This window comes from Patescibacteria group bacterium, assembly GCA_018897195.1.
Classification (GTDB): Bacteria; Patescibacteriota; Patescibacteriia; order Patescibacteriales; family UBA12075; genus JAHILH01.
Map to the genome: position 1 here is coordinate 115,343 of JAHILH010000001.1, position 115,343 is coordinate 230,685.

The window sequence follows — 115,343 nt, forward strand, 5'->3', positions numbered from 1 at the left end:
TTCCTTAATAGCTTGATTTTATATTTAAAAAATACTATAATATTAGTAGTATTTTGAATTTATTGATAATTTCGCTTTATTAATTAAAGCTGGATTTATTGGTTAATATTGTAATTCGATGTCTAAGTGGCAAATTTTAATTTACGGCGTAGCACTATATTTTGTTTTGTCATTTATTGGCAAACGGATTTTTGATATTTTATTTAAGGGTTTTGCCCCTTTTGTTTCTTCACGTCCTTGGGTAATTAATCAGATGTTGAGTGAGATTAAGAAATTGGGCCTTAAGTGGAATTTTCAGGTTATCTCAATTGGTAGCGGTCGGTCCGGGTTGTTGTACGCTATAGAAAAAAATTTCCCGAAAGTTGATTGTATTGGTATTGACGATGCTATTTGGCCGATTTTCGTGTCGCGGGTGCAAGTTTTTTTTCACCGTAGCGCAATCAAAGTTCGGCGTCAAGAATTGCGTCGGATTGATGTTAGCAAGGTCGATTTGATTTACTTAAAGCTTGATTTGGTAAAATTGCGAGAATTTGAAAAAAAATTTAAATTTGAATGCAAACCTGGAACAGTTGTCATGAGCAATGGTTTTGTTATTCCGAATATGCCCGTCACGAGAGTAATTGATTTGGAAAGAAAAAAAGGACGTTTTTCTTTTTTTTCTGGTGATACGAAAAAATCAAAAGCAAAGAAAAACAAAGAAGAAAATAAAGTTTTTGTTTATGTTCTCTAATTTGATAATTAGAATTTTTAAAAATAAGTTTTTTCTGGGATTATTATTTTTGTTATTTTTAACTACGGGATGTGGACAACAGGATAAGGATATTTATCAAGATAGTTGGAAGGAAGACGTGTTGTTGTCGCAAGAGTGTGGTTTGAGTGGACTAACCTGCTGCTTTAATGAGGAAAGTAAATGCGAACAAGGCTTGGAGTGTTGTCTTGATCCCAGTGATCAGAGTAAGGGGTATTGCGGTGAAGGTTGTGGCTTCGGGCAGGTGAGTAAATATTGTCGCAAGGACGAGCCGAGATGTGACGGCACTGCGATCTGTGTAGATAATTACTGCGCTGAATGTGGAGTGACTGGTAATCCGTGCTGCGTTAACAATGGGTGCGCCGATCAAGACAAGAAAGACGACTCACGCGCTGAATGCCTTGGCAGTATCTGCTCTCTCTGTGGGGGCAGTGGTGAACCTTCATGTCCGAATGGTTTTAAATGTGAACCCGGCAATTTGGATAATGGTGGCTTTTGTAATAAGTGTGGCGGCCTAACGCAACCTTGTTGTAATAGTGAAAAGTCCTGTAATAAGGGTTTTAAATGTCAGTTAGGGTTTTGTAGTTAATTAATTATATAAATATATGGAAAATTTATTTAAAAAAATCAATCATAAAATTAATAGTTTGATTTGGTCTTTACTTAGTTCCGGCATCCTTTTATTGCTGATGGCAATATTAATTGTCTGGACTGATTTTTTATTAAGGATTATTTTTAGTTTAATTACCTTAATTATTGCTTATATATTTTTAGTCAGCGCTTACAAGTTGTGGCATTTGAAAAAAGATATCACAAGTCATTTCAAATTTTAAAAACAATGTTCAATCCAACCTTATCAAAAAAAACTGACACGCCGCTAACTCCTAATGATGACTCAAAGAAGCTTTTTCAGGCTATCTATAAAAAGCAAAATAAAAAGGAATCTGGTAGTGACGACGTACAAAAAATTAATGTCTCCGACTTGGTTTCTAAGATGTCTTTTTACTATGAAAAAATTAGAAACTCAGTTGATTATAAGGAGGATAATTTATTGCGTAAAAACGCGATTGAGCGAATTTTGAAGCGACATATTGTGATTGAGAATGTGGTTTCACTCAAAGATGTTAATAGTCAAGACGTTTCTCGTCATTTACTTGTGGAATTGATTCGGGCTGGTTATATGCCCAATAATTCGATTCCAGAAAGCAAGATTGATGAATTCTCGGTGGTAATTGCTAAATATCTGCAATTAAAAAAATATTTCTTAGAATATTTCCGAGAGAAAAAGATACAAGAGCGTAATGAAATGAGCAATTGGGTTCTTTCTTTGTGTGCGACAGACTTGGAAGAGCGCATTGGTCGTTCTGACGTTGATAATGTGTTGGTCGCTTATATGTATGACATTCTAACGGCTGGTGTGAAGTTTGAGAATGGATCTGAGTATGAAAAGGATCGTGATATTCAAATTTATATCGGTATTCACTCGACGATGATGAAGTATGATCATAGTATGGTCTCGTTCTTGTTGTTCAAATATTTTAATGCTGGCTGGGATAGTGCGACCGATGAGCAGGTAAAAGAGGTGGCAGTGAATATTTTTTCACTTAAGGCGGCTATTGATGGGCAAATTCATCATCCTATTACCGGACAATTGCGAAAAATAATTAGTCGCTATACTGTTTATTTCACTATGCTTATGGATGTCATTGAGGACGATTGCGTTGGTATTTATAATTCTTTCAGTGCTGATCCCAAGGCTTTTCCGCATCATATTAAGCGCGTGTGCGAAGTTCGTTACAAGGGAACCAAGAAAAAATTATGGCGCGCGGCGATTCGTAGCTTGATCTATGTCTTTATTACCAAATCTATTTTAGCCTTTGTTCTTGAGGTGCCGGTGACAAAATGGCTAGGCGAGGAGTTGAACACAACATCCTTGATGATTAATATTGCTTTTCCAGTTGCATTGCTCTTTGTGGTGGTAGCTTTGACTAAGTTGCCGTCAAAGGAGAATTCTGAAAAGATTGTTAGTGGTATAGAGGAAATTGTCTTTATTGAAAAAAAGCGTACTGAGCCAATCGTAATGCGTCAACCAATTAAACAAGGTGGTCTTATGAACGCAATTTTTGGCATTATTTATGCGGCAACTTTTTTAACGTCTTTTGGAGCCGTGGTCTGGGCTTTGCAAAAAATTAACTTTCATTTTGTCAGTATTACTATTTTCTTATTTTTCTTGGCTCTGATTAGTTTCTTTGGTATTAGAATTCGTCGCAATACTAGAGAGTTAATCGTGATTCCGCCAAGAGAAAATATTTTGAATTTTATTTTGGACTTCTTCTATGTTCCAGTGATTGCGGTGGGCAAGTGGTTGAGTGAGAAGTTTTCCCAGGTAAACGTCTTCGTTTTTATTCTTGATTTTATTATTGAAGCTCCGTTTAAGATTTTTGTGGAAATTGCTGAAGAATGGACGAAATATGTGAAGAATCGAAAGGATGAGATATCTTAATTTGTCTTCCGTCATCCCCGCGAAGGCGGGGATCCAGGCGCCACAAATTTTGGATATATAATTATAGAGACTTTTTTTAAAAAAATATTAATAACAATAAATACTTCATATATTTTAACTCTCCTTAAATGGAAAACAATATACGAGGTACCTGGATTCCCGCCTTCGCGGGAATGACGAGGAAATAAATACAATGAATACTTTATATATTGTCGGTACGCCGATAGGTAATTTAGAAGATATTAGTATGCGAGCTCTCCGTATTCTAGGAGAGGTTGATTTTGTGCTGTGCGAGGACACACGCGTGACTGGAGTTTTGTTGCATCGCTATGACATTAAGACGAAGATGATCTCTTATCATCAGCATTCGGATGAGAATAAAAATAAGCAGATTTTAAAATTATTGGCTGACGGCAAAAATCTCGCTCTTGTTACTGATGCTGGGACACCTGGCATCTCTGATCCAGGTGGCCGCTTGGTCCAAGATGTAATTGAGAAATTTGGCAGCGATGATGGTGTGAAAATAGAATCTGTGCCTGGTCCATCAGCGGTAACGGCGGCCTTATCTATTTCAGGAATTGCCACCGACAAATTTATTTTTTTAGGTTTTTTACCACACAAAAAAGGTCGTCAAACTTTCTTGGATCGGATTCCCGAAACCCATGACCCGATTGTGATTTATGAATCTAAGCATCGAATTATTAAACTACTTCAAGAATTAATTGAGGTTAATAAAAAAAGTGAAGAGTACAATCTTAAGTTGGAAGAAATGGATCCCTATCAAAAGAAGAAACAGGGCCTAGAGAGAAAAAGGCAAGTGACTTCAGTAGTTGTTTGCCGTGAATTATCCAAGATGCACGAAACTGTTTATCGTGGTGATTTGGAAACTATTATTAAGAGAATTGAAGAAAATAAAGACGATCAAAAAGGAGAATTTGTTGTTATTATCGCTTAAATATTATGAAAAATAAATTTTATATTACAACCCCGATATATTACGTGAATGCCCAGCCACATATTGGACATACCTATACGACTGTGGCCGCAGACGTTTTAGCGCGTCATCATCGCTTAATTGGTGATGAGGTTTTCTTTTTGACTGGAACGGATGAACATGGAGCCAAGATTCAACAGAAGGCGGATGTCGCTGGTAAGGATCCTAAGTTTTTTGTCGATGAGATTGTGGCGTCTTACCACAAGGCCTGGAAAGAATTAAGTATTTCCAATGATAAGTTTATTCGCACTACTGATGAGAATCATAAATTAGCCGTACAAAATGCTTTGCAAAAAATGTATGACAAGGGTGATATTTATTTGGATAAATATGAAGGCTTGTATTGTACTGGTTGTGAACAATTTAAGAATGAAAAAGATTTAGTAGGAGGACTTTGTCCGGATCATAATACTGAACCGGAAAAAATGTGTGAAGATACTTATGTTTTTAAAATGAGCAAGTATTCGGATAGGTTGTTGCAAAAAATAAAAAGCGATGAATATAAAATAATTCCAGTTGAGCGTAAGCATGAAATTGTAAATTTTTATGAAAAAGAGGGTCTTAATGACATTTCTTTTTCACGAAAAAATGTAAAATGGGGCATTCCCTTGCCCTGGGATACATCTCATACAGCTTACGTTTGGTCTGATGCTTTTTTGAATTATTTAACCGGATTGGGTTGGGATGGTGTCGACGGAGCCCCGGATATGTTCCCACCAGAAGTACAATTAATGAGTAAAGATATTTTACGCGTGCATACAACGATTTGGCCAGCAATGCTTCTGTCGCTTGACATGCCTTTGCCAAAACAGCTTTTTGTACACGGCTTTTTCTTGGTAGATGGGCAAAAAATGAGTAAATCAATTGGGAATGTAATTGGGCCATCTGAACTGATAGCAAAATATGGAGTTGATGCGTCACGATATTTGATAATGAGCTCAATAGCAATGGGGCGAGATGGTGATATTGGTTGGGAAAAATTTGATGATAAGTTTAATGCTGATTTAGCGAACGGTCTTGGCAATCTCGTGGCGCGGGTATCAAACATGTTGGAGAAGGGCGAGGTGGAAGTGGCGATAGTGGCGAATTCTGATCAAGAACTAATTGATAAATTCAATGTTAATATTGATAATTTCTTGTTCAATGAAACTTTGTTACTCTTGTGGGATAAGGTGAGAGAGAGTGATGAATATATTAGCAAGACAACGCCGTGGAAGATAAAAGAAAAGGATGAGCTAAAGAAGGTTTTGGAACCTGTGGCGCAAAATATTTTGAATATTGCGGAATTATTACAGCCTTTTATGCCCGAGACGGCGAGTAAGATAATTGCTCAATTTAGCGAGAAGCAAATTAAGAAGGGTGAGGCATTATTTCCGCGACTTTAAATGTAAAATTTATCTTAAAAAGACAAGATTTTCTTGTCTTTTTTGTTTTTTAGGATGTAATCTTAGCAAAGTTGACATATGACCGTAAATATGCTAATATTGGCTGTATTGTTGTATTGGATTTTTGTATTGTTAAATATATTTAAGTTTGAATCTGTTAGTTCTTTTTATTATTTTAGTGATATGGTGTCATTAAAATTTATGTAGGTGTAAAACATTTTGGAGGGTTCAATATGGTGACGTGTGAAGGTGATATGGTCGCAGTTTCTCGCGAGATCTTTGCTGAGGCGGTTCAACTTGCCACTAATTTATTGTGTAATTACTGGAAGAGCAAAAAACGATTTGCCGAGGTTGTTATTCAAGTTCAGAATGAGATTGGTGATAAGTATGAAGACGTTCTGACAGTTGGGCAGATAGAAAATTTGGAAGAGGCGGTTATTTTCGCCAGACAAACGCATTGTGATTTTATCGCTGATCAAGTGAAAAAGTTGAAGTATGTCAAAAATGAAATCAGGCGCCTAACTCCCGGTTTGAAACTTCCTAGTTCAAAGGTTTTTTTGCCAGGATCAATCCATTTTGAAGATGGAGAAGTGGTCAACGAACAATTGTTGAGGCGAGCTCTGAAAGAAGTTTTGGAAGAGCGCGTTGAAATTTTTAATGATTTTCTGAACGACAAGAAAAGGTTTGAAAATTTTGTCAGAAAAGAGGTCAGGATTGATTATCCTGGGGATACATTTCTTGATCCAAATTTCTCGAAAAAACAGCTCGTCTATCAAGGTAGGTGTGTGCCAAAGGGTCGCGTGACCTACATTGTTCAAAAGCTTATAAATGAACGGAAAAGGATGCGTAAGGGCAAGGAATTACTTTGTAGCGAGCGCGTTTTTGATCTTGCGTCATAAGCCTTGATCGTTTATGAAAAACATCTGATAGTGTTATTGCCAATGGCGTTGTTCAAAATAGAACAGCGCCATTTTTTTGGTATAATAAAAAAAATAACGCTAAAATTAGCGTTATTTTAATTGCTCGGGAATAGGGATTCGAACCCCAATTGACTGGACCAAAACCAGCTGTCTTGCCTTTGGACGATTCCCGAATATTCGCTTGAAACAAACGAAAAATCACCACCTTGGTGATTACTTTATTATATTAATATAAAAGTAAAAAAAAGTAAAGAGTGTGTGCTGGGGCAATATTTTGTAGCTTTGATTGTAAAATTGCCAGAATAATTGACAATTGTTACTTAAATTACTAATGTTGCGATAATCCCTCCTGATATAAGGAGGGTTGTTTTTTGATAATTAAATAAGAAAAACATACTTGTTTTCAGTGTTATAATCTTAAACACCCAAGGAGGTGCATTATGGTGATGTCGCAGATATTTAAAGATCGTTTGTTTCCGCTGATTCCTAAGATTGCGTATGATTTTCGTCCAATTATGGCTGGTAATAAAAATTATCCAGTTCCGTCATGGGCGCTTAGTCCTGGATTTCACGTTTACGATGAGCAGGGTATTCGTGACACGATTACCTTGATGCAAAAGCTGTTTTTTACCGCTCATCTGGGAACCAATTTCTTTGCCGTCAAAGCTTGTCCCAATGTTCAGATTTTGAAGATTATGTTGGACGCTGGCTTTGGTCTGGATTGTGCCTCACCAACAGAGCTTTATCGAGCGCAGTTGGCTGGTGCCTTGCCGCATCAGGTGATGTATACCTCCAACAACACGCATCCCTCTCATTATGAGTACGCGATGAGTGTGGCCGGCATTCTTAATCTTGATGATATTTCTTTCATCGATAAGTTGCCGCGCGTGCCGGAGCGAATTTGTTTTCGCTATAACCCGGGCGAACGTCGAACCGAAGGTAGTAATTCGATTATTGGTAATCCTGTCAACCAGAAATATGGTTTGCAGTATGATCAAATTATTGATGCCTATAAAAAGGTGCAAGACAAAGGAGCGACTATTTTTGGAATCCATACGATGTATGCGTCCAATTGTCGTGATGCCAAAATCTTGGCTGGTAATGCCAAGATGCAACTTGAGATGGCGGAACGAATACAAGACATGCTTGGGATTCAACTTGAATTCATTAATATTGGCGGGGGCCTGGGTGTTAATTATAACCCAGAAGATCAACCGCTTGATATTGTGGAAATGTCTGAATTGATCAATCATTATTTGGATGATTTCAAGACTCGTCGTGGCTATTTGCCAGAGTTGTATATGGAATCAGGGCGTTTTGTCACCGGTCCGAATGGTGTGTTGGTGTCGCAGGTAATCAATAAGATGGATAAGTATAAACAATTCATCGGTGTTGATATTTGCGATGCCGCCGATATTTTGCGAGCGGGAATTTATCCTTCGCCTCACGAAGTTAGTATCTTGTGTTCGGATGGAGAAGAGAAAATACTTGGTCCGAAAAGAACAGTTTCAATTGTTGGTCCGCTGTGTGAAAACATTCACATGATTTCTGATCGAAATTTGCCAATTATATGTGAAGATGATTTTGTCGTCGTTCATGATACTGGCGCTCATGGTATTGCCATGGCGATGCGTTATAATGGATGGGGTGAATCGCAACAATTGTTGTTGCGACCAGATAATTCAGTAGTGAGAATCAGTAATGCAGCTACCATTGCCGGTTTATTGGCGACGGAAACTTTGCTCAATGAAAAAACTGTGCAGTATTAATCCATCAACCTATGATGAGGAGAATGAACATGCAAGAAAGCAAATTACCACCAGGTGGACAGAATTTGTTTCAAGAGATTAAGAAACGAGTGACAGCGGCTGAGGCGGCTGGTCAAAAGATTTGGCGATTGGGGATTGGACAACCAAGCGGGCCGGCACTCATTTCAGCAAGAATCGCCGCGTGCCAGGCTGTTATGAAAGATGATGAGTCAATGCATGAATATCAAGATAACGGTTCGCCGGGTGTACCGGGATTTGCTCAAAAGTTTGTCAACCTTCATCAAGTAAGACTTTTGGATGAGGGGTTGGCTTATTTACCGATTCCGGGTATCAAACCGATGTTGGGGTTGATACCGATGGCGTGTGGCCATGTTGGTTTTAACGACAGGGGTCTTACGTATAAGGAGGTTAAAGTGGCGACTATGACCAGTCCTGGTTATCCAACGCCGGCCGTACAGTGTCAATACCAATGCGTTGAAAATTATGCGCTAAGAACAAATACAGATAACAATTTTTTGTTTTCTCCTAGGGATATTACGAAAGGGACAACATTGCTGATGCTGAATTATCCGCATAACCCCAGTGGCCAGGTGGCTACTGCTGATTATTGGGAGGATATATGCGATTATTGTGATCAGAAAAACATCAGAATTTTCAATGACGCTGCCTATGCCATGTTGACCTACAACAAAGACGCGGCGACCTTGGCCAGTGTTGCCCAGCATTTTCCAAATCTGTCCTGGTGCGAGGCGTATTCAGCCTCTAAGGTAATTGCGAATGGCACAGGTTGGCGTATTGGTGCCATGGTCGGCTCGTCCGATTTTATTGGCGACATCGCAACGATTAAGGGTAATACCGACAGTGGTTTCTTTGCACCGGCGGCCTACGGCGTACTCAAGTGTATGCAGGATGACATGGAGAGTGTTTTGAAAAATCGCGATATGTATCGCGATAGAAACTTTCTCTTGCATGATCTTCTTGAATTCAGAGGTATGAAGCTGACAGTTGTTCCAGGTGCAGGTTTTTTCTCTCTGTGGCTTGCACCCAGTGAGGCCTTTGGTCAAAAAATCCAGAATGCTGAGCAGTTTAATTATTTGATGATTGAAAAAACCGGTGTGGTCGGCGTGCATTTCGGTCCGTATATCCGCTATTCGGTCACGTCGCCAATCGAACAACCAGAATGGCAAGAAGCCATCGCAAACGCCTTTGAGCAGGCGAATGTAAAGTATTAACGTTCTTTCTTAAGTAGTTTTATTACACCCCCGCATTTTTATAATGTGGGGGTATTTTTTTTATATTTTAATGACAAGAAAAAAGGAGAACAATCGTTAGAAAGTTCTCCTTTGTGTAGACGTGAGAGCGCAGGTTATCCGCGCATTACGTCTATCATGCTGAAACATTTGCCATTAACTCCTTTGGCAATTTTTTTTGCCAGGAAGTCTACGGCTTTGAGTGTGCCGTCGACATAGGTTTCGCGGCCACAGACATTGTGCTCGAAGCCGAGGCTGACATTGCCGTCTGGGGAGCCAAGATGATATCGATGAAAACCGTGTCCGGCGAATGCCGTTGGGGGAACGCCCATTAGCCCTTGTTCGAATGGGTCGCGTATGGCCCTGATATTGTCTTCGGTGAAATTGACGCCAAGTTTACAGAGCAGTTTGCCGATGGCAATAGCCGTACCGCTTTTGTCTTTTTTTGCGGCCTGATGACTTTCGATAACGAGGGCTTGCCAGTCGGATAATGCATTGGGATAGTTCTTGGCAGCGTATTCGATCATGTCCATCATCATTACGACGGGTATGGACATGTTCGGCGCAATGACGGCGACGGTGAGAGACCGTTTCACGGTTGCGGCAAGTAAGGCACGATCTCCGCCGGTTGTGCCCATGACAAAGGGCAGTTTGTTTAAGCTGTAAAATTCACAATTATCATTTGCAGCATTTGGTTGAGTAAAATCAACTACAATACAATCCGGATATGCTGAAATAATCGTATCCAGGGCTTGTTGACGCTGAGATGGCTCAAGAAGAGTCATCTTGCTGGTATGACGTAGATCGAAATCAAGAAAATAATCTTCACGACCAAGCCCCGGTCCCGTAAATGCATATGGAACCAACATATATCGCTCATTTCTTGTAATGCGTTCTGCCAGCATGAGTGCCATATTCCCCGGTAATCCTGCCAATAAAACTGGAATTTTTTTCATCGTTCATCTCCCTTGATTGTGGTTATAAAGTGCGTTAATTATTTCTTTGTGCATAATTACTGTCGTGATCTTAGCAGAAATATTGTGGTTTGTCAACCAGTGACAATCTTAATTTTATCAGTATTCTTGACTTATTTATCAATTTATGCTAGTATAAGCCGATAAGTCAAAATGATTTATATAATTTGTTCGTTAATGTGATTATAAAAAAATAATTATTCAAAGATGGAGGAAAGGATGTTCAAAGGTAATAATGCAATGAACAATGAAGGTTCTGAAAAAAAGCCCAGACGAGTGCATGAGATATTTGCACCATTTCCAGCCCAGCTCGCCAAAGTACAAGATGAACTTCGGCTTGCAAGGCAGGCACTTGATTGTGTTAATTATACAACTGGCAAGGAGTGTCCGGAGCATAGGGCGACGATTACAGAATTGGAACTTCGCCTTCAGCCCTTGTATAAGGATATGGCGAACAATCTCAGTCAATGAGGCTGTTTGTTAACATTAAACAACTACAAAGCGGTATCATTAATTTGAAACCGCTTCTTTTTTTGCCAAATAAAAAACTCCTCGGGTTTAATCGAGGAGTTTTTTTATACGAGAAGTATTAAGCAAGCTTAACATTTACTGCGTTCAAACCTTTTGGAGATTCTTCTGTTTCGAATGTCACGTTGTCGCCTTCTTGGATTTCGTTAAAAGTAACGCCAACCAATGAATTGCTGTGAAAGAATAAATCTTTGTCCAAACTTGAAGATGTGATGAAGCCGAAGCCTTTGTCCATCTTCTTTTTTACTGATCCGTTCATAGTTTTGTGATAGATAGTTTATAAAATTTGCAAATTTTTTAAATATTTTTGTGAAAGTCGACTACTTTTCTAAAATAATTTTTTACTTCATAATCTTAGCATATTGCCAGGAATTAGTCAAGCGATTTGTGGTTATTCGGAATAATATATTTCTTGGGTCTTGATTCTGGTAAAAATTGTTACAATTTTAGCCAATTTTATGAACTTTCCGACCGTGGCATGACTTGCATATAAACATTGACTTTTTTCATTTTTTCTGTAGTATAAAAATATATTTACCCTAATTTTGGGGTATTTTATTTTGTTCATTGATAACTGAATAATAGTTATTTACTAATCTAAAAGGGAGGAGGGGAGAATGAGTTCAATCGCGCATCTTTTTTGTATGAATCCTGATGGGAGTGAGTATTGTTTTAACGTTGGGTTAGTGGAGCCGTTGACAGCAGATGAGTTTGAGAAAATGAAGAAAGCGTTGGCTGATGGTTTTATCAAAGAAAGCATGAAGGACGTTTCTTCTTTGGATGGTGATGTGATAGAGTTGGGGCCACGAATGAATTGTGAGACTCCTTGGTCTTCCAATATGGTTTCGATTTGCCAGTCGATCGGCCTGGGAAAGGTGAATCGGGTGGAGCGATCGAGGCGGTATGTGGTGCCGGAGGGCATTTCGCGTGACGAGTTTATTGCGGATAATCATGATCGCATGACCGAGTGTGAGTACCCGGGAGCTTTGCAGACATTTTCAACGGGAATTGAGCCTCAAGCAGTATATGAGGTACCCATGATTGAAAAGGGGCCTGATGCCTTGAAGGATATACCGGGGATTTCGATGGATGACTGGGACCGGCGGTTTTATTATGATTACTTTGTAATGAAGAATAACCGCAATCCGACCATTGTTGAGATTTTGGACTTGAATAATGCCAATAGCGAGCATTCGCGTCACGGCTATTTCAAGGGCAAGATGATTATTGATGGACAGGAAATGCCCTGGACTTTATTTGAATTGGTGATGGAGACTTGGAATGCAAATCCAGGAAATAGTATTATTGCTTTCAGTGATAATTCCAGCGGTATTAAAGGTCGTTTTATTCAGACACTTGTGCCGGAACAGCCGGGTATGTATTCTCGATTGGTTCGCGATGAGCGGCTTTATCACATTATCTTTACGGCGGAGACGCACAACTTTCCGACTGGCGTGGCACCATTTCCTGGTGCGGAAACCGGATCGGGTGGTCGTATTCGTGACATTCAGGCAACTGGACGCGGCGGATTGATGGGAATTGGTACGGCAGGCTATTGCGTGTCCAATCTTCATATTGCAAATTACACCTTACCCTGGGAGCTTGAGTTTAAGCGTCCGGAAAATTTGGCAAGCGGTTTGCAGATTTTGATTGAGGCCAGTAATGGTGGTTCGCGCTATGGCAACGAAATTGGCGAGGCATTGGTGCTTGGTTTTGCTCGATCATTTGATTTGCGTCCCTGGGGTGGTGCGCGTTGGAGCTTTATCAAGCCGATAATGTTTACTGCTGGGATGGGACAAATCGATCACCGGCATATCAGAAAAAACGACGCCGAAGAAGGAATGCTCATCGTACAGATTGGCGGACCTGCTTATCGCGTTGGTTTTGGTGGCGGTGCGGCTTCGAGCCTAATTCAGGGCGACCAAGATGCCGGGCTTGATTTCAATGCTGTGCAGCGTGGCAATGCAGAAATGGAACAAAAGATGAACCGTGTTGTCCGCACTTGTTCAGAAATGGGGGAAAATAATCCTCTTGATGTCATTCACGATCAGGGTGCTGGTGGACCAGCTAATGTCCTGAAAGAATTAGTGGAAAAATCTGGTGGACAGATTGAAATACGCAAGATAAAGGTCGGAGATCCGACCATGTCGGTGTTGGAAATCTATGTTGCAGAATATCAAGAGCGGAATGGCTTATTGATTCGCGAAGAACGGATTGAGGAGTTTAAGAAGATCTGCGAACGCGAAAAAGTAAATTGCGAAGTTCTTGGATCTGTGACAATGGATGGGAAATTTGTTGTCCATGATTCAAATGATGGCACAACGCCGGTCAATATTGACTTGCATGAACTCATGGGAGGAATGCCTCAGAAGACTTTTGAGGTTAAGACGGTTGAGGATGACTTGAGGTCATTGGTATTGCCGGAAGGTTTGACAGTGGAGGACGCGCTTGCAAGAGTGTTGCGCTTGGTCTCCGTTGGTTCAAAAAGGTTTTTAACCAACAAGGGAGACAGGAGTGTAACTGGATTGGTAGCTCAGCAGCAATGTTGCGGCCCTCTCCAATTGCCTGTCAGTGATGTGGCGGTAATGGCGCAAAGTTTAGTGCCCAATGACAATGGTGTGCATTCCGGAATGGCAACCTCAATCGGTGAACAGCCGATCAAGATGTTGGTTAATCCGGCGGCTGGTGCGCGCATGGCAGTTGGCGAAGCAATAACGAATCTAGCCGGAGCAAAAATCGACGGTCTTGATAGCGTGAAATGTTCTGCGAACTGGATGTGGGCACCGAAACTTGAAGGTGAGGGTGCGGCGATGTATTCGGCCGCAACGGCCTTGCGCGATTGTTTGATTGCGCTTGATGTTGCCATTGATGGCGGAAAGGATAGCTTGTCGATGGCGACCAGAGTTGGTGCCGAGACAGTCAAATCACCGCGGCAGTTGGTTATTTCGGCTTATGTTGGAATAGCGGATATTACCAAAGTGGTGACGCCGGACATCAAGAAGCCGGGCGAAAGTCAGTTGATTTTTATTGACTTGGCAAATGGAAAAAATCGTCTGGGTGGATCGGCTTTGGCGCATGTCCATGGTCAGATTGGCAATGAAAGTCCGGACATGGATGATCCTGAGTTGGTCAAGCGCGCGTTTAATTGCGTGCAGGATTTGATTGACAAGGATTTGATTTTGGCTTGCCATGATCGGAGCGACGGTGGTCTAATTACAACGTTGCTGGAAATGGCTTTTGCCGGTAATTGTGGACTGGAAATACAAATGGGCACAGTTGAAGGCGAAGTAATCCCAGTGTTGTTTTCTGAAGAATTGGGATTGGTTATTGAGTGTACTTATAATTATGCAAGCATAGTAATAAGGAGATTGCTGGACAACAATATCCCATACATACCCATTGGACGAACATTGAGTACAAATCAGTATATTACTTTGTATTTCGGCGCTGAGCTTGTTTTTAATGAATCAATGCCGGAATTACGGAATCTTTGGGAAGAGACCAGTTATCAGTTGGAAAAGCTACAGGCAAATCCAACGTGTGCTGATGCAGAAAGGGAGAACATCTTTGATCGCCCTGGCCCGCAGTACAAGCTCACGTTTGAACCAAAACCAACCGCCCCTGAAATTCTTCAGGCAGAGAACAAGCCAAAGGTTTGTATCTTGCGTGAAGAAGGGACGAATGGCGATCGGGAGATGGCGGCAGCTTTTGAAGCCGCCGGATTTGAACCCTGGGACGTGACGATGACCGATTTACTTGCAGAACGTGTTTCTTTAACGATGTTTCGAGGCTTGGTGGCCGCCGGCGGATTTTCTTATGCTGATGTGCCACAAAGCGCCAAGGGTTGGGCGGCAACTATTTTGTTCAATGAAAAGTTGCGGGCTGAGTTTGATAAGTTTTACAAACGGCCTGATACTTTTTCTTTGGGCGTGTGTAATGGTTGTCAGTTGTTCGGCCTACTTGGTTGGGTTCCGTATACCGGAATCAAGCCAGAACACCAACCGCGGTTCGTTCATAATGACTCCGGTCGTTTCGAATCGCGATGGTCAAGCGTCAGGATTTCGGATAGTCCATCCATTTTGTTTAAGGATATGGCTGGCTCTATTCTCGGTGTTCATGTTGCACACGGTGAAGGTAGGCTTATTTTTCCGGATGAAACTGTTAGGGCAGTAACCGTCGGTAATAAACTGTGTGCAATGTCATATGTTGATGATAGCGGGAGGGATACAAATAAATATCCCTTCTGTCCGAACGGCAGTTGGGAAGGTGTTACAGCTCTCACAACTACCGATGGTCGGCATACAGCCATGATGCCTCATCCCGAACGTGCCTTTCTTAAATGGCAATGGCATCATATGCCGGAACAAATGAAAAAAGAGCTTGAGGCTTCGCCTTGGCTCAAAATGTTCCAAAATGCCTATGATTGGTGCATGAAAAATTAACTATTATTCGATAAGGAGATAAAAAATCAAACCCCGTTGCTATTGCAGTAACGGGGTTTTCTATTGACTATTTTCCTAAAATATCCTAATCTTAAATCAAATTAAGACAGGGGAGGGTTCTTTTTTTTGAATCGTTCTTTTTATTTTTATTAATATTTCGAGAAGGAGATTGGATATGTGGCACATGCAAGATTCAAATGATCAGCCTGCTGGACAAGGTGATGGTGGACAAGAAAGTCAGTATGCACAGCTTGGAGTAGATGCTCACAAAACAGGCGTGAAAAAAAGCTTTAAGCCAGTAATTGACAACGACTATCCTTTGGCGTTTTGCAACATTGTGAAGGATCGTTTGAATCCTGGCTATGTATTGACGCAACACATGGATGGCGATGGTAGCAAAATGCTTCAGCGATTACTTCATTATCATGAAACTGGAGATGCCACCGTCTTTCGCGGCGCGGTTGATGATGCATGGTCGATGAATACCGGAGACATTGCGGCTAGCGGATTTGTTGATGAGTTATTTTTGACTGATGTTATAAATATCAACGGAATATCTGCGCCAAAGGATGTAATAATGGAGCAGCTTGCTATCAGAATTGCCGAATTGAAACAGCTTTATATCGAGCATGGATTCGATGTAACGTTTTTCGGTGGCGAAACGGCGGACTTGCCTGATCAGGTTAAGACAGTTGTTTTTGATATCTGTGCCAGTTCCAGAGTACATGAGACTGGTCTGATTGAGGGTAATATTGAGCCCGGTGATGCGATTTTCGGAATGGCCAGCGATGGCCAAGTAGCCTGGGAAAAGGAAGGTAATTCCGGCATTATGTCGAATGGCTTAACCATGGCGCGCATCAAATTGATGCACGCGAACTATGTCAATAAACATCCGGAGCTTATGCGACAGGAAAAACCGTTCGAGGGTCGGTTCTCAATCCATGGAATGGATGAAAGACTTGGCACAATGTCAGTTTCAGAGGCAATCATGTCGCCGACACGTCAATGGGCGTTGGTTATCAAGAGGATTATCGACGGATTACGCAGTCATGACAGCCTTCATTTGCTTCATGGTGTCGTTATGAATACCGGCGGTGGCGCCACTAAGGTGTTGAATATCGGCCGGAATATTCATTATGTAAAAAAAATGCCGATACCACCACCGATTTTTCAGTTGATTAAGTTTGAATCTGGTGAAGAATGGGAAAATATGTTTACCGCCTTTAATTGCGGGGTTGGCATTGATATTATAGGATCTGACAAGGGTGGTGTTTTGCAGGATGTCCTGAATTCGGTTTCAGAGTGGACCAGGGTGAAATTGTTTCGATTGGGTGATTGTCATCACTCGGAAAGTCCAGATAATCTCGTTACGCTCTATACGCCTTACGGTGAGTTTGCCTATTAACCAGGCAGTAATAATATCTTTAACAAGCCTTTGCGGGTAAATCTCGCAAAGGCTTTTTTATTTCCAAAAAATACCCAAACTTTATCCAGTTTTCATCTTAATACAATAATATCCCTAAAATTGGCTATATTTACTTATAGCTATTTTTTTTGACATAAGTATTCCCACGGGTTATAATAACAGCATTGATTTGAAATAATTTCGGCTTCATGGTTTCATTTTTTCCACAATGTAGCAATGTAACGATAATATAAATAGTGTTTAATAAATTCTTAGGAAAATTTAGTAAAGATTTGGGCATCGATCTCGGTACCAAAAATACTCTTGTGTATACTTCGGACAAGGGTATTGTTATTAATGAACCATCTGTGGTCGCTATCAATACACGGACGGATGAGATTTTGGCTGTGGGTGATGAGGCGCGCAAGATGGTGGGTAAGACTCCGGGGCATATTCAGGCGGTGCGACCGTTGGTTGACGGTGTGATTTCTGATTTTGAGGTGACGGAAAAGATGTTGAAATATTTTATCGACAAGGTGCATAATGAGAGCTTTACTTTGATTCCGCGTCCGCGCGTGGTGATTGGTGTGCCTTTGGATATTACCGAGGTGGAGCGCAAGGCGGTGGAGGATGCGGCGAAATCGGCCGGAGCGCGACAAGTATTTTTGATTGAAGAGTCAATGGCGGCGGCGATTGGGGCGCGTTTGCCCGTGGCCGATCCGACGGCGACGATGATTGTGGATATTGGTGGCGGGACAACGGAAATTTCCGTGATTTCGCTAGGCGGTGTGGTAGCGTGGAAGTCATTGCGCTTGGCTGGTAATGAATTGGATAATAATATCATTCAGTATATTCGGGAAGAATTTAATATTTTGATTGGTGAGCAATTGGCGGAATCGATTAAGATTAAAATTGGTTCAGCGACAGTTTTGAAAGAAAAAATCGAGATGGAAGCGCGTGGTCGTGATTTATTGAATGGTTTACCAAAGGCGATTACGATCAATGATAGTCAGGTGCGTGAGGCGATTAGTCGGACGGTTTTACAGATTGTGGAAAATATTAAAACAACTTTGGAAATTACGCCACCAGAATTGGTATCAGATATTTATGAGCACGGAATTGTATTGACCGGCGGCGGCGCTCTTTTGCGCGGATTAGATAAGGAAATTGCACAAGCAACCAAGATCCCTGTACGCGTGGCTGATGATCCTCTGACCTGTGTGGTCCGCGGCACTGGTATTCTGCTCTCTGATCCGGAGCTATTGGCGAAGGTCATTACTCCTGGTCCGGATAAAATGTAGAATTCCGCGTCATTCCCGCGAAGGCGGGAATCCAGGCGCCACTGCGAGTGTTTAAAATTATAGAAACCTATTGAATTATAATTTAATATTTAGATGAAATAAATTTACTATATCTAGTATCATTATACGAGGTACCTGGATTCCCGCCTTCGCGGGAATGACGAAAGAATAGGGTATTTATTTATACAAGAATAACAAAAACAAAAAAATTTTGTCCGCCTTATTCTTGTATTTTTTTATGAACAAAAACAACAAACAAAAATTCATCACCACCATGGCTGTGCTTTTGGTTTTTGTGGCTGGTCATTATATCGGCATCTTTCGGCCGATTGAAAATCTTTTTGTCAAAATCTTGAATCCGATTTTCGGCGGTTTTAATTCAGCTGGTTTGGGGATTAAGAATACTTACAATGATAGCGTGAACAAGGCGGATTTGTTGAAGAGCTTGGAGGAAATGAAAATTCAGGGCAACGCCTTGATTGAGGAGAATGCGAAATTGAAAACCGTGCAGGAGGAGAATGAATTGTTGCGTGGGTATTTAAGCTTCTTCACCAAGACGAATTATAAGTATGTGATGAGTAATGTCGTTTCGCGTGGGAGTATTTCGGATACCTTGAAAACAACTGAGACGATTACTATTGATCGTGGGAGTAAAAGTGGCGTAGTGGTTGGACAGGCAGTGGTTAATAACAAGGGTATTATTGTGGGCAAGGTGGCCGAGGCAAAGGATGATATTGCGAAAGTTTTTTTAGTGAATAGTAATCAATGTAAGTTGGCGGCGACAATGTTCAATAATGATAAGACGGCGGGAATCGCAGAAGGTGAGTTGGGTTTGACGATTCGCATGAGTTTTATTCCGCAAACTCAAAAGTTAAATAAAAATGATTTAGTGGTGACTTCCGGACTTGAGCCTTTGATTCCACGTGGTCTGGCAATCGGTAAAGTGACTCAAGTTGATGGTGGTAATAACGACTTGTGGCAGTCAGCCGTAATTGAACCTTTGGTTAATCCCGATGATTTAACTATTGTGTCGGTCTTATTAAAATAAATTTATGTTTGGCAAAATCTTCTTAAATATATTTATGCTTTTAGCGATTGTCGCATTGCAAAAGGGCTTGGTCACTTCGTTGCCGTATTTTATTAGTGGCACGAATTTGATATTAATTTCAATTATATTTATTTTGGGCGTATATGGTTTTTGGACAGCGCTTTACTGGACGATTGGCACGGGCGTTCTTTTGGATATTTATTCTTTTGTATTTTTTGGTAATTATTTAGTCAGTTTTTTATTAATACTGTTTATGGCGCATTTTTTGTTTGGTTTTTTGTTTACTAATAAATCGCTTTATTCATTCCTGACCATCGTCTTGCTCGGCTATGTATTCTTCGAAATATTTTTTACTTTTTTCTATTACCTTGAAGTCTTTTTTGAGAAAGGTAATTTTGATATTATTTTTGATGGAAATTTTTTCACAATTAAAGCCTTTGGCCTGTTGTCAAGTTTGGTTGCCTCAGTCATCGTTTTTAATTCATTAAATTTCTTAACTAATAAACTAAAACCAGTTTTCTTATTTAGAAGTTAGTATGGGATTGAAAAGCTACCTAAAACCTAATAATAAGTACGAGAAAATTTCCAATCCTTTTTCCATTCAACAGAACGGTTTTAAAACGGATAAGCATAATTCTCTCTATCGGACGGAATGGTCTGAGGATGTTTTTATATCTGATAATAATGGCAGAGAAATCTTGGGCAAGAGCTTTGATTTTAAGAAACTGCCGATTATCTTGTTTTTTCTTTTTCTTTCCTTAACACTGCTGATTGGCAAGGTGGCCTGGTTGCAAGTGGTGAAGGGGGATTATTATTACAAAATCGCCGAGGGTAATCGTATTCGCGTACATCGCATTGAACCGAAGCGCGGGATTGTGTATGACCGAAACAAAACACCGCTAGTGCGTAACGCGGCGAACTTTAAGTTATATTTTATTCCAATCGATTTGCCACCAAAGCGGGAAAAAGCCAAAGCGGGGGAATTGTGCCTTGAAGATATAGTTGGTGGTATTAGTGAGATATTAAAAGAGGTGGGTGAAAAAGATTTGTATGAAAAATTAGACACGGTGAAGATGGGGTCGTTGGAGTCGTATAGTCCGATATTCGTCTTGGATAATATTGACTATGAAAAGGCGATGAGTTTGTATTTGAAATCGTCCCAATGGCCAGGGGTGATTCTGTCCAATAGCTCTCGTCGTGAATATCCAAATGCGACCAAAGTAGTAGTTGATGATAAAGAGATGATGGTTGGTTTGTCATTATCGCATATCTTGGGATACACGGGCAAGATTAATGATACTGAATTAAAAAAATATGGTGAAGAGTATCAGCCGATTGATTATATTGGCAAAATGGGTCTAGAATATTTTTGGGAAAATGAATTAAAAGGCGTGAATGGCAAGAAGCAGATTGAGGTTGATGCCTTGGGCAAGGAAAAGAAAATCATCGGACAGGTGGATGCAGCTGATGGTCATGGTTTGGTCTTGTCTTTGGATTTACCAATGCAAACAAAATTGGAAGAATTATTTTTGAAATATATGGGCGAGCGGAAATTGACCAAGGGTTCAGCAGTGGTGATGAATCCGAACAATGGTGAGGTTTTGGCCATGGTTAGTCTACCAGCTTTTGATAATAATCTGTTTGCGCATGGTATCAGCCAAGCTGATTATTCCGGCTATTTAACCGCTGAAGATCGCCCGCTTTTTAATCGCGCGATTGGTGGTGAGTTTCCGCCAGGGTCAACTTTTAAAATGGTGCTAGCTGCCGGCGCGCTCCAAGAGCGGATAATTTCCGAAGGTACAAAATTTTTGAGTAATGGCGGATTACGAATTAGTCAGTGGTTTTTTCCCGATTGGAAAGGTGGCGGACACGGCATTACTGATGTCAAGAAAGCGATTGCGGAATCAGTTAATACCTTCTTTTATTATATCGGTGGTGGCTACAATGACTTTGTTGGTCTCGGTGTTGATAAGATTGGAGAGTATGCCGATAAATTTGGTTTTGGCAAACAGACTGGAATAGATTTAAACGGTGAAGCTAGCGGATTTATACCAACCAAGGAGTGGAAGGCGGAGGTAAAAAATGAGTCTTGGTATATTGGTGATACTTATCATCTTTCAATTGGACAAGGTGACATGCTAGTCACGCCTTTGCAAGTCGCCGCCTATACCAGTGTTTTTGCGAATGGCGGTAGCCTCTATCGTCCACATTTGGTGAATCAAATTATTAGTCATGAGAATGATGTGGTTAACGAAATTCAACCAGAGGTAGTACGCAAAGATTTTATTGATTCTGTTAATATTAATGTAATCCGAGAAGGTATGCGTCAAACTGTCACAAATGGTAGTGCGCGCCGTCTCGGCACGCTCAAAAAAACCTCAGCGGCCAAGACCGGAACCGCCCAGTGGTCCACTAAAAAAGATCCACACGCTTGGGTAACCGGCTTTGCACCCTATGAGAATCCAGAAATCGCGTTTGTGTTATTAGTGGAAGAAGGTAAGGAAGGCTCTGTGATTACAATGTCGATTGCACATGATTTTTTGGAGTGGTATTTTGAGAAGTATTAATATTTAAAACAAATGAATCAATTTGAACAATATCTAGAAAATCTGGGCAAACATGAAGATGAAAAGAGTAAATCCCTTTTAGATTCGAGGGGTTTGATTTTGGTTAATGCGGGTATTCATTTAAATAGAATTGGTGACTATATAGCTAATCCAAAAATTAAGTATAAAAAAATAAGAATACCAATGGAGAAGATTTTGTTTACTGGCACAGAGCCAGATTGGAATAAAATTTTGATTGAAAAATGTCATAGACGGGTCGATGAATTTAAAACATTAGTGGCCAAGGACGATAGAATACGGAAGAAGATGGAATCAGAGGCTTCTTTTGGGAATGAGACAATTCTATTACGAGAATCTAACGAGGCGGGCTATTATTTAGTTTTTGATGGCATGCATAGATTTGTTGGTGCAGTTCTTAAAAATAAAAAAAATATTTTGGCATACGTGCCGATTAACGAAAAAAAGCATCTTCCAATCTGTGAGGCGCATGTTGTCTACGATTTAATTCGCAGCTTTCAGCGTGTTAAAAAAGATAAGATTAGTAAACAGGAATTGTATTGCGCATTAAGGTTGTTAGCCAGAACGTATGAGAATGTAATTGGATTATTAGAAAAAAGATTTGATTTTAAAAACCTTCCAGATGAGGATGTTCAGGAAATAATCAAGAAGGTCGTTGAAAGTGTTAAAAAATAATATAAAAAAATATGAAGCAAGTCCATCCAGCTGTTAAGGCGATAATACAACGAGGTGATAAATTTCTTGTGATTAAGCAAGAATTTAACGATAAGGCCGTCTGGGATTTGCCAGGTGGTAGGGTTGAATTTGGCGAATCTCCGTATGACACGTTGGTGCGCGAGATTGACGAAGAGGTTCATCTTTCTATTAATATCATTAAACCACTTGGATTTTTCTGGTTTTTTAGACATGATGGCGATCAAGTTGTTTGCACGACGTTTTTGTGTACTGCTGATGACTATGAGATTGATTTGACGAAAAACCCTGCTGATGAAAATATTACTGAATATAAGTGGGTGACAAAAGATGAATTTCTTGGCGATGAGTATGTGGTTATGCATGAGAGCATGAAGAAGCTTGTAACTTTGCTATAGCGGAGAGACTCTGACGGAATCAAAGGCAAACTATTGACAAAATAAGCATATTGATGTATGATAATATGATTAAATTTAATAAATAAATTTATTTAGTTCTTTCGGATTTTAAAATATGAGGAGGTGTGTTAATGCAAAATTTGCTTGATTCCGTGGAGGGGAACTTAGTTCCGTATTCGGGAGTATTGGGAAAATTGATGTTAATCTTTGGTTTGGGTTTAAGTAGTATCGGTTTTCCATATCAGGTTTATAGAAATTACATAGACCACGTCTGCGGTATTAGTATTATTGTTATTGTCTTGGCTATAATGCTCCTTCTAATAAGGATTCCTTATAGCCTGAGCAAGAGAGCATGGCACATGATACCATCTGACTTAGTTGGTTTAATTGCAACAATTGCTCTGATGTGGCAATGGTTTGTTTATTAATAATTAGTGAATAAAAGCTAAACAGCTTTCAATGGGAGAACATTTACGTTCTCCTTTTTTATTGTTTAATTTTGGTGAAAGATGTTGTTAACGTGTGTGCATTGGTTTTTAAAAATAGATATTTGCCGGAAGAATATTTGTTTAAAAATGTTGTTAAAAAGTGGTTGGATCGAAAGCTTAAGGATTTGAAGAAATAAAAAATAAGGCAATCGATTTTGATTGCCTTATTGTGAGATGACGCTACAGTCTTTTCGCAAAATATGCAGTTGCCAATTTCATGGCGAGAATATCTTGGTTGACTTCTCCCGTGTCTTGATCGGTCGCATCTTGAAGGGCGGCCGCTTCCCGACAGGCGAGAGGAGTGGAGTTTGCAAGGTATACCGCTCGTTCTGGCGTTATTCCTTCTTCAACCACTCTTTGATGACTTTTAATGTCGTCGGTGTACCATTGGTCGAAATATTTCTTGGAGGGAAAACTCGTCCATGTGATGACACCTTCGTATCCTCCTGCTTCTTTGGTGAATGCAAAAGCTACATTATAATTATTTTTCTTCATACCGTGCTCCTCCTCTTTATTCGCGATTGTTGATGTGTGCTTTATTATTTATTCTCATCATGACCTAAGAATTGAACCGCCAGAACCATCGGTTAAAAGAGGGTCTCCCGTGCTTGTTAGCTCGTTGATCAGTTGACCCATTGATTTTACTGTTCCAAGTTTTCCCGTACTGCTCAGGGTCATCACGCAGGCCAGTGTTGCTGAGGGCTTTGTGGATAATACATACATGTCAGCTTGCAGTAATCGACAAAATAGAAGGCCAAGAATACGAAGGTCTTCAGCATTTTCTTCTACGAATTTTGCAGTATTATTCATGGTTATAGCCTCCCTTGGTATTATTGTGTAGTAAATTTTGTGATATCTAATATTTTAATGAACTGTGTTTGTTGAAATAATATATATCAACAATTAGGCTAACTTAGCATTATTTTTAGTAAAAGTCAATATTTGCTTAATTTTTCCGCAATAACGAAAATTAGATAATATTTCTCAATAAATTAGCACTCTTGACACACGAGTGCTAATTTTGATATAATGGTTTTATGGATCAGAGAAAAGAGAAAATTTTGCTAACTATCATCAAGGAACACATCAAAACTGGGGTGCCGGTTGGTTCGACTGGGCTTGTGGAAAAGTACGACCTGGGGGTGTCTTCGGCGACGATTCGGAATGAGATGGCTGACCTTGAAGAGGATGGTTATATCATGCAACCACATACTTCAGCAGGGCGAATTCCCACTGAGAAGGCTTATGATTTCTTTTTGGAGGATTTGAAGCCGAAGAAGGTGAGTGATAATATCGTATCTTTATTGAAGGAGTTGTTGCGCGAAAAGGAAGAGGCGGATTTTAAGAAAGTGGCAAAGGCTTTGTCGGAGATGACGAACTCGGCTGTGTTCTGGGCTTTTCATAAACACAATCTGTATTACACGGGAATTTCTAATCTTTTTAAACAACCGGAATTTTTGTCGATTAACTCCAAGATGCCGACGGATCGTAATTATGAATTAATTTACGATATTTCTTCAGTAATTGACCGAATGGAAGATATTATTGATGATATTTTTGAAAAGATAAATGAGGGGGAAAATATTTGGTTGGGCTCGAAAAATCCGTTTGGTAATTTTTGCGGTTCAATTGTTATTAAATATAAGCTAAAAGATAGGGTGGGCGTATTTGGACTTCTCGGGCCGATGCGAATGGATTATGAAAAAAACATTGCCATTATGCGACACATCGAAAAACTAATTAATAGTTAATTAGTCATTAATTAAATCTTAATTAAAATATTATAATATATAAGTATGAAGAAAGAAGAAAAAAAAGACCATAACAAAGAGGAAGAAATTGAAAATGAAGAGGTGAAAGGTGCTACTGATGCGCAAGAAGAAGCCACTCCAACCGAAGAGGTAAAGAGTAGATGTGAAAATTGCGATGAGTCGGACAATAAATATAAAAGAGCTTTAGCGGATTATCAGAATTTATTAAAAAGAACCGCAAAAGAAAAAGAAGATTTTTTCAAATATTCTAACGAACAGTTGATTGTTGAAATGATTCCAGTCTATGACAACCTAAAAACATCTCTTGAACACACTGATGAACAGATTGAAAAGAGCGCCTGGTTAGAGGGTGTGAAATATGTTTTAAAGCAATTCAAAGGTATTTTAGAAGGTGTGGGTGTAGAGGAAATAAAAACTGTTGGTGAAAAATTTGATCATAATACCATGGATGCGATTGACGGTACTGGGGACAAGGTGATCAAAGAAGGGAAGCCGGGATATAAGTTAAATGGAAAAGTGATAATTCCAGCACGGGTGATATTGGGAGAATAATATATAATAAATATTTAATTAATAATCTGATGATGTTTATTAAACAAATGCTGATTTGTTTGTGAGACGTCAAAGGACAAAATCGTATGGCTTTGATCAAATGGACCCCATTTCTTGAACCATTCGAAGAAATGGATAAGATGTTGTCGGATTTTGCTCCGACTATTCATCGACAAGGTGGCTATGTGCCGGCAGTTGATATGTATGAAGACAAGGACAACGTAATTGTGGAGACGCAGTTAGCGGGTATCGATCCTGACGGGGTAAGCATCTCGATTGAAAATGATGTTTTGACGATTAAGGGTGAAAGTGAGAAGAAGAGTGAAGTGGAAGAGAAGAACTATTACAAAAAAGAAATCAGACGCGGTAGTTTTTATCGCAGCATTCAATTGCCAACTCATGTAAGCGGTGATGCGGCGAAGGCGATTGCCGAGGATGGAGTTTTGAAAATCACAATTCCAAAATCTGAAGGTGCAAAACCTAGAACTATCAAGATTGAAACCAAGAAAAAATAATTGTTTTTTCATTATGTTGCTTCATTTAATTAATGAAGCAATGAGATGATAAAGTAATATTTACAATTTATTTAATCAGGTAAGGTATGAGATTATGTATTTCATGCTTTTGCCTAAATGTTATTATGAGTCAAACAAATGAAGACCTTAAAGTTAGTGTTACCAACGAGGGTGGTGAGAAGCGCGGACGTAAACCTAAAAAAAGGATTGAGGCAGAGAGAATGGATCAAATTGAAAGACCGAAGGCGAGAGTGCCAAAAGAAGGTATGAAAATGACAGTGATTTCCGTTGTGATTACGGCGATTGTTGTGGGCGGCGGCCTGTATGCTTGGCAAAGAGAAAAAATTAATAGCACTGTGAATAGCATTACAGAAGAAGCAAGAAATACTAGAGTTGATTTAGAAAAGAAATTAACCAATATTAAAGACAAGGCACAGGGGCTACAGACAGAGGTGGAGGAATTGAAAAGTAAAAATGAAAAATTGTCAGAAGCTGAGGCTTTATTGGCTAATGCCAAGATTGAATTTAACAATACTGAGCTAGGAATCAAATTCGAATATCCAGCTAGTCTGGGCGAAGCTAAGATAACGATTGAGAATGGTGAGGGTGGCAAAACCATCAAGGGCACATTTAGTAAAAATGATAAATTGGTATTTGGTGGTGTGAGTAAGAATTATCAAAAACAAGGATCTTCAACTGTTACTGAGCTCTTAGATTTTCAGGGCTATAAAGATGTGAAGAAAACGGTTTACTTCTTGGCACCTAGCTCCAATGTTGATGGTTATGAAATGACTACAGCGGGAGAAGTGGTGACCGGCAAGGGCAAGGCCTTCTTATTGAATGATAAGAGTTTTGCAATGAAAGCATCAAGTACAGAAGCTGTGGTAAATATTGGTCAGAATTTGGCGGCTGTGGTGAACATTACCAATCCTGATTTTGGTGGCATTATTTTCGTAAATTCTGATTTTGGAATGATGAGCGTTGATAACTTTAAGAAGTTGATTGGTTCAATAAAATAAGATTGAAAAATTATTAATTTAATTACATAATAGTGCCTTGTTTAGGACATTGTGCTTTATGCGATATATAAAATATTTATGAGTAAGATACTTGGTATCGACCTTGGTACAACTAATTGTGCGATGTCGATCATGGAGGGTGGACAGCCGAAAATTTTAGAGAATGCTGAGGGTAATAGAACAACACCATCAGTGGTAGCTATTTCAAAAAATGGCGAAAGACTAGTTGGTCAAACTGCAAAAAGACAATCTGTAACTAATCCAGAAAACACTGTTTATGCAGTAAAACGTTTGATTGGTCGTCATTTTAATGACAATGAAGTGCAAAGAGATATTAACACTGTGCCTTACAAGATTGTAAAGAGTGGCGAGGGTGTGGCCGTACACATGGGCGACAAAGATTATTCTCCGCAAGAAGTTTCAGCGATGATTTTGTCAAAATTGAAAGCTGATGCAGAAGCAAGAATTGGTGAAAAAATTACTGAAGCGGTTATTACCGTGCCGGCATATTTTAATGATTCACAAAGACAAGCAACTAAGGATGCGGGTAAAATTGCCGGTCTAGATGTAAAGCGTATTATCAACGAACCGACAGCAGCAGCTTTGGCCTATGGCTTTGACAAGAAAAAAGGCCAGAAGATTGCGGTATATGATCTTGGTGGTGGTACTTTTGATATTTCTGTTTTGGAAATCAGTGAAGATACGGTTGAGGTAAAATCAACCAACGGTGATACTCATCTTGGTGGTGAAGATTTTGACCAAGTTTTGATTAAGTGGATTATTGAAGATTTCAAAAAAGAAAATGGCATTGACTTATCAAAAGACAATTTGCCGTTGCAAAGAATTAAGGAGGCTGCTGAGAAAGCGAAGATTGAGTTATCAACGATGATGGAAACCGAAATCAACCAACCGTTTATTACGACGGGCGAAAACGGTCCATTGCATTTGGTTAAGAAAATTACTCGGGCAAAATTTGAAGAGTTGGTTGGCGACTTGGTTGAAAAGACTTTGGAACCAGTGCGAGCCGCTTTGAAAGATTCTGGCTTGACTGTAAACGATATTGAAGAAGTGGTGATGGTGGGTGGTATGACTAGAATGCCTTTGGTATTAGCGAAGGTGAAAGAATTTTTTGGCAAAGAACCGCATTTGGGTGTAAATCCTGACGAGGTGGTAGCGGCTGGTGCGGCGGTGCAAGCTGGTGTATTACAAGGTGATGTAAAAGATTTATTACTTTTGGATGTAACACCTTTAACATTGGGTATTGAAACAATGGGTGGTGTATCCACTGCCTTGATTGATAGAAACACAACTATCCCAGCTTCAAAATCTCAAATTTTCTCCACTGCGGCTGACAATCAACCGGGTGTAGAGATTCACATTTTACAAGGTGAGCGCTCAATGGCGGCTGATAACAAGACTTTGGGTAGATTTATGTTGGATGGTATTCCACCAGCTCCACGTGGTGTGCCCCAAGTTGAAGTAACTTTTGATATTGATGCGAATGGTATTTTGCACGTGAAAGCACAAGATAAGGCAACTGGTAAAGAGCAAAAGATTACCATTACTTCATCATCAGGACTTGATGAAAAAGAAATTGAGAAGATGAAAAAAGATGCGGAGATGCATGCCGAAGAAGATAAGAAAAAGAAAGATAGCGTGGAGGCAAAAAATCACGCTGAGTCTGTAATTTTCTCTACGGAAAAATTAATCAAAGAATCTGGCGATAAAATGAGCGAGGCGGACAAAAAAGAGTTGGAAGAGAAATTGGAAGAATTAAAGAAAGTAAAAGATTCAACTGATTCTGAAGATATTAAGAAAAAGATGGAGGATGTAAATGTAATTGCGCAAAAAATTGGCACAGCAATGTACCAAAACGCGCAAAGCGAGCAAACAGCTCAACCGGGTGCGGAAGGTGAAGAAAAGAAAGACGGCGACAATGTCGTTGAAGGTGAGGTTGAAGAGAAGAAGTAAATAACTTTCTAAGTAGCTTCATAGACTGCCTATTGTGTTCAATAGGCAGTCGGTTGAATTTATTTATTCCTTCGTCATTCCCGTCCCCAGTCAAGCTGAGGATAAACCTCCGGCGGGAATCCAGGCGCTACAGATTTTGAATATATAATTATAGAGACTAATTTAAATAAAAAAATTGATAATAAAAAACTTTGTATATTTTAATTTTCCTTATACAGAAAACATTATACGAGGTGCCTGGATCCCCGCCTTCGCGGGGATGACGGAATAAGAAAAAAAACAATGTCAAAAGATTACTATAAAGTATTAGGTGTTGATAAGAATTCTAGCCAGGAAGATATTAAGAAAGCGTTTCGAAAAAAAGCGCACGAGTATCATCCTGATAAAAAGACTGGCGACGAAGCGAAGTTTAAGGAAATAAACGAGGCTTATCAGACGCTGGGCGATGAAAAGAAAAAATCACAATATGACCAATTCGGTTCCGGTTATGAAAACATGCGCGGCGGACAAGGTGGCGGATTTGGCGGTTTTTCAGGTGGCGGATTTGGCGGTGTAGACATGGATGACCTCGGCGATATGTTTGGTGGTTTTGGTGATATGTTTGGTTTTGGTGGTGGCGGTCGTCGACAACAAAGTCGTGGGGCAGATTTGCAGATGAATATGACAATTGATTTTGCTGAAGCGGTTTTTGGGATTGATAAAGAAGTGCGGGTAAACAAAAAAGTGACCTGCAATCATTGTCATGGCAACATGGCCGAGCCTGGCAGTAAGGTAAACACCTGCTCAACTTGTCATGGTAGCGGTCGAGTGATGCGTGTGCAAAGAACTATTTTGGGTAATATTCAGATGCAAGCCACTTGTGACCATTGTGGTGGCACAGGCAAAACTTATGAAAAAAAATGCACCAAATGCCATGGCGTGGGCGTTGTTAATGATAATGTAAATTTAAAGGTGCGTATTCCAGCTGGAATTAATGATGGCGAAACGATTAAATTATCAGGCCAAGGTGCGGCAGGAGAAGGTGGTACACCGAGTGGTGATTTATACTTGAATATTACCGTAAAAAGAGATAATCGTTTTCAAAGAGATGGCTATGATATTCATACAAAAATAGATATTAGCTTTACACAAGCAGCGCTAGGTGGTAAAATAGAGATAGAGACAGTTCATGGCGTGGAGAGATTAAAAGTGCCAGCAGGAACGCAGTCGGACACGATTTTTAAGCTTAGAGGCAAGGGTGTGACGAAATTACGAGGTTCTGGGGTGGGTGATCATTTTGTGAAAGTGCACGTGAAGACTCCGACTAGTTTGTCACGAAAACAGAAAAGTCTTTTGGAGGAATTAGATAATGGTTAAATATTGTAATTAAATTTAATTTATGCCAATTTTTAGACAGGAAAATATTACCCCCGAAATGTTTAATAACGCCGTTGATAACATGAGCGAAGATGAGAAAATCGTTCCCGTTAATGATGGTGCTAGTAATTTAGTTGAAGATGATGATAATTCAGAAAAACAGTTGCGAGAAAAAATGATTACCGATGCTCGGGAGCTAGAAAGAGAGAATCTTATTATGTCTGGAGAAATAGCACCAGATTATCATCCAAATAGTAAAGATAATTGCTCTCATCGATATGGATGTGGAGAACAGTATAAGCCAAAAAATAGATAAACAAGTTAAAATATAGTTATTTTACGACAAAAATCATTGTTTAGACAGTGATTTTTTTTATTATTTTTACGTATTAAGGAGTGTAGATTATTTGTGATTGTCATGAATAAGTTATCCACAATAAAAACTTGTATATTTTTCGTAAATTATTATAATCAATATTAGTTATTGATAATTTATTATTTAATAATTATTAAATAAATAAGTAAAACTATGATCGAAATAAAGAACTTGTCAAAAAACTTTGGAAGCACAAAAGTCCTAGACGACATCAGCTTCTCAGTAAAAAAGGGGGAAATCCTAGGTTTTCTTGGTCCGAATGGAGCAGGAAAATCAACAACAATGAAAATCATCACTAGTTTTTGGTCACCGACCAAGGGCAGTGTGGAAATTGACGGTGTGAAAACGGAAGATGATTCCATGTTAACACGGTCGAAAATTGGCTATTTGCCTGAAACAGTACCGTTGTATGACGACATGCGTGTTTTTGAGTATTTGAAATTTGTGGCTGAGGTGCGTGGTCTTGAAAAAGACAAAATTCAATCTCGAATTAAAGAGGTAATTGAGGCGTGTAATTTGCAAACAGTAATTAGAAAACCGATCGAAGAATTATCAAAAGGTTTCCGCCAAAGAGTTGGTCTGGCGCAGGCAATTATGCATGAGCCTGATATTTTGATTTTGGATGAACCAACAACTGGTCTTGACCCAAATCAGATTGTGGAAATACGCGAATTGATCAAAAAAATTGGTAAAGAAAAAACAGTTATTTTTTCAACCCATATTTTGAGCGAAGTTAGCGCAACTTGTGATCGGGCGATTATTATTAATAATGGTAAGATTATTGCTGAAGGCACACCGGCTGAATTGGTTCATAAGATGGGTGGTGCAGAAATTATCTATGTAAAAATTAAAGGCAAGAAAGAGGATGTGCTATACAAGTTAAAATCGATGGACAATGTAATAAAGGTAGAAGAGAAAGATAAGGAATCGGATGAAATTCATGGTTATGAATTGACTCCGGTTGAGGGCGTAGACTTACGTGAACAGCTTTCAATGTTGGTAATGAATGCCGGTTGGAGCATTTTGGAATTTAATAAAAAGAGCATTTCATTGGAAGATGTGTTTATAAAATTAACAAAGTAATAACGATATGAGTAAAAAATACATGAGAACAATTTGGACATTGTTTAAAAAGGAATTAATGTCCTACTTCAATTCGCCGATTGCTTATATTTTTATCGGTGTTTTCTTGGTGGTGGGTAATTGGCTTTTTTTCAAGAGCTTTTTTTTGATTCAAGAAGCTAGTATGCGCGGTTTTTTTGATTTATTGCCGTGGATGTTTTTGTTCCTCGCACCAGCACTAACAATGCGTTTGTGGGCGGAGGAAAAAAAGCAGGGTACGATTGAATTTTTATTGACTTTGCCGGTGACCGACTGGCAAGTGGTGTTGGCTAAATTTTTCGGCGCCTTGTCGTTTTTGTTGATAACCCTACTTTTAACTTTAACTTTGCCGATTACGATTGCATCTTTAGGTAATGTTGATTTCGGCCCGGTTATCGGTGGTTATATTGGGGCGATTTTCTTGGGAGGTGCTTATTTGGCATTGGGGTTATTTATATCTTCTTTAACCAAGAATCAGATCATTGCTTTTATTCTGGGTTTAGTGGCAAGCTTTGTCGCTTTTATGGTTGGAGCTGATTTTATCTTAATTGGTGCACCAAAATTTTTAGTGCCAGTGATGAGCTTTCTTGGACTAGGTAATCATTTTTACAATATTTCCAAGGGTGTAATTGATTCCAAGGATATTATTTATTACGGTTCTTTTATTTTCTTCTTTCTTTGGATGAATACGAAAATAATCGAAGCGCGTGGTTGGAAATAATTTAACTAATGATAATATAATTATTGATAAATATATGAATGAAAAAAATACTAAAAAAATAAAGAAGACCGATTTGTCCATTACAGTTTTGCTTGTTTTGGGAATTATTTTGGTTGTTAATTTCTTTTCTTATCAACTTTTTACGAGATTTGATTTGACGCAGAATAAAAATTTTTCTATTTCTCCAGTTAGCAAAAAGACTGTTAAAGAGTTGGCTGACGTAGTGAATGTAAAAGTTTATTTTAGTGATAATTTACCAAGCCAAGTTTTGGGGTTGAAGCAAGAAGTTAAAGACATGCTTGGCGAGTATGCGGCTTTTTCTAATGGCAAGATAAATGTAGAATATATTAATCCAGCGAGTGATGAAAAAACACAGCAGGAATTATACATGATCGGCATTCCACAGGTTACTTTTCAGGTATATGAAAAAGATAAGGCGCAGACCGTTAATGCTTATTTTGGTATTGCGATTAGTTATGGTGATAAGACTGAGGCCATTCCAACAATCCAAAAAGAAGCTTCCGGACTTGAGTATCAGTTAACTACGGCAATCAAAAAAGTAATTAGTGAGCGCATTGCGACTGTTGGTATTGTGACTAGTCATGAGACAGTTGGCTTGGAAGATGCCATGAGCTCAGCTTATAAAGCTTTACAAGAGTTATATACAGTGCAAAAAGTTGAAGTGAAGGATGATGTTGATATTTCTAGTGATATCAATACCTTGGTTATTGTGGGCGCAAAAGATAAATTTACTGACAAGCAAATTGCGAAGATTGAAAAATTTGTTAATGCTGGCGGTTCACTTTTGGTGTTTCAGGATGGTGTGATGGTTGAGCAGGGTTTAAAAACAAACAAGTCTGATCTTAGCTTGAATAAATTATTTGCGAAATATGGCTTAAAGGTTAATCAAGACTTGGTGGCTGATAATCGTAGCGGCATGGCATCGTTTACACAAGGATTTTTGTCATTTTCTGTGCCGTATCCGTTCTGGCCAAAAATTACCAAAGATGGCTTCAATCAAAATGAGACCGCGGTTAGTAGTTTAACCTCAGTTCTTTTGCCTTGGGTTAGCTCAGTTGAAGTGATCAAGGCGCAAGACAACAAGTCTTATTCCAAATTAGCCTATACTACGCCAAAGGCCTGGAATGTTACTGATAATTTTAACGTTACACCTAATAACTTGGCCGCACCGACAGCACAAAAAGAATATGCTATGGCGATGTCAGTGTCCGGTAAAGCTGATTTTGATAGCGAAAATCAGAAAGATCAGTTTTTGGGCAAATTAATTGTGGTGGGCGATAGTGATTTTGTTCAGGAGAATTTCCTTCGACAAAGTCCTGATAATTTAACATTCTTCCAAAATTTAGTTGATAGTGTTAGTTTGGACAACGCCTTGATTGAAATTCGCTCAAAGGTGGTTTCTTCTCGACCAATTAAAGAAGGTTTGACAGATTCGACCATTGCCATGATTCGATATTTTAATGTTTTTGGTGTGACGGTTATTGTAGTTGCCTTTGGCGTGATTCGTTATTTTTCGAGAAGAAAAAACAAATTTGTAGATGAGTTATAATTATTAATATATTTTCATGAAAATTTTAAAGTTTGGCGCCATTTGGTGCTCGGAGTGTATTGTTATGAAATCAATCTGGGATGAGATTGAGGAAGAAATTTTTGATTTTGATACAGAATCTTTTGATGCCGACGAGCATTATGATGATTTCAAAAAATATGATATCGAAAAAATTCCGGTATATATTTTTATGGATGACAACGGCAGTGAGGTGGCCAGACTCGAAGGTCCTCAAAACAAAGAGGATATTATTGAATTATTAGATGAACATATTAACAAATAAATACACCCACCGTTACTAAGACTGCGGCGCGGTAGTGAAAAATATGACAAAAAAGAATTTAATTTTAGGAGGCGTATTAGCTGTTTTGGTTTTGTCAGCGTATATTTTTAATGGTCCTTTTGCGGACTGGAAAAAAAATTTAAACCGACCGAAAAATTTTGTGTCCGGATTTCAAGCGGGCGATATTGATAAGATTGATATTGAGAAAGATGGTAAAAAAATTAATATTGAAAAGGTTGATGTGGCCGTTGGAAGCTCTACTGAGCAAAAATGGAAAATTTCCGGCACTAAGGATTTTTATTTAACCAAGGATGCGGCTGATAAAATCACAACCTCAATTAGAGAGTTGTTGGCGGCAAAATTGGATTTGATCAGTGAAAATAAGGATAAGAAAAAGGATTTCGAGGTTGATGATAATGGCATAAAAGTGTCTTTGAAAAAAGGGGACAATGTGGTAACTGATTTTGTTATTGGTAAAATGACAAGTGATTATGCTGGCGTCTTTCTCTCAAAGAACGACCTTGATAGGATTTATTCTGTAAAAATTATGGCTTTAAATTTTGCTTTTTCCGAGGATAATATTTATGATAAGGCTATCTTTAAGATTGCGGCCGACAAGGTTAGTAAAATTAGGTTTCAATATCCAGGCCAAGAATTTATTATTGAGAAGAAGAGTGACCAGTGGACTATCACTAAGCCAAAGCCATCCGCAATTAATAGAGCTAAGGTGGACAGTGTAGTTAATTTATTAGCTGATTTAACAGCAGCTGAAATTCCAGCTCAAACTTTTGAAGGAACCGGATTGGAAAAACATGAAATCATTGTGCAAGTAACAGGTGATGGTATTGATGATACGATTATCGTGGGTGGTAAAAATGATAAAGGTCTGTATTATGCCAAGACGGGTAATTCAGACAATATCTATTTAATTAGCAAGGAGAATAGGGATGCGTTAAATAAAAAAATGCAAGATTTAAAATAGTTATGTTTTTTTAAAAAGACGCTCGCTGGAATGAGCGTCTTTTTTAATTGTAGTGATAATTTATCAATTTGACTTACTGCTCCAATGTGTGCTAATATACTTATATATTGATAAAATAACCAAAAGAGATCGGCACTTTTGGTAAAATTGAATAAAAAGGTGCTCCGACCTTAAGTTGGAGAAACTAGATGGAACCGCGGGGTTAATTAAATGCTTCGTTCTAGTATTCTGAGAATTTTTATGATTTTTGAATATTGGAACGAGGTTTTTTTGTATGAAAAAAATAATTATTTTAAATAAAAAAGATATGACAGAAAAAAAAGAAAATAGTATAGATAAAATTGTTTCACTGGCAAAACGGCGCGGTTTTGTGTTTCCGAGCTCGGAAATCTATGGTGGTTTTGCCGCGATTTATGACTATGGTCATTATGGTGCTTTGTTGAAAAACAATATTCGTGATGCGTGGTGGAAAGCAATGGTGCAGTATCGTGATGATGTGGTTGGATTGGATAGTGCTATTTTTATGCATCCGATGACCTGGAAAGCGTCGGGCCACGTTGATAGTTTTGATGATCCTCAAGTTGATTGTCGCAAGTGCAAGAACCGAATGCGCGCTGATCATTTGTTGGAGGAATTTGGCATTAATGCAGATAAACAAACTTTAGATTTTTTAAACACAGAACTTGATAAATTACGTGCTGATAAAAAGTTGAAATGTGTTTCTTGTGGTTCAGTTGATCTAACCCCGGCAAAACAATTTTCTTTGATTGTAAAATCAAATCTTGGTTCACCTACGAATGAATTGTCGGAAGAGAATGTTGTTTATTTACGACCAGAAACTTGTGGTGGTATTTATTTGGAATATAAAAATACGGTAGATTCAACACGTGTGAAATTACCATTTGGCATTGCGCAAGTCGGTAAAGCCTTTCGAAACGAAATCGTGGCGCGACAATTTATTTTTCGCACACGCGAATTTGAACAAATGGAAATGCAATACTTTTTACACCCCGATCAAATGGAGGAAAAATTTGAAATGTGGAAGCAGATTCGTTGGGATTGGTATATGGATTACGGCATGGATATGGATGAAATTCGTTGGTATAAGCACGAAAAATTGGCGCACTACGCTTCGGATGCTTATGATGTTGAATATAATTTTAAATCATTGGGAGGATTTAAGGAAATTGAAGGTATTCATGCGCGTGGTAATTGGGATTTGTCACAACATAGTAAATTTTCCGGAGCTGATTTGTCTTATTTCGACGACAAGACGAACGAACGATTTATTCCGCACATCATGGAAACATCAGTTGGTTTAAATCGTTTATTTTTGATGTTTTTGGACAAGGCATACACGGAAGAAAAAATTGGCGAAGATATTCGAACTGTATTAAAATTTGATTATCGATTAGCGCCTGTAAAAATTGCAATATTTCCTTTAATGAAAAATAAGCCAGACTTAGTGGCAAAGGCGAAAGAGGTTTATAGTCAATTAAAAATGAAGTGGCAATGCGAGTTTGACGATAATGGCAATGTAGGCAAACGCTATCGTCGTCAAGATGAAATAGGAACGCCATTTTGCGTGACAATTGACTTCGACACGGTTGAAAAGGATAATACTGTAACAGTACGCGATCGTGACACGATGGTACAAGTGAGGGTTGCAGTGGATGAATTGGTTAATTATTTTAATGCAAAATTCAATTAATTAATTATTCAAAATTGTTTAAAATTCGCACCGGGCGAAGAAAATTCGAAAATTAAAAAAATATGTATATAAATAATTATAAAGATTTAGCCACAAATGAATTGCGGGACACAGTTTTGGAGATGATTGAGGCCGGCTTGCGCAGAGTGGAGCCACATAATATGATTCGCGATGCTGTTCAGTATAATGATGATTTTAACTCCGTCATAGTTCATCATAGTCCACATGATATGTTGAGAGGACGAATTTTTATTATCGGTGGTGGCAAGGCGGTTGGGAATATGGCTGAAGAGTTGGAAAAAATAATTGGTGTTGAGCATATAACCGCTGGCGTGGTTAATTGTAAAACTGGTGGCTATAATTTAAAAAAAATAAAATTAAATGAAGCGGGACATCCTTTGCCCGATAAACGAGGCGTAAAAGGTGTTGAGGAAATATTAAAATTGAAAACTGATTACGAAATTGGTGCGAAGGACTTGGTGATTAATTTATTATCGGGCGGCGGATCAGCTTTGTTGCCCGCCCCGGTTGATGGCGTTAGTCTAAATGATAAACAGAATATCACAAGAGCCTTGCTTGATAGTGGTGCTGATATTCGCGATGTGAATATCGTGCGAAAGCACTTGTCAAAAGTGAAAGGTGGACAACTAGGCGCCTATTTTCATCCTGCCAAAGTTGTGACTTTGATAATCTCTGATGTGGCTAGAAATAATTTGGCTTCAGTGGCTTCTGGTCCGGCGATTCCAGATAATTCCACATTTGAACAGGCGCGCAATATATTGAAATATGGTCTTTGGGATACGGCACCAGCTGGCGTGCGAAATTATATTGACAGAGGAGTGGCTGGTCAGGAAAAAGAAACGCCAAAAGTTTTGGAAAATTGTTTTAACTATTTAATTGGCTCAACAGCGGTTATTCTAGAGGCGATTGCGATTGCAGCTAGAGAGTTTGGTTATAATCCAATAATTATTTCTGACGAGGTGTCTGGGAACTCGGTTGAGGTTGCCAAGGATATTGCGAAGACAATTGTTAGTGAGCAATATGCTGATTATAACGTTTTACTCTTTGGAGGTGAGACAAGCTATCAATCCGTTGGTGATAAGTCAGTCGGTAGAAATCAACAATTTGTAGCACAGATGATTTTGGAATTAAAAAATGCACCAGGAGAGTGGGTAGTTGCTAGCTTTGACTCCGATGGTATTGATTATTTATCAAAAACAGCCGGAGCGATTGCTGATAATCAAACACTGGAAAGAATAAATAAAACGGGAGTTAATATGATGGAAATAATTAGTAATAATGACACGGAAAAAGTTTTTGAAAAATTAAAAAATGTTTTGATACTTACAGGTGATACTAAGACAAATGTAGGAGACGTAATGATTTTTTTGAGAAAGAAGTAATATTATCGTGATACCTCTCCTGCGCTAAGGCTACGGCGTAGCGAAGCAAGATAAATGTCGGAGATGTGATGGTATTTTTGAGGAAGAAAAATTAATACAAACCTGTCGCATTGGCGACAGTGCCTATAAAAAACTTGGCAATGCCAAAAGAGGCCATAATTAAAAATGTGCCAACAATTGTGCCCCACATCATTTTTTTGGCCTGACTAATTGTGTCCTCATTGCCACTGGACAGTAATATTTTGAAGCCGGCTAACATGAACATGACAACAGTTGTAATGCCAATAAAGCCCATGGCGATATTTATCATGTTGGTAACCACAGTGACAGGACTAAAATCTCCTAAGCCGGTACTGTTAGAAAATTCTTGTTGCTGCCCATTCCAAAATATTTCATTCAACTTAGGGCTTTCCCTCCATACATCTTGATCTATTTGAGCCTGAACGCTAATTCCGATTAGGAGAGAGAGCAATAGGCAAGTGGTGATTATTATTCCTTTTTTGCGTATATTCATGCTTTAATTTTATTATATATATAGCAGTTGTCAATGTGGACAAGTCTGATAAAAAGTGGCTAACTGTAGTGAATATAATCATCTATGCCCGGTAAATTATATAAAATATTAATACCGCTCGGATTGATGACTATTGGCCTGTTTATATCTTTATATTGGCTAAGTTCGCATGAAGCCAAACAGCTTAAAGTCTCTTTTTTAGACGTGGGGCAAGGGGATTCAGTGTTAATTCAAACGCCCTATGGGCAGAATATTTTAATCGATGGCGGACCAGATGACTCGGTGACCTATGGCTTGTCAAAAAATTTACCTTGGTGGGATCGCACGATAGACTTGATGATTTTGACTCATCCTCATGACGACCATGTGAGTGGTTTGCTTGATGTTATTAAAAGATATAATGTCAAAAAAATTGCCTATACGGGTGTTGCGCATGGTTCACCAAATTATCTCGCCTGGATAAAGCTGGTGCGGAACAAAAAGATTCCAATTGTTATTATTGACCAACCGCGTAAAATAGTCTTGGGTGATGAATGTTATTTGGACGTGCTTTATCCGATGGATAGTTTGTTGAACAATGAAGTGGACAATATTAATAATAGCTCAATTGTTGCAAAATTAGTTTACAAAAATATTAAATTTTTATTAACTGGTGATATTGAAAAAGCGGTAGAGGTAAAATTGCTAGCCAACAACACTGATATCTCTGCGCATATTTTAAAACTAGCCCATCATGGCTCAGACACATCTAGTGCGGAAGATTTTTTAACAAAAGTAAATCCAGACATTGCCGTAATTTCAGTCGGCAAAAATAACACATTCGGCCATCCAGGCGGACGGATTATTAATCGAATAGAGAGAATAGGGAAGAGAATTTTTCGGACGGACTTGGATGGGGAGGTGGATTTTGTGAGTGATGGGGTGAGAGTTTATAAGGAGTGAAGAAAATAATCTGAAAATGAAAAAGCCTCGATGCGTGACGCTCGAGGCTTTGTTTGATGATTTTTTAAATATCGGAGATCTCGAATAACTCTATTTCGAGAGGTACAGATTTTTTAAAACAAGTGAGAAATACTTCTTGATGTTTTTTGCGACTGCGGGCGGGGACAGAGATGGTTCCAATGGTATCATTCTGACTGAATTTCAGTTCAAATCCACCGTCGGAGTGTTGCAAGGTTTTAGTTTCGCACACTTGCAATTCTTTTTTTTCATTTCCCTTAAGGAGTAAGTATGTCCCGTTGTTGCCAAATAGAAAAAAGATTTCGTTGTCGTTGGGGTTTTTTGCTAAAAACTTGGGCAACAAATCAGTTTTTGGTTGCCCGGAAACAACGTAAATTCCTTTATCAATTTTTACTCCGTATTTTTTTCCATAATTTTTCATCTTCTTCTCCTTTTATTGTTGGTTTGGCGCAATGTTTGTATATAAGAACAATATTGCATAATAGTATATAAAATTGTATTTGTCAAGTGTTGAATTTCTATAAAAAAACACACCTCCGCTCTTTTTTGAGTGGAGGTGTTTCGTGTTATTATTTTTTTAATTTCTTGTTGAAATTAGTGCGGAAGCCGTCGCGCACGGAGGCATATTGATCAACCGACATTGACTCAAACTCTCGATAGGCTCTTTTCTGTGTAGGATCATTAATTGCTTCAATCGTAGCAATAATAATATTTGCAGGAAAACCTATGTATGTTTGTGGATTGAGAAATGTATCCGCAATCGCGCCAACCGTATTTCTGAGATTTGTCGGCCCGAAGATTGGCCAGGTAATAGCTGGCCCTTCGGGTATTCCATTTTTAGCCAAACCCTGTGACACGTTTTCATCGTCGAATTTGTCATCTGGGGTATAAATATCTACCGTACACAAAGTGACCAAGTTAAATATTGACCAGAAATCAACGATAGCCTTTTCCACCTTCAATTGCATCAAGTCACCAACAACGCGTACTGGTGTTGAGGCACAATGAGCAATATTTTTGATAGCGTCTTTTACCTTGTCGTGAACATTTTCTTCCCAGCTGTCACTGATTGGAAAGTATAATGGCTTAAACACAAATTTGTCATTTGCATAATGCGTGGCCCGGTTCAATTCTTCCAAGGGGTCATAGGCATCGCCATAAAAAGCTTGTTCATCGCCAAAAGTGCCATCAGCTACTTCATCCGTCTCCTCAGTCTGAATTGGGGAGATGTTCAAGGCGACTTGCTTTTCTCCAGTCGTGTCGCCAGTGACATCATTCATTTCTTTTATCTGGATAGGCGCGATATTAATGGACGTGCTTTTTTCTTCAGGTGTGTCGCCGGCATCTTTATTGATTTCCTTTGACTGGTCTGAAGAACGGCTATTAAAGGCCTGATTGTTACCAAGTGGGTCATTGGCGACTTTTGTTGTCGCACAGCCGCTTAGAAATAGTAGTAAAAAGAGCAATACCGTTAAGCCAGTTGCTGATAGTTTTTCCCGCATAAAATCCTCCTCCTCTGATTATTGGTTTAAGTCAAAATGCGTGATGTTTGTATTGTATAGATTTTTTGAGTAATGTCAATTATGAACGTTTGACATATTTTTCCACATATCTTATAATTTAAATATACAATAAAATACTGCTTCATAGGTGATTGTTATGGCCACCAACCATATTATCAAATTAACCTTGATATTCCATTCGGAACTAAGTCTAATGAGCAGACAAAAGTGGCCTTATAATTTTATAAGGAAACTGGGTGGAACCGCGAGCTACAATAACCTCGTCCCAGTGCATTGATTTTTTTTGATTAATGCATTGAGATGAGGTTTTTTTAAATTATAAATATTAAATACAAAAAGATGGAAAACGAACAAGAAATTTTACGACATTCTTTGTCACACATTTTGGCAGCAGCCATAATGGAACTTTATCCGCAGGCAAAATTCGCCATTGGCCCAGCGATTGAGAATGGCTTTTATTACGATATTGATTTCGGTGAAGAAAAAATTAATGATGCTTCTTTGGTGGCGATTGAGAAAAAGATGAAGCATATCATGAAGCAGAATTTAAAATTTGAACACAGTGAGAAATCAATTGCTGACGCGATTGCTTTTGAGATTGAACGAGGACAGATTTATAAACAAGAATTAATTGAGGATTTGCAAAAGGCGGGGGAGACTAATGTGAGCTATTACCAATTGGGTAAGTTCGCCGACCTTTGTCGTGGACCGCATATTGAATCAAGTTTAAAGATCAAAGATGGTAGTTTTAAATTGACTAAATTGGCAGGGGCATACTGGCGTGGTAGTGAAAAGAATAAAATGTTGACACGAATTTATGGTGTTGGTTTTGAAAATAAAGAACAATTAGAGGAGTATTTAAAAATGATGGAAGAGGCGGAAAAGAGGGATCATCGTAAACTAGGAAAGGAATTGGACTTATTTATGTTTCATGAGTATGCGCCAGGGATGCCTTTCTTTTTACCGAAAGGAATGATTGCCTTGCAAGAACTATTAAAATTCGTTAGACAATATTCTTATGGTGCAGGCTATAAAGAAGTGCGCACACCACATCTTTTCAACTCGGGGCTTTGGCAGGCGTCTGGGCACTGGGGGCATTACAAGGATGATATGTTTTGCATGCATCACGCGGAAGATAATATCGACATGGCAATGAAGCCAATGAATTGCCCGGCACACATGTTGATTTTTAAGCGTGATATTCATTCTTATCGTGAATTGCCATTGCGTATTGCTGAAACATCAACACTTTACCGCAATGAAAAATCAGGCACCCTGCAAGGACTAACTCGTGTGCGTAGTTTGTCACAAGATGATACTCACATCTTTTTAACAGAGGAGCAAGTCTTGGAAGAGATTGGTGTCTTGCTGGAAAAAGTAAAAAAGATTTATCAAGTTTTTGATTTACAAATTGACGAAGTGCATTTATCAACTCGGCCTGAAAGTTTCTTGGGCGAGAAAGCAGTTTGGGACGAAGCAGAAAATTCTCTTAAAACAGCTTTGACTAAGGCTGGCTTGGAATATAAAATTAATGAAGGAGATGGCGCTTTTTATGGACCAAAGATTGATATCAAAGTAAAAGATGCAATTGGTCGTCAATGGCAATTGGCAACTGTGCAACTAGATTTCCAATTACCGCTACGTTTTGAATTAAAATACGCAGCCGCGGACGGCACCGATAAACAACCAGTTGTTATTCATCGCGCTCTCTTGGGATCAATGGAAAGATTTTTAGGAATTATCATTGAGCACTATGCCGGCGCTTTGCCTTTATGGTTGTCACCAGTGCAAGTGAAGATCTTGTCCGTTGGTGAAGGTCACATTGAGCATTGCAAAAAATTAGCGATTGAACTGGGTGAGGCGGGGATTAGGGCAGAGGTTGATGATGCCTCAGAAACAGTCGGCAATAAAACTCGCAAAGCCGTCAATGAAAAAACACCCTACATTTTAGTGGTTGGTGACAAGGAGATGGCTTCCGAAAATTTAGCTATTCGCAAGCGGGGTGACCGAGAATTAAATGAGATGGGAAAAAAAGAGTTTATAGCGATGGTTTTGGAAATAATTAAAAATATGAAATAGACAATATTTCAATTAGTTAATATTTGAAACAATAAAACTCAAAAAAGTCCGATTTTTAGCCAAAAAAATCGGACTTTTTGTATTTTTTAATTTTGGAGTTTTTTTTGACCTTAGCTCTTGACAAATTTTAAAAAATAGCCTAAGATATTCGATTAAATCGTTAAATTTACTATATGGAAATTAAGGAGTTTTTACAATTGTTAAACAGAAAAAAACAGACCGTCTTCTCAGTTTTGTTTTTATGCATTTTACTGATGGCTATTTCATTGTCTTTTCAGTCTTTTAAATATGAGGCTAAGTCGAAAATTTTGTTATTACAACATAATGGGGAGGCAACAGACCCATATACGGCTGCTAAATCCAGTCAGTTTATTAGTAGCCTGCTAGCGCAAGTGGTAACTTCAAACTCTTTTTTGAATGATGTGTTTGAGTCTGGATTTAATATTGATGAGACATATTTTGGCGATAATTTAAATACAAGACTGAAGAAGTGGGAAAAAACAGCAGAGGCAAGAGCTATAAATGATACGGGCATCATTGAAATAAATATTTATCACACCGACAAGAGTCAGTCTGAGCAGATTAATAGTGCCATTATAAATATTATCAAAACAAAGAATGGTTCGTATTATGGAAGAACAGAAGATATATCAATTAAAGTAATAAATGAGCCAATTGTTTCGGCTTGGCCAGTACGACCGAATATCTTGCTCAATCTGTTTCTGACAATTTTTTTATCATTTATGATTTCTTTTTCTTTTATCGTTTTATTCCCCGATGAAAAATACAATTTAAGTGTTTGGCCGAAAAGAAAAAAGAAAGAGAAAATTGTTGTAACAGAAAAGATTAATTTTGCGGACAAAATGAACGAAGAGAAGCCAATGAATAAGGTAGAGTTTGCGCCCAAGGTAGATGCTTTTACAGAACGTGGCGATATTAAGAATATCTTTGATCAATCGAATACAAAATAAATTTAGATTTTGAAGCTGGAAAATAATTTCAGCTTGAGAATCGAAATAATTTGGTTCTTGCTATTTGACAACTAAATCAAGAAAAACATATAAATGTCAAAGGAGGCGCGCTATGAAAACGTTAGTGAAATGCTTGGTCGTTTTGTTGGCGCCGGTATTGCTTGGCGCTTGTGCAGCGAAGAATACGATGTATTTGCCGAAGTACGCTATCACGGATCCTGGTAATGCAATTAGTATTCCGCATCCTATTGAGATGCAGAAAAAAGAAGTAAAGTCAGTAACAATTTGGACAGGAGTTCTTAGCCCTGATCTATTGGTTGAAGTCATTTCCGGTAATGGGGTTTTTCCAATTATCGGTAGCGATGGAAAAAAGGAATTTTACGGATTTGCTTATTTGGTTGATTTGAATTATTGGGGAGAGTGGATAGGTCAATTCGAAATTCAATGCTCCGAAAGCGAGGCTAAATCAGCAAAGTTTGTTCTGGTTAATCGCGATGGTGGTTTTGCCTACTCTTTGATGGGCGAGCGGATTACCACCGTCGACAAAAGTGATCCTCAGAAGAATATAAACCCTTATGATGTTGAGAAATTTGATACTGACCTCGAGGTGAGGTCAAGGTTTCTGACCGAATTTGGAATGACATTTTCTGAAGTAAACACTTCTTGGCAAAAATTTTTTTATGCCAAGGGAATTAACTTTGGCAATAGATCTGTCGTTACGGAATATGCAATTGGTTCAAGTGATTGGTTAAAAATGGTTGACAAAGTCAATCAAGATATTGAGTCAGGCAAACTAACTGCTTACAAAGTTGGTGGCGAAATTAGGATTGGAAGAATGAACTTTGATCAGTTTGCTGATAAAGCTTCAGATGTTCCTGATTTCAAGATCGGCGATCGCATTATCAAGCGTGCCGCTGTTCCAGTTGTGTCCCTAGCCTCAATGGCTATCGGGCCATTGGCAATGGCAGGTGCTGGATTTGGTGGAACGGTTTATTCTGCTAATATTGATAACGATTGGCATGGACATACGCTTCGCAGTAAATTTTGGGGCTATGAATTGGCACCAACATTTCGCTCTGTCTGTGAGCAGTATAAAAAATTGCTTATTGGCAGAGATGAGGAAATTAGGAGATTAAAACATCCAACTCAACTATCTCGGAGATGAGAGAGGAGGCAATATGAAAAAATTTTGGCAACTTTTTGCCATTACCTTGGCGGTGTTGGCAATGCCGGCATTGTCGAGTGCGGAAAAAGTTATTCATGAAGTTCAAAAAGGGGAGACGGCAAGCGGTATTGCGAAGCAATACGGCGTTACCGTCGAAAGCCTTGGCATCACTGATTCTAAGGGATGGGTATATGTCGGGCAGAAATTAACCATTTTTGACACGGAAAGAAAAGTGTCTTCTGCAAAGAAAAATTTCTCGTCCGATGAACCATTTCTCTGGAAAGTTCCTGGTGGTGACAAGTTTCGCGGTAGAGACGATGTCGCTTTCGAAAAGCTTAACTTGAGTACGGTAGAAATTATTGAGCTCGAAAAGTTAATCGAGGCGAAAAGCTTTGACGTGTTGCCGATTTGTTATGGCGACAGATTTGAGATTATGGTTTTTGCAAACATCAAAATTCGTGAAAATGTAATTGCAAGTTGGGACAAAAACAAGTGCCAGGCCGCTAGAATGTATAAATTGTCTAGCGGTAAAGAAGTTTGGATGCCATTCATTTGTCGTAACTGGTCTGTTCGTGTTCCGAATCAGCCTGTTCCCGTAAAAAATGATGTGCCACCAACTTTAGACAATGGCTTTCCGCCGGCTCTCGAGGGTGGTCTTCCGCCAGCACCACCATCTGCACCAGAAGTCGGCTCTAATGGTGGTTCAAATCGTAATACCATTGATATTATAATGGGTACCGGTGCATATGAAGATGCTCACAATTCTGGACATACAGGCGGATATGTTTGGATTAAAGGACGTGGATTTGTTTGGTCGTATGACATTGATCATGATTTAGCTCTGGATGTCGGCATTGCTGCTTTTTATGCAGCGGGTGGCGGCAATGATCGTGGATATGATTATGACTGGAATGAATTTGTTGCCGGTCCGGCTTTTCGCTTGACAGGAAATGGTTGGGATGGAAATCTTGATCTGATGTATGGGCGATTGAATAATGAGGGCGATGTAAGTCTTTATTCTTCAAGTCAGAAGGATAATGTTTTTATCACTTCAGTGCATTACAACGATTATCATCGGCGTCAGCAAAATGAGCTCGTGTTCCCGAAGTTTGAAGCCAACGTCGAGTATCGTCACGTCTTGAAGTCATCGATTGATGCGAATTGGGGTGGTACACCTTTGGTGGAGACTCCCAACGATAACAATGCGGCTGAATTAACATTGACGCCTTATTTGTACGATTTTCGTCTGGATAATGGTGTTACTGTTAGCCCCTTGGTTGATTTTGGCCTGGGCTATGAAAATGGTGACAAGACTTATGCTCGTATTATGCCTGGTGCAGCCGTGAGTATTAATGATACTGACGTTCTCCAGGTGCGGGCATTCGGTTATAAGGACATGCTTGAGAGTGATAAGTCGCAAATCAGTTGGTTTGCCATTACACTCGATCTGGGCGGGGTATACAAAGTATATCGCCGCGGGCAAATCAGCTCCGTTGATCGGAGTGAACTCGATCCTCGTTAGGCAGAGTAGTATACCGCAGTATATGTTTGAGTGATTTTAGACAAAAAAACCACTTATATTGGCGCAAAATGTGCCAAAATATAAGCAATAGGAGCGAGCAAAAGTTCGCAAATGTGATAGCAAAAGTTATCCACCTAGATGGGCAAAGTCTAAGAATATCTCAGCTTGATTTATTAGTTGACAATTATCACGTCCTGTGGTAGTTGTAGTATATAACATTGGTGATGCATTGTAACAAACAATGCATCACCAATATCTTAATTTAAAAAAAGATTTGTATTTAGTAAATTATCTTTATGATAGTTTGCTAAAAAACAGGCTCTTTTAAAATAAAGTGTGCATTTGCACAAAATCAAAGGAGGAGGTGTGTTATGCGAAAAAACATCTGGTTGTTGATGTGTGTTGGTTGTTTTCTGATGTTGGTTGTCGGTGTTAGTGCTGACGAGATCCCGCCGGCCGGTAAATTGGTGACTACGGGATCTGATCCGGAGGTTGTTGTCGGCGTTGAAAACAGCGTTGCTACGCTTGGTTTTCCCCTGACGCTTGGCCAGAGAGAAAAACTGGGACACAAGTCTTATCCCTGGCAGATGTCTGTCAGCGTCGCTCGTTTCGTTGGTGACGAATGGCAACTGAAGGCCGAAGAAAAGGATCGGTACGAGGTGCAAACCGCGGCTGATAACAGTTCGCACACGATCGGGATGCAGTATAATATGCCCACCGATGGTTGCGACTGGATTCGCACCTGGGGCAAATCCAGCGCCGATTGGCTCTGGATTTCACAGTCGTCAAAATATTACCGCAAAGCTCAAAATGGCAAACCTGGCTATGAGGCATTGGTTTGCTCCGACGGCAAAGTACATGTTGTACCCGACAATTATCCGTTGCGTCCGTAGGGGACACGATGGATGAAAAAACATGAAGGCGCTTTCAATTTCTTGAAAGCGCCTTTTTTCTTCAACAGAAAAGGAGAGAAAAGATGAAAGGGGTTAATATTTTCGCAGTATGTTTCTTGTTTTTCTCTTTTTTGACAGGCTGCGCAACGCAGCAACCAAAGTCGGAAAATATTCCTCAGGCAGTTTTGCCCGGAATTCCTGATGGCGCGATTCACGTGAGGGAGAAGATTTTTCGTCTTCAACCTCCGGAAGATTCATTTGATTTTGCTGTATTTTGGTATCAAATCGCCGCCTTGCATCAGGCTCCGGATGCAAATAAAAATTTGAGCGGAATCATTGTGAAATCATGCCGCATCACTTGCATGGATAGCAACGGCAAGAAGATCTTTGAAAGAAATTTTGCCGGCGACACGCTTCTTGGTCCGGAATTGGGGGGGCTTTACGACCGTAATCCGTGGTTTAAAAGCGATAAGCACACGCCTATTTTCGCTCAGCGAGTTTTGCCCGAACAAGGCTTGGTGATCAACGCCTCGCTCGTGCCGGATAAGATAGTGCACTGGTGGACCGAACGTTTTCGCTACAACTCAAGAAACAAGTATAAAGTCGAGATGAAGGTCAAAATCATCGGCGACACAGCTCTGCAAATCGGCGGCGATTACTGGAAAGGAGCCTCGTCTCCTCACACCGGCTGGGACGCAGAATGTCGCGGCACAAATAACTGTGAAGCCTTTGTTTCCGAATGGTATGGTGATACTAAAGGCAAATATATCACCATCACCAAAGAGCTTTAAAAAAAACCTTAACTAGGGCAATGAAAATTGCCCTTTTTTATTTTAACCAATTGTTGTAAATAAAACGCGACCCCTCCCAAGGCGGGCAAGCGCGCTTTTTTACAACAATTGGTTTTTTTGTTTATTTGATTAAAATGCAAAAAATTGCTATTATTTAAATATAAATAAGTAATTCTCAATTATATTATATGAATCTAGATAAAATCTTTAAACCGAAAAGAATTGCCGTTATTGGCGCTAGTAGTGAAGCCGGAAGTGTTGGTTTTGCTCTATTCCACAACATCATAAATAGCGATTTTAAGGGCACTGTGACGCCTGTTAGTCTGAAAAGGGATAAAGTACAGGGTATTAAGGCGGTGAAGAATATCGGCGATATTCAGGAAAAACAGGATTTGGCGATTATTATAACTCCAGCCAAGACGGTGCCATCAGTCCTGGAAGAGTGTGGAAGAGCTGGAGTCGGTGGAGTAATTATCATTTCATCCGGATTTTCTGAAATGGGCAAGGATGGCGAGAAATTAAGTGCAGAACTAAAAGCAATTGCTAAAAAATATAATATACGGATTTTAGGACCAAACTGTCTTGGATACATAAACCCAGCCTTAAAACTTAATGCCAGTTTTGCTGGTGCAACTGCAAAGAAGGGGAATATTGCCTTCATCTCACAGAGCGGGGCTTTGTGCACTTCAATTTTAGACTGGGCTAACAAAAACAATGTGGGCTTCTCATATTTTGTCTCAATTGGCGAAATGGTGGATGTAAGCTTTCATGATTTGATTGATTACTTCGGTTCCGATCCAAATACAACTAGCATCTTGATTTATATGGAAACCTTAAAAGACGCGCGCAAATTTATCAGTGCAGCGCGAGCTTTTTCAAAAGGTAAACCGATTGTTGTCCTAAAGGCTGGTCGTAGTGAAGAAGGAGCAAAAGCCACTAAGTCACATACTGGTAGCTTAGCGGGGAATGACAAAGTTTTCACTGCTGCCTTTGATAGAGCTGGTGTAATTCGCGTAGACACCGTTGTTGGCTTATTTCATGTGGCTAAAACTTTATCAATGCAATCACTTCCAAAAAGTAATCGCTTAGCAATTTTAACTAATGCCGGCGGTCCTGGTGTAATCGCCACCGATGCTTTGATTTATTCAGGAGGTAAATTAGCCAATCTATCTCAAGGAACGATTACTGAATTGGACAAGGTTTTACCAAAGTCTTGGAGTCGAAATAACCCAATTGATGTAATCGGTGATGCTGATGCAGATCGTTATGAAAAGGCACTGAAGATTTGTCTCCGCGATGATAGCATTGACGCCATCCTTATAATCCTTACCCCACAAGCAATGACTGATCCAACCAAGGTAGCGAAGCGAATTGTAGAGATGACCAAAAAATCAAGCAAAACTATTCTAGCGAGCTGGATGGGCGGACAATCAGTAGCAGAGGGGAGACGACTTTTGGAATCTGGAAACATCCCAACTTATCGAGCACCCGAAGATGCAATAAATGCCTTTATGAATGTTCATAAATATTCTCGTAATCTATCGATATTAAATGAAACACCATCATCTATTCCACACGCCTTTACCCCTAAGACTGATGAAAATAAAGAACTAATTAAGCGCGTAGTCGCTGAAGGACGATATTCCCTAAATGAAACGGAAGCCAAAGTGTTACTTGCAAATTATGAAATACCAGTAGTTAAAAATGGCTTAGCCAAAAACTCAATTGAAGCTGGTACGGTAGCAGCTAAAATTGGTTTTCCCGTGGTTATGAAAATTTTATCTCCAGATATAATTCACAAGGTTGATGTTGGCGGCGTTGTCTTGAATGTTAATTCCAAGAAAGAAGCTGAGGCTAATTTTGAAAAAATTATCAATTCTGCTCGGGCGCATTTTCCCAAGGCGCAGATTGACGGTATTTTTATCGAGGGCATGATTAATAAAAAATACGAGCTGTTGATTGGTTCTAAAAAAGATCCGATTTTTGGCCCAGTGATCGTCTTTGGAATGGGGGGTGTGGCAGTTGAGGTGTTTCAGGATATCAAAGTCGGCTTGCCTCCATTAAACATGTCTTTGGCAATGAGATTGATCGAAGGCACAAAAATTTACAAACTTTTACAAGGTTACCGTAATATGCCTGGAGTTGATATTCAATCGATTCAATTTTTATTATATAAATTTGCTTACCTTATCGCCGACTTTCCGGAAATTAGCGAGATTGATATCAATCCTTTTGCCGTGGATGAACATGGTGGCATTGTTTTGGATGCAAAGGTTATCCTAGACAAACAAGTGCTTAGTAAGCCAGTTAAGCCTTATTCACACCTAGTTATTTCTCCATATCCAAAAGAATACATCTCTAGTGTAAAAACTAAGAGCAAGAAAAATATCACCATTAGACCAATAAGACCCGAAGATGAGCCAATGGAAGATGTGATGTTTGCTTCAATTATGGCGAGCACACATGAACATATCTTTTTTGATAAGATTAAAAACATAACCCATGATTTGTTAGAAAGATATGCGCAAATTGATTATGATCGAGAAATGGTATTAATTGTGGAAGGCACAAATGGTAAGCGTGTCGAAATGGCGGGCTTAGCTAGATTAATCGAGGATCCGAATAGCAACTCCGCTGAGTTTTCTTTCGTTGTGCCTGATGGTTGGCAGGGGAATGGTATTGGTGGTATTTTGGTTGATAAGATTTTAGAGGTGGCACGCGATAAAGGGTTTGAAAAGATTTATGCTAAGTTTTTGGCGCACAATAATCCGGCAACTGGTATTTTTACCAAGCGTGGATTTACCATTAGTAAAAAAGGTGAGATCGGAATTGCAGAATTGACAATTAGTTAATAATAGTCAATAATAAGTTATTAATTATTGTACATATAAAAAAGGAGGGAATACAAATGTTCTTTTTGTTGTCATCTTTTAAATTGAAGAAGGGTGTGGACACAAAAGATGCCGTTGGGTTTATTAAGGAATCTGATTTTTCAACAGCGATTTCCAGGACTGGCCTAAGCGTGGTAAGGTCATATCTGGATAAAGAAAAGGAGGGTGATTGTCAGATTGTATTTGTTTTGAAAAACGGAAAAGGTCGTCGTTATTTTTTAGAAGCAGTTGAGGAAATTTTCGGTCCGCCGTTAATTTAGTATTCAAAAAAGCCATTCATTATGAATGGCTTTTCTTTTTTTGATTGAAATGATTATATGTCTAGATTCTGCACCTTACGCGCATGAGTCTGAATAAATTTCTTACGAGGGGCAACATCGCCACCCATTAACATATCAAAGACGGTATCCGCATAGACAGCGTCGTCAACGGTTACCTGGCTCATAATACGCTTAGCTGGATCCATGGTTGTTTCCCAAAGTTGTTCAGGGTTCATTTCACCGAGACCTTTGTATCGTTGAATGATAATCTTGCCACCAGTTTTAGCTTTGATTTCCTTTTCTCCCGCTTCGTCTGCTGCCTCCTCTGCTTCGGCTGCCGCGGTTTCGGCAGAAACTGAATCATCATCCTCAGTGGCAACCTCAACCTCAGCAGGAATGCCGCCAAGCTTCAAGATAATTTCTTCTTTCTCGGCATCGGAATAAGCATATTCTGCCTTCGCACCTTTTTTGATTTGGTACAATGGGGGATTAGCAACATAAAGATGTCCCAAAGTTACCAATGGCTTGAAATGACGGAAGAATAATGTCAAAAGCAAAGTTCTAATGTGAGAGCCATCAACATCGGCATCTGTCATGATGACAACTCTATGATATCGCAATTTATCAATATCAAATTGATCGTCAATATTGGTACCCAAAGCAATCACGAGGTTTTTGATTTCGTTATTGGCCAACATTTTGTCCAAACGCGCTCTCTCAACGTTTAAAATTTTACCACGAAGAGGTAGAATGGCTTGAAACTTTCGGTCACGACCTTGCTTAGCTGATCCACCAGCCGAGTCTCCCTCTACAATGTACAATTCACATTCTTCTGGTTTACGTGAGGAACAATCAGATAATTTACCTGGCAAAGTCATGCCTTCCAAGGCGCCTTTTCGTAAGATAGTGGCACGAGCATTCTTAGCGGCCATACGAGCACGACTAGAAAGTAAACATTTACCGATAATTGCCTCCGCTTCCTTTGGATGTTCTTCCAAGAAGGTCGCAAACGCTTCACCAAAGACTTGTTCAACGTAACCTTTCATTTCGACGTTACCCAGCTTACCTTTAGTTTGACCTTCAAATTGTGGTTCTAATAATTTTACACTAATAATTGACACCAAGCCTTCACGCACATCCTCACCGGTTAAATTCTCTTCCTTTTCTTTTAAGATTTTTTTATTACGCGCGTAGTTGTTAATTGATCTAGTTAGAGCCGAACGGAAGCCAGCTAAGTGACTACCACCCTCTGGATTGTAAATATTGTTCGCAAATGGCAAAACCATTTCGTTAAATTCATCATTGTATTGCAAGGCGATTTCCACCTTTGAGCTTTCAATTTCTTTTTCAATGTAGAAAACAGTTTCATTTTTGACAGTTTTGTTCTTATTCAAAATCTTTACATAAGACTTGATGCCACCTTCAAAGTAAAAAGTGTAAGCCTTGTCGCGGTGGTCACTGCGCTTGTCAAACATTCTCAAGGTGATACCTTTTGTTAAATATGTTTGTTGGCGTAAACGATCAAGAATCGTGCCCCAGTTGTATTCTGTTTCTGGAAAAATACTGCCATCTGGTTTGAAGGTGATAGTAGTACCTGTGCGTTTGCTGTCGCCGACTGCCTTTACTTTACCCTGGGGAATACCAATTTTGTATTCTTGCACCCAGATTTTACCTTCACGATGAATCTCAGCTTTCACATAAGTACTAAGCGCGTTCACCACGGAAATACCTACACCATGCAAACCACCAGAAGCTTTGTAGCCACTATTTTCGCCACCAAATTTACCACCAGCGTGCAGAGTACACATTACAGTCTCCAAGGCCGAAACGCCAGACACCTTGTGCATGCCGACTGGAATACCACGACCATTGTCAGTCACCTGAACCATGCCGTCATCTAGAAGAGTAACCGTAATCTCATTAGCGTGACCCGCCATCGCTTCATCAAAGCCATTATCAACAACTTCCCAAATCAAGTGGTGTAGTCCGGCTAAAGAAGTCGAACCAATATACATACCTGGTCGTTTTCGCACCGGATCAAGTCCCTCCAAGACGGTAATCGAATCCGCCCCATAATCCTCATCTTTTTTCTTTTTTTCTTCTTTTGGCATAGAGTTTTATATAGTAATTATAATAAAAATTAAAAAATAACTTTTTGCAAGTTATGTATATATTTTAGCAAAAAAGAGAAAATAATGCAAATAAAATAACCAATAATAGGGGAATAAAAAATACCGCCAATATCGTAATATTAGCGGTATTTTTATTATAATTTTGATTGGTTTATTTCACAGTAACCAAAACCCGATCCATTGCTCCCAAATCAATCGTTACACTATCACCATCTTTAATCTTACCCTCAATAATTTCCATCGCCAATTCGTCCAAAATACTGGTTTGAATGATGCGTTTGAGTGGGCGAGCACCAAAGGTGATGTCGTAGCCTTTCTCAGAGAGCATTTTCTTGATTTTGGCGGCGACTTTAAGTTTGATATTTTTGTCTTTCAATCTCTTTTCAACTTTAGCCATTTCGAGGTCAACAATTTGCATCAAGGTTTCCTTGGTTAAGCTCTTGAAAGCGACGATTTCGTCAATTCTATTTAAGAATTCTAGTTTGAAATTGTCGCGTAAGATCTTGTCGATTTTTTCTTTCATTTCGTCATCGCGGAAATCCTTAGCCTTAGCTGTGTCAGAGCCATCAGAGAAGCCGATAGAATACTGCTTGATTACTTCATTGCCCAAGTTTGAGGTCATAACAATTATAGTGTTCTTAAAATTAACAACACGTCCCTTGGAGTCGGTCAAACGGCCGTCGTCCAGGATTTGTAATAAAATATTAAATACTTCCGGATGGGCTTTTTCGATTTCGTCGAAAAGAATTACACTGTATGGTCGTTTACGAATCTTGTCAGATAATTGTCCGCCTTCATCATGACCGACGTATCCAGGAGGGGAGCCGATGATTCTAGCGACCGAGTGCTTTTCCATGTATTCACTCATATCCAACCTGATTAGAGAAGTTTCATCGTTGAACATGAATGTTGAAAGTGCTTTAGCAAGCTGAGTTTTACCAACACCAGTTGGGCCAACGAATAGGAATGAGCCGATTGGTTTGTTTTCTTCACTGATGCCGGCACGAGAACGACGAATGGCATTAGCGACTGCCTTGATGGCTGCTTCTTGTCCCTTAACTTTCTTGTTTAACTCTTCTTCGGCGTGTGCCAACTTAGCAACTTCCGATTGTAACATCTTGGAAACCGGAATACCAGTCCAACGCGCTACTACTTTAGCAATATCTTCCTCATCAATTTCTTCCTTAAGAATTCTTTGACCCTTGCTCTGGATTTTGGTTAATTCACCCTCAAACTTCTTTACTTCATTTTCTAATTTTGGAATAATGGAGTATTTAATTTCAGCCACACGTGTCAAATCATCACCCTTACGTTCAGTGATTTCTGCCTCGGCTTTGATGCGGTCGATTTCTTTTTTAGTATCGCTGATTTTATAAATAATATCTTTCTCGTTGCGCCAATGTAGCTCCAATTGGTTTGCCTCCTCTTTTAATTGTTCTAATTTTTTATTTAAGGTAGTTAATTTACCGTTGCTCTTATTTCGCTTATCAGTGACTAGACCAGCTTTTTCAATTTCTAAACGTTTAATCTCACGCTTTAATTTATCAAGATTTTCCGGCATAGAATCGATTTCCATGCGCAAGGCTGAGGTAGCTTCATCTACTAAATCTACTGCCTTATCAGGCAAGAAACGGTCCGTAATATAACGGCTGGAAAAATTAGCCGCCGCAATCAAGGCATCATCAGTAATGCGGACGCCATGATGTACTTCATATTTTTCCTTGATGCCACGTAAAATGGCGATCGTATCTTCAATAGTCGGTTCAGCTACATGAATGGGTTGGAAGCGTCTTTCTAAAGCTGCGTCGCGTTCAATGTATTTTTGATATTCTTTGGTGGTGGTCGCACCGATGGTGCGGAGTTCGCCACGCGCCAAAGCTGGCTTCAACATATTAGAAGCATCAATCGAGCCCTCGGAAGCACCAGCGCCGACAAGAGTATGTAATTCATCAATGAATAAAATTATTTTGCCATCCTGGGCCTTGATTTCCTTCATGAAAGCCTTTAAGCGGTCTTCGAACTCACCACGGAATTTTGCACCGGCAACCATAGAACCAAGGTCCAGACTAATTAGCTCTTTATTCTTTAAAGACTCCGGCACATCACCACTAATAATTCGCTGCGCTAAGCCTTCGATAATAGCTGTTTTACCTGTGCCAGCCTCACCGATTAAGACTGGATTGTTCTTGGTGCGACGAGAAAGCACCTGCATGATGCGACGGATTTCATTGTCACGACCAATAACAGGATCTAGTTTTTTCTTGCGTGCCAAGTCAGTAAGATTGATAGCGTACTTTTCCAATACTTTATATTTTGTTTCTGGATCTGGGCTATCGATTTTTTGACCACCGCGCAATTCAGTTAATATTTTTAAAACTGTGCCATATTCAATTTTGAAAGAAAGTAAAATTTCTTGAGCAGCTGATTTAACACCGATAAGAGCAAGGAATAAATGCTCTGTCGAAATAAAATCATCCTTCATTTGCTCCGCTTCCTTTTTGGCCCGATCCATGATCGCCGCCACCTCAGCTGTTCCTTGAACAGTGCCAATGCTTTTGTCGCCAGGAGTTTTTGGTAGAGTTTCAATCTGGGTAAAAGTCTTGTCCTCAATATCCTCAATGGCAATACTAAGCTTGTCCAAAATTGACTTAACCAAGCTTTCACTTTGACTCATTAAGGAAGCTAAAACATGTAGGCCCTCGATTTGCTGCTGGCCATTGTCCTGAGCAATAATCTGAGCATTAATTATAGTTTCCTGAGTTTTGTTGGTAAATTTATTGTACATATATTTAATATAATTATTAGTTCTTTTTAGCACTCTATTAAACCGAGTGCTAATTTCAATATACTATATTGTGAAATTGGTGTCAAGGCTTTTTTTTATATTAATTTAGTGTTATATTATTTATATATAATAATGTCTAAATTTTATGAAAATATTAGGAATACATGTAACCGATGACTCCCGCGAGGAGGTTTTGGGGCGGATTGAGGGGTTTTTGGAGTCTGATAGGCAGAATATTGTGGTAACGCCGAATCCGGAGATTATTTTGGCTGCGCAGGACGATGAGAAGCTTTTTCACATTTTAAACATTGCCAGTTTGTCACTGGCGGATGGGATTGGCTTAAAGTTGATGGGACTATTATTGGGGGAGAATGTAGTCCGGATAACAGGGGCTGATTTAGTAGTGGATATTTTGAAAATGGCACAGAGTCGAAAAAGTAATGTTGGAATAATTAATTGGTCAGGCGGACTTTCGAGTTTTGGAGAAATAAAAAAAACATTAGAAGAAAAATTCGTAGGTATAAAAGTCTTTGTAACTGATATCGCAGAAAAAGATTTTAACAACAAAAATATCAGTTTTGTGAGCTTAAGTAATTGTGAAATAATTTTGGCCAATCTGGGAGCTCCTTATCAAGAGAAAATTATCTTTAACAACTTGCCGCAATTTCCCAAGGCGCGAGTTTTGATTGGTATCGGTGGTGCTCTTGATTTCTTGACTGGTAAAATAGCTCGAGCGCCGTTTATCTTGCGCAAAATTGGCATGGAGTGGTTGTGGCGCTTAATTAAACAACCGACGCGCATTAAGAGAATTATTAACGCCGTTATAGTTTTCCCATTACGGTTCTTTAAATTTCATTTTATTAATTGTTTTTTCTATCGGCCCAACGTTGCTTGCTTGCTGTATAAAAAATCAGAATCTGGTTATTCTTTTTTATTAATAAGTCGCAGTGATATTGAACACCATTGGCAAGTACCACAAGGAGGCTTGGATGGTTTAAACGCAGAAGAGGCGGCCAAAAAGGAGTTGAGCGAGGAATTGGGAACTGATAAATTTGTCACCAAGGCGATTGTGAAAAATATTTATCGTTATAAATATGTAGACAAAAAAACCGTCGTTAAACACCGTGGTTATAAGGGGCAAAAGCAAGATTTGTATATTGCAGAATTTATTGGTAATGATGAGGATATAAAAGTAAAAACTTGGGAGCATGCTGGCTGGCAGTGGGTGAGCGAGAATGAGTTCATTTCTTCACTGCACCAGGATAGGCGAAAGAGTGGAGAATTGTTTTTGGATAAATTCCAAAAATTGACAAAATAGTTTAATATTATTAAAATAAGCCTTATGAAATTACAATTTAAAAAATACATCTTTTTAATTAATGACGTTACAAATTTACTTTTGGGCAAAGAAAGGGAGAATTTGGAGAGAGATTTCAAGAAGATGAAAATGGTAATAATTATTTTGGGAGTGCTTTTAGTAATTTCTGTTTTGCTAAACATCTATTTATTAATAATGATATAAAATAATATGGAATTTAGAACACGGTTTGCGCCGTCACCAACTGGGTATTTGCATTTGGGCAGTTTAAGAACTGTTCTTTTTGGATATTTAATGGCAAAGAGTGAGGGAGGGAAATTTTTCTTAAGAATTGAAGATACTGATCAAAAGCGATCGGTCGAGGGAGCAATCGAGGGTTTGCTGGATATTTTAAACTGGGTAGGCTTAACTTTTGACGAAGGTCCGCATCTTGGTGGCGATTATGGTCCTTATGTACAGACTGAGCGAATGGATATTTATAAAAAATATTTAGAGGAATTATTGGCGACTGGCAAGGCTTATTACTGTTTTTGTACATCAGAAAGATTGGATGCTATGCGCGCTGAGCAACAGGCGAATAAATTACCGCCTCGCTATGATCGACATTGTCGTAATTTGAGCAAGGAAGATGTGGAGAAAAGGATTGCAGCCGGCGAGCCGTATGTAGTACGACACAAATTACCGTTGGACGGAGAGATTACCGTTCATGATGAATTGCGTGGCGATATTACGGTGCAGTTTAAGGAGGTGGAAGATTATGTTTTGATTAAGTCTGACGGGATTCCTACTTATCAATTTGCGAGCGTGGTTGATGACCATACGATGAAGACTTCACATGTCCTACGTGCCGAAGAGTGGATTCCTAGTTTACCAAAAAATATACAACTATATAACGATTTTGGCTGGGAGCCACCAAAATTTGTCCACATGTCTTTGACCTTAAATAAGGACGGTGGCAAATTGAGCAAGCGCCAGGGCGATGTGGCCGTGGAGGATTATCGGGCGAAGGGTTATTTACAAGAAGCTCTGATAAATTTTAGCGCGCTTTTGGGATGGCATCCCAAGGATGATCAAGAGATTTTAACCTTGGACGAAATTATTTCAAAATTCAATTACAAAGATATGGGTGTAAAGGGCGCTATCTTTGATTTGGATAAATTGGATTACTATAATGGTTACTATATCCGCCAAAAACCGATCGCGGAATTGGTAGAATTGTGTAAGCCGTTCTTGGCTGAGAATTTAAAATTAACAAACAATTCTTATAAAAAAACCGATGAATTTTTAACCAAGGTGGTAAAGTCTGAACAGGAGAGATTGAAAAAATTAATTGAAATAGGGGAGTTGACGGAGTTTTTGTTTAAGGATGAGATTGAATATGATACTAATCTATTAGTTTGGAAAAAAACGACCTTGGAGGAGATGAAAGTCAATTTACAAAAGATTTATGATTTTTTGGAAAGAATTTCTGAGGAAAACTGGAATCGTGAATATTTAGATGCTAATGTTATTGAATATTTAAAGACTAATGATTTGAAAATAGGTGATCATCTTTGGCCAACGCGCGTGGCTTTGTCTGGCAAGCAGGCGAGTCCGGGGCCTTTTGAGATTGCGGACGTTTTAGGTAAGGTAGAGACTTTGGAGAGAATTAAGAGGGCGATAGGGAAATAAAAAACCCCTCACCCTGTCCCCTTTATTATTAATCGGACGAGGATTACGTTAACCCTCTCCCGCCGGGGCGAGGGAAAAAAACTGTAAAAAGGCTGATTTTATTCAGCCTTTTTTATTTTTCCAAAATGTGCTATAATATAGATATGAAAAAATTTATCTCGGGTACAATTTTAATCTCTTTATTTTTGGGTTTTATAATTAAGGCCCCAGGTTTTGTATTGGGACAATTGTCCTCGGAATCAATAAAAAGAGAGGTGGATCAGTTGAACAACGGCATTGGTGATCAGAAAGATAAACTTAAAAAATTACAAAAAAAACAAGAAGAATATGCCGAGGCTATTAAAAAGGCACAGGCAGAAAAATCTTCTTTAAGCAGTCAATTAGCAATTTTAGACAATCGTTTAGCTAAGGCACAGCTTGATATTGAAATAATCGAATCAAAAATTAATGAGATGGAGCTGGAAATGCAGAAGACAAACATTGAGATTGACACCAAGAATAAAGAAATTGCTAAAGAAAAAGAGCATGTTGCCAATGTTTTTAAAATGATGCAAAAGAAGGATGGGGTAACCACCTTGGAGGTTTTACTATTAAATAATTCTCTGTCAGATTTTTTGAGCCAAGTTAAATATTTGGAAAATATTAATGAGGGGATTAGTGAGAGTATTAGTAATTTGCAAAAATTAACAAGACAGTTGGAAAGACAAAAGGAAGATTTAACGCAAAAAAATGTAAAATTAACTGCCTTAAAAAATGAATTGACTGACAATAGAAATAAGGTAACCGCAGAGGTTGAGAATAAATCCTTTGTCTTGGTACAGGTGGGTAATTCCGAAAATGAATTTCAAAGATTATTAGCGAAGTCAAAGAAAGAACAAGAAAACGCCAACGCTGAAATTGCTAGCATGGAAAAATTAATGCGGGCAAAATTAGCGAAACTTGATGGCAAGAAGCTAGAAATGAATCCTAATGGCTTGGTTTGGCCAGTGCCAAGAAATACAATTACGGCTTATTTTCATGATCCTGATTATCCGTTTAGAAATATTTTTGAACATCCAGCTGTTGATATTCGTGCTGGACAGGGGACTCCCCTCAAGGCGGCCGCTTCTGGATATGTCGGTAGAGCCAAATATGGCGCCAAGGGCAGTTATGGCTATATCATGCTTATTCATGGCGATGGCTTATCTACTGTTTATGGTCATGCATCCAGGATTACCGTACAAGAGGATGATTACGTTACACAAGGTCAAATTATTGGTTATAGTGGTGGTATGCCCGGTGCAGATGGATCAGGCGGTTTAACCACTGGTGCGCATTTACATTTTGAAACTCGTTTAAACGGAATTCCAGTTGATCCATTGGGATATTTACGCTAAAGAAAAATACACAAAAAACGTTCGCGGTTATGCGAACGTTTTTTTTATTTCTTTAAATCCTTACCACTGTGTAGTTTTTTGTGAATATCACGTAGTTGCTTATTGGTGACATGAGTGTAGATTTGTGTGGTGGCAATATTGCGATGTCCCAAGAACTCTTGGACTATTCTTAGGTCAGCACCTTGCGAGAGTAGATCGGTGGCAAATGAGTGACGAAGGGTGTGTGGCGTAGCCATGATGGGGAGGCCGGAAATTTTGACGTATTTTTTAACAATATCTTCAACACTGCGAGTGGTCAAGCGCCTTGGGTTGTTAGTCTTGTCGATTCCTGGTTTGTAGTTGATAAAGAGAGCGTCGTCAAAATCATTTCGTTTATTTAAATATTTACGCAACCAATTAATTGTTCTCTCGGAGAAGTAAACTGTTCGGACCTTGCTGCCCTTGCCGACGACGGCAACTTCGAGTTCTTCGGTCGCGTCGTTGATTCGGAGTTGTTCTAGATTGAGAGAGGCAAGTTCAGCGACACGGAGACCAGTGGAGAAGAGGGTCTCTAGGATAGCTCGGTCACGTAGACCGATTATGGTTGTGACATCAGGTGTGAGCAAAAGTCTTTCTAGCTGGTCTAGTTTTAAAAATTTAATTTCTTTGTCTGACTTGTCCTTGGCGAGTTTGATTGAGCTTGGGGAAAGGGTAGCAATTTTTTTCTCAACAAAAAAATCAAGCAAACTTCTGAGTGCGATAAGGTAATAATTCTGAGTAGTTTTTTTGAGAGATTTTTTGGTGCGGGGGTCAACAAAGCGGGAGAGGTAGACGCGGTATTTATAGACATGGTCAGTGGTTAACTGGCCAGGCTCGATTGTGTCCAAATCAACCTCGGCAAGCCACTTGAAGAACTTGGTTAAGAACCGGGAATAATTTTCTTGGGTCTTGGAAGAAAGACCTTTTTCGATCTCAATATAATCTAAATAGTCGGTAAGATATTTTGTAATTGGCTTATCAGTCATAGGGATATATGAATGTTAACGGGGTAATTAGTTAAAACCCCAGGAAAAGTGATATATAGTACTTCGCATAATGTAGATTAAGCGAAGTATGGTCTGTATTAAAACAAGGGGATTTGGCCCGTTTAGTTTAGGCTAAAGCGTATTCCCATCATACTTAGGTCTGGGAAAAAAAGAAGGGATATTTTGACGAATAACAAAAACAATCCAATCACGGTCAAAACTGACACTAAAATTGTCAGATAAAAAAAGAATTTGAATGTTGCTTCTGCCATATATTTTTAAAAAAAATGTCAAAATATTGATTGCTGGTATTATTATCGATTTCCGCGTATTTGTCAACCTAAGGTGTCTACCTTGTGCTTACTTGTAATAAACGCTGTCGCCGACACTGACGTCGATGTATTGTCTAGATTTAAAATCGTCTTTAAATTTTTCGTTCTTGATGATAGCCAGCTTGTTTAATTGTTTCTTGATGTCTGTGGTAATAGAAAAATAAATTTCTGGACCGTCAACTAGCTTGCTGTTAACCATATTGACGGCATCGCCAATGATAAACTCTTGAACCTTGAAATCTGGGTATTCCTTGTACTTATCAGCCAAGGCAAACATAAAATCGATATACTCGCCCCCTGGGGCTATTTTTTTGTTATTAACCTTGTTGGCGGATTTATTTTCGACGATGGGGAGGCCGGACTGATTGGCTGCGTCTTGGTTTGTTTCTGATATTATATAACCGCTACGATCAGTATTGTAATACTTCCCGTCCTCGAGCCAGATCAAAGCTTGCTTCTTTTCCACATAACTTATCTTCACGGTATGCAGACCGCTACGACTGATATTTAATTTATCAAATAAATACTTTGTTTCTATTTGATCCACTAACCCGCCTTTGCTGCAAAAAATTATATTACTCCTGGGTGAAAATACAAATGACTTATAGTTAATCTCATCCAAGGCAATCTGCTGGATCTCGTTTTTATCAATTTGTCCGTCCCCTTCAATTACAATATTTTGAATCTCAAAAGTTTTGGAATACAACAAAAACCACGTTAAAAATAAAACCAATGAAACGGTTGTCGTTGTTAGGACACGAACTTTCCAATCAAAATCTTTTTTAACTGCAGTTGCCCTACGTTCCGCAAAAAAAGGATTGGAATAATCCTTTGATGCATAAGAGCTACCTCCTTTTTTCTTAATTTTTGCCCTATTATTTTTGTTGTAAATTTTACTTTCGAGCATAGTCCTCCATTTATCAATTAAGGTTGAGAGACCTCCCTATTTCTTTTTAATTATTTCAAGATTGCCAGGAATATATTTGCGCAGTTTTTCGGGGATAATCACAGTGCCATCTGCTTGTTGGTAATTTTCCAAAATAGCAATTAGTGCACGAGTAATCGCAATCGCCGTGCCGTTAAGCATATGTACAAATTCACTTTTGCCTTCCTTGTTCTTGAATTTAATGTTAAGTCCCCTGGCTTGATAATCGGTACAATTGGACGTAGATGTTATTTCTGCCCAATCACCCATTTCCCCGTTCTTATTTGGCTTTCCTGGCATCCAGGCTTCTAGGTCAAAGGTTCTAATAGCTGGGCCGCCTAAGTCAGCGGTGCAATGATCGACAACGCGAAAAGGAATATTTAAACCTTCAAAGATTTCACGTTCGATGCTTAATAATTCTTTATGCGCTGTCTCACCTTTATCAGGTGTGACATATTGGAACATTTCAATTTTGGTAAATTGATGCACGCGGAAAATGCCTTTGGAGAATTTGGAATAAGCACCCGCTTCGGTTCGGAAGCAATGAGAGACGGCTACATATTTTTTTGGTAAATTTTCTTCTTTAAAAAGTTCGTCCATGTGCATACCGCCCATGGTAATTTCGGCAGTACCGATTAAGCATAGGTCGCTATTTTCAATATTATAAACCTGAGTCGACTCACCTCTTGGATTGAATCCTAGTCCTTCAAGGACTTCTTTTTTGGCCAAATCAGGGGTTATAATTGGTGTAAAGCCGTGCTTAGTGACAACCTCAAGGGCGTATTGTATTAAGGCAAATTCCAAAAAAGCTAACTCGTTTTTTAAGTAATAAAATTTAGCACCACTAACCTTGGTGGCTCTGTCGAAATCGATCAAATCTAATTGTTCGGCTAGCTCAACATGATCTTTGGGTGTGAAGGTAAATTTAGCAGCTTCGCCAAAATTACCAACAACGGGATTGTCATCTTCATTATCACTGACGTGCACGTCTGGATGAGTCATGTTGGGTACGCGCATAAGCATCGTGCGCAATTCGTTTTCTAATGGCGTTTGTTTTTCTTCGAGCACTCTCACCTCTTCGCCAATTTTTTTCATTTCTTCTATTTGTTCCGGCGTTGGTTTTGTCTTAGAGCCAGTGTTGCGCTTTGATCTGAGCTCGTCAACAATTATTTGTAATTTTCTTTTTTCTTCGTCTAATTTTAATAACTGATTGATATCAATATCAACTAGTCTGTTTTGACAATTCTGTTGAACTTTCTCCTTGTTTTCACGAATGTATTTAATGTCTAACATATATATAAAATTAATTATTATTTATTTTTGGGTTTTATTAATGGGAATAAAGTTGCCTCACGCAAGGTTTTGTCACTAAGAGCGGCAAAGAGACGCTCACCAAAGCCGAAACCAAATGTTGGGGGCATGCCATGTTCAAGCATCTCAACAAAATCCCAGTCAGGCATCATCGCCTCATCATCCCCTTCTTCCATAAGTTTTTGTTGTGCCTCAAAACGTTCGCGTTGGTCAATTGGATCATTCAACTCCGAGTAACCGTTGCCGATTTCACTGCCACAGAGAATGATTTGGAATTTTTCTACTGTACCAGGAAATTCAACTGACTCCTTGGACAAAGGTGCGATCATCTTTGGGTGTCTAACCAAGAAGGCTGGTCCGGCAATCTGCTTGCGACAATACTTCCACAATGAATCGATTAATCTTTCTTTATTGCGTGCGTCGGATTTTACACCTAGCTCGGCCAGCTTTGCGAGCATTTCTTTTTCCGTAGTATTTAAAACATCGATTCCGGTCCTATTTAAAACCTCTTCGCGATAGTCAATCTCCTTCCACTCCCCTGCTAAATCAAATTCATAACCGCGTGATGAAAATTTAGTTTTACCAAATACCTTATTGGCGATTTCTAAATACAATTCTCTAGTCAATTTCATACCATCTTTATAATCAGCATACGCCCAATAGAATTCCATATTCGTAAACTCTTGCAAATGATTAGGACTAGTGCCTTCGTTGCGATAAGCACGGCCGATTTCAAAAGTTTTTTCATAGCCGGCCGCCATTAATCTTTTTTGCCACAATTCGCCGATGGAAATACGCATATAAACATCGATATCAAAATCATTGTGATGTGTCCGAAAAGGATTGGCTTCGGCACCACCAGTTGTATTTTCAATCGTTGGTGTTTCTACTTCTAAGAATCCCTTGTCCTTCAAAAAATTTCTGGTTACCTCCCAAAATTTTGCACGTTGAATAAATAACTGAAAATGTTCATCGTTGGTTAAGAGATCAAGATATCTTTTGCGAATAATTTCTTCTTCATCTTTTAGACCATGAAATTTTTCTGGCAATGGCAATAAGGCCTTGGTTAGTAATTTCCAGGACTTCACCATGACACTTTGTTCACCCTTATGAGTCAAAAAACATTCACCGGTAATTTCCAAGAAGTCACCCATGTCAATTAATTTTACAAAGTCCTTATATGAATCAACGCCGATTTCATTCTTGGAAACAGCAATCTGAATTTGGTAACCGTTGTTTTTCAGGTTAGCAAAAGATAAGTTACCGTGAGAACGCTTACTCATCAAGCGACCAGCCAAAGAAATTGAAGTTTTGTCGGCTTCCAATTGTTCAAATACAGTCAAAACATCCTCAACCCTGATTGTGGTTTTGGTACTAGCGGGATATGGATTTACACCCTTGCCCTTTAACTCCTCTAATTTTTTTAAGCGCTCATCATGTTCGCTAACTTTACCTATTTCCATATATTTTTATTTAATTTTGTTCATGAAAATAAGATGCTTAATTCGGCATCATTATTAATATAATATATAACATTCGTGCAAAAATGTAAAGACCGAAAAAATTGCGCCAAAAATTAAAAAGAGGAATATTTAATTCCTCTTTTTACAACAATATTGTGAAAGTTTAAATTCTACGAGTTACATTCTTTAAAAATTTTACTAGTACATTTCGCACAAATGTCTTTATCTAGGAGAGAATAAATCTTGGCAATCGCCTCCGGTTTAGAATGACAAATATGCTTATCGCCGATCACTTCCATTAAGCCTGATTTTTGCATTTCAGTCATAATGTAAGGACTGACATTGCTAAAATAAACATCTTTATCATGTTTTCTGTATTTTTTAATAATATTTGACAACATATCGAAACCAGCTAAATCAACTGTGCTGACACTACTGAATACGATTAAAACTATTTTGTGATCCGGGTTTTCTTCATTAATTCTGTTAATTGAATGCTCAACGTGTTCAGTTGAACCGAAGAAGATTGAGCCATCAATTTTGATCAAAGTTAATTGCGGACATTTTGGCAATTCATCACTGGCCACCATTCTTCTTCTTGGGTGATTATTATCGGGAACGTAACAGGAAACGTGTGGCTTGGCTGTGTTGCGCAAATAAATTGCAATCGAAAGCAAAACGCCAACAAAGATTGCAAATTCTAATTCAATAAAGAGGGTTGATAAAAAAGTAATTACCAATAAAGAAGCTTCGCTCTTATTAGCCTTGATAATGTTCTTGATGTGATGAAAGTCTATTAAACCATAAGCGACCAAGAAAAGAATTGCAGCCATAACTGCGTTTGGCAAATAAGCTGCCAAAGGCGCGACAAATAAAACTATAATACTCAAGAAGATAGCTGAGTACACAGAGGAGAATTGTGTTTTAGCGCCACTCTCATAATTTAGACCAGTTCGATTAAAGGATCCGCTAGCAGGATATGCTGAAAACATACTGCCAACAATATTAGAAATCCCCTGTCCGATTATTTCCTGATTGCCATTAATTTGTTGTCCAGATTTTAGCGCAATAGCTTTAGATATTGCTACGGCCTCAACAAGGGCTAGCATGGTAACTGCCAAGGCAGGAGAAGCTAGTTCCTTAATTGAACCGAACTTTATTAATGAAAATGAGAATGGTGGTAAAATACTTGGTAATGCTCCGACAGTTTTTATAGCCGTGGTGTCAAAACCATATTTACTAGTTAGGTAATAACCAAAGAAGCTACCTACCAGCATGGCTGGGATCATATAGGGAATTTTTGGAAATTTTTTCTTCAAAATAAGGCCGATAATTAAAGTTAGAGAACTAACGGCCACGATGTAAGGATTGATTTTATCAAGATGTAGTAAAAACTCATGAATGGTTTCGTAAAAAGAACTTCCTTGTGGTATCTTAACGCCAAAAAAATTCTTGATTTGACTGGATCCGATTAAGATTGCGGCGCCTGCAGTAAAGCCAACGACAACCGTATGTGAAATAAAATTCAGCAAGCGTCCAAATTTCAACCAACCCATTACTAATTGAATAATACCCACTAATAATGAGATTGTTAAAATTAAACTAATATACTCTTGACTGCCTGGTTCTGCCATCGGGCTAACCGTTGCAAAGATAACTAATGAGATGGCTGTAGTCGGACCTGAGACTAGGTGCGCAGATGAGCCCCATAAAGCGGCCATGATAGCGGGTGCAATAGCTGCAAAAATACCGTATTGTGGTGGTAGACCAGCAATAGTGGCAAAGGCCACGCCCTGAGGTAGTACGATAATGGCGCCAATCAGGCCAGCCATTGCGTCTTTTCTGGCTTTTTCTTTGTTATAACTTTTTAACGTTTCTATAAAGGGGAAAAACGATAAGACCTTTTCTTTTGATAACATAATTTTTTTCAAAAAAAAATAAAACCTCCTCAAAAAAAAAGAAAGTTTTCTTTAGATTATTAATAACAGTTTTAATTATACGGAATAAGTTAAAGTAAGTCAAATAATGAATTTCCTTGACTTTTTTTTCAAAATGTATTATAAATAGGATAAGATTTATTTATACATAAACTGCCTCATTATTAGGGGGTGGTTTTACTTTTTTTATGGAAATTAGAAATATTGCCATTATCGCTCACGTAGATCATGGAAAAACAACTTTAACAGATGCTTTAATGCGCCAAACCGGTATGTCAGCCGAGGGTGTTAGTATGGATAGCAATGCTCTTGAACAAGAAAGAGGAATTACGATCTACTCTAAAAATACTTCTGTTTATTACAAAGACACAAAGATTAATATTGTGGACACTCCCGGACATGCTGACTTCGGCTCCGAAGTTGAGCGTGTTTTGCGTTCCATTGACTCTGTGCTTTTAGTAGTCGATGCGCAAGAAGGACCAATGCCTCAAACCAAATTCGTTTTGAAAAAATCTCTTGAATTAGGCTTGAAACCTATTGTGGTTATCAATAAAATTGATAAACCGGCCGCTCGCCCTGATGAGGTAAAAGAAATGGTTTATGAATTATTCTTGGACTTAGGTGCTAATGATGAGCAATTAGATTTTACAACTATTTATGCCATTGCTCGTGAAGGTATCGCGAAGATGAATATGGACGATGAGTCAAAAGACCTCTTCCCTATTTTGGATGTTGTTTTGAAAGAGGTGCCAATGGCATCAAGTGCTGAATTAGATGAAAGGCCTTTGAAAATGCAAACATTTAACCTAGCCTATGATAACTTCTTGGGCCGTCTTTCAATTAGCCGTATTTATGAAGGTAAAGTAAAAGCTGGACAAAAAGTAATTATCAAGGGTGTTGGCGATACAAGCCGTGAGGGAAAAGTTACTAAATTATATTCATTTGAAGGTTTAAAAAGAAAAGAAGTCACTGAGGCTTTTGCTGGTGATATCGTGATGACCGCTGGTTTGGCTGATATCTTTATTGGCGAAACTATTTGTGAAAACGCTGACCAGGAAGCGCTCCCAGCTATCAATGTCGATGAGCCGACTATCTCTCTTAACTTCTTTGTAAATAGCTCCCCTTTTGCTGGTAAAGAAGGTAAATTCGTAACTAACAGACAGATTAAAGAACGTTTGGAAAAAGAATTAGAAATTAACGTTGGTTTGAAAATTGATTTTGATTTTATTGATCATTATAAAGTGTATGGTCGTGGTGAAATGCACATCGCTATTTTATTAGAAAATATGCGTCGTGAAAATTACGAATTACAAATCTCCCAACCGCACGTTATTATCAAGGAAGAAGGTGGTCACAAACTTGAACCGTTTGAGGAAGTAACTATCTCTGTTCCAGAAACAATGACAGGTACTGTAATCGAAAAATTATCCAAGCGTAAGGGTAATATGACAGAAATGAAGCCAGAACATGGCCATGTGCGAATCTTATTTGAAATCCCGACTCGTGGATTACTTGGCTACCGAAATGACTTTGTAGTTGATACTCGCGGTGAAGGTATTATGTATACTCGTGTAATCGGCTTTAAGCCACACGTGGGCAAGATTGAGAAACATGACGTTGGTTCTATGATCTCGATGGCTACTGGCAAAGCGCTTGGTTTCTCCATCTTCAATCTTCAAGAACGTGGTTCAATGTATATTGCTGCTAATACTGAGGTTTATGAAGGTATGGTAATCGGCAATACTTCTAAGGGTGAAGATATGATGGTTAATCCAACCAAAGGCAAGCAATTAACTAATATGCGTGCGTCTGGCTCTGATGAGGCAATCCGTTTAACTCCCCCATTGGAAATTACCTTGGAAAGAGGTATGAGTGTTATGAAAGATGATGAATACTTGGAAATTACTCCAAAGAACATTCGTCTTCGTAAACAGTATTTGACTGAAAATGAAAGAGTAAGACTTGGTCGTAAGAAACAAGCGTAAACAACTTCGATATAAAAAAACGAGCGAATTAAATCGCTCGTTTTTTGTTTTTCTCATCGCTCTACTGGAAAGCACATGTGCTGCGCCAGGCATAAGGTTGTTGTGAGGGGTGTTTTATGTGAGTGTGTTATTTCCTAATTTCAATTTCGATTCTTCCTGGTTCGATTAATGCGGGAATCTTGGTAATAAAGGATGGGTAGAATTGAATTTCGTGCCCAGCTAGGTCTAAGTTGCCAGTTTTATCAATGTCGTTTAGATAGGCATTGACTTGATCTTTATTTAAGCCGATTAATTTCTCTTTGTCAATGACGTTAGAATTATCCTTTAAAGTAACCATGCCCTCAAAAGAAGCGCCGACGTTGGCGGTGCCGTTCTCGACATTAAAGTTGTTTAGTGAGTAGTTAATATTTTCACTGTCAAAACTAACTAATTCTTTATTATCGGCTAATGATTTCATTAATTTATCTTTAGCAATTTCTGCAAATATCTTATTGCTAAAAGCGACAACTACTACTTTGGCTTCCATGCCAATCTGAAATTCGGAGATTTCTTCACCTACTTTATTATTGACAGTTGTAATGATGGAATTCTCATCTATCTTGTAAATTATCTTATCGTAATTACTGTAGCTGTCATTGACTTCCTTTTTGGCATTGTTTAATAATTCTTGTTTCAAGTCCTTGACGCCATTCCTAATGTCATCTTCGGAGATACTTTTTTTGACTTTTTGTTGATAGATAGCCGCTTCTGAACTTTCAGCATAAATCTTGTCCTGGAGACCTGCCCATAGACCAGGAATGGTGAACTTGGACGCGCCAATCGCCATTTCTGGACTTGAATCATCGGCGTAAATCTCAGCCTCAACTGATCCGTTTACGGGAATGTCGACGGTATTTTTTAGTCTAAATAATTTACCATCAGTTGATAATAATCTAGTACTCGCGACTAAAGGTTGATTTTTGATATAATTATTTACTAGTCTAACCTTGCCAATCACCTCTTTGCCCAAAACCTCTTCGTTTGTGGCAGGATATGTCTTGGAAAAACTAACCGCTGTTTCTTTAACAACACCGATCACCTTTTCACCAACAGCCTCATCGACGTTTTGATTCTTTTCGGCATCCAGAACATCAAAAATTGCATTATTGCTAATTCTTTCCTGACTAGGTATTAAAACTATCTTAACATGTATAAATGTGAAGTAGAAAACCGCCGCACCAACTGCCATTAATAATAATGCAAAAAAATAAGCAATTTTTTTATAAATACCAATAGCATGCGATGATAATTTGAAGACATTATTTTCATGCTCAATAACAGGGGTTTCTGGTACTTTTTTGGCATTTTCTGCGTCTGTCTTTGCGGCATTGGCGGCGGCAATGACCTTTTTTACGGCATCGCTTTCAACATTCCACAATCCATCCTGTTCTTCTGTTGCGCTTTCGATAATTTTCTCGTCAATTTTAATGGCGGCATCTGGCACTACAACAACAACATCTTTTTTCGCCTCGATTTTATTACTTTCAGCAATAACGGCTTCAACTGGTGATGTTGATGCGCCGTTGTCTGCGTCATTGCTAGTTTCTGCTGGAGTGGTTGCTGTGATATTTTCCACAGGCTTTTCTGTCCCCAGGGTTTCTGAGGTGGCAATTAATTCATCGATATTATTTTGAATTTTACCTTTGATATTGATTTTAATAGCAATTTCCTCATCATCAGAATAACTGTCTTGGTTAATTGGACCATCTGAATATAAAGTCTCTGCAGGCTTTTCAGCGCTAATCAATGGTTTAATAATTATTGGTTTTTTGTCTACCTTTTTCGTGCTTGTTTTTTTTACAGTTGATTTCTTAACCACTTTTTTTTCTTTAACAACTTTATCCTTAGTGGTAGCTATGGCACCCTCAATCTTTTTCGGTCTTCCCGCTTTCTTTTTTACAACAATATTCTCCGCGTTTACCTGAGTGATTTCTTCTTTTTGATTATCTTTTTTTTCTGCTGTCATAAAAAAATTATTAATTTCGATTGAGGAATCCGCCACGGCGGACTAACCATGTAAAAAGCTTTTAGCTTTTTTATCCACAAGTTTTAATATATGAATAATATAACAAATTTTTGGGTTTATGTCCAATTCGCGACTTTTTTCCTGTAAAACAAAAAGATCATCCGTTGCGGATGATCTTTTAATGCTTGTGATCCCTAGGAGAATCGAACTCCTGTTATCAGGATGAGAACCTGGTGTCCTAACCATTAGACGAAGGGACCATTTTTTGCGAAAATAAATAGCCCTATATGGGACTGTTGGTCGTGTGATTGTTATTAAATTGTGATCCCTAGGGGAATCGAACCCCTATTATCAGGATGAAAACCTGGTGTCCTAACCACTAGACGAAGGGACCTTTTTCGGCAAAAAATAAATAGCCCTTTTCAGAGCTATTTGTATTATATATTGAATAATAAAATATGTCAAGAGTATTTTTTGGCACTAATTTTTATAAATAATGCTAAGATTAGCAAAATAACAAATATAATATTTTATTATATTTTTAAATCCGAAAAAATATTCGCGCATTTCTAGTAGTTGTTTCCTCTATCGAATCAATACTTAAATTTTTAATCTCGGCAATTCTTTTGGCGACATAGGATACCAGGGCTGGTTCGTTGCGGCTGCCACGGAATGGTTCGGGGGTCATGTATGGGCAATCGGTTTCGATCATGTATTTATCTTTGGGAATTTTGCGGATGAGGTCGTCCCATTGTTTGCTAAATGTAATTAACCCAGTGAATGAAATAATAATACCGATGCCGAAATATTTCCAAGCGAGATCTTCATCTCCGGAAAAACAATGCATGACTGCCCAGGGCCTATCTTTGGGAATTAGTTGGCGGTTTTCGCGGCGGAATTCATCAAGTAATTGGAGCATATCATCGTGGGCTTGGCGACAATGAATAATGGCTGGCAAATCTAAACGTCTAGCTAGTAGTAATTGTTGATAAAAAACTTTTTTCTGTGTTTCTTTAATCTTGCTGACATCCTGGGTATTGTCGATATGATAATAATCCAAGCCAATCTCCCCCACTGCGACCACTTTTTCAAACTTGGATAATTTTTCGTAAACGTCGTAATTGTATTCCTCGCCCGCGGTTGTATAATCGTTTTCTTGATGTGCGTGTAGGTGAATTGGATGTAGGCCAACAGCGGCGTAAACACCTTTTTCGTATTTATTGGCATACTCCAATGCACGCTTAGAAGTTTTGTAATCAGCACCAACCACAATCTGCCAAGTCTTTTCAGACAAGGAGTTGCGGATAACTTCATCAGCGTCATCGCGGAAGTTTTTAAAATTTACGTGGGAGTGAGTATCGATGAACATATAGTGCGAATTTTTAATTTTGAATTTTTAATTTTAAATAAGGATATATCCTTATCCTCTTTTAATAGTATACCATTTTTTCCGGTTTATCAACTTTATCTTTTTTGACTTAAATGCTGATATTTTGTATAATATTATCGTCGTCGTTCTTTTCGGAATATATTTCCAAAACCTTCAATCAAAAAAAGGAGGCTATCATGATTGGAGAATCACAGAAAAAAATCTTCAATCCTCGTATCGAGATGTTTTCGGCATTCAGTCAACCATTTGCCACAACCTCAACCAGCGTCATTGACACGTCATTGGAAAAAGCAGCTGCTTGTTGCGCATGCACGGCTTGCACTGCCTGTCGCTAACCAAAAAACCTCAACAAAGATCTCTGCACGCAGGGATCTTTCTTTTATATATGAAAAACACTATACAAATAAAAAACGCGACTGCGAATAATTTGAAAAATGTCAGTGTGGCTATCCCCTTGAATAAATTGGTAGTTGTCGCCGGGAAAAGTGGCAGTGGTAAATCTTCTTTGATTTACGATGTGTTGTTTAAGGCATCGCAAGGAGAGAGGGTTGCGGCCGTGATTGGTAAATTACCAAAGACTTTTGCGATATCACAAAAGGTTAAGTCTGATGGCAAGATGAGCTTGGGTGAAACTAATATGGGTAAATTGCGGGAGATTTTAAAAGTTATCAAAAAGGATGAATTGCTGATAATTGATGAGCCTTGCGCAGGGATGAACAAGGTTGACCGCGAAAGTGTTTTGAAATTATTACGAGACAGTTTAAAGAAAGGTATTTCAATTATTGTAGTTGAGCACAACAAAGATATCATTGCCAATGCTGATTACGTTATCGAATTTGGCCCTGAGGCGGGCGCTAAGGGCGGTGAAGTTATTTTTCAGGGCTCGATTGCTGATTATAAAAAAGCCAAGACGCCGACTTCTATTTATGTTTTTTCTAAAAAAGCAGAATTAGTGGATTATCAGAGAAGTCCGAATGCCAAGGCAAAATTGATGCAAAAAAAATCTTTGATAATTAAGGGTATAAACCAAAATAATATCAAGAATTATAATTTAAATATTCCTCTTGGTAGTTTGGTTTGTATGACTGGCGGGATTGGTACGGGCAAGACAACTTTATTGTCGGTTGCCTATGGTTCTCTGTTCAAGGGCAAGGATGCCTGGAAGATGAAGCAAGGTTTTAAATCCATTGAGGGCAAGGCGAATGTGAGAAGATCTTATTTTGTTGACCAGACTATTTTGAGTCCGATTATCACCAGTACCCCGGCCACCTATCTTGGTATTTGGGATTCAATTCGAGATGTCTTCGGTGGCTTGCCTGAGAGTAAAAAATTGAAATTGAATAAATCGCATTTCAGTTTGAATACGCAATTTGGTAAAGAAAAAATTCACGTTTTGGAAAAAGTAAAATATAAAAATAAGACAATTTTTGATGTCTTGAAAATGACCATTGATGAAGCGACTATTTTGTTTGATGATAATTCTTTGGTAAAAAGAAAATTAGGTTTTTTGCAAGAAGTTGGTTTGGGCTATCTGGCCTTGGGACAAAAATCAGGCACCCTGTCTGGCGGTGAGGCACAACGAGTGCGCTTGGCGAAGATTTTGTCCAAAAAATTAGGTGATCGTTGTATTTATATTCTAGACATCCCATCGCGAGGCTTGCATTTGAGCGACCTTCCTACTTTGACGAAAATATTTCAAAAAATTATTGATAAGAATAATACCGTTTTGATTGCCGAGAACAGAGAAGAAATTATTAACAATTGTGATGCGGTTATAAATCTATAATTACTTAACTAAATTCTCCCCAATCCGAAAAATATCCCCCGCTCCCATCAAAATCACAATATCGCCTCTATCAATATCACCTCTTAAATATGCTTCACATTCCGCCAAAGTCGGGATGTGTTTTGCTTTTCGCAAGTGAGCCGTGCGTGGTTTGCAAGCGAGTTGTCTATCTAATTGTTTGGTAATAATATTAACCAAGTCCTTGCTGTGCACGCCGCCTTGTTCTTCGCGGGCAGAGCCGTAGATGTCGAGGACGATTAATTCGTCGGCATCGCCGAAGCTGGTGGCGAAGTCGTTGAGGAGAGCCTTGGTGCGGGTGTAAGTGTGCGGGTGGAAAACGACTTTGATTTTTTTATCGCCGTATTTTTGGCGCGCTCCCGCTAGGGTTGCTTTGATTTCGGTCGGATGATGGGCGTAGTCGTCAATAATAGTTGCGCCCCGGAATTGTCCCATCGTTTGCATACGACGAGCGGTGCCTTCGAAATTTTCGAGATGGGTACGGATGTCGACTAAGTCGATTTCCAATTCAGCGCAGGTCGCTATTACGGCTAAAGCATTATAGATACTATGTTGTCCGGAAAGTTGAATGCTAAATTCTCCCAAGTTGGTGTCACCCACTTCATCGTCTTCATCAAAACTACTCACGCCGATCTTAACTTTAAAAACCTGCCGATCCCCTTCTTGTTTAATATCATAAGCCATGTAATCTGCTGATTCATTGATAGCATAACTCACGACGCGTCCACGACAATTCACATTGGCAATTTTGCGGATGAATTTGTCATCAAAATTCGCAACCAAAAAACCTTTGCTAGAAATTTTTTGAATAAAATCGACAAAAACCTGAACATAACTTTCTTCGGTCGGAAAATAATCCGGGTGATCGTAATCGATATTATTTAGTAAAACTATTTTGGGATTAAAATATTGTAATTTATTCTGATACTCATCGGCCTCGATAATTAAATAGCTAGAATGACCATTCAATGACGCGCCATCAAACTGAGGCACGCGCGCTCCCACCATCACACTTGGCGACTTCCCCGCTCTATCCATCACATAACCCAACCAGGCCGACGTCGTAGTCTTGCCATGGGAGCCAATGACGGCGATACCATGCTTTTGATTAAAGACTAGGCCAAGTGCCTCAGCGTATTTCAAGACTTTATGTTTTGATGACATGGCCACAGCTAATTCTGGATTAGTTTTTTCGTTATAAGCAGTTGAGTAGATAATTAAATCTGTGTCTATTGGAATATTTTTCTCGTCAAAGCCTTTGAAGACTTTAATGCCTTCTTTTTCTAACACTTCATCAGTCATAAAAATTTCATCAATATCCGAGCCAGAAACTTCCATGCTGATGTTGTTTAAATATTGTGCCAACATCGTCATGCCAACACCCTTGATGCCGATCATGTAGATTTTTTTGATTTTATTTAGGTCCATATGTTTAATGAGTCATTCTGGAAGGAGCGAAGTGACTGATAGAATCTTCCGATGTTTTATAAAAGGAGTGTTGATATATTTTCTTTTTTAACATTGGAAGATCCTATCGCTTGCGCTCCAGGATGACAGATTTTTATCTTATTAATTTCTTAATTTCCTCCACAATCTTCCCTCCCGCATTTGTCTTAATAATCCCTTGAATATTCTTACTCAATTCTTCGCGCAATTCTTGATTACTGAAAATATTCAAAATATTATCCATGAAAATTCGTGCATCGATTTCTTTTTGATTTAAGACAATCGCGCCTTTTTTGTCGGCGAAGACTTGGGCGTTTTCTTCTTGATGTGAATCTGGCATTGGGATTAAAATGGCTGGCTTGCCCAAGTATGAAAGTTCAGTGAGGACGCCGATGCCACAGCGAGAAATAACTAATTCAGCGGCAGTAAATGATTTAAGCATGCCCGTAGTATCAAGGAATTCGAAGGCTTTGTAATTTGGAAGGTCGAAATTTTTGTCCGCGGTGTTCATGCGGTCTTTGCCGGTGATGTGGACGATTTGGAATTTTTTTAGTAATTCAGGTAAATTATCAAGAACCATTTTGTTGATAAAATCAGAGCCAGTGCCACCGCCGAGGATAAGAATAATCGGCATGTCTTTACGGAAGCCTAATTTTTCAATTGCCTCCCTCTTGGTCATATTTAAGGTGCTCATGATACCGCGGACGGGATTGCCAGTGCGGACCGCTTTGCGACCGTAGTCATCCAGGGATTTTTCAAAAGTAACTGTAATTACTGTCGCAAAATAGGACATGATTTTATTGGCCAAGCCAGGGCGCATATCTAATTGATGAATTAAAATTGGAATACGTAAAACCCAAGCGGCGCAGACTACGGGCACACTGACAAAAGAGCCGGCGGTGATAACAATATCCGGACGCCATTTAATGAGGTAAAATAATGATTGATAAAAACCATATTTAATAAAAAATGGATCAATGAAATTTTGCCAGGACCAATAGCGTCGTAGTTTTCCCCATTTGATTGCTTTGAAAGTAATTTTTTCGCGCTCCATTAAAAACTTTTCTGGTCCTTCGGCTGTGCCAATCCAGCGGACTTCAAAATTAATGTCTGGTGTGGATTTTTTTAATTCGTCGTAGATAGCCAAAACCGGCACGACTGAACCGCCTGTTCCTCCACCGGTTAATAATATTTTTTTTGTTGTTTTTTCGTTCATAAATTTAAGAAGTTGTTTGTTTAGAAATATTCATTAAAACTCCCAGCGCAGCCAAGGCAGTCAGAATTGCAGACCCCCCGTAACTAATTAATGGCAGGGGTACACCGGTCATGGGCATAATGTTAATTAGACCACCGATATTTACTACCATCTGAATTGTTATCCAGCTAACGACACCGATAGCTAAAATTTTGCCAAAATCATCTGGGGCGTTGGCAGAAATTTTGTAACCGCGATAAAAAATATACAGGTAAGTTAAAACTAAGCCGATTGAATAAAATAAACCCACCTCTTCGGCAATAACGGCAAAAATAAAGTCACTCGATACTTCTGGCAGATACATATATTTTTGTTTGCTACCGCTAATCCCCCGTCCCCAGACACCACCGGAACCGACAGCAATTAGGGATTGATTGATTTGATAACAAACGTCGTTCTTGCTGAAATTCGGATCGGCAACGCATTTAAATCGATTCATCTGGTATGGCTTAATTTGCACCAGGATAAATACTCCCAAAATGGCTGCCAGAAAAATATACAAGATATGCTTGGTTTTACCGCCACCGACAAAATAAACCACCATTGAGGTCATGCCTACAATTGATAGGGTTCCTAAATCTGGTTGCAAAAGCATTAAAAATGCAATTAATCCTAAAACGGCTAAAAATGGTCCAATGCCTTGGTGGGCATTATGCAAATCCTTTTTGCGCGCTTCAAGCCAAGCAGCTAGATAAAGCAAGAAGGATAATTTTACAAACTCGGATGGTTGCAAAGAGAAACCAAAGACATTAATCCAGCTATGGGCTGTGCCGTAGTCGGCGCTTAAACCGGGTATAAATACTAAAACCAGTAAAAAAATAGAAAAGAATAAAAAGCCAGCGGCGTACTTTTTCAAGCGACGGTAGTCAAAATTAGTAAAAAACCAAAAAGCGGCCACACCGGCTGCTATGGCAAATAATTGATGTTTAAAATAATAATACGGATCACCGAATTTTTCATAAGCGACAATTGATGAGGCACTAGATAAACTTAATAGGCCGAACAAAACTATGCCCACAATGGCGATGAGTAAGCCTTTATCAAGGGAGTGATAGCCTGGTTTTGATGTGATCGGTTTGCGCATAAAAAATTACATTGTCTTGTCTGATAAAAATAATACCAAGCCAATTGTGGCGGCGACACCAGAGATTACCCAAAAGCGCATGACAATCTTAGCTTCGATCCAGCCTTTGGCTTCGAAATGATGATGAATTGGAGAAGAGAGGAAGACTTTTTTGCCGTTACGTAATTTTTTGGAAGTTAATTGAATAATAACTGATAGAGATTCGATAACAAAGATTAAGCCAATAACCGGTAAAATCAAAGCTGTATTGGTTAGCATGGCGATAACACCCAGAGTAACACCCAGGCTCATTGCCCCAGTGTCCCCCATGTAAAAGCGCGCCGGCATAATATTGAACCATAAAAATCCCAGCAAGGCCCCGACGATGACACCGCAAAAAACTGCTAAATCATATTTGCCCATGGAAAAAGCGATAACCGCATAAGCGGCAAAAGAAGTTAATAAGGCGCCACCAGCCAAGCCATCAAGGCCGTCGGTTAAATTAACCGAATGAGCTGTTGCCACGATTACCAATATAAAAATCAAAATATATGACCAGCCTAATTTTACTAAGCCAACAAAGGGAATATGAAATAAGTCCCAATCAAGCTTGAAATAGAACCATAAAGCCCCAATCAGGGCAATGACGGCGTAAATTGCAAAACGATGTTTCATGTTTAAACCACCGCCACCTTTGACACCACTCCCCCTAATATCTAACCAGTCATCAAATAAACCAACAAGCGCAGTGGCAACCAGGGCACCCAAGGGTAAAAGAGTTTGTTCGCGCGATAAAAAATTCAAACTGACAAAAATGCTATTAGGAAACAGATCAGCTAAATAATAAATTGAAAGCGAAAAAATTAAAACGGTCATCCAGATTAGGATACCGCCCATGGTTGGTGTGCCGGCTTTGTGTAAATGCAATTTGGAAAAAATCGGTGTCTCGCCGCTGTTACGGATGTTTTTGCCCAATTTGTATTTATACAAAAAATGTGTGAACAATGGCGTCCAAGCCATTGTGAAGATAAAAGCTAAGCCCGTGAATAGCAAAACTTTGATTGTGTTAAAATCGTTTGTCATAATTTTTGTTTTATTTATTGTCCAAAATTAACAATATACAGAGAAATAATCGCCATTACCAAGATGATATTGGCAAAAAAAGCCGACCCTAAAAGAGTGTAGGCGATAAAAGTTCTGTCTTTTTTGTTGTTAATAAAAGATAGAATTAAAAAATTAAGGATAAAAACAAATAAGCCGAATATGGGGAGAATATATAATTTTTTCGCTTCTCCGTAAAGGTCAATTCCCTTCTCTACGTTATAATGTAAGGCAATATTGTCAGCACCTGCCAAAACAACGGCTTTATGCACTATAACCCAAATAATGATATTGATAGCTATAATCGCAATAATAAAAAAGCGAACATAGGTAGCAGAAAATAGTTCACTTAAATAATTTTCAACATCATCTTTTTTAAAGTAAAAAAAGTCTAAAAATTTGGAAAACATACAGCAAAAAATCTTATCCACTAATTGCGGATTTTGTTAAAACTTCTAAATAAAAAATAACATATATTCCATAAAAAAACAAATTTTATTCTTTGGTGATAAGCGGTTGTGAATTAATAATATTTCAAAAAAAACAATTTTGTGGTATAATAAAAAATAATTAAACCTGTGTATAAATAAATCCCTCATGTTTTCAAAAAAGCAATTAAAAAATATTCTTTTGAGTGCGGAAATTATTTCCGCTGATGACTTTGAGAAGTTATCAGCGGAGGCAATTAGCCTTGGTAAGCCACTTGAGAATTTATTAGTCGAAAAGAAAATTACTTCTTCTTTGGCTATATGTGAAAATGCGGCCAGCTATTACAAGCTGCCCTTTATTGATTTAAAAAACCAAAATATTCGTAAAGATGTTTTATTTTCAATTCCAGAACCAATTGCTTCTGCGCACGAAATTATTGCCTTTGACTCTGATGGCAAGGATTTAAAACTAGCCTTGATAAATCCGGAAAATATCCAGATTATTGAATTTATTAAGAAAAAAACTGGTCTAAATCCAGTGCTTTATGTTACCACCTCTGACAGTATTCATGACACTTTAAAGCAATATCACAAAAGTCTAAAGGCGGAATTCGATTATTTGTCCGATGAACAAAAAGAGGATCTTTCAGAATTGGATATAAACAAAGATTTGAAGAAATTGGCTCAAGATGTGCCCGTGGTTCGTATCGTGGATACTTTATTGGAGTACTCCATTATTGAGGGCGCGAGTGATATTCACATTGAGCCAGAAGAAAAAGACGTATTAGTTCGCTATCGTATCGATGGTATTTTGAAAAATGTAATGGTTTTACCCAAGAATGTTCAATCTGGCATTGTGGCGCGTATCAAAATTTTGGCGAATTTAAAAGTAGACGAACATCGCCTACCACAAGATGGTCGTTTTAAGATTTCCAACGCTGAACATAAGATGGCTTTTCGTGTTTCGATTTTACCAACCTTTGATGGCGAAAAAATTGTAATGCGTTTGTTAAATGAAAAAGGACAGATTTTAACCTTGGAACAGCTTGGTTTTCAGCGTAGCGCCTTAGAGGCTTTGAAGCGTAATATTACTAAGCCACACGGTGTGCTTTTGGTGACCGGACCAACGGGGTCAGGAAAAACCACTACCCTATATACAATCTTAAGTATTCTTAATCAACCAGAGGTTAATATTTCTACCATTGAGGACCCAATTGAGTATCGTATGCCCCATGTGAACCAGTCACAGGTTAATGCCAAGATTGGTTACACCTTTGCTCAGGGCTTGCGTGCTTTTTTGCGGCAAGATCCGAATATTATTATGGTGGGAGAAATCCGTGATGAAGAAACGGCTGAAATTGCGACGCATGCGGCTATGACTGGTCATATGGTGTTATCTACTATTCATACCAACAGCGCTGCGGCCACTTTGCCTCGTTTAACTGAAATGGGTATCCCCTCTTTTTTGATTGCAACGACGGCCAATGCTATTATTGCGCAACGTTTGGTGCGAAAAATATGTCCAAATTGTATTCAAAGTTTTAATCTGGATAAAGAAGTTATTGATAAACTCGAAAAACAATTAAATATCGGAAGTATTTTAACGACACTGGAACAGGAGAAGCAAATTTTGAGCGCTAAAAAGGGGTTATCGCAATTGCTGTTTTATCGCGGTAAGGGTTGTAAGCAATGTAATAATACTGGCTATAAGGGGCGTATTGGTATTTATGAAATATTAGAAAACACTCCGGATATATCATCATTAATTGTTAAAAATGCCAGTGCTCATGAGATTCATCAAAAGGCCATCGAGCAAGGCATGTTGACGATTGTTGAAGATGGTTTTATTAAGGCGAAAAACGGCGTGACAACAATTGAAGAGGTGTTGCGCGTGACAAAGGAATAGATTTTTAAAAATAATTAATAAATAAAAACTATGGTAGTTAATTTTAGTTCGCAGGACTATGGCGCAAATGATGTCAAAAAAGAAGAGGTGCCTATAATGGATAAAATTAATAATTTTCTTCTGACTCTGACTCCAATCGCACTAAAAGAAAAATTATTTTTTGTGCAACACTTGGGATTGATGCTTAAGTCCGGCATTTCTCTTGCGCGTGCGCTTAAGACTTTAGCTGACCAATCCGAGAATAAACATTTTAATCAAATTTTAACTGATGTGGCTAGCCGAGTTGAAAAAGGCTCAAGTTTTGCTGAATCCTTAGAGGATTATCGTAAAGTTTTTGGTGATCTTTTTTTGAGTATGATCGACGCCGGAGAATTGTCAGGTAAACTAGAGGAGGTGCTTAGACAACTTTTTGTGCAGATGAAAAAAGAGCATCAATTAGTTTCTAAGGTGAAAGGGGCCATGACGTATCCGGCAGTTATCCTATTTGCGATGTTCGGTATCGGTGCTTTTATGTTAATCGTGGTGGTTCCAAAAATTACAGCCATGTTTGATGAGTTACATGCTGAATTGCCACTAGCCACAAAAATTTTGATTGGGGCCAGTGATGCTATTAGAAATAATGGCATAATGGTTGTGATTGGATTGGGAATTTTTATTACAGCTTGGGTCAAGATATTAAAAACCTATAAAGGAAGATACATTCTTCAGACAATCTTGTTGCGGGCACCGGTTTTTGGCACAATTATCAAAAAAATTAATCTCGCGCGTTTCGCGAGAAATATTAGTTCTCTTTTGAAGACTGATATTATGATTGTAAAATGCTTCCAAATCACTGCCAACGTTCTGGGAAATTTACATTATAAGGCGGCCTTGAATGATATGTCGCAAGTAATCAAGCAGGGCGGTAAATTAAATGAAGCTGTTAAGGCCTATCCCCATCTTTTTACTCCAGTAGTTGTGCAAATGATTGCCATTGGCGAAGAGACTGGTGAGCTTGATAATATTTTAATGGAATTAGCTGAGTTTTACGAAGATGAAGTTGATCAGATTATGGAAAATTTACCAACTATTATTGAGCCCTTATTAATTCTTGCACTTGGCCTAGGCGTTGGTGGCGTGGCCGTGGCTATCGTGATGCCAATGTTTGCCATTTCATCGGCAATATAAAATTAATGAAATTATCCCCCCAAAAAAATCAAAAAGGCTTTACATTAATTGAGGTTACAGTCTCTTTGGCTATAATCGCTGTTTTGATTTTGGGAGTTTACAGCTTGGTAATCTTGTCTCTTAGAATAACGGCTGACAACAAAAACTATGTATCAGCGATTGAGATTGCCAATCAAAAAATGGAGCAGATTCGCAATATGCCCTATGATAATGTCGGAACTATTGACAGCAGTATTGTCTCTGGCACAATTCCTCAAATAGTTACCATTGAAAGAGGTGGAGTTTTTACGGTTACAACAAACGTCACCATGCCAAACGATCCATACGATGATATTGCTGGAGTAGATACCATCCCTAATGACTATAAGCAGGCCACGGTTAAAGTTGGTTGGGAAAGTAGTTATGGTCCAAAAAGTATATCTGTGTTTTCTAAAATAGTTTCCAAGACCAAAGAAGTGGCCGCTGGCTATGGCTTGCTAGAGCTTCATTCTGTTGATTCTAATGGATTACCCGTTCCTAATGCTAATGTCTATATAGATAATGATATTTTAGTTCCTGCCATGCATGAACATACGACAGTTACTGATGCAAACGGCATATTAAACATGGCGCTTCTTAAGTCATTTCAAGGTTATAAGATTACGGTTAGCAAGGCTGGTTATAGCACTGATTATTCTCTCGACCCCGCTTCCGGTTTAACACCAATTCATCTCTCAATTACTGAGGGTAATAAAACAGCTGAAAGTTTTTCAATAGATAAGCTAGCTACACTTATTGTTAAAACATATTCTGATAATATTCCTGCAAATTGGATGGTCAATAAGGCGACGTCGACAAGTAGTAAGTCAAAAACAGCTATTTCAAAAGATGATTCCGGAAATATTTATTTCATTTGGCAAGATGTAGTTGATGCGACAAACGCAGGTGTTTTTATTCAAAAATATAACTCTGCCAAGACCAGACAATGGCTAAATGATGTTAGAGTGGAAACCTCAAGTAATGAAACTAATCCTAGTATTGCCACAAGCAAGAACGGCACTTCTTATGTTGTTTGGCAGGACAGTTCAATAGCTTTAAAATCATTGGCAAAAGCTCCAGTTGAATCAAGTCTAGCCAGTAATGATGACTTGACTAGCCCCAGCAGTGATAAGGTTCTAAACGTGAATAAAATTGTTAAAAGTTCCTTGCTGAGACCGCTAAGTAATGTTGGCAGACTTGCTGAATTGTATTTTAATAAAATAAAAGTTTTTTTATTTCATGATATTAGAAATAATTCACATATTTTTGTTGCTAAAATTAAAAAATATTTTAGCAATAACAGTGCTGTTGCCGCCGGTACAGTTACAATTGTACAGACAAAAATAGGCGCAAACGTAAACAATTCACCAACCTTGTCAGCTACCTTTGATAGTGCCCCACTTAGCGGTAATGTTATTATTGCCATTGCAAGTCATCGGCATAGTTTCACTTCATTTATTACGCCAGCTGGTTTTACAAAATCAGTTTATAGCGATGTCTCAGCTAGTCTGGATGCTGGTATCTGGCATAAAGTTGCGGGCGCTAGCGAATCAAAAACAGTCTCTATTACAAATTCTGGCGATATAAATGGCGGTGTCTTGATGCTTATGGAGGTAAGTGGACTCGAAACCGCTAGCTTGCTTGATGTTGTCTCAATGAATTATCAAGGTGACTTGTCTAAAACTGGCAACACCGACTTGACTGCCACTTCAACAAATAACAGTTTTGGCGTCGCGGCAGTGTCTTTTGGTGACGACGCTTTTACGGCACCAACTTCGGCAAATTGGCAATCATCATCATCTAATGTGTATACTCAGAAAATGTGGGATGATTGGAATTCTGGAAGCAAAGGGTCCTTGAGTGTGGCGACGATAAATATAAATGCTGGTGTTCCACAAAAGGCTACGCTTGGGCCCTTGCTAGGTGGTAGCAATACGTATAGAAATAGCGTCTTGGCAATTTTTAAAATTAAAAATGACACCTCTGTTAGTGCAATAAATTCTCAAACAGCCTCTATCACCTTCCCTGCCACAAACCAATATATTGGTGGTTCTTTTGCAATTACGGCAAGTTCTACAAACTCTGTCAGTAGTATAAAAATAAGTGAAGATGGAACTGTTGATGCGCAAAATAATTTAGAAAATATTCACTTGTATTATGATATAGACTCTAGTTTTCCATATGACTGCGTTAGTGAGTCGTACGCTGGTACCGATTTGCAATTTGGTACTAATACTGGTTTTGATAGTTACGATGGTGTGGCAATATTTACAAAAGTTGGTGGTGTGACAATCGATACCACACATAGTCTTTGTGTCTATACAGTTCTAGATGTTAAAAGTTCGTCTAATAAAAATGACACCGTTGAAATTAAAATAAGTAATCCGGCAACAGATGTTATAATTAGCGCTGGTCTTATGACTCCTGGATCTACTGTCGCCATTGCGGGAACAACCATTCTTTTAAAACCAGCTGAATTGCAGCAGATTCATTATAGATTTCGCAATGATGATGGTGATGAAAGCACTGCTTCTTGGAGTAAGACCGAAGATAATAATTTGATAACCAAAATAGGGGCTCCGGTTAGACTGAGATTTGCCGTTACCAATGCAGGCAGCTTTGATTCCGCTGCTACTAGTTATCAGATTCAGTACGGCGAAAAAGATACTACCTGTGCTGCAATTTCAGTCTGGAGTTCATTGCCGGCAAAATGGAAAATGTACAACTCGAGCAATATTAACGATGGTGATGCAACGACTGATTCTACTGGTATTACCAATGAAAATACTAATTTTAAGGCTAGTCAAATAAAAGATACTGGTAGTCAAACTTCAGCACTGACACTCACCTCTTCTGATTTTACCGAAATTGAATATTCTCTTGAGGCTGATGGTAGTGCATCTGAAAAAACTTATTGCTTCCGCTTGACCAATGCTGGCGCAACCACCCAGTTTAACTATATTGAATATCCCGAGATTAGCATTGTCGGCGATGATAATATTTATATAAAAAGTTTTAATAATGACGGGAGTGAACACTGGGGCGTGAAAAGAGTTCATTTGGATTCGTCTAGTGTTAATCAGCAAAATCCGCAAATTGCTATCACGGAAAATTTTGGCACGGCCACAACTACGGTTATTTGGGAAGATAGTCGCAATGGCAATATTGATATTTACGCGCAAAGCTTTAATGAGGGCGGCAACCGCTTATGGAGTAGTGATTTGAGAATCACTAGTTCTTCAACAAATGAAATAAATCCCGTGATTGATATCGACGCAGAAGACAATATTTATATCAGCTGGGAGGAACAAGGCGATATTTATTTACAAAAATTTGATATTGATGGTAATAAGTTGTGGCTTGAGCCTATTAATATCACTAATTCAGGTGTTGCAGATTTTCGACCAAGAATTAGCCATGCTTCAACAACTGCCCTTTTATCCTGGACTGCATCAGAATCATCTATTTATAATACTTATTTAGCCAAATTTGATAGCACAGGTAGCTTAATTTGGAAAGAACGGGCAAATGTAGAGTCTAGTGAAAAAAACCAATTCTACCCGACTATTGCTAGTAATGATTCTAATGTTTATGTAACATGGACTGATGATCGTAATGGTAATAACAACATCTATGCTCAAAAATTTAATCTCAGCGGTGTTGCAGAGTGGACCAATGATCAAAAAATAACCGACGATATAGACTCGTCAGATCAAAATTCACCTGCTATTATCATAAGTTCAGATAATAAAATTTTTAGTGCTTGGCACGATGAAAGAAGTTTATCCAAGGAGATCTATGCAACCGAAATTAGCGAACCAGGAACACCAACGGTGGTGGCCAATGTCCCCTTGGTTATAACCGGCTCAAGATTGATATACAAAGATCCATTGCAGTATAAATATAGTCAAACGCATGCTACTGACGGTGGTGGTGACTTGTCTTTGCAGTTGGAGTGGGATGCATCATATCAAATAGTTGCAAGCAGCACCTTGACAGGGCTAATTGTGACTGAATGCCGCCCCCTTAACTGCCCTATTAGTATTAGCGCTGATGAAATAAAAACAATTGAAATTTATGTTAAATAAAATTTTAAAAAAGCCATTGTTTTTTTATATGGCTGGGCATTCATTTTCCTCAACTATGAAAAATAAAACCGGTTTCACTATGATTGAATTAATTGTCGTGATTGCAGTTATGGGTGTCATCTCAACCATGGTTTTAAATTTTACCGTCATGGGTCTGAGAGCTTCTCGTTTTGAGGCTGAACAAGCTGAAGCGGTCAAACAAGCCAGAGATGCAATGAACATTATGAAGACTGAAATTAGAGGCGCAAATAATTCCGCCCATGGTGATTACCCGATTTCTGTAATTACTAATCAAGAGTTTGCTTTTTTCTCCGACATCGACAAGGATGATGTGTATGAAAAAGTTAGATACTACCTCGACGGCTTGGAGTTAAAAAAAGCTGTCATTGAGCCCAATATCTCTAATTTGTATACAGACCCACCAGTCATTACGGTTATTGCTAATTACGTCAATAATCAAACCGAAAATGTCTTTAACTACTATACCTCTAATTATACTATTGCTGGGGATATTAACGAGGTTAGATTAATTAATATGAATTTAAAAATCAACGTTACTCCGGAAATATCACCGGCTGATATTTATGTCGAAACTGATGTTGCTCTCCGTAATCTTAAATCAAATTTATAAGTTAATGAATATGCAGAAACAAAAAATAAAACAATTCATGAATAACAGCAGAGGCTCGATGTTAATCCTTGCCTTGGTTTTGACCGGTCTTTTTATGGCCATGACTATGGGCGCCATCGGCCTAGCTCTTTTACAACAAAAATTAAATATGATCAAAATTGCCAGCAATCAAGCCGTTCATATTGCTGAGGCTGGTGTTAATTATTATCGCTGGGTGCTATATCATGATCCAGAAGAGTATTGCAATAAAGAGGCTTGTCGTGCCTCGACCACTCCATATGGGCCATACGCATATACGGACGCTAGTGGCAGCATTACAGGTCATTATGAGTTATATATTACCCCACCAGCTATTAATGCCTCAACTATCGTGACAGTTAAATCAATAGGGTGGGAAGATGGCCACCCAAGCGTTAAAAGAGTCATTGAGGTTAAACTAGGAAAACCCTCTTGGTCTAATTTTGCAACTTTATCTAATAATGATATTACATTTGGTGCTGATACTGAGGTTTGGGGGCCTATTCATTCAAATGGCGGTGTTCGATTTGATGGAATAGCTCATAATATTATTACCTCTTCCAAGGATTATTATACCGACCCAGATCATGCCAGTAGTGATGTTTTTGCGTTTGGAGTGCATACTCACAATGGTGCTGGTAATGGTACTTATAATACAACCGAAGAAGGAAATCCCGGACTAAGTCTTCCTGCGCCAGATCAAAGTGCAACTTTTCTTTCTGGTCGCGAATTCCCCGTCCCAATCGTGAGCTTTAGTTTATTAGATAACTATATAAGTGAGACATATATTAAAGCTTCTTCAAGCGGAATGATTATTGATCCTAGAAGTGCTGGGATAGCTGATCCTGAATCAGAGCCAACTCTTCGTAATTGCATTAGCTCTACCTGCGACGAGGGATTCCATATTACACTAAAAACAAATAATACTTTTGAAATTAGGGATGTCTCCGCTGTTTTCCCGGATTGGAGTAATAATCCCAGTGCAGACTCTAAAAGCCTTAGTATAAAAACTGAAGGAGCTGCTAAAACTTTTAGCATTCCGGAGAACGGAATAATTTTTGTCAAAAATCATGTCTGGATTGATGGAAAAATAAACGGAAGCAAGGTGAACGTTTTAGCATTTTTCGAACCGTTTACGGGCACTGTTAACACTGCGAGTATAATCACTAATAAGGATTTACTTTATACAAATTATGACGGCACAGACTCCATTGGACTTATCGCTCAAGGCGATATTGGCCCTGGTTTGTATAGCGAAGGTGCTTTGTCGGGAACGGAGGATCAAATGGAATTAAGAATTGATGCAGCTATGATTGCTAAGACTGGTCGAGTCGGTCGTTTGTATTACAAGCACAGTAGCGGCGATGAGTATCCCAAGAGACAAACGATAACTATTTATGGGTCTTTGGCAACAAACCAGCGCTATGGTTTTAGTTATTCTTGTGGCACCAGTGATCAATGGTGTTCTGGATATAAAATTAGGAATATAATTTATGATAATAATCTTACGCTGGATCCCCCGGCGAATTTTCCTACCACGGGAGAGTATACTTTTGTTTCTTGGAAAGAAGATTAAAATGTGTTACAATAAAGTTATAAAATATTTAATACTAAAGTATGCTCTCATTCAGACAATCAAATTTTCCCATCGGACTTGACATATCAGACACCTCGCTTAAATTAGTTCAATTAAGGAAAAAAACCAACAAAATTAAAATTCAGGCGATGGGACGAGTTGAATTGCCTATCGGTACTATTGAAAAAGGTGAAATAAAAAATCAACGTGTTTTTTTGGAATCATTGGAGAAGTTAATTGCTAAGCCAAAATTTGGCAATATTACCACTAATGAAATTGTTGCATGTTTGCCAGAGTCAAAAACTTACATAGAATTAATCAAGATTGCTAAATCATCAAATCAGATTGAAAATGTAATAGAGACTGAGATGGAAAAATATTTCCCCATTTCCGCTAATGAATTATTTTATGATTGGCAAATATTTAGTGAAGATAAAAATAACTATAGTGTTTTAATCGGCGCTGCCGAGAAAGCTGTAGTAACACAGTATATTGCCATTTTTAATAAAGCCAAGCTTTCAACGGTTGCTTTGGAGATTGAGTCTGTGGCCATTTGCCGGGCTTTATTGACCGAGGAGTCACCAAATTTCAAAATTAAGCAATTTAAAAATTACCTAATTATTGATATAGGCTACAATCGTACCAATTTAATAGCCTATTCTGGCAATGCCATTGTTTTTTCAGTAAGCATCCCCGTGTCTGGCAGAGAGATTACAAAAAAAATTGCCGATATTTTAGAAATAAGCGAGGAACAAGCCGAGAAGGCAAAGATAATTTGCGGTCTTGATGAAACAATTGCCAAGGGTATAATTAAAAAAATTCTTGCTAACACCTTAGACGTTGTTAACAAAAGAATTGAGTCTGCTCTAGAATTTTACAATAATAATTATAGTAGCCTTGGGCCGATTAATGAAATAATTTTATCTGGCGGTGGTTCTAATATTAAAGACCTAGATAAAATTATTGCAGAAAATATAAAAATCGAAACAAAAAATGGTGATATTTTTACACACCTAGATAGAGAATTTAGTGATAGTTTTTCTAAAAATTTGATAGAAACCCATGATCTAAAATTAGACAATATCAAGGGGTTAGATGATAAAAAACTTTCAATTAAACAAAGTACCAGCTCTGGATACGCGACAGCTATCGGACTGTCATTAAGAAATATATTTATAGCTAATAAATAAAATGATTACATTAAACATTATCTCGCCAGAATTAAAAAATGAGATCAAATTAAAGTATATTTATCGGATTATTGGAAAGTCTTTTATCTTGATTGGTGTTTTTTTGGGATTCTATGCGATTATTTTAGTCTCTTCAAGAATTGTTCTCAGTTCTTACTTGAGTGAAGTTAGTCAGATGAACAGCACTACCAACGAGTCAACTAACAATACGGTTAAGGCGGTTAATGATGTAAATAAAAAATTAAAAGAAGTCGCCGTTATTCAAAAAGATGAAATAAGTTGGTTAAATCTCTTGGAGTTAATCTCTCAAAATACTTCTAAAGATATCAAATATAATAAAATATCAATGGATAGAAATAATGGGCTTAGCCTCACTGGGCAATCAAAAACCAGGGATGGCCTGATTAAGATAAAAAAATTCCTCGATGAGTCCGCCTTCCTTTCCGACGTCGACTTCCCTATTAGCAATTTACTGGAAAAAGAGAATATAAATTTTAATATTAGCGCCAAAATTAATAATTATGAATTTAAATAATCAAAAACATTATTCAGCTAAGCAAAAAATAACTAATATAATTTTTTTATTTATAGTTTTTTTTGGTGCTTTGTTGTATTTTGCAATTATACCATCAATAGCCGCTATTAATGATCTTGAGGTAAAAATTATTAATGAGAAAATAAACAGTGAAAAAAAATATCAAATTGAAAATAACGCCATTAGTCTAAATAAGAAAATAGGTGAAATTGAACCAAGCGTAAAAACTCTGGAGGAGGTATTTATTAATAAAAACAGAGAATTAGAGTTTATTACCGTTTTGGAAAGTGTTGCGAATAAAAACAATGTAGAGCAAAAAATAAGCCTAACCTCTCCAGCGAGTGAAGATAAAACCGTCAAAGCGACAAAAAACAACAGTGCCAATAAAGAGTCTGGAAATAATAACTTGTTTGTGCCAATGACAATAACCTTAAGCGGTAATTACAAAAATGTAGTGAACTATCTTTCTGAATTACAATCTTTAAAATATTACATCAACATTGATGGATTGGATTTTGTCAGCGGGTCGTCCAACGGCTCCCTGCCTAATGACAATTCTAGCCGCAATCAAATAATTACTTTAAATATAGTGGCAAAAACTTATTGGAAATAATATGCAGTTAAAATTAATAATTTCAAAAAACAACATCGTGAATCTGATAAATCCTATCATATACGCAATAAATATTATTGTTATTATTATTGTAATCATCTTTATTAATAAAAATGTTTATCAGACAATAGCAATCCAAGGCCAAGACTTAAGAGATCGGATTAATGAATCGCCAAATGATATAAACATTGAAGAGTTTAATAAAGTGGTAGATAAAATAAATTACCGCAAAACTAAACAGCAATCAATTACGATTGGAGAAATTTTTTAATATTTTTTGTAAATATTTTTCAAGAGAATAGTTGTTAATATTTTTTGTGTAATTTTTTTTTAAATTCTCAATTTTTTGAGGATTTTTTATTATCCAGTCTATTTTTTTTTGCAAATCAGTCTGGTCGCCAGGATTGAATAATATCCCGCCGATGTCGTGAAGGAGCTCAGTAATGCCGCCAATTCGTGAACCTAGCACTGGTAGTCCGGCTGCCATGGCCTCGTAGATAACTGTTGGTGAATTTTCATAGCATAAAGAAGGAACTATTAAGCAGTCAGCATTCTTCATGATTTCAACAACTTCTTCTTTTGATTTTCTACCAGTAATAATAATATTTTTTTTATTTTTGGTGTTTTCCACGAGTTGTTGCCGATAACTTCCGTCGCCTACAATTTTCAATTCAACTCCATTTATGGTGGCAAGGGCGTTAGCTAAAAATTCAACACCTTTGTATTTTTCTACTTGACCAACATAAAGAAATTGAAAAATATTATTTTTTGGTGTGGCGTATTGTTCAATCTTGTTAATATTAACCGGGTTTGGAATAACGCTCGTAGTTATTTTTTTAAAAAAACCTCTCTTTAGATGCTGGTCTAGTAGCCATTGTGAAGGTGAAACAATTTCTTCGCAAAAGTTAAATAAATATCTAGAAAAGTTCATGTAAAATTTTGCACCAAGACTATCTAGTACTTGTTCTTGTCCGTGCATTATCAAGCCTGATGGGTGCAATAGTTGCACATCATGAAGTATGTGAATATGCCTGGTATTTGTTTTTTTAATTATTAATGGCAGTAAAAAGCTAATCCCCTTTAGATTGTTGGTGATTATTAAATCTGGTTTTTCCTGTGACAAAATATTCTTAACCTGCAAGGCGGTAAAAATATCAAACATGTCATAAAAATGCCAAAATAAGCGAAAAAAAACAGGCATTTTGCCTAGGTTATAATAGCAAGATTTTAAATTATACTTACCAGCGCTGTTAGTAATTTTTTTATTAAATCTGGGAGTGGTTGATATGACAAAAACGTCATGCTTAAGTTCGGCAAGGCCACCATTGATTGATTCAAGGACTATTTCAGCGCCACCGCGCGCAAAGGGTTTATATAAGTTATTGATCAAGCAAATTTTCATACAATTGTAGTTTATATAGTCAGGGTAATTTTTTTAAATAATTTATAGTGCCAAGGATACATTGATAACAGGATTAATGACTGAAAAATATCTACCGTGTCTGGCGTTTTTCCAGTGGTGTATGATAGAGTATAAAAAATTATCGGAAAAAGAAAAATAATAATCTCGTCATTGATGATTTTATTTAAGGTTAGGCCTATGGAATTATTATTGCCATCATTTCTCAATAAAAATAAATGCCACAACGTCATGGCAATAAAAATAAAAAATACCTGTATTAAATCATCTCGTAGAAATTTACCCATGGCAATGGGCAGTGCTGCGTTTACAACTGCGACTAATAATACTGCGGCGATGTCTTTCCGTTTTTCTTTTACTGTTACGTAAACAACAATTTCGTTGGTATCACTGTTGTTGTCATTGTTTATATTATTTTTTTTCTTTAGCTTCCTTTTGTGCTTGAAAAAAAATATAAAAAAAATTGAGAAGATTGCGAGGGGTACTAATGACTTCAGGATGGCGGTAAAAGTCTCAAATCTATCACCTACGATAAAAAAAGTTATAAAAAAAATAACAACGACGATTAGGAAGGCATAATTTAAAAAATCTATTAAAACATCTTTGGCGTTCATATATTATTTTCGGTCAAGGAGTTTAAATACTTCAACCATGCAAAACCCCTATGGTTTGATATTATTAATGGCAATATTTTTTACTATCTTTGTCATTTCTCTTTCCATTTTTTCTTGTCGAAGGCGAATACGAAAAACAAAGTAAAACAAAATTATCACCGAGATGTAAAGCAAAACATTAATACCAGAACTGGAGAAGCCGAAGCTAGCTACTAATTCGTCGACAAGTCGAAGATTTAGAATTATTATCCCAGCGACAAACCAGAAAACAAACCAAAATAAAAATTCCCGCGAATCAATTTGTTTTTTCTTTTTCTGCCAAACAAGTCTAAATAAGAAAAAAAAGATAACGGCGATGGCGATGTATTGTTGTAACATATTTTTATAGTTAATCTAATAATTTTGCCAAAAGCAAGTCCTTGATGATGCGAATGCCGCCGCCGAAGCTTTGACCAAATTCATCGTAGATTACTGTTATTGGCACCTCCTTAATTCTTAATTTATTTTTAAAAGCTTTATAGATAATTTCACTGCAATGAGCCATTCCTCTTTGTGTGATGATTATTTCTTGCAAGGCTTTCCTGTTTAGGGCACGAAAACCGCCTTGTGGGTCTGATAGCGTTCGGCCTAGAATAATCTTGTTCACTAAATGCGCTAAAGGCATGATAATGAATTCTTTCCAAAATGGTAATTTTGATTTTTTGCCTAAAAATCTGGAACCGAAGACGATATCACATTCGTTGTTAATAAGCGGCTGAATCACCTCTTTTATTTCTGTTGCCAAGAATTGTCCGTCGGCGTCAAAGTGAACGACGATGTCGGCACCATTCAACAATGCGAATTCGTTGCCTGTTTGTAGCGCAGCGCCCTGGCCTCTGTTTATTATGTGTCTAAGGACGATCGCATTGGTTTTTTTTAAAACCTCTACTGTTTGATCAATTGAACCGTCATCAACTACAACAACATTGTCGACATATTTTGCCGCCTCATTAACAACGTCTAATATTTTCTTTTCTTCATTCCACGCTGGAATAACGCAAAATATTTTCATAATTTTAAAATCCTATAATTCCTTTTTTAGCTCTAAGATCGTCTATTGTTTTATGTAATCCAGTATCAAGTGTGATAATCGGCAACCAGCCAAGTTCATTTCTTGCTTTGGTTAAATCTGGTAGACACAAAGGCTTCATAAAGAGCACCTCTTCGGCATAAACGATTTTTGACTTTGATTTTACCGCCTCGATTACCTTTCCAGCAAAAGAGGTTAGATTGACCTTAACATCAGAGCCAATATTCATTGGGCCATAAAACTTAGAAGACATCATCTTGATAGCAGCATCAATGCAGTCACTTACATAGCAAAATGATGATGAAAAATTGGCATCACCTTGAATGATTAAGTCTTTATCGTCAAGGGCATTGGTTATAAAATCTGGAATCATTTGGTCATCGCCTAGTGGCATTCTTGGACCAAAGGTTCTAAATATTCTAATAATCTTGGCGTCAATGCCGTATTCTTCACGATAATTCATTACCATTGTTTCAGCAAATCTTTTTCCTTCATCATAAACAGCGCGTTCGGAGAGGTGATCAATTTTGCCGACGTAATTTTCAGGTATTTTTTGCTCAAAATCATCAAAAAGTCCATAAACAACCGATGATGAAAAGTGTAGAAATTTTGCTCCATACTGAACCGCTAAATCTAGGGCATTCTTGACGCCATGAGAATTTACCAAAAGAGTTTCTATTTTATTTCTATTGAAATTTTTGACAGACATCGGGCAGGCTAAATTATAAATTTCTTGAATACCTTGAAATTCTAGCTTGAATTTTTGCAACTCAGGATACTCTTCCAGGACGATTGTCTTTGTTATGTCATGATTGATAAATTCAAAATCAGGGTTGGCTAAAAGATGATCAATATTTTTTTCTTGTCCACTGGAAAAGTTGTCGATACAAATTACTTTAGCATCTTTCAGTAATTCATCACAAAGATGCGAGCCTATGAAGCCGGCGCCACCAATAACTAAAACATTTTTTTTATCAAATATAGCCCTCTTTGTCATATATTTTTATATAAAGTTTAAATAAATTATAATTCAATTGCTGCGACTGAAACTCCGCCATTAAAACTTTCCTCATAGGCATAAAAAGAGGAAACCAGCGTACCGTTGTCGTCGAAAGCTCTGACATGTGGAGCGCCACCAGGCCCAGTCCCTGTGATAATTTCTTTTTGACCATCATAATCAATATCTGCCAAGGAAATATTTACACCACCCTTGAATTGCTCAGCATAGGCAAAAAATTGGCCATGTAGCTTGAAGTGATTGTCAAAGATTTTTATTTGCGGTCCACCACCCTTTCCTGGCGCTGTTATAATCATTGAACGGGCATTTCGGACGCTATCATTGAATGCTCCAACCGCGACGTTTACACCGCCTCTGAATTTTTTATCATAAGCAAAGTATTGTCCTTTTAACTGTCCGTTGTTGTTAAAAATACGTACCTGTGGTCCACCGCCGACGCCAGCACCTGTTACTATTTCAGATATACCATCACCATCAAGGTCGCCAGCTGCGACATTTACACCACCTCTGAAATTTTTGTCATAGGCAAAAAATTGCCTTTTTAATTCGCCTTTATGATTAAAAACTCTAATGTGCGGTCCGCCACCAATACCAGCGCCGACTACAATCTCCGAAAATCCATCACCATCAATATCTGAAACTACTACATTTACACCACCTTTAAACTTCTTATCAAAAGCATAAAATTCTTTTTTTAATTTACCATCACTGCTAAAGATTTTTACATGAGGACTGTTTCCAGTATTTGCGCTAACGATAATTTCAGATAAACCATCTCCGTTGACATCGCCGGTTGCGACATTGACGCCACCCTTGAAATTTTGATCAAAGGCAAAAAATTTATTTAAAATTTTTCCATCTTTGTCTGTCAATAATATCTCACCATTTTTTCCCGATAGCGGGCCAATAACTAAATCAACATTCTTTTTTTGAGAAATATCAAGTACGTTATTAATGGCAGCGTAAACGTTTAGTCTGCCGCTCCCAAGTTTACCGATATAGTTTGGGTTTAAATTATCAATATTATCTGTATTTTTTAGCAATGCGTTAACCACCTCACTTCTTGATAGGTGCGGATTGGCTGCCTCAATCAAAGCAACTGCTCCGGAAACCATAGGCACAGCCATTGAAGTTCCAGCCCAGTAGCCATCATAATTATTGTTAAAAACAGTTGAGCCTGGTTTATTTACAGCAGTACTAAAAATACTAATACCTGGTGCGGAAATATCAATGCACCTACTGCCATAGCCTGAAAAATTTGCTTTTTGATCAAGTGAATCAGTTGCCGCAACACCGATTACCATGTTTTCACCATTTTTACCATCGTAGCAAACGGGATATAGTGGCTCTTTGTCTAAAAAATGGCTACTATCACCTTCCATGTCATTGCCAGCTGCGGCCACGACCACAATACCGGCGTTATAGGCTCGCCTAATAGCGTCTTCTAGGATTGAGCTGTATCCAGCGCCAACAAAGCTTAAGTTGATAATATCAGCTCCGTTTTTAATTGCATAATCAATCGCCCTAACAACGCTCTTTGTATTTCCCTCTCCCTTGCCATTTAAAACACGCAGGGGCATAATCTTGGCATTCCAGGCAACACCAGTAATGCCTAAGAAGTTATTACCACCGGCAGCGGCAACACCTGCTACAACTGTTCCGTGCATGATGCCGTCCTTGGTATAGCCTTCGTCGTATTTAGGATTTGGGTCTGAGTTGTTTTCAACGAAGTCCCAACCATTATAATCATCAATAAACCCATTACCATCATCATCTCTATTATTTTTGGGCACCTCGCCGGAATTAATCCAGATATTATCTTTAAGGTCTGGGTGATTAATTTGTACCCCTGAATCAATAACGGCAATAATAATACTACTAGCATCCCAATGCTCGTCCCATGTTTCCACAGCCTTAATTCTTTTTAAATACCACTGCTTATCAAAATAAGGGTCGGACGGAACAGTGCTGGCCCTATAGATGTTAACATCGTCTTTTTCGGTAAACTTAATCTCAAAATCTGCTGTTTTATTAGCTAAAACCGCAGAAGGATAAAAAAAGTTACCGGCAATGCTAGCCAGCAAAAATAAAATAAAAAAAGATGATATTTTTTTTCTCATAACATCTTTATTATAACACATTAAAAAAGTATTTGGCAATGTTGTTTTTGTTATCTAATTATTGATTATTTCTTGTAGTGTTTCTTCGGCACATTTTTTCCAGCCAAAACTTTTAACCCTTTCTTTTCCATTAATGATTAACTCTTCTCTAAGATCTTTATTGTTTGCAACCTCATCCATGGCCTCGGCAATCGATTTAACGTATTGAGGATTAAATAATCTGGCGGCATTCTCTACTACCTCGGGAATAGAGGAGATGTTGGATGCGATAATTGGTGTTCCGCAAGCCATCGCCTGTAGTAATGGAATCCCAAACCCCTCGTAAACTGAAGGAAAAATAAATGCTAGGGCCCCACTGTACAGCGCGGGTAAATCCCCTTCGTTAACCCAGCCTGGAATTATTACGTCGTGCTCAAGGGCAAATTCTCTAATCATATAATTAACCTCGTCAAAGCCGTAACTAGCACTTCCAATTAAGACTAATTTGATATTTTTATTTTCAGGATTATCGCGCATGATTGCAAAAGCTTCAATCAGGGCTGCGATATTTTTCTTTTTTTCAATTCTTCCAACGTATAAAAAATATTGATCTCTGATTCCGTATTTCTTGAGAATATTATCAACCGTGCCCTGTTCGCTACACTTGGCATATAAAGTTTCATTATACCCATTGTGAACTACTTTTATTTTGCTTTCGTTAACTTTATATTGATCGATAATTTCTGCTTTGCTAAAATGAGAAACAGTTATGATTTTTTTGGCGTGTTTTAGGGCATAGGCTGTTGTCCAACGTAGGTAATCAAGTGTGTTGGCGCGATATTTCCCCATGGTAAAGAGAAGGGCCAGGCCGTTTAATATTTTTCTGATTTTTTTATTTGCTGGACCAATATTTTCTGTCTTGTAGATATTACTGGTTTTATCAAAACCAATATCATGAATGGTGACAACGGATTTTTTAGGATGAATTACTGGTAGAGCGTGCGAGGGGATAAATAAAACGTCCGGTTTCTTGATTAGCATTTCCAGTGACAATCGACCCTGGGTCCAGAAGAATTGAAAAGGCCATTTCAGGATTTTGCCGTGAAAATTATTATGAGGACTTTTTATTTCTTGGTATCCATTTTTGAGGACTTCTGCCTTTTCGACGATGTCGGTATTGTAATCAAAGTTTTCATTCGTTAAATCCAAAAGACCACCAGTTAGCGGTCTGTCGGTATATAATATGTACTGGTTTTCCTTGTCTATTTGGGCAAAGTGCCTAATCAAACTATACGCATACCACTCTGTCCCAGTCTTTCTGATTTTGTTTGCCCTGCTAGCATCAATGCCTATTAACATAAAATTTGTTTTAATTTAATTCACCAAGGATAATTGAAACATTTTCCCTTTTATCGTTTCTTAAATAAATAACATCAATTACTTGTCCTGGTTTGTAGCCACCAATCATATCATTTAACTGATTATTTTTATCAATGTTAACTCCGTTAATTGATATTATAATATCCCCAATTTTTAATTTGGCAATATCGGCGGGACTGGATTTCTTAATAGCAATGCCTTTCTCATTGGCAGTTATCAAGGCCCCATTTTCCGGGTATTTGTTATCAACTGATTTGACTAGGGCGGATAAATTAATATAATTAACGCCTAGGCTAGATTTTTTTATTAAACTCTTATCAAGTAAGCAGTTGATGCATGAAATATAGTTACCGATAAAACCAACCGAGCCGTCGTTGTTGATAAAGGCAAGCAGGTTGCCACTTAAATCAAATAAGAACGATCCATGAAAGATTGGATTAGGGTTGCTCGCTAAGGTTATTTTTTTGAAGTAATCATCACTGGAAGTAATTGCATTATCCTTTTTGTCTGATTTCGATATTATGGTTGAAACCCACACCGACTCGTTCCAGTTTACCGCCATTACCATTTGCCCATTTGCTATATCATTATTCGATACAAAAACATGTACTGGCAAATCTTTAGCATTAACTTTCCAGAATGAGTAAGCTAAGTCTTTATCAATTACAATATTTTCAACATTGAATATTTTTTTATCCTTTGTGATAATTACATAGGTGTCAAAAAGCTCTTTTGTAGTTGAGGCAGTTTTCTTTTTATCTTCAACAATCTCCTTGGGCAAGTAGCCACTCATTACCCAGCCGTCACTAGTGATAACAAATCCTTGTCCCAAGACGTTATCAACTTTATAATAATCTGCCATGGAAAAGTTATTGTTGTTTGGTGTCGAGGTGGCTATTTTTTTGAAAACGCCGACTATTCCATTTTTAACACTATTTGAAGTTTCGATTATTTTTTCATTTTGTTCGACAACTACTTTGCTGGGATTGCTGATGACTAAATTTTTGCCGTCTACAACCGAATTCCTGATGTTAATATCGCCCAACATTGGAATATTAAAGGCATTGTCCATTAAATAAGTTCGAGAAATGATTTGACCAACCACACCCCCACTTAAACCAAAAAAAACTGCTATTAATATAATGATAATCAGCTTGTTGTTCATATTTTTTTATAATTTATTTTATTTAAAATTTAATTTTTAAATTCCTAGATCCATCGCGCCGTCAAAAGAGCTATTGAGACACTTATTAATCCAAAAATAAGATACATTTTAACCTTTTCCTTGCTTAAGTTTCCAAATAGATAGAATCTAATCAACCCAATTAAAACATAAAAACTAATCGTTAATATAAGTCCTAAAATATAGTAGCTTAATGTTAAAAAAGAGATCCCCCAGGCTAATTCTAGCACAATCAAACTTAATAGCAAGCTATAAAAAAAGCTTGTTTGTTTGTTAATTTCACCAGACCAGGATATTTGAAAAACGATTAAAAATACAACTCCGGCTAGAAGTATTATTAATTTCCAAATAGCGATGTCGAGAAAAAGCTGAAGGCCAAAAAAAGATACTGCCATAAAATAAAAGGCGAGAAAATTACCATAAGTGGATAAGTTTTCCATCTTTTCCTTTTGAAACAAATCCAGTTTTAAAAAGTGATAATATAACATCTTGAAATAATAATATAAAAAAATCAAATTAACTAAAAATAGAACATGAACCACCCATTTATTTATAATAAAAAAAGAAACAAAAACAGAGCCAAAAGTGAATAGAATTGGTAATGAAATCGTATTAATTATGTTATCTTTTTTACCTGAAGCATAGGCAAATTGTCTGGCAAGGAAAAAAAATAAAGAAAATATTATCACTAAAATAACAAAAACAGATTTAGGATAAAATGAATATATTTCCAAGAAGATAAAGGATAAAACCGGGACAATTAATGTTAAAAATTTATTGTATTTCATATGATTAATATCATTAGTTTAGCAAAAAATCAAGAAAATTAAAAGGGTCATCTGTCAAGTTAAAAAAAACCGAGCCTTTTTCGCCGGGCCCGGTGATTTTTGTAAATATGTAAATTGATTATTCGTAGAGAAAGCAGATTTTATTCCTAGTCTTAACCAAGTAATATCGAGACACTCTTTTGATAAAGAGCTCAAAATTTCCATTATTAGCTATATCAACCAGACGAAGAGAAATGATTGATACAAATAATAATTTCATAAAGCCTCTCAATCATCACTTGGTATCCAAGGAGCAATTTGTAATCTGCTTACATAATTGAATATAGCAATGAAAAATTAAGAAAAGGTTAAATTTTAAAATTGTTATATTTTTCCCAACATTACGATGGTTATAGAACTACAACTCTGGATTTATGAGAACAATATTTTATTTACCAAATTATTGCTTTCTAACCACTCCAAGATATCCACAATCTGTCCATCTAATTTTTTTTGATTAAAATTCTTTGGTAATTTCTTGGCTAAAAATGCGTGTTTGCGTTTTTTGCGCAACTCTTTCGTTGTAGGAATTGGCTGACCACCTCCACCAAGGCAACCGTCGGGGCATGACATAATTTCCAAATAGCTGTATTTTTCCAAGTGATTAATGATTTTATTAACCTCACCAATCCCCTTCAGCGATGCCAATTCTTTACCACTTTCATTTTGCAACAACAAAACTTCATCTAGATTGTGGATGTTTTGTTTGCCATCGACCTTGGTAATTTGATTAGCCAATTTTAAGCGCCCTAATATTGATGCAAAAACACTAGTGGAAAATAAATCTGCTAATTCATTATTTAGTGAATCGATATTTTTTATTTTGCTTTTAGTTAAATCAAGTTTATGTTTTTTTAATAAAAAAGAGAGTTCACGCAGAGTTAGAACATAATCAACTGGCCACAAGCCATTGAACTGCATTTTCTTTTCCACAATTTCATTTTTTCTTGCCACGCAAACACCGATACTTATTACTGAAATTTTTTCCGGGTCCAGCTTTTGCTTGTCCGCCCAATAAGTTTTTATTAAACCCCCCATAACCATAGCCGGTGATTTAATTTTTTGTAAATTTTTTGCCAAGGCTGGTTGGTATTGTTTGATGTAATTAACTGTAGCTGGACAATGAGAGCCGATCATTACTTCCCCGCCGTTGTTTTCTAAAATGTGTTCAGATTGAAGGTGTGCATTAATCTCGACACCAAGTGCGGAATTAAAAACATAATTAACACCCATTTGTTTTAGAGCGGCTGCCACTGAATTTAATTCTATATTTTTCATGTCAAAATTCTCACCAATGCTAAGCTCCATTATTGGATCTAGAATTACCACCACAGTTTTTTGTTTATCTTTTATTTCCCGTTCCAGGTCCTCGTAATTAGTTTGCTCTTGAATGGCACTAACTGGGCAATGAAGCGCGCATTGACCGCAAAGAATACAGGGATTTTTTTTGCTATCTTTAAAATCAACTTCTTGACCATGGCCTTTGCCACGCATCACTAAGCAGTCAAGTTTTTGTAAGTCCTGACAAGCGGAAATGCAATTACGGCAATCAATACATTGTGTGCCATCAATCTCTAGCGCATTTTTAAGTTTATGAATTTGGCGATTCTTTTTGCGATCAGTAAAACGAACGATTTTAGTTTGGTATTTTTGAGCAAACTCTAATAGCTTGCATTCAAAACGCCAGACGCAAGTCGCGCATTTTTCCACGTGCTCAGCGTAAATCAATTCAATATTTACATTGCGGACTTTTTTAATTTTATCAGATTCGGTCATGATTTCCATACCCGCACTTGCCTTAGTGGAACAAGAGGTTACCAGTTTATTGTTACCTTTCACTTCTACGACACAAACACGACAATTGCCCTTGGCACAAAAATCCTTGTGGTGGCAAAGGGTTGGTATTTCAATTCCATTTCGTTCAGCCACTTCCAAAATAGTCTCGCCCTCCGTGCCAGTCATTTTTTGATTGTTGATTTTAAGTTTAATTTTATTTATCATATAAAAATTATATACACTAATTAATCTTCTTCGCCCGTTCTACCTCACCCCGCCCTCTTTATAATTAGTCGGACGAGGATTACGTTAACCCTCTCCTGCAAAGGAGAGGGATCTATTACCCAACGCCGATTATAAATAAAAAAATTGTTTTTTAAAGGAAGTAATATCTACTAGTTCCCTCGCCCCGCCGGGAGAGGGTTAGGGTGAGGGAACATTAAATATATTTCTCCTCACTATAATATGGATAAACAATCGACACCATGGCTCCAACCAAGAAATACCAAATAAAATCTTCGATTGGAATCCCAATAAATAATATCCCTGACAACTTCTCCAACATCCAGGTGTGTTCAACCCAACCAGGAGAAACGAATATCATCAACAAATAAATCGGCAACGAGATCAATATCATCATTACCCCGCTCATTAAAGATATTTTAATCAAATCCGTACGTTTTATTAAAATGTAAATAATGGCTGTCAAAATTCCAATCGAATTAGCGTAAAAAGAATTCCAATCAAACATTTTGAATAAAACCAATGTGATAATTCCTGTAGAAATTAGTGGAATTGCAATGCGCGCCCAACTTGCCTGTCCTCTGCTTTTAATTTTTAAAAATAATAAATACCAAATCGCTGCAATACCAGCATTACTAAAACCTAATAAAAAATCTTCAACACCGACACGATAGCCGAAGATAGTTTCCGGTCGCCACCAGTCGGCAGTATAGACCAGCCCGAAAGTAACTCCCAAAATGGCATACAATAAACTAATCAATAACAATCTTTGACGATATTCTTTTAATTTGATAAATAAATATAGCCAATAAATAAAAAATAGCAAGCTACCGATTAGATATGTGTATTTATAAGCAATCATATTTTTTTGTCATATCGAACGAAGTGAGATATCGCTTCGACTTTATTATTACAACAAACCATCTTTAAGCGATTTCTCCGCTTCGCTACGAAATGACAAATAAAAATCCTCAGGTATATTCAATTCCTTGGCTGAATATTTTTTTAAAACGTTTTCGATGTAACTATAAATCGGAACATGAACAGATCCGCCTAGTCCACAAAGAGATGATTCTTTGGTGCTGTTTAAAATTACAAAAAACAAAGACCAGTCAATTTCTTTTCTTTTTAAAAATTCATTCAGGCGGTAAGTGCCTTCGCGACATGGCACACATTGTCCGCATGATTCCCGAAAAAAGAAATTAACCCATTGTTTTAATAACTTCATGGGTTCATGTTTTATTAAGCTATGAACTGTTATTGATGCCGAGCCACTGGCTATTCTATTCAATTGACTGCTGTTTAGGATCTCACCACTAGCATCGCCACCAACCTGGACAAAGAAATCGTATTTATGACCATTTTTATCTAAATCAAGCAGATGTTTATTGACCTCGATTAAAACCTGGTTGATGGTCCAATCGGCTGGAAAAGAAAAAACACCTTTATTGCGGACGTCACCATTGATAGTGTAAAAGCGCTTTCCCTTGTATTGATTATGCATAACCAGGCTAATGTCGTAAAAAGTTTCAACGTTATTAACTAGTGTCGGACAGTCCCACAGACCGTTTGTAACCGGAAAAGGCGGTCGAAGTCGTGGTTCAGCCACCTTGCCTTCCATGATATTCAAGAGAGCTGACTCTTCGCCACCAATATAGCCAGCTTTTTCTGGTTTGTGAAAAATCTCGATGTCGTCGTTATGAATTATCGTACGCAAAACTTGTCCAAACTTGCGATACAAACGCGTATTTAGATATAAATAACCTTTGACAGTAATTCGTTTGCCTTTCTGGCTGTATTTGAGATAAGTCATCGCAGTGCGCACACCATCAACAACTCTCTCGGGATAATTTTCGAGGATGTATTCATCCTTATGAACACCAGGCTCCCCTTCACTCCCATTGCAAATCACATATTTTTGAGATCCTTCCGCTAAATCCACCATCTCAATCTTTTTCCAAGTCGGAAAACCAGCCCCGCCACGGCCGGTTATATTTGCCTCCTTAATTTTATTCAATGCCTCCTTCACAAAATAAATTTTCGAATTTTCAAATTTCCAATTTTCGAAACAATTTTCAATAACTTAATTTTCAAACAAAACATTAATAAAATTAATTCCTTGTTTTGAAAATTGAAAATTGGAAATTGAAAATTCTTTATAGTACTACTAAAATTAAAATACTAGAGCCCCTTCTTTTGCATATACTCAACTAAGTCAACTAACCTGTTGGAATAACCCCACTCATTATCATACCAAGCCACAACTTTCAACATATTACCACCAACAACCTTAGTCAATTTCGCATCGACAATAGAAGATGCCGGATTGCCAATGAAATCAGAAGAAACCAATTCTTCATCAGTCACTTCCAAGATTCCACCCAAGCGGGCTGTCTTGCTCGCTTTCTTCAAAGCCGCATTCACCGTCTTCTCATCAACTTTTTTCTTGGTCAAAAATACAATATCACTAACAGACACAACCGGAGTCGGCACGCGCATTGAGAAGCCATCAAACTTGCCAGCGATTCCCGGAATCACCTCACCAGTTGCAATCGCAGCCCCAGTAGTCGTCGGCACCATATTCATCCCCGCCGCGCGCGATCGACGCAAATCCTTATGCGGACCGTCAACTAGATTCTGATCAGCAGTATAAGAATGTATCGTAGTCATCATCGCCTTCTCAACACCAAATTCTTTCTTAATAACCGCCACAACTGGCGCCAAACAATTGGTAGTGCAAGAAGCATTAGAAATCACGCTATCTTTTTTGGTTAATTTATCTTCATTAACACCCAAAACAATAGTTTTAATACCCTTGCCCTGTGCCGGAGCTGAAATAATAACTTTTTTCGCACCTGCCTTCAAATGAAGACCAGCACTTTCTTTAGATCGAAATCGACCAGTAGATTCAATAACCACATCAACATTCATCTTACCCCAAGGCAATTTTTCCGGTTCCTTTTCAGCGAACACTTTATACTTCACACCATTAACCAACAATCCATCCGCAACCGCCTTCACCTCACCATCAAAATCACCATAACAAGTGTCATGAAGCAACAAGTGCGCCAAAGTATTGATGTCAGTCAAATCATTGATAGCCACCACATTAATATTACCCCCCTTCAACAAAAAAGCCTTAAAAACAGCTCTTCCAATTCGGCCAAAACCATTAATGGCCACATTTACTTTTTTCATAGATATTAGGGATTTATAGTTTTACACAGCAAACATATATATCCGATTAAGTTTATAATTCTGGTTAAATTATAGCATAATTTATTAAAAAACAAAAAACTGGGTTATTTAATCCAGTTTAAACATGATAAATTTAAGAAAAACGTAATTTATTTTATGGGCAGGTATAATATTCGATAACTTGTTGGACATACACTTCACACCCTCCAATAAAAGACGGTGAATTTCCACCACAGGATGTTGCTTCATTTTTTTTCGCCCACTCATACCCCGCGAAGTGCCCTGTTCCATCCCTATATGGATTTTTTGGATAGTAGCATACCGTGCAATTACCTTCTTCACAATAAGTTATATCCTTCGTCTTTGAGCATCCTGCGAGCATTGTGACCAAAATAATTATTATAAAAAAATTTTTCATAAAATGATTTGCACCGCTAGAGTCTCCCAAATGAGACTCTAGCGGTACCAAAAGGAAGAGAGGTTTTAATATTTTAGATTAAGAGACTTTTATGTGTTAAAATTCCAATTTGCGAGATACTTCTGAGGCAAAGATTTGAACCCCTATTACCTGAAATTAGTTGCTTAATTTTTTTTCAATTTCCTCGAATAATTTTTGGATATTATCATTTGTAGTTTTATCCAATTCAACGTCCGTACCATTTTGGCAACATTCCAGAAAATTCTTAGCAAGCAAAACTTTATCTTGTTTTGTGGTTTTGACATACTCTGAATTTGCCCCCGTGTAGATATTATTCTCATCACCAAGAACATATTTTTTAAAGTCTGTTGGCGAAAAAATATCTTCAACACTTCCTGTCTTGCTTATAATTGTGAGGATTACATCTTTTGTTATTAGCCAGTTATTTATAAGATTTTTTTCGCCATCTTTTTTACCCTTGTCATTGTCATAAAGATAAACAACCTTTCCGCCCCATCCATGTATAATGGTGCCAACAATTGGCATATTTCCGGAGCCACCACCAAAAATAAAGTTCACACTATTATTTTTAAAAATTTTTTTGAAAGCGTTTAGATAATAAACATCCGAAGGACCTTCAACTACAACGTTGTTTACTTTATCTAGCGCAGATATTCCAGCATTTAACTCTAACCCAATAGCCGTTAAAATTGGCGTCAAAGTTTCTTTATCCGCTAAAGCGTGAATTTTATTTTCAATATGTGTTCCTAGTTCATTGGTGCGGTGGACCAATCGTACCCTGTTCAACTTCTCAGCTTCCAATAAATATGGGGAATGTGTGGAAAAAATTAACTGAACCTCTTGTGCAGAAGCTTCAAGTTTGCCTAAAATATCTTCTTGCGCCTTGGCGTGTAAAAATAATCCTGGCTCGTCAATTAAAATAATATTTGGTACGTTTTCATTTGCCCTAGCTGAAACTTTTATATAAAATGCAAGATGCCATTGTCGCCCCTTACTTCGCAGAGTTGGCTCATAAGGGTAGCCATCCTCCTTTATCCAAAAGTAGAGATTTTCTGAATCCCAAGTGATGCTTAAATTTGAAATATCCTGCGTCCAAAATTTCTCGAAATCATTATTAAGCTTAATGTTTATGTCATCTTTGTGTTTTTCTTTTACTCTTGCGTCAGCACCCTTTATTGTGGTTATTTTTAAATCGCTAATAATTGACAAATCTTTAATCCATTCGCTACTCTCTAATTCTGTAAATGGAATTTTGTTTGGAAATATATCTTCAAATGAATTAAACAGAATAAAATTTGGTATATATTTTTTTAACTCTTCTAAAAAATTTATTTCGTAGGACAAATTTTTCTCAAGATCATTTATCTCTGTTTCTATTTCTGTCAGTAGTTCTAAAAAATTATCGCGGTCATTTTCGTCAATATGAGATATGTTTGGCGCAGCGGCCTCCTTGAAGCTAATAAAGAGTGTTTTTTCGTTAGTAAAATTTAAAAATTCAAAATCAAACAAATCACCACCTAGTGCCTCATAGCCCAAGCGGATTGTTTTTATCTTGCTCCATTTATCCATTATTGTTTTTTTAGTTTTCTCTATTTCTTCGTGGCTAAAAATTTCTTTTTGCGAGGTGCATTGACCAAAAGAATAGTTATCTGGGAAAGTTTTTATTAATTCAATTTCAACATCACTTGCAACCTTGAGCGGATTTTTTATTTCCTGAAGAATTTCATTGATGTCATTTTTTTCTATTATAAAAGAGATTGAAATTTCTGGCGTGCTGTCTGGAGATTTTATTGGTTTCGCAGATTCTCTTATTTTATTATTTGTGTCAAAATCCTCTAATGCTTCAAGAATAGTCGTTTTACCAGATTCATTTTTTCCTGCGAGAATAGTAATCGTATCTGTTAAGTAACAATCACCGCTATCAGTAATGGACTTGAAATTTTTAATTCTAAATTTTTTTAACATCATAGAGCTTGTGTTAATTTTTTTATAATTAAGTAAAAAAACGGGTCATATCCAATTGTTTATAAATAGTGAAATTATAACAATAGTATATATTAATAACTTTACATTAGCAATAAAATTACCGTTATGCAAGAAATGGTGGCAAAAATTGTAAAAATGCCAATTTTCGGATAAGCGAAAACAAAAAAAATAGAGACACATTACTGCGTCTCTATTTCTATATAAAATGTATATTACTTCTTCAAAGCGTAACCGTTATCAACTCTTTCAAACTTATCTCGATTCATCAAAGCTAGAATAATTGTAGCCTTTTTGACGATTCTTTTCTCCAGAACTCTATCAATAATCTCATCACGGGTCAAAGGTGATTCTTTTTCAAGAACTTCTTCAATCACGTCTATAACATTTCCTTTCTTAAATCCCCAATCTTTCAGTCCGTACAAGCCACGGCCTACTAAAACGTATTTCTTATCCAATATCAATTCATTATGAACTGTCGCTGCATTTGCTGACTTAAAATCAAATTTAATTTCATTGATAATATCGGCAATCTTAGAAAAATGGATTGGTTCTTTATAATTTTTCAAAACTAAGTAAATCTTATCATTGATAGTCTTTGGCTTAATTTCTCTCCAGTTGTGAACACCCCAATGACCAAATTCATTTTGGGCAATTTTTCGAGATGATCTCAAAACTGAATATAAAACTTTGTTGTTGTTAATTATGTCATGTGACTCTTTAAAAAACCTAGACTTCAGAACCTTGGCAGTATTCAAACTGTTTTCCCTTTTCAATTTTTCTTCGTGTTCTTTAAATTTCTCTAAGCTTTTTGTTAAGTCAATCAAATCATCAGTATTGTGTACCTTTTCAGATTCAGCAATCTTGTTGTGAATTTCTTCAGCTAATTCCTCAAGATAATTAATCTTTTGGTATTTTAATTTGTATAATTCTTTGAAATGTTTGGAATTCAAAACTTCCTCAAACTCTTGGTGTAGTAATTTGGTAATCAAGAAATTGATATAGTTCTTGTGAATTTCTTCATCAGCAATATCAAGATTGATAGATGATAATGAATAACCCACTAAAACCTCCATCAAAAACTCTTTTTCCATCATACCACCATGTTCCTCTAACAATTGGAAAATGATTTTTTTCAAACTGGAAATATAATTATCCAAGTTTTTTAAACTCTGCAATCTTTTGATACTAGATGTTTCGATCTGTCTAATTCTCTCACGAGTTAAATTATGAACAGTACCGATCTTTTCTAGAGTTTCTTTTTCGGCATTACGAAGACCGTAACGTCGCAACAACACATCCCTCTCCCTTTCAGAAAGTTCTTTGAACAGATTGTTGATAATCTCAATTGTATCTAGATTGTCGATAACCTCAGCTTTTTGCTTGTCGATTATTTGATCTAGGATAGATAATCCTTCCATATATTTTTGCATTCTCAAGGCACGGGGAGCTTGCAAAGTTAAATAAATAAAATAAAAAATTTCAAAATGTAAGAGTTGACTTTTAAACAACTTTCATAAGTTTCCAATAATATAGCATAAAATTTTGGATTAGTCAAGTGTATTTAGCTCATTTTGCCAGCTAAACAAATTTGGCGAAAAATAAGCTAATTTTAGCAATAAATTTTTAGAATCCAAGGTACTGAATTTCCTCATGCAATTGAATTTTGTATTTGTCGCGAACTTTTTGTTTGACAAAACTAATCAAGGTTATTACATCTTTGGCGCTTGCATCACCAGTGTTGACGATGAAATTGGCGTGCTCTAGGCTAATTTTGGCACCGCCAATCTTCTTGCCACGTAAATCAAGCTGATCAATCACCCATCCGGCGGCAATTTTGTTATTTTTAATTATGCCCTTCTCCGTGGCAGTCTCGTATAGGTCTATATTCTCTGCCTTGATAAAATCAGCGTCAAAGTTTTTAAAAACAGAACCGGCGCTAGGTAGTCTTGGCTGTGTCTTGCCTCGGTGTTCAATATATTTGCCAACTAATTCCTGTATCTCACCTTGTTCGCCCTTTTTTAATTTTAAAAATATTTTCCAGATAATATATTTTCTTTCCTCTTCCTTGAAGATGCTATCACGATAGGCAAATAGACAATCTTTACTGCTTAATATCTCCATTTTATTTTTTTCTAGGTTAAAAACTTCTACTATTTCTACAGTATCAGCAATTTGTCCGCCAAAAGCACCGGCATTGCCGCGAACGGCGCCTCCAATTGAACCCGGAATACCAGCCGCCCACTCTAGGCCAGACAAGGATTCTTTGGTGGCCATAGTCACAGCTTTGGAAAGGCTAGCGCCAGCTCCACATTCCAATCTGTCACCGCGCATAATTAAATCATTATTTTGCAGGCGAATAACTACTCCATCAAAAACGTCATCATTAAATAAAACATTGCTACCACCTGCCAAGATTAACCATTTTAATTTTTCCGCCTCAATCCAGGCAAAAACATCTTTTAATTCCGTATCGTCGCCCACCTCAACATAAAAACGAGCAATGCCACCGATTTTAAAAGTAGTGTAATTATTTAATTTTATATTTTCTTGAATGTTCATAATGTTATTTTTTCTCCGTCATCCCCGCGAAGGCGGGGATCCAGGTACCTAGTATCTTATTTTCAGTATAAGGATAATTAAAATTTAAAATGTATTTATTATTATCAATATTTTTATTAAGACGAGTTTCTATAGTTATGTACCCAAGGTCAGTGGCGCCTGGATCCCCGCCTTCGCGGGGATGACGCCATTGGTGTCATTTTCTAAAACTGAACTCACAGCCACAATATGTTTGTCTGTATAAATTTAATTCCTTGGTAAGCTGGCATGATTTTTTAAAACCATCACCCTTTTTAAAATCTTCCTCTAAATATTTAATGCCGTATTTATTAGCCAACTCTAAACCTATACGATTGATGCGCTCAGCGTCTTTGTGTGGACTAGTGGTTAGTGTTGTCCCAAAATAATCAAAGCCCAACTCTTTTGCCTTTTGTGCTACCGCCTCTAGACGATCATGGTAACAAACGGTACAGCGCTTCCCCTTCTCTGGCTCTTTTTCTAATCCCTTTACCATTTCCAACCATGTTGTATGATCATAATCAGCGATAATCATTTCATATTTATATTTTTCCGCAATTCGCTTCGCCTCCTCTAGGCGTTTGTCATATTCGGCGCTTGGCCAAATATTTGGATTGTAAAAATATAAAACAATTTGCGCAAAATCATTTTTCAAAACGTCAATTATGTAGGCACCGCAGCCCACACAGCAAATCTGCATTAATATTCTAGGCTTTTCTGGTTCGGGCATAAAAATAAATTACAAAGAATAAAGAACCGGTGGCCCCGGCGTAAAAATCATATAAAGAAACTGACCTTGTGGGTAAAAATGATTGCACGACTTCACCAAGCGCGGCATATAAAAAACCTAGCGCGATGCTGATAAAATAAATGACGCGGTTTTTATATTCATCTATGAACGCATAAATTAATAAAAAAGAAAAAACACCAAACATTAGAAAGTGCGCTATCTTGTCGATTCCGATGTAATTATCAACAATGTCGCTCGTAATCGGCGCCATTGGTATTGTTAATAATAAAAAGACGAAAATCGTCCATATGATAAGGAGGTGTTTCTTCATAAAGAATTTTTAATAACTTTCTTATCAATATATCGAAAAAATAAAACTAATGACAACATGAATAATACCAGAAAACCAATTGTCAGAACTTTGCCCAGACTTTGCAAAAAGAGTGCGCTTATTCCAAACATGGTTGAAATTAAATAATAAAACAAAACAGTTTTGACTGGTGATAGACCTAAGTCTATCAGGCGAAAGTGCAAATGTTTTCGGTCGGCAAATTTAAAAGGATTTTTACCTTCGCGTAAGCGTCGAATAATTATCCAGAGAACATCCATAATCGGGATGCCCATCACTAATAAAGCAATGGCTATTTTGCCACCAGAGATGATTGCCAAAACTCCCAACGCGTATCCAAGAAATAAGGAAGCCCCTTCGCCCAGAAAGATCTTCGCTGGATGCCAATTCAAAAGTAAAAAACCAAAACTAGCCGCCGATAAAATTAAAGATGCGAAGCCGATGTCCGGTTGGTAGTATTTTGTCGTCATCGTAAAGAGGAAAATAATAAACGCGCCAATGCCCACCACGCCTGAAACTAAACCATCAACACCATCCAAAAGCTTGGTGGTGTACATCATGCCCATTAACCAAATGAAAAGAAAAATATTGGAAAGTAATTTATTGAAATATAAATAACCACCAAAGGGATTACTCATTTTACTAATCTCAATACCGCCAAGCAGAACTAAAATAATGGCCAGAACAGGAAAGATAAATTGCGTACCCGCCTTCATGCGATATTTGTCATCAAGAAAGCCACCAATCATTAGAATAATCCCACCAGCAAAAAAACCTAACCAATGATGAATATTTAGATTGCCGGCCAAAATCTTATCTTGATTCAAGAATAACATCATAAAGAAAACCAAAAAAATCCCCAAGCCCCCCATAAGTGGTACGGGGTTGGGATGTTTTTTCCGATCCTCATCTGGCTTATCAACAAAATTAAATTTCAGGGCAATTTTCCTGATCATTAAAACTGTAATAAAAGACAAAAAAGTGGTAATAATAAAGTAAAAAATATACTGCATTTGTTTTTATAAACTCATTTTTTATAAGGCCACGCCCTTTTCAACTTCAATCTTAGCAGATTCATCCAAAACTACAACATCTCGCCTTTTAAGTTCTCCGGCGAGGATTTTATTGGCAATTGCATCCTCGACTCTTTGCTGTATAACACGACGCAATGGACGAGCGCCAAACTTCGGGTCATAACCCTCTTGGGCGAGTTTCATGACGCCACCTTGTTGCACGCGAAAGCCAATTCCCTTTTCATGCAGCATTGATTCAATTTGTTTTAACATAATATGAGCAATCTGTACTATATTTTGCATGCTAAGTGGTTCAAAAACAATCACGCCGTCAAAACGATTGATAAATTCTGGACGCATAACCTTATTTAGATGTTCATCAATTAAGACTCTTCTAATCTCTTCAATGTCGATGCCGTTAAAAATTGAATCTTGGATATAGGACGCGCCGGCATTAGAGGTGGCAATAATAATACTGTTGGTAAAATCAATTGTGCGACCCTGTCCATCAGTTAAACGACCATCATCTAGTACTTGTAAAAATAAATTCAAAATATCAGGATGCGCTTTTTCCAATTCGTCTAAAAGAATTAGAGAGAATGGTAATTTGCGCACTT

The 115,343-nt window shown here is 37.9% G+C and carries 98 protein-coding genes and 3 tRNA genes (1 of these 101 cut by a window edge); 56 read left to right on the forward strand and 45 right to left on the reverse strand.

What is annotated here, in order from left to right; genetic code table 11:
- Window positions 1–118: 118 nt before the first annotated feature.
- The 7 genes from KKD45_00545 to KKD45_00575 all read left to right on the forward strand — a co-directional run bounded on the left by KKD45_00545 (window position 119) and on the right by KKD45_00575 (window position 6,529).
- Window positions 119–730 (forward strand): hypothetical protein, encoded by a 612-nt coding sequence (locus KKD45_00545; protein MBU4308994.1) that lies wholly within the window; start codon window positions 119–121, stop codon window positions 728–730.
- A complete protein-coding gene (locus KKD45_00550; protein MBU4308995.1) occupies window positions 720–1,337 on the forward strand; it encodes a hypothetical protein in 618 nt (205 codons plus the stop codon). The genes KKD45_00545 and KKD45_00550 overlap by 11 nt, the downstream gene beginning before the upstream one ends.
- 16 nt (window positions 1,338–1,353) lie before the next feature.
- Window positions 1,354–1,581 (forward strand): hypothetical protein, encoded by a 228-nt coding sequence (locus KKD45_00555; protein MBU4308996.1) that lies wholly within the window; start codon window positions 1,354–1,356, stop codon window positions 1,579–1,581.
- A gap of 5 nt (window positions 1,582–1,586) precedes the next feature.
- Window positions 1,587–3,251, forward strand: a complete 1,665-nt coding sequence (locus tag KKD45_00560) for a hypothetical protein (GenBank protein ID MBU4308997.1) — start codon at window positions 1,587–1,589, stop codon at window positions 3,249–3,251.
- A gap of 193 nt (window positions 3,252–3,444) precedes the next feature.
- The gene (gene rsmI, locus KKD45_00565) at window positions 3,445–4,206 is read left to right on the forward strand and encodes a 16S rRNA (cytidine(1402)-2'-O)-methyltransferase (protein MBU4308998.1); all 762 of its coding nucleotides are present in this window, start codon (window positions 3,445–3,447) and stop codon (window positions 4,204–4,206) included.
- A 5-nt stretch (window positions 4,207–4,211) separates the two neighbouring features.
- A complete protein-coding gene (locus KKD45_00570) occupies window positions 4,212–5,630 on the forward strand; it encodes a class I tRNA ligase family protein (protein MBU4308999.1) in 1,419 nt (472 codons plus the stop codon).
- A 233-nt stretch (window positions 5,631–5,863) separates the two neighbouring features.
- Window positions 5,864–6,529 (forward strand): hypothetical protein, encoded by a 666-nt coding sequence (locus KKD45_00575; GenBank protein ID MBU4309000.1) that lies wholly within the window; start codon window positions 5,864–5,866, stop codon window positions 6,527–6,529.
- A 123-nt stretch (window positions 6,530–6,652) separates the two neighbouring features.
- Here KKD45_00575 and KKD45_00580 read toward each other — a convergent pair.
- Window positions 6,653–6,723, reverse strand: a tRNA-Gln gene (locus KKD45_00580).
- 273 nt (window positions 6,724–6,996) lie between these two features.
- On the opposite strand from KKD45_00580, the gene KKD45_00585 reads away from it, so the two are divergent.
- Window positions 6,997–8,319, forward strand: coding sequence for a diaminopimelate decarboxylase (locus tag KKD45_00585; GenBank protein MBU4309001.1), 1,323 nt, complete (start codon window positions 6,997–6,999; stop codon window positions 8,317–8,319).
- A gap of 29 nt (window positions 8,320–8,348) precedes the next feature.
- Complete coding sequence (locus KKD45_00590; protein ID MBU4309002.1) at window positions 8,349–9,551, forward strand: aminotransferase class I/II-fold pyridoxal phosphate-dependent enzyme; 1,203 nt, start codon at window positions 8,349–8,351, stop codon at window positions 9,549–9,551.
- A gap of 134 nt (window positions 9,552–9,685) precedes the next feature.
- On the opposite strand, the gene KKD45_00595 is transcribed toward KKD45_00590, so the two are convergent.
- Entirely contained in the window at window positions 9,686–10,525 is an 840-nt protein-coding gene (locus KKD45_00595; GenBank protein ID MBU4309003.1) for a dihydrodipicolinate reductase, read from the reverse strand.
- A 237-nt stretch (window positions 10,526–10,762) separates the two neighbouring features.
- On the opposite strand from KKD45_00595, the gene KKD45_00600 reads away from it, so the two are divergent.
- Window positions 10,763–11,014 (forward strand): hypothetical protein, encoded by a 252-nt coding sequence (locus tag KKD45_00600; protein ID MBU4309004.1) that lies wholly within the window; start codon window positions 10,763–10,765, stop codon window positions 11,012–11,014.
- A 118-nt stretch (window positions 11,015–11,132) separates the two neighbouring features.
- Here KKD45_00600 and KKD45_00605 read toward each other — a convergent pair whose 3' ends face one another.
- Window positions 11,133–11,330 (reverse strand): cold shock domain-containing protein, encoded by a 198-nt coding sequence (locus tag KKD45_00605; protein ID MBU4309005.1) that lies wholly within the window; start codon window positions 11,328–11,330, stop codon window positions 11,133–11,135.
- A gap of 358 nt (window positions 11,331–11,688) precedes the next feature.
- On the opposite strand from KKD45_00605, the gene purL reads away from it, so the two are divergent.
- The 8 genes from purL (at window position 11,689) to KKD45_00645 (ending at window position 22,943) form a co-directional block, all read left to right on the forward strand.
- On the forward strand, window positions 11,689–15,513 hold the full coding sequence (gene purL, locus KKD45_00610; GenBank protein ID MBU4309006.1) for a phosphoribosylformylglycinamidine synthase: 3,825 nt from the start codon (window positions 11,689–11,691) through the stop codon (window positions 15,511–15,513).
- 175 nt (window positions 15,514–15,688) lie between these two features.
- Window positions 15,689–16,918, forward strand: a complete 1,230-nt coding sequence (locus tag KKD45_00615; GenBank protein MBU4309007.1) for a hypothetical protein — start codon at window positions 15,689–15,691, stop codon at window positions 16,916–16,918.
- A gap of 257 nt (window positions 16,919–17,175) precedes the next feature.
- Window positions 17,176–18,219, forward strand: coding sequence for a rod shape-determining protein (locus tag KKD45_00620; protein ID MBU4309008.1), 1,044 nt, complete (start codon window positions 17,176–17,178; stop codon window positions 18,217–18,219).
- Window positions 18,220–18,457: 238 nt separating this feature from the next.
- Window positions 18,458–19,267, forward strand: a complete 810-nt coding sequence (locus KKD45_00625; GenBank protein ID MBU4309009.1) for a rod shape-determining protein MreC — start codon at window positions 18,458–18,460, stop codon at window positions 19,265–19,267.
- A 4-nt stretch (window positions 19,268–19,271) separates the two neighbouring features.
- A complete protein-coding gene (locus KKD45_00630; protein ID MBU4309010.1) occupies window positions 19,272–19,802 on the forward strand; it encodes a hypothetical protein in 531 nt (176 codons plus the stop codon).
- 1 nt (window position 19,803) lies between these two features.
- A complete protein-coding gene (gene mrdA / locus KKD45_00635; GenBank protein ID MBU4309011.1) occupies window positions 19,804–21,834 on the forward strand; it encodes a penicillin-binding protein 2 in 2,031 nt (676 codons plus the stop codon).
- 12 nt (window positions 21,835–21,846) lie between these two features.
- Window positions 21,847–22,527, forward strand: a complete 681-nt coding sequence (locus KKD45_00640; protein MBU4309012.1) for a hypothetical protein — start codon at window positions 21,847–21,849, stop codon at window positions 22,525–22,527.
- An 11-nt stretch (window positions 22,528–22,538) separates the two neighbouring features.
- A complete protein-coding gene (locus KKD45_00645) occupies window positions 22,539–22,943 on the forward strand; it encodes an NUDIX hydrolase (GenBank protein ID MBU4309013.1) in 405 nt (134 codons plus the stop codon).
- Between the two features lie 668 nt (window positions 22,944–23,611).
- Here KKD45_00645 and KKD45_00650 read toward each other — a convergent pair.
- A complete protein-coding gene (locus KKD45_00650; protein MBU4309014.1) occupies window positions 23,612–23,926 on the reverse strand; it encodes a hypothetical protein in 315 nt (104 codons plus the stop codon).
- Between the two features lie 57 nt (window positions 23,927–23,983).
- The gene (locus tag KKD45_00655) at window positions 23,984–24,241 is read right to left on the reverse strand and encodes a hypothetical protein (GenBank protein ID MBU4309015.1); all 258 of its coding nucleotides are present in this window, start codon (window positions 24,239–24,241) and stop codon (window positions 23,984–23,986) included.
- 227 nt (window positions 24,242–24,468) lie between these two features.
- Between KKD45_00655 and KKD45_00660 the strand changes: the two genes are divergently transcribed.
- The 14 genes from KKD45_00660 (at window position 24,469) to KKD45_00725 (ending at window position 38,763) form a co-directional block, all read left to right on the forward strand.
- Window positions 24,469–25,182 carry a hypothetical protein gene (locus KKD45_00660; GenBank protein MBU4309016.1) on the forward strand — a complete coding sequence of 238 codons (714 nt, stop codon included), beginning with the start codon at window positions 24,469–24,471 and terminating at the stop codon, window positions 25,180–25,182.
- Between the two features lie 45 nt (window positions 25,183–25,227).
- Window positions 25,228–25,755 carry a nucleotide exchange factor GrpE gene (locus KKD45_00665; GenBank protein MBU4309017.1) on the forward strand — a complete coding sequence of 176 codons (528 nt, stop codon included), beginning with the start codon at window positions 25,228–25,230 and terminating at the stop codon, window positions 25,753–25,755.
- Window positions 25,756–25,841: 86 nt separating this feature from the next.
- Window positions 25,842–26,270, forward strand: coding sequence for an Hsp20/alpha crystallin family protein (locus KKD45_00670; protein MBU4309018.1), 429 nt, complete (start codon window positions 25,842–25,844; stop codon window positions 26,268–26,270).
- Window positions 26,271–26,395: 125 nt separating this feature from the next.
- Window positions 26,396–27,289 (forward strand): hypothetical protein, encoded by an 894-nt coding sequence (locus KKD45_00675; GenBank protein MBU4309019.1) that lies wholly within the window; start codon window positions 26,396–26,398, stop codon window positions 27,287–27,289.
- 78 nt (window positions 27,290–27,367) lie between these two features.
- Window positions 27,368–29,260, forward strand: a complete 1,893-nt coding sequence (gene dnaK / locus KKD45_00680; GenBank protein MBU4309020.1) for a molecular chaperone DnaK — start codon at window positions 27,368–27,370, stop codon at window positions 29,258–29,260.
- A gap of 282 nt (window positions 29,261–29,542) precedes the next feature.
- Window positions 29,543–30,616, forward strand: a complete 1,074-nt coding sequence (dnaJ, locus tag KKD45_00685; protein MBU4309021.1) for a molecular chaperone DnaJ — start codon at window positions 29,543–29,545, stop codon at window positions 30,614–30,616.
- A 22-nt stretch (window positions 30,617–30,638) separates the two neighbouring features.
- Window positions 30,639–30,932 carry a hypothetical protein gene (locus tag KKD45_00690; protein ID MBU4309022.1) on the forward strand — a complete coding sequence of 98 codons (294 nt, stop codon included), beginning with the start codon at window positions 30,639–30,641 and terminating at the stop codon, window positions 30,930–30,932.
- A 213-nt stretch (window positions 30,933–31,145) separates the two neighbouring features.
- The gene (locus tag KKD45_00695; protein ID MBU4309023.1) at window positions 31,146–32,075 is read left to right on the forward strand and encodes an ABC transporter ATP-binding protein; all 930 of its coding nucleotides are present in this window, start codon (window positions 31,146–31,148) and stop codon (window positions 32,073–32,075) included.
- Window positions 32,076–32,097: 22 nt separating this feature from the next.
- Window positions 32,098–32,814 carry an ABC transporter permease gene (locus KKD45_00700; GenBank protein ID MBU4309024.1) on the forward strand — a complete coding sequence of 239 codons (717 nt, stop codon included), beginning with the start codon at window positions 32,098–32,100 and terminating at the stop codon, window positions 32,812–32,814.
- A gap of 34 nt (window positions 32,815–32,848) precedes the next feature.
- Window positions 32,849–34,384: a GldG family protein gene (locus KKD45_00705; GenBank protein MBU4309025.1), complete on the forward strand. Its 1,536-nt coding sequence runs from the start codon at window positions 32,849–32,851 to the stop codon at window positions 34,382–34,384.
- A gap of 16 nt (window positions 34,385–34,400) precedes the next feature.
- Complete coding sequence (locus KKD45_00710) at window positions 34,401–34,667, forward strand: thioredoxin family protein (protein ID MBU4309026.1); 267 nt, start codon at window positions 34,401–34,403, stop codon at window positions 34,665–34,667.
- A gap of 43 nt (window positions 34,668–34,710) precedes the next feature.
- Window positions 34,711–35,649 carry a DUF4340 domain-containing protein gene (locus KKD45_00715; protein MBU4309027.1) on the forward strand — a complete coding sequence of 313 codons (939 nt, stop codon included), beginning with the start codon at window positions 34,711–34,713 and terminating at the stop codon, window positions 35,647–35,649.
- 307 nt (window positions 35,650–35,956) lie between these two features.
- A complete protein-coding gene (locus KKD45_00720) occupies window positions 35,957–37,360 on the forward strand; it encodes a glycine--tRNA ligase (protein ID MBU4309028.1) in 1,404 nt (467 codons plus the stop codon).
- 62 nt (window positions 37,361–37,422) lie between these two features.
- Entirely contained in the window at window positions 37,423–38,763 is a 1,341-nt protein-coding gene (locus KKD45_00725) for a DUF4147 domain-containing protein (protein MBU4309029.1), read from the forward strand.
- Between the two features lie 91 nt (window positions 38,764–38,854).
- Here the strand turns inward: KKD45_00725 and KKD45_00730 are convergent, their stop codons facing one another.
- Window positions 38,855–39,277: a hypothetical protein gene (locus tag KKD45_00730; protein MBU4309030.1), complete on the reverse strand. Its 423-nt coding sequence runs from the start codon at window positions 39,275–39,277 to the stop codon at window positions 38,855–38,857.
- A gap of 84 nt (window positions 39,278–39,361) precedes the next feature.
- Here KKD45_00730 and KKD45_00735 point away from each other — a divergent pair, with 84 nt between their 5' ends.
- The gene (locus KKD45_00735) at window positions 39,362–40,219 is read left to right on the forward strand and encodes an MBL fold metallo-hydrolase (protein ID MBU4309031.1); all 858 of its coding nucleotides are present in this window, start codon (window positions 39,362–39,364) and stop codon (window positions 40,217–40,219) included.
- Between the two features lie 64 nt (window positions 40,220–40,283).
- Here the strand turns inward: KKD45_00735 and KKD45_00740 are convergent, their stop codons facing one another.
- Both KKD45_00740 and KKD45_00745 read right to left on the reverse strand, forming a co-directional pair.
- On the reverse strand, window positions 40,284–40,658 hold the full coding sequence (locus KKD45_00740) for a hypothetical protein (protein ID MBU4309032.1): 375 nt from the start codon (window positions 40,656–40,658) through the stop codon (window positions 40,284–40,286).
- A 148-nt stretch (window positions 40,659–40,806) separates the two neighbouring features.
- Window positions 40,807–41,739 (reverse strand): VacJ family lipoprotein, encoded by a 933-nt coding sequence (locus KKD45_00745; protein MBU4309033.1) that lies wholly within the window; start codon window positions 41,737–41,739, stop codon window positions 40,807–40,809.
- A gap of 360 nt (window positions 41,740–42,099) precedes the next feature.
- Between KKD45_00745 and thrS the strand changes: the two genes are divergently transcribed.
- The 8 genes from thrS to KKD45_00785 all read left to right on the forward strand — a co-directional run bounded on the left by thrS (window position 42,100) and on the right by KKD45_00785 (window position 52,332).
- The gene (gene thrS, locus KKD45_00750) at window positions 42,100–43,839 is read left to right on the forward strand and encodes a threonine--tRNA ligase (GenBank protein ID MBU4309034.1); all 1,740 of its coding nucleotides are present in this window, start codon (window positions 42,100–42,102) and stop codon (window positions 43,837–43,839) included.
- A 173-nt stretch (window positions 43,840–44,012) separates the two neighbouring features.
- Window positions 44,013–44,810: a hypothetical protein gene (locus KKD45_00755; protein ID MBU4309035.1), complete on the forward strand. Its 798-nt coding sequence runs from the start codon at window positions 44,013–44,015 to the stop codon at window positions 44,808–44,810.
- A gap of 112 nt (window positions 44,811–44,922) precedes the next feature.
- A complete protein-coding gene (locus KKD45_00760) occupies window positions 44,923–45,975 on the forward strand; it encodes a hypothetical protein (GenBank protein ID MBU4309036.1) in 1,053 nt (350 codons plus the stop codon).
- A gap of 13 nt (window positions 45,976–45,988) precedes the next feature.
- Complete coding sequence (locus KKD45_00765) at window positions 45,989–47,497, forward strand: LysM peptidoglycan-binding domain-containing protein (protein ID MBU4309037.1); 1,509 nt, start codon at window positions 45,989–45,991, stop codon at window positions 47,495–47,497.
- Window positions 47,498–47,868: 371 nt separating this feature from the next.
- The gene (locus tag KKD45_00770; GenBank protein MBU4309038.1) at window positions 47,869–48,390 is read left to right on the forward strand and encodes a hypothetical protein; all 522 of its coding nucleotides are present in this window, start codon (window positions 47,869–47,871) and stop codon (window positions 48,388–48,390) included.
- 83 nt (window positions 48,391–48,473) lie between these two features.
- The gene (locus tag KKD45_00775) at window positions 48,474–49,181 is read left to right on the forward strand and encodes a hypothetical protein (protein MBU4309039.1); all 708 of its coding nucleotides are present in this window, start codon (window positions 48,474–48,476) and stop codon (window positions 49,179–49,181) included.
- Window positions 49,182–49,369: 188 nt separating this feature from the next.
- Entirely contained in the window at window positions 49,370–52,033 is a 2,664-nt protein-coding gene (locus tag KKD45_00780) for a bifunctional acetate--CoA ligase family protein/GNAT family N-acetyltransferase (protein ID MBU4309040.1), read from the forward strand.
- A 56-nt stretch (window positions 52,034–52,089) separates the two neighbouring features.
- A complete protein-coding gene (locus KKD45_00785; protein MBU4309041.1) occupies window positions 52,090–52,332 on the forward strand; it encodes a hypothetical protein in 243 nt (80 codons plus the stop codon).
- A 53-nt stretch (window positions 52,333–52,385) separates the two neighbouring features.
- Here KKD45_00785 and gyrB read toward each other — a convergent pair whose 3' ends face one another.
- Together gyrB and KKD45_00795 are read right to left on the reverse strand one after the other, a co-directional pair.
- Window positions 52,386–54,443, reverse strand: a complete 2,058-nt coding sequence (gene gyrB / locus KKD45_00790; protein MBU4309042.1) for a DNA topoisomerase (ATP-hydrolyzing) subunit B — start codon at window positions 54,441–54,443, stop codon at window positions 52,386–52,388.
- Window positions 54,444–54,615: 172 nt separating this feature from the next.
- A complete protein-coding gene (locus tag KKD45_00795) occupies window positions 54,616–57,249 on the reverse strand; it encodes an AAA family ATPase (GenBank protein ID MBU4309043.1) in 2,634 nt (877 codons plus the stop codon).
- Window positions 57,250–57,394: 145 nt separating this feature from the next.
- Between KKD45_00795 and KKD45_00800 the strand changes: the two genes are divergently transcribed.
- From KKD45_00800 to KKD45_00815, 4 genes are all read left to right on the forward strand, one after another.
- Window positions 57,395–58,567 (forward strand): WecB/TagA/CpsF family glycosyltransferase, encoded by a 1,173-nt coding sequence (locus tag KKD45_00800; protein ID MBU4309044.1) that lies wholly within the window; start codon window positions 57,395–57,397, stop codon window positions 58,565–58,567.
- A gap of 24 nt (window positions 58,568–58,591) precedes the next feature.
- Window positions 58,592–58,771: a hypothetical protein gene (locus KKD45_00805; protein ID MBU4309045.1), complete on the forward strand. Its 180-nt coding sequence runs from the start codon at window positions 58,592–58,594 to the stop codon at window positions 58,769–58,771.
- 6 nt (window positions 58,772–58,777) lie between these two features.
- Window positions 58,778–60,238, forward strand: a complete 1,461-nt coding sequence (locus KKD45_00810) for a glutamate--tRNA ligase (GenBank protein ID MBU4309046.1) — start codon at window positions 58,778–58,780, stop codon at window positions 60,236–60,238.
- A 143-nt stretch (window positions 60,239–60,381) separates the two neighbouring features.
- A complete protein-coding gene (locus KKD45_00815) occupies window positions 60,382–61,614 on the forward strand; it encodes a peptidoglycan DD-metalloendopeptidase family protein (GenBank protein MBU4309047.1) in 1,233 nt (410 codons plus the stop codon).
- 44 nt (window positions 61,615–61,658) lie between these two features.
- On the opposite strand, the gene KKD45_00820 is transcribed toward KKD45_00815, so the two are convergent.
- The 5 genes from KKD45_00820 to KKD45_00840 form a co-directional block, all read right to left on the reverse strand.
- Window positions 61,659–62,618, reverse strand: coding sequence for a tyrosine-type recombinase/integrase (locus KKD45_00820; protein MBU4309048.1), 960 nt, complete (start codon window positions 62,616–62,618; stop codon window positions 61,659–61,661).
- Window positions 62,619–62,978: 360 nt separating this feature from the next.
- On the reverse strand, window positions 62,979–63,857 hold the full coding sequence (locus KKD45_00825) for a hypothetical protein (GenBank protein ID MBU4309049.1): 879 nt from the start codon (window positions 63,855–63,857) through the stop codon (window positions 62,979–62,981).
- A 36-nt stretch (window positions 63,858–63,893) separates the two neighbouring features.
- Window positions 63,894–65,168 carry a serine--tRNA ligase gene (gene serS / locus KKD45_00830; GenBank protein MBU4309050.1) on the reverse strand — a complete coding sequence of 425 codons (1,275 nt, stop codon included), beginning with the start codon at window positions 65,166–65,168 and terminating at the stop codon, window positions 63,894–63,896.
- 17 nt (window positions 65,169–65,185) lie between these two features.
- The gene (lysS, locus tag KKD45_00835; GenBank protein MBU4309051.1) at window positions 65,186–66,649 is read right to left on the reverse strand and encodes a lysine--tRNA ligase; all 1,464 of its coding nucleotides are present in this window, start codon (window positions 66,647–66,649) and stop codon (window positions 65,186–65,188) included.
- Window positions 66,650–66,819: 170 nt separating this feature from the next.
- The gene (locus KKD45_00840; GenBank protein ID MBU4309052.1) at window positions 66,820–68,568 is read right to left on the reverse strand and encodes a SulP family inorganic anion transporter; all 1,749 of its coding nucleotides are present in this window, start codon (window positions 68,566–68,568) and stop codon (window positions 66,820–66,822) included.
- Window positions 68,569–68,774: 206 nt separating this feature from the next.
- Here KKD45_00840 and typA point away from each other — a divergent pair, with 206 nt between their 5' ends.
- The gene (typA, locus tag KKD45_00845; GenBank protein ID MBU4309053.1) at window positions 68,775–70,571 is read left to right on the forward strand and encodes a translational GTPase TypA; all 1,797 of its coding nucleotides are present in this window, start codon (window positions 68,775–68,777) and stop codon (window positions 70,569–70,571) included.
- Window positions 70,572–70,698: 127 nt separating this feature from the next.
- Here the strand turns inward: typA and KKD45_00850 are convergent, their stop codons facing one another.
- From KKD45_00850 to KKD45_00865, 4 genes are all read right to left on the reverse strand, one after another.
- The gene (locus KKD45_00850) at window positions 70,699–72,576 is read right to left on the reverse strand and encodes a hypothetical protein (protein MBU4309054.1); all 1,878 of its coding nucleotides are present in this window, start codon (window positions 72,574–72,576) and stop codon (window positions 70,699–70,701) included.
- 188 nt (window positions 72,577–72,764) lie between these two features.
- Window positions 72,765–72,836, reverse strand: a tRNA-Glu gene (locus KKD45_00855).
- A 62-nt stretch (window positions 72,837–72,898) separates the two neighbouring features.
- Window positions 72,899–72,970 (reverse strand) — tRNA-Glu (locus KKD45_00860).
- A 147-nt stretch (window positions 72,971–73,117) separates the two neighbouring features.
- Window positions 73,118–73,945: a TatD family hydrolase gene (locus KKD45_00865; GenBank protein MBU4309055.1), complete on the reverse strand. Its 828-nt coding sequence runs from the start codon at window positions 73,943–73,945 to the stop codon at window positions 73,118–73,120.
- A gap of 197 nt (window positions 73,946–74,142) precedes the next feature.
- Between KKD45_00865 and KKD45_00870 the strand changes: the two genes are divergently transcribed.
- Both KKD45_00870 and KKD45_00875 read left to right on the forward strand, forming a co-directional pair.
- On the forward strand, window positions 74,143–74,301 hold the full coding sequence (locus KKD45_00870; GenBank protein MBU4309056.1) for a hypothetical protein: 159 nt from the start codon (window positions 74,143–74,145) through the stop codon (window positions 74,299–74,301).
- A gap of 50 nt (window positions 74,302–74,351) precedes the next feature.
- A complete protein-coding gene (locus tag KKD45_00875; GenBank protein ID MBU4309057.1) occupies window positions 74,352–75,752 on the forward strand; it encodes an ATP-binding cassette domain-containing protein in 1,401 nt (466 codons plus the stop codon).
- On the opposite strand, the gene murC is transcribed toward KKD45_00875, so the two are convergent.
- The 5 genes from murC to KKD45_00900 all read right to left on the reverse strand — a co-directional run bounded on the left by murC (window position 75,753) and on the right by KKD45_00900 (window position 81,045).
- Window positions 75,753–77,198, reverse strand: coding sequence for a UDP-N-acetylmuramate--L-alanine ligase (gene murC, locus KKD45_00880; protein ID MBU4309058.1), 1,446 nt, complete (start codon window positions 77,196–77,198; stop codon window positions 75,753–75,755).
- Window positions 77,199–77,331: 133 nt separating this feature from the next.
- Window positions 77,332–78,432 carry an undecaprenyldiphospho-muramoylpentapeptide beta-N-acetylglucosaminyltransferase gene (murG, locus tag KKD45_00885; GenBank protein ID MBU4309059.1) on the reverse strand — a complete coding sequence of 367 codons (1,101 nt, stop codon included), beginning with the start codon at window positions 78,430–78,432 and terminating at the stop codon, window positions 77,332–77,334.
- A 4-nt stretch (window positions 78,433–78,436) separates the two neighbouring features.
- Complete coding sequence (ftsW, locus tag KKD45_00890; GenBank protein MBU4309060.1) at window positions 78,437–79,555, reverse strand: putative lipid II flippase FtsW; 1,119 nt, start codon at window positions 79,553–79,555, stop codon at window positions 78,437–78,439.
- 6 nt (window positions 79,556–79,561) lie between these two features.
- Entirely contained in the window at window positions 79,562–80,617 is a 1,056-nt protein-coding gene (mraY, locus tag KKD45_00895; GenBank protein MBU4309061.1) for a phospho-N-acetylmuramoyl-pentapeptide-transferase, read from the reverse strand.
- A 14-nt stretch (window positions 80,618–80,631) separates the two neighbouring features.
- Entirely contained in the window at window positions 80,632–81,045 is a 414-nt protein-coding gene (locus tag KKD45_00900) for a hypothetical protein (protein ID MBU4309062.1), read from the reverse strand.
- Window positions 81,046–81,232: 187 nt separating this feature from the next.
- Between KKD45_00900 and tadA the strand changes: the two genes are divergently transcribed.
- The 8 genes from tadA to pilO are packed head-to-tail and all read left to right on the forward strand — an operon-like array spanning window position 81,233 to window position 92,805.
- Entirely contained in the window at window positions 81,233–82,969 is a 1,737-nt protein-coding gene (gene tadA / locus KKD45_00905) for a Flp pilus assembly complex ATPase component TadA (protein MBU4309063.1), read from the forward strand.
- Window positions 82,970–82,999: 30 nt separating this feature from the next.
- Window positions 83,000–84,136 carry a type II secretion system F family protein gene (locus tag KKD45_00910; protein MBU4309064.1) on the forward strand — a complete coding sequence of 379 codons (1,137 nt, stop codon included), beginning with the start codon at window positions 83,000–83,002 and terminating at the stop codon, window positions 84,134–84,136.
- A gap of 5 nt (window positions 84,137–84,141) precedes the next feature.
- A complete protein-coding gene (locus KKD45_00915; protein ID MBU4309065.1) occupies window positions 84,142–88,242 on the forward strand; it encodes a prepilin-type N-terminal cleavage/methylation domain-containing protein in 4,101 nt (1,366 codons plus the stop codon).
- On the forward strand, window positions 88,232–88,873 hold the full coding sequence (locus KKD45_00920; protein MBU4309066.1) for a type II secretion system GspH family protein: 642 nt from the start codon (window positions 88,232–88,234) through the stop codon (window positions 88,871–88,873). Before KKD45_00915 ends, KKD45_00920 begins: the two co-directional genes overlap by 11 nt.
- 10 nt (window positions 88,874–88,883) lie before the next feature.
- Window positions 88,884–90,467, forward strand: coding sequence for a hypothetical protein (locus KKD45_00925; protein MBU4309067.1), 1,584 nt, complete (start codon window positions 88,884–88,886; stop codon window positions 90,465–90,467).
- Between the two features lie 41 nt (window positions 90,468–90,508).
- A complete protein-coding gene (gene pilM / locus KKD45_00930) occupies window positions 90,509–91,657 on the forward strand; it encodes a type IV pilus assembly protein PilM (protein MBU4309068.1) in 1,149 nt (382 codons plus the stop codon).
- 1 nt (window position 91,658) lies between these two features.
- Window positions 91,659–92,192, forward strand: a complete 534-nt coding sequence (locus tag KKD45_00935; protein ID MBU4309069.1) for a hypothetical protein — start codon at window positions 91,659–91,661, stop codon at window positions 92,190–92,192.
- Window positions 92,179–92,805, forward strand: a complete 627-nt coding sequence (pilO, locus tag KKD45_00940) for a type 4a pilus biogenesis protein PilO (protein ID MBU4309070.1) — start codon at window positions 92,179–92,181, stop codon at window positions 92,803–92,805. Before KKD45_00935 ends, pilO begins: the two co-directional genes overlap by 14 nt.
- A 244-nt stretch (window positions 92,806–93,049) precedes the next feature.
- On the opposite strand, the gene KKD45_00945 is transcribed toward pilO, so the two are convergent.
- The 21 genes from KKD45_00945 to KKD45_01045 all read right to left on the reverse strand — a co-directional run.
- On the reverse strand, window positions 93,050–94,207 hold the full coding sequence (locus KKD45_00945; protein MBU4309071.1) for a glycosyltransferase: 1,158 nt from the start codon (window positions 94,205–94,207) through the stop codon (window positions 93,050–93,052).
- Window positions 94,208–94,218: 11 nt separating this feature from the next.
- Entirely contained in the window at window positions 94,219–94,839 is a 621-nt protein-coding gene (locus KKD45_00950; GenBank protein MBU4309072.1) for a hypothetical protein, read from the reverse strand.
- 48 nt (window positions 94,840–94,887) lie between these two features.
- Entirely contained in the window at window positions 94,888–95,217 is a 330-nt protein-coding gene (locus KKD45_00955) for a DUF2304 family protein (GenBank protein MBU4309073.1), read from the reverse strand.
- 10 nt (window positions 95,218–95,227) lie between these two features.
- Window positions 95,228–95,890, reverse strand: a complete 663-nt coding sequence (locus tag KKD45_00960) for a glycosyltransferase family 2 protein (GenBank protein MBU4309074.1) — start codon at window positions 95,888–95,890, stop codon at window positions 95,228–95,230.
- Between the two features lie 4 nt (window positions 95,891–95,894).
- Window positions 95,895–96,905 (reverse strand): GDP-mannose 4,6-dehydratase, encoded by a 1,011-nt coding sequence (locus tag KKD45_00965; protein ID MBU4309075.1) that lies wholly within the window; start codon window positions 96,903–96,905, stop codon window positions 95,895–95,897.
- A gap of 26 nt (window positions 96,906–96,931) precedes the next feature.
- On the reverse strand, window positions 96,932–99,046 hold the full coding sequence (locus KKD45_00970; protein MBU4309076.1) for a S8 family serine peptidase: 2,115 nt from the start codon (window positions 99,044–99,046) through the stop codon (window positions 96,932–96,934).
- 54 nt (window positions 99,047–99,100) lie between these two features.
- On the reverse strand, window positions 99,101–100,384 hold the full coding sequence (locus KKD45_00975; protein MBU4309077.1) for a glycosyltransferase family 4 protein: 1,284 nt from the start codon (window positions 100,382–100,384) through the stop codon (window positions 99,101–99,103).
- 10 nt (window positions 100,385–100,394) lie between these two features.
- Complete coding sequence (locus tag KKD45_00980; GenBank protein MBU4309078.1) at window positions 100,395–101,570, reverse strand: PDZ domain-containing protein; 1,176 nt, start codon at window positions 101,568–101,570, stop codon at window positions 100,395–100,397.
- A 44-nt stretch (window positions 101,571–101,614) separates the two neighbouring features.
- Window positions 101,615–102,376 (reverse strand): hypothetical protein, encoded by a 762-nt coding sequence (locus KKD45_00985; protein ID MBU4309079.1) that lies wholly within the window; start codon window positions 102,374–102,376, stop codon window positions 101,615–101,617.
- Between the two features lie 118 nt (window positions 102,377–102,494).
- Window positions 102,495–102,635, reverse strand: coding sequence for a hypothetical protein (locus KKD45_00990; GenBank protein MBU4309080.1), 141 nt, complete (start codon window positions 102,633–102,635; stop codon window positions 102,495–102,497).
- Window positions 102,636–102,787: 152 nt separating this feature from the next.
- Entirely contained in the window at window positions 102,788–104,416 is a 1,629-nt protein-coding gene (locus tag KKD45_00995; protein MBU4309081.1) for a (2Fe-2S)-binding protein, read from the reverse strand.
- 214 nt (window positions 104,417–104,630) lie between these two features.
- A complete protein-coding gene (locus KKD45_01000) occupies window positions 104,631–105,296 on the reverse strand; it encodes a hypothetical protein (protein ID MBU4309082.1) in 666 nt (221 codons plus the stop codon).
- A 48-nt stretch (window positions 105,297–105,344) separates the two neighbouring features.
- Window positions 105,345–106,451 (reverse strand): hypothetical protein, encoded by a 1,107-nt coding sequence (locus KKD45_01005; GenBank protein MBU4309083.1) that lies wholly within the window; start codon window positions 106,449–106,451, stop codon window positions 105,345–105,347.
- 164 nt (window positions 106,452–106,615) lie between these two features.
- The gene (gene gap / locus KKD45_01010; protein ID MBU4309084.1) at window positions 106,616–107,632 is read right to left on the reverse strand and encodes a type I glyceraldehyde-3-phosphate dehydrogenase; all 1,017 of its coding nucleotides are present in this window, start codon (window positions 107,630–107,632) and stop codon (window positions 106,616–106,618) included.
- A 574-nt stretch (window positions 107,633–108,206) separates the two neighbouring features.
- On the reverse strand, window positions 108,207–110,039 hold the full coding sequence (locus tag KKD45_01015) for an AAA family ATPase (GenBank protein ID MBU4309085.1): 1,833 nt from the start codon (window positions 110,037–110,039) through the stop codon (window positions 108,207–108,209).
- Window positions 110,040–110,269: 230 nt separating this feature from the next.
- Window positions 110,270–111,475, reverse strand: coding sequence for a hypothetical protein (locus tag KKD45_01020; GenBank protein ID MBU4309086.1), 1,206 nt, complete (start codon window positions 111,473–111,475; stop codon window positions 110,270–110,272).
- A gap of 205 nt (window positions 111,476–111,680) precedes the next feature.
- Window positions 111,681–112,616 (reverse strand): UDP-N-acetylmuramate dehydrogenase, encoded by a 936-nt coding sequence (murB, locus tag KKD45_01025; protein ID MBU4309087.1) that lies wholly within the window; start codon window positions 112,614–112,616, stop codon window positions 111,681–111,683.
- A gap of 196 nt (window positions 112,617–112,812) precedes the next feature.
- Window positions 112,813–113,364: an epoxyqueuosine reductase QueH gene (locus KKD45_01030; protein ID MBU4309088.1), complete on the reverse strand. Its 552-nt coding sequence runs from the start codon at window positions 113,362–113,364 to the stop codon at window positions 112,813–112,815.
- Window positions 113,342–113,695, reverse strand: a complete 354-nt coding sequence (locus KKD45_01035; protein ID MBU4309089.1) for a VanZ family protein — start codon at window positions 113,693–113,695, stop codon at window positions 113,342–113,344. The genes KKD45_01030 and KKD45_01035 overlap by 23 nt, the downstream gene beginning before the upstream one ends.
- Complete coding sequence (locus KKD45_01040) at window positions 113,692–114,726, reverse strand: undecaprenyl/decaprenyl-phosphate alpha-N-acetylglucosaminyl 1-phosphate transferase (protein ID MBU4309090.1); 1,035 nt, start codon at window positions 114,724–114,726, stop codon at window positions 113,692–113,694. Before KKD45_01040 ends, KKD45_01035 begins: the two co-directional genes overlap by 4 nt.
- Window positions 114,727–114,747: 21 nt before the next feature.
- Window positions 114,748–115,343, reverse strand: partial view of an AAA family ATPase gene (locus KKD45_01045; protein MBU4309091.1) — the final stretch only. Its footprint extends 2,149 nt past the window's final position; the window shows 596 of its 2,745 coding nt (coding positions 2,150–2,745); its start codon lies beyond the right edge, outside the window; the stop codon is at window positions 114,748–114,750.

Excerpts from the sequence above, each read along its gene's own strand:
- KKD45_00585 (MBU4309001.1), top strand. The coding sequence starts at position 6,997 with ATGTCGCAGATATTTAAAGATCGTTTGTTTCCGCTGATTCCTAAGATT.
- thrS (MBU4309034.1), top strand. The coding sequence starts at position 42,100 with ATGGAAAACGAACAAGAAATTTTACGACATTCTTTGTCACACATTTTG.
- purL (MBU4309006.1), top strand. The coding sequence starts at position 11,689 with ATGAGTTCAATCGCGCATCTTTTTTGTATGAATCCTGATGGGAGTGAG.
- KKD45_01020 (MBU4309086.1), bottom strand. The coding sequence starts at position 111,475 with ATGGAAGGATTATCTATCCTAGATCAAATAATCGACAAGCAAAAAGCT.
- KKD45_00595 (MBU4309003.1), bottom strand. The coding sequence starts at position 10,525 with ATGAAAAAAATTCCAGTTTTATTGGCAGGATTACCGGGGAATATGGCA.
- KKD45_00695 (MBU4309023.1), top strand. The coding sequence starts at position 31,146 with ATGATCGAAATAAAGAACTTGTCAAAAAACTTTGGAAGCACAAAAGTC.
- KKD45_00775 (MBU4309039.1), top strand. The coding sequence starts at position 48,474 with ATGAAAGGGGTTAATATTTTCGCAGTATGTTTCTTGTTTTTCTCTTTT.
- KKD45_00800 (MBU4309044.1), top strand. The coding sequence starts at position 57,395 with ATGAAAATATTAGGAATACATGTAACCGATGACTCCCGCGAGGAGGTT.
- KKD45_00865 (MBU4309055.1), bottom strand. The coding sequence starts at position 73,945 with ATGTTCATCGATACTCACTCCCACGTAAATTTTAAAAACTTCCGCGAT.
- KKD45_00850 (MBU4309054.1), bottom strand. The coding sequence starts at position 72,576 with ATGACAGCAGAAAAAAAAGATAATCAAAAAGAAGAAATCACTCAGGTA.
- KKD45_00660 (MBU4309016.1), top strand. The coding sequence starts at position 24,469 with ATGGATCAGAGAAAAGAGAAAATTTTGCTAACTATCATCAAGGAACAC.
- KKD45_00875 (MBU4309057.1), top strand. The coding sequence starts at position 74,352 with ATGAAAAACACTATACAAATAAAAAACGCGACTGCGAATAATTTGAAA.
- tadA (MBU4309063.1), top strand. The coding sequence starts at position 81,233 with ATGTTTTCAAAAAAGCAATTAAAAAATATTCTTTTGAGTGCGGAAATT.
- KKD45_00765 (MBU4309037.1), top strand. The coding sequence starts at position 45,989 with ATGAAAAAATTTTGGCAACTTTTTGCCATTACCTTGGCGGTGTTGGCA.
- KKD45_00805 (MBU4309045.1), top strand. The coding sequence starts at position 58,592 with ATGAAATTACAATTTAAAAAATACATCTTTTTAATTAATGACGTTACA.
- KKD45_00745 (MBU4309033.1), bottom strand. The coding sequence starts at position 41,739 with ATGCGGGAAAAACTATCAGCAACTGGCTTAACGGTATTGCTCTTTTTA.
- KKD45_00710 (MBU4309026.1), top strand. The coding sequence starts at position 34,401 with ATGAAAATTTTAAAGTTTGGCGCCATTTGGTGCTCGGAGTGTATTGTT.
- KKD45_00700 (MBU4309024.1), top strand. The coding sequence starts at position 32,098 with ATGAGAACAATTTGGACATTGTTTAAAAAGGAATTAATGTCCTACTTC.
- murC (MBU4309058.1), bottom strand. The coding sequence starts at position 77,198 with ATGGACCTAAATAAAATCAAAAAAATCTACATGATCGGCATCAAGGGT.
- murB (MBU4309087.1), bottom strand. The coding sequence starts at position 112,616 with ATGAACATTCAAGAAAATATAAAATTAAATAATTACACTACTTTTAAA.
- KKD45_00825 (MBU4309049.1), bottom strand. The coding sequence starts at position 63,857 with ATGCTCGAAAGTAAAATTTACAACAAAAATAATAGGGCAAAAATTAAG.
- KKD45_00945 (MBU4309071.1), bottom strand. The coding sequence starts at position 94,207 with ATGAAAATTTGCTTGATCAATAACTTATATAAACCCTTTGCGCGCGGT.
- KKD45_00615 (MBU4309007.1), top strand. The coding sequence starts at position 15,689 with ATGTGGCACATGCAAGATTCAAATGATCAGCCTGCTGGACAAGGTGAT.
- KKD45_00960 (MBU4309074.1), bottom strand. The coding sequence starts at position 95,890 with ATGAAAATATTTTGCGTTATTCCAGCGTGGAATGAAGAAAAGAAAATA.
- KKD45_01015 (MBU4309085.1), bottom strand. The coding sequence starts at position 110,039 with ATGATGTTAAAAAAATTTAGAATTAAAAATTTCAAGTCCATTACTGAT.
- KKD45_00665 (MBU4309017.1), top strand. The coding sequence starts at position 25,228 with ATGAAGAAAGAAGAAAAAAAAGACCATAACAAAGAGGAAGAAATTGAA.
- KKD45_00915 (MBU4309065.1), top strand. The coding sequence starts at position 84,142 with ATGAAATTATCCCCCCAAAAAAATCAAAAAGGCTTTACATTAATTGAG.
- KKD45_00730 (MBU4309030.1), bottom strand. The coding sequence starts at position 39,277 with ATGAATATACGCAAAAAAGGAATAATAATCACCACTTGCCTATTGCTC.
- KKD45_00910 (MBU4309064.1), top strand. The coding sequence starts at position 83,000 with ATGGTAGTTAATTTTAGTTCGCAGGACTATGGCGCAAATGATGTCAAA.
- KKD45_00715 (MBU4309027.1), top strand. The coding sequence starts at position 34,711 with ATGACAAAAAAGAATTTAATTTTAGGAGGCGTATTAGCTGTTTTGGTT.
- KKD45_00575 (MBU4309000.1), top strand. The coding sequence starts at position 5,864 with ATGGTGACGTGTGAAGGTGATATGGTCGCAGTTTCTCGCGAGATCTTT.
- KKD45_00630 (MBU4309010.1), top strand. The coding sequence starts at position 19,272 with ATGTTTGGCAAAATCTTCTTAAATATATTTATGCTTTTAGCGATTGTC.
- KKD45_00795 (MBU4309043.1), bottom strand. The coding sequence starts at position 57,249 with ATGTACAATAAATTTACCAACAAAACTCAGGAAACTATAATTAATGCT.
- KKD45_00605 (MBU4309005.1), bottom strand. The coding sequence starts at position 11,330 with ATGAACGGATCAGTAAAAAAGAAGATGGACAAAGGCTTCGGCTTCATC.
- KKD45_00965 (MBU4309075.1), bottom strand. The coding sequence starts at position 96,905 with ATGACAAAGAGGGCTATATTTGATAAAAAAAATGTTTTAGTTATTGGT.
- dnaK (MBU4309020.1), top strand. The coding sequence starts at position 27,368 with ATGAGTAAGATACTTGGTATCGACCTTGGTACAACTAATTGTGCGATG.
- dnaJ (MBU4309021.1), top strand. The coding sequence starts at position 29,543 with ATGTCAAAAGATTACTATAAAGTATTAGGTGTTGATAAGAATTCTAGC.
- KKD45_01000 (MBU4309082.1), bottom strand. The coding sequence starts at position 105,296 with ATGATTGCTTATAAATACACATATCTAATCGGTAGCTTGCTATTTTTT.
- KKD45_00625 (MBU4309009.1), top strand. The coding sequence starts at position 18,458 with ATGAACAAAAACAACAAACAAAAATTCATCACCACCATGGCTGTGCTT.
- typA (MBU4309053.1), top strand. The coding sequence starts at position 68,775 with ATGGAAATTAGAAATATTGCCATTATCGCTCACGTAGATCATGGAAAA.
- KKD45_00815 (MBU4309047.1), top strand. The coding sequence starts at position 60,382 with ATGAAAAAATTTATCTCGGGTACAATTTTAATCTCTTTATTTTTGGGT.
- KKD45_00785 (MBU4309041.1), top strand. The coding sequence starts at position 52,090 with ATGTTCTTTTTGTTGTCATCTTTTAAATTGAAGAAGGGTGTGGACACA.
- KKD45_00980 (MBU4309078.1), bottom strand. The coding sequence starts at position 101,570 with ATGAACAACAAGCTGATTATCATTATATTAATAGCAGTTTTTTTTGGT.
- KKD45_00560 (MBU4308997.1), top strand. The coding sequence starts at position 1,587 with ATGTTCAATCCAACCTTATCAAAAAAAACTGACACGCCGCTAACTCCT.
- pilM (MBU4309068.1), top strand. The coding sequence starts at position 90,509 with ATGCTCTCATTCAGACAATCAAATTTTCCCATCGGACTTGACATATCA.
- KKD45_00650 (MBU4309014.1), bottom strand. The coding sequence starts at position 23,926 with ATGAAGAAAAATAATTATAATGTAGCTTTTGCATTCACCAAAGAAGCA.
- KKD45_01040 (MBU4309090.1), bottom strand. The coding sequence starts at position 114,726 with ATGCAGTATATTTTTTACTTTATTATTACCACTTTTTTGTCTTTTATT.
- KKD45_00995 (MBU4309081.1), bottom strand. The coding sequence starts at position 104,416 with ATGATAAATAAAATTAAACTTAAAATCAACAATCAAAAAATGACTGGC.
- KKD45_00545 (MBU4308994.1), top strand. The coding sequence starts at position 119 with ATGTCTAAGTGGCAAATTTTAATTTACGGCGTAGCACTATATTTTGTT.
- KKD45_00755 (MBU4309035.1), top strand. The coding sequence starts at position 44,013 with ATGGAAATTAAGGAGTTTTTACAATTGTTAAACAGAAAAAAACAGACC.
- rsmI (MBU4308998.1), top strand. The coding sequence starts at position 3,445 with ATGAATACTTTATATATTGTCGGTACGCCGATAGGTAATTTAGAAGAT.
- KKD45_00675 (MBU4309019.1), top strand. The coding sequence starts at position 26,396 with ATGAGTCAAACAAATGAAGACCTTAAAGTTAGTGTTACCAACGAGGGT.
- KKD45_00590 (MBU4309002.1), top strand. The coding sequence starts at position 8,349 with ATGCAAGAAAGCAAATTACCACCAGGTGGACAGAATTTGTTTCAAGAG.
- KKD45_00690 (MBU4309022.1), top strand. The coding sequence starts at position 30,639 with ATGCCAATTTTTAGACAGGAAAATATTACCCCCGAAATGTTTAATAAC.
- KKD45_00640 (MBU4309012.1), top strand. The coding sequence starts at position 21,847 with ATGAATCAATTTGAACAATATCTAGAAAATCTGGGCAAACATGAAGAT.
- KKD45_00955 (MBU4309073.1), bottom strand. The coding sequence starts at position 95,217 with ATGTTACAACAATACATCGCCATCGCCGTTATCTTTTTTTTCTTATTT.
- KKD45_00705 (MBU4309025.1), top strand. The coding sequence starts at position 32,849 with ATGAATGAAAAAAATACTAAAAAAATAAAGAAGACCGATTTGTCCATT.
- KKD45_00570 (MBU4308999.1), top strand. The coding sequence starts at position 4,212 with ATGAAAAATAAATTTTATATTACAACCCCGATATATTACGTGAATGCC.
- KKD45_00555 (MBU4308996.1), top strand. The coding sequence starts at position 1,354 with ATGGAAAATTTATTTAAAAAAATCAATCATAAAATTAATAGTTTGATT.
- KKD45_00985 (MBU4309079.1), bottom strand. The coding sequence starts at position 102,376 with ATGAAATACAATAAATTTTTAACATTAATTGTCCCGGTTTTATCCTTT.
- KKD45_00760 (MBU4309036.1), top strand. The coding sequence starts at position 44,923 with ATGAAAACGTTAGTGAAATGCTTGGTCGTTTTGTTGGCGCCGGTATTG.
- KKD45_00820 (MBU4309048.1), bottom strand. The coding sequence starts at position 62,618 with ATGACTGATAAGCCAATTACAAAATATCTTACCGACTATTTAGATTAT.
- KKD45_00550 (MBU4308995.1), top strand. The coding sequence starts at position 720 with ATGTTCTCTAATTTGATAATTAGAATTTTTAAAAATAAGTTTTTTCTG.
- KKD45_00925 (MBU4309067.1), top strand. The coding sequence starts at position 88,884 with ATGCAGAAACAAAAAATAAAACAATTCATGAATAACAGCAGAGGCTCG.
- gap (MBU4309084.1), bottom strand. The coding sequence starts at position 107,632 with ATGAAAAAAGTAAATGTGGCCATTAATGGTTTTGGCCGAATTGGAAGA.
- KKD45_00920 (MBU4309066.1), top strand. The coding sequence starts at position 88,232 with ATGTTAAATAAAATTTTAAAAAAGCCATTGTTTTTTTATATGGCTGGG.
- ftsW (MBU4309060.1), bottom strand. The coding sequence starts at position 79,555 with ATGCGCAAACCGATCACATCAAAACCAGGCTATCACTCCCTTGATAAA.
- KKD45_01030 (MBU4309088.1), bottom strand. The coding sequence starts at position 113,364 with ATGCCCGAACCAGAAAAGCCTAGAATATTAATGCAGATTTGCTGTGTG.
- KKD45_00900 (MBU4309062.1), bottom strand. The coding sequence starts at position 81,045 with ATGTTTTCCAAATTTTTAGACTTTTTTTACTTTAAAAAAGATGATGTT.
- KKD45_00935 (MBU4309069.1), top strand. The coding sequence starts at position 91,659 with ATGATTACATTAAACATTATCTCGCCAGAATTAAAAAATGAGATCAAA.
- KKD45_00645 (MBU4309013.1), top strand. The coding sequence starts at position 22,539 with ATGAAGCAAGTCCATCCAGCTGTTAAGGCGATAATACAACGAGGTGAT.
- mraY (MBU4309061.1), bottom strand. The coding sequence starts at position 80,617 with ATGACAAACGATTTTAACACAATCAAAGTTTTGCTATTCACGGGCTTA.
- mrdA (MBU4309011.1), top strand. The coding sequence starts at position 19,804 with ATGGGATTGAAAAGCTACCTAAAACCTAATAATAAGTACGAGAAAATT.
- KKD45_00840 (MBU4309052.1), bottom strand. The coding sequence starts at position 68,568 with ATGTTATCAAAAGAAAAGGTCTTATCGTTTTTCCCCTTTATAGAAACG.
- KKD45_00780 (MBU4309040.1), top strand. The coding sequence starts at position 49,370 with ATGAATCTAGATAAAATCTTTAAACCGAAAAGAATTGCCGTTATTGGC.
- KKD45_00670 (MBU4309018.1), top strand. The coding sequence starts at position 25,842 with ATGGCTTTGATCAAATGGACCCCATTTCTTGAACCATTCGAAGAAATG.
- KKD45_00655 (MBU4309015.1), bottom strand. The coding sequence starts at position 24,241 with ATGAATAATACTGCAAAATTCGTAGAAGAAAATGCTGAAGACCTTCGT.
- KKD45_00770 (MBU4309038.1), top strand. The coding sequence starts at position 47,869 with ATGCGAAAAAACATCTGGTTGTTGATGTGTGTTGGTTGTTTTCTGATG.
- KKD45_00725 (MBU4309029.1), top strand. The coding sequence starts at position 37,423 with ATGTATATAAATAATTATAAAGATTTAGCCACAAATGAATTGCGGGAC.
- KKD45_00870 (MBU4309056.1), top strand. The coding sequence starts at position 74,143 with ATGATTGGAGAATCACAGAAAAAAATCTTCAATCCTCGTATCGAGATG.
- KKD45_01035 (MBU4309089.1), bottom strand. The coding sequence starts at position 113,695 with ATGAAGAAACACCTCCTTATCATATGGACGATTTTCGTCTTTTTATTA.
- pilO (MBU4309070.1), top strand. The coding sequence starts at position 92,179 with ATGAATTTAAATAATCAAAAACATTATTCAGCTAAGCAAAAAATAACT.
- murG (MBU4309059.1), bottom strand. The coding sequence starts at position 78,432 with ATGAACGAAAAAACAACAAAAAAAATATTATTAACCGGTGGAGGAACA.
- KKD45_00975 (MBU4309077.1), bottom strand. The coding sequence starts at position 100,384 with ATGTTAATAGGCATTGATGCTAGCAGGGCAAACAAAATCAGAAAGACT.
- KKD45_00735 (MBU4309031.1), top strand. The coding sequence starts at position 39,362 with ATGCCCGGTAAATTATATAAAATATTAATACCGCTCGGATTGATGACT.
- KKD45_00950 (MBU4309072.1), bottom strand. The coding sequence starts at position 94,839 with ATGAACGCCAAAGATGTTTTAATAGATTTTTTAAATTATGCCTTCCTA.
- KKD45_00970 (MBU4309076.1), bottom strand. The coding sequence starts at position 99,046 with ATGAGAAAAAAAATATCATCTTTTTTTATTTTATTTTTGCTGGCTAGC.
- KKD45_00600 (MBU4309004.1), top strand. The coding sequence starts at position 10,763 with ATGTTCAAAGGTAATAATGCAATGAACAATGAAGGTTCTGAAAAAAAG.
- KKD45_00740 (MBU4309032.1), bottom strand. The coding sequence starts at position 40,658 with ATGAAAAATTATGGAAAAAAATACGGAGTAAAAATTGATAAAGGAATT.
- KKD45_00720 (MBU4309028.1), top strand. The coding sequence starts at position 35,957 with ATGACAGAAAAAAAAGAAAATAGTATAGATAAAATTGTTTCACTGGCA.
- KKD45_00990 (MBU4309080.1), bottom strand. The coding sequence starts at position 102,635 with ATGAAATTATTATTTGTATCAATCATTTCTCTTCGTCTGGTTGATATA.
- lysS (MBU4309051.1), bottom strand. The coding sequence starts at position 66,649 with ATGGAAATAGGTAAAGTTAGCGAACATGATGAGCGCTTAAAAAAATTA.
- KKD45_00810 (MBU4309046.1), top strand. The coding sequence starts at position 58,778 with ATGGAATTTAGAACACGGTTTGCGCCGTCACCAACTGGGTATTTGCAT.
- serS (MBU4309050.1), bottom strand. The coding sequence starts at position 65,168 with ATGTTAGACATTAAATACATTCGTGAAAACAAGGAGAAAGTTCAACAG.
- gyrB (MBU4309042.1), bottom strand. The coding sequence starts at position 54,443 with ATGCCAAAAGAAGAAAAAAAGAAAAAAGATGAGGATTATGGGGCGGAT.